Source organism: Calditrichota bacterium (assembly GCA_020637445.1).
In the GTDB taxonomy this organism is placed as follows: Bacteria; Electryoneota; RPQS01; order RPQS01; family RPQS01; genus JABWCQ01.
This window is the reverse complement of record JACJVZ010000003.1, coordinates 1-115343: the sequence shown is the minus strand read 5'-3', so window position 1 is coordinate 115343 and position 115343 is coordinate 1. Positions and strand designations below refer to the sequence as shown.

The following is a 115343-nucleotide window of genomic DNA, read 5'->3' as shown; positions in this document are numbered from 1 at the left end:
CGGATACTTTCGACGGAGTCAACAACTTCGTCTCCGGATATTCCGAGTCGTCGATTCGCGAGCTGCTGGCAAGTGTCGGCAATTGCGTCAATGTGACTCGACTCTATCTCGACAGTATCCCCGCCGGTCAAGGCCCGATTCGTCTGCGTGATGAGTTGCGAAACGGCTGTGTCGTTGTAAACTACAACGGTCACGGCGGTGGTGGTGTGTGGTCGGGAAGCCGTCTGATTGACGTGACGGGTGTGCGTCTCTTGAACAACCGCGAGACCTTCCCCTTCATTACCAATTTCACCTGCTACGTCGGTGCTTTCGACGACAGAAGCCAGTCCGCCGTGTTGGGTGAAGCGTTTCTCTTTACTCGCAACAACAACAATGATCTGATTGGGGCTTCAGGGTTTTACAGCTCGTCCGGCGTCGGGTGGGCTATCGCCGGGCAAACGATGCAGCGGCGGCTCTTCGATTTTGTCATGACGAGGCCAGCCAAGACCATCGGCGAAATCGCCATGTTCAATAAAGCCCGCTATTGGAGTATCCGAAACCAGCCGATTGCGTTCACGTCGGACTATTCCATGATGATCATGATGAATCTGCTCGGCGATCCCGGTCTAAAACTGGCTATTCCGCAAGACGACATCGATCCCGAGCTGATCGGTGAAACAAATGTCTTAAGTCCCCGGGATTCATTGGGCGCCGATTCCGTCAGAGTTCGAGTCGTGCTGCCGTGGGATCCGGCCCAGTATGAAAGATCAAATACGCAAGTCTTCGTGCTGCCCTACAACGGCGAACTCTATTCATATAGAACAGTCGGAGAACCTCCGCGAGTCGTCGCCACGCTTGCTACGACGCACTCGCCGGCTTTCAATACAGATGATATTGAGTTCTCGTTGTGTTCGTCGCGTATCTGCACGACGGATGCCGTGTCGCTGCCTCATTTTGTCACGCCGCGTGGAAATGTCGTGGTCTATGCCACAGATCCCATATTGGAACGAAATGCCATCGGCTGTTTCCCAATCTTCCTCGAGGACAGCTTGGCGAATGTGCAGATCTTCGATGTCGCACCGATCCCCGGTCCCGTCGCATTCTCCAACGAGGAGTTCCGCATCAGCGCCACGATCTTGCATCAAAATGATGTCGAACGCGTGCGCTTCCGCGGTATCTATACTCCCGCGCAAGGTCCTGTCGTCCTCGACACGATGAATATGGTTACCACCGAGCCGGGCTATTGGCTTACTCCGCGGCAACTCGGACCCTACGACTTCGAAGGCGGCGACTACCGCATGAAATTCTACGTCACTCCCAACGGTGAAGATGAATTCGAGTCGGATTACTATGACCTCCGGCTTGAAGTCGACCCGGATTTCAACTTAACTCCCCTGCAAGGTCCGGACTTCGGCGAGCGCGGAGGAAGACGGCCGACGTACTTCCAACCGGTGAGAGTGCAGCGCAGTGCGTCCTCGCGCGTCATCGGCGACGTTGTCTTCAGAATTACGGCGGTTCATGACTCGACCTATCTCGACGGCACCAATACCGTTCACGTGACGGTCGATTCCTTCACGGTCGACTACGTGCTGTCGACTCTGGACTCCGGCGAAACGTATCAAGGTGCGTACATCCCGACAAGTTTCAAGCCGGCAAGCTACGACGTCACGATTGAAGTCGATCCGGACAATCAGTACGTTGAAAACAACGAGAACAACAACCGCCGCGAGTTCACAATTGACATGCCGTCCTATTATCCGGCGGCGCAAACGCGCGGAACATTCTACGAACGTCCGTTCCAAATTAGTTCACACGTCTATCCGTCACTGACTTCGAATGATACCTTGTATCTGCGGATTGCCCCGAACGTAATTCCGCGGGACAGTGCGGCCATCGGCTACACGCAGCCGCGCATACCGGATGAGGCAGAACTGTCGGAAATGCAAAGCAAGGGGCTTAGACAGCCGTTCTCAAAAGTCACGAAAGGCTTCTTTAAGGCCATGTTCGACGACTCGCTTTCGTCACTCGGCTCGAATTTCAACGCATTCGTCACGCTGGAATACGAGGGGCGAGATACTTTGAACGCCCGCCTCGACGTCTTGCCCATGGGACTTTATGTCAAAGATCCCGCGCTCGACCAATGGCTGATTGCGCGTGACGCGACGGTCACTCGTGAGCCGCTGGACACCGTGCGCGTCGGGCCGGATAATCTCGTCGTATGGAGACTCCGCGCTACCGGAACGGTTCCCTATCTCGGAGAGTTCGGAATCTTCCGTAAAGGAGATTTGAGCGGCCCGAAAATCGAAGTAGCGGTCGGCGGAATGAGATTCACCAAAGGCTCCATCGTTTCAAAAAATCCGCAAATATTCGTTACCTTCACCGACGTTTCTGGCGTGCAGCGCGGCGACGGATATTTCTATGCTATTCTCGACGGCGACACAGTTCGCGACGACCAGTTCGCGTGGAATGACACGGCTTTCACGTCGTCAAGCATGACGGCTATGTTTGAGCCTGATTTGGAGGTGGGACAGCACACGTTAGCGGTCTACGCCACCGATGATCACGGCAATCATTCCACATATTCGGTGTCGTTTGACGTGCGCGGCAATTTCGGATTTGAGTGGGCGATCAATTATCCCAATCCGTTCAAGGTTAACACCACGATTTCCTACGTGCTGACCGGCGCGACGGATGATTTTACCGAAATCAAAATCTATACGGTTGCGGGACGGCTGATTCGAACTCTGAAGGATACCGAGCGCACCACCGTCAACTACCGGACGCAAAAATGGGATGGGAGGGACGATCACGGCGAAGAAGTGGCTAACGGAGTCTATTTCGCCAAGATCATCGCCAAACAAGGAGATCAAACCATCGAAGAAGTCGTCAAACTTGCAAAGGTGAGAGAATGAAAAAGTCCATCTTCGCCTTGGCAGTACTCGTGCTTTGCTCTGGTTCGGTCTTCGCCGCAAAATATGCTGGAGAGTTCTTGGAGCTCGGTGTCGGTGCGCGGGGTATCGCTATGGGAGGTGCGATGGCTTCGCACACCTTTGACGGCTCAAGTTTCTATTGGAACCCCGCCGGAATGGGATACGTCACAGGCATTCAAGCCACGGGAATGTACGCCGATCTTTGGGACGGCTTGGCGAATTTCTCGTCCACGGGAATTACACTACCTGTCACCGGCTCCGTTTTCGCAATCAACTATGTGCGGCTCGGAGTTCCCGATATTCAAAATCATCCTGACTACGATGTTACGGTACAGGAAATCCTGGCGCGCGCGCCCGCGTTCCGCTTTGTTGTCGTGGATGGCGACACCATCTATATCAATTCCGTCCAGGAGTATTTGCTCGCGACGGGTGGGGCTCCAGCGGGCCTCATTTCCGACAACGAGTCGGCGATCTTTTTCACCTTCGCCAAATACAATCAATTCACGCTCGACTTGGGCTGGTCGTATTTCACGATTCCGTTGGAAATGCCTGTCGGTGTGAATTTGAAACTCTTGAACAATAAATTAGGTTCGTCGTCGGGCACAGGTATCGGTGCGGATGCCGGAATCCAGTTCCGCTTCCCGCTCGATGAAATCGTTTTGGATAATTGGCGGGCCAAACTCTGTTACGGCGTCGTCGTCAAAGACCTCACCCGTACTGAACTCGATTGGGGAGAGGGCGTCAAAGATGCCGTGCCGACCAATCTTTACAGCTCGATTGCAATTATTCAGAAAATGCCCGGCCGCAATAGCCGCATGACGCTGGCCTACGAAACGGAACAACGCTACGAGCGCAGACGGCATTTTGGGGTGGAGTACAACTTCGAGAATGTGATCTCGCTGCGCGGCGGAATGTGGCAGGATGAATGGTCCGCAGGCGCCGGAGTGAATTTCTGGCGAATGTCCGCCGATTACGCCTACTATGCGCGCGACTTGGGTACGACCCATCGCGTCAGCGTCTCCATCAAAATTAAATGAGGCGCGTATGAATGTTCTTAAGATAGTTCTTAGTCTGGCTGCTGCATTGCTGGTTTTCGGCTGCGGCCAAGATACCCAAAGCCGCGACGATGTCCCTCCGCAAACTCCGTCGATTGTGCCGCGTTCGGACGACTCTGCCTATCCGCAAGCCGGAGTCCGGGCCGAACCGACTCTGACGGATCGCAATTACTGGACTCGCATCGAATGGTATAGAAACCCCGAGTCCGACATCGCGAGCTATCGCGTACGCAGGTGGTCGGAACAAGTCTCTGCCAGCGAAGCTCCCATCGTCGCCGATCTCTCGCTCGGTGTGGATTTGCTTGACAGCTACATCCTCTCGTGGATTGACCGCGGTGATGATCAATTCGGAGGTACGGCCAATCTCTTGGCTCCCAATGACCAAGGACTCACCCGCGGTTACTGGTGGCAAGTGCAAGCCATTGACACGGCCGGAAACCGCTCCGAATGGAGTGATTCCGTCTATTTTAGAATGATCTACAACCCCTATGATCTCGGTGTTTTCGGAAGCGGTGACAACGTCCGCTTGACGTGGAGCTACCCCATTGGCGGACCAAGCACCTATCTTTCGTTCTACAAAATCCGCGTCTATTCGCAGTGGTTCGGACGCGATTCGTTGATCTGGGACTACCAAGTTCAGCTCTATGCGCAGAACAACTCGATTCTGCTCGGTGAAGGCGGAGCGTCTTCACCGATGACGAACGACTGCACATATGTTTGGCAGCTTAATGCCGTCAGCTACGTCGCGTCGGATACGAACGACGTCGCGCTCGCCGGATCGGCGATGTACACAACTTTCAAGTATTCTCAATGAGTCGACACGGAGGCCGGATGAGACTCGCTCGCACAATTTCACTCTGGACAATCACACTTTGCGTTCTGACCCTACAGGCCGGCGCGCTTTTCGCTCAATCCGACTTGCAGGTCGGACCTGCGTCCTACAAAATTCCGCAGGTCAAGAGAGTCGGCGAAGGCAGCAAGTACTATCTGAATGAAGCGAACGAACTGCTCATTCGCGTTAATATCTGGGGAAGAGTCGGACGGCCCGGCCAATACTATGTGCCCGCCGAGACCGATCTCGTCGCGCTGATGTCTCTGGCCGGTGGTCCCGGCTCCCGGTCGAGGCTCTCCGATGTCCACGTCGTACGCGAAGCGGATGAAAACAACCAGCAGGAAGTTCTTACGGTCAATGTCCGTAAGTACATTAAGACAGGCGACAAGCGTCTGATTCCCGATTTGAAACCCGAAGACACAATCGTCGTCCACGGTTCGGCGTGGCAGCTCGTCGCCGACGTCACCTCTGTGATTGGACAAATGGCCGTGGTCGCCAACGTATACTACTTCTTCTTCATCGCCGGAAGATAACTCCGGCTCTCTTGAAGTTAATAGGCCGCTCGATTGAGCGGCCTTTTTTGTTATTTGTATCGCGTGATCTTTCGTCGACCGCGCTTTGGTTTGTCAATCAAGGGTGCCGCGCGGTTCGATTCCAAAGCCAACAGCTCGGCAATGGTCGTCTGCTCGAGAAAGTCCTGCATGTACTGCTTGCGGGGACCCCAAATCTTATGCACCGGACAAGGAGTCGTATCTAAACAAGGTCCGTAGCCCAACAGACATTCGTTGGACAACGTCAATCCGTCAAACAACACAGAAATGTCTTGAAGTGAAATTTCATCCGGCGATTTCGCGAGCTTGTATCCGCCGCCCGGTCCCCGGCTCGACGTGAGAATTTTCGCTTCGGAAAGGGTTCGCAACAGCTTCGCCAAAAACGGAGCCGGAAGCTGCTCCGCTTGAGCGATCGTGGGTGCCAATACCGGAAGTTCGGTGTCCTGTTTGGCGAGATAGAGCAGCGCACGCACTGCATAAGTGGAGGGACGCGAAAGTAACATGTCTAACCCCAACGGTAAAGTTTGAACCGTGGATTCAATTGCGTAATGGAGAGCGGCTTGCCGGTTCGGTTAAGAACGGATATCATTAAATCCTTTGGATCGCGGAGATTTTGCACGACGTCGTGCCGCAAATAGTAGATGCTGCGTTTGTCTGCGGCGAGTTCGGTCAGACGTTCCGCTGCCGATGTTTCGTCTTCTTGTACGTCGACCAGTTCCCAACGGTCTTCTATCCCCGGAGCATAATATGAAAGCAGACGGTAGTGGCCGGGCAGGAGCACGAGCGCGTTGGAATCACCGACTGCGGTCCCCAAAACTTCCGCTGCCGTCCGCCAATTCTCCTTGCGGCCGTAGTTTTTCGGCTGCCAATAGTGGAACTGCGCGATCATTACCATCAACGCGCCCAACACTGCGATCACTTGTCGGCCGCGGGGGTTGCGCAGATCGTCGAAAGCGATCGCCAGAAACAACAGCGCAAACGGCACCGAGAAGATCAAGTACTTCGGTTGCAGAAAATATTTGTCCGTCACGGCACTCGCGAGCGTCGCCAAAATGACCGGCACCGTGAACAACTCGTGACCAAACCAGAGTATCCTGCGGTCCTCCGCTCGTCCGTGCAGCCAAATCAACTTCCAAACAATGACGGAGCCTGCCGCGAGCGCGAGTAAAACCAACGGTAGATTTGCCGCCAAGTCGTCCATGCCGATCGGCCGCCCTGCCGGCTGTTCCCCCAGCACAAAATAGTTGAATCCCACCGTGAACGCCGCCAGCAATTTGGGAATGGCGCTCGCAAAATCCATTACATATTCGCCGCCGCGCGTCTCCTGAAACCGCATCAAATTCGGAATGTTCGGCAAGTAGAGCGCCACCGTCGCCGCCAACGCCCCCCAGCTTTTCCAAATGGAAAGCCGTTTGCGTTCGCGCAAAAACGTCAGTGTGACTCCCATCAAAAACAGCCAATAGAGCAAATGCGTGTACACACCCGCCAGTGCGACGAGTACAAACACGGCCCAGCGAGTCCACGTGAATTTCTCAAGCATCAGCAACAGCACGTACGCTTGTGCCAACGCAATCGTCGCGACCATTGAATACATTCGCAATTCCTGCGAGAATTCAATCAGCATCGGTGATGCCGCGACGAGTACCGCCAGCAAAAGTCCCAATTGCCCGTCGCGCAGTTTTTTTCCGACCAAGTAAGCCAGCGGAACCTGCGCGATTCCAAAGATCAAAGGCAACAGACGCAATCCGGCTTCGCCGTCAAAACCGAGTTGCCGCCATATATAGAGGAGAGAAAAGAACAACGGCCGAAAACGGTCTTCCGTGTCCGTAACCAGCTTCAAGCTGTCGCGAATCACCGAAAACCCCTCGTCGCCGTAAAAACTGTAGTTCAAAAGCGGCAGCCGCAGTAGCAGCGCCACGATCGTCACAGCCCAAATCACCCATGCGGGGACGCGCACCTGCTCACCCCTCACGAATCGCCTCCACCGGTGAGAGCTGCGATGCCTTGCGCGCGGGATAAAGCGAGCCCAAATACGCCAATGCAATCGCGATTACGATCACGATCAAGAAATCGAACGGCATCATCTTCACGGGGAGCGCGTCCAGAAAATATATATCCGACGGCAGTGCAATCCATTTGTAATGTTGTTGTCCGAAACAAACTGCAAATCCGATGAGTGTTCCTAATATCGCTCCGCTCACGCCCACGATCAAGCCTTGCAGCGAAAACACCGCCGCAATATCTTTGTCGCGTGCGCCCATCGCTTTCAAAATTCCGATGTCGCGCCGCTTCTCCATCGACACCATGATTAACGTAGAAAGAATGTTGAATGCCGCGACGATGATAATAATTGAGAGCACCGTCGTCCACATCCACTTCTCGATCTTCATCCACGAAAACAGTGTCGAACGCAGTTCATACCACGTGCGTACGTACAAATCGGGACCGAATTTCGCCTCGATCTCGTCGCGCACCTGGTCGGCCTTGAACATGTCGGCGATCTTGATTTCCAATCCGTCGACGTTGTCCTTGCGCAAAAATACTTTTTGCGCCGTGCCGATATCCATATAGGCCAGCACGTCGTCGAACTCAAACAGGCCCGTTTGGAATGTTCCTGTGAGTACAAACTGTTTGACTTGCGGCGTCGACAGTGGTCCCGTAACACCCGCGGGTGAAAACACCACAACGGTATCGCCCGGCACCACGTCAAGTCGCTCCGCCAAGAATCTTCCCAGTACAATTCCCGGCAAACCGTCGCGCGTAAGTTCGAGCTCGCCGAGTCGCATGTGCTGCGGCAAATCGGAAACCTGCCCAATCGTCGCTTCGTCCATTCCGCGAAACGCTGCCGCTTCCGAGCGCTTGCCCACGCGCACCATGCCCTTTTCGAAAATAAACGGCGACACGCCCACGACTTCAGGCACCGTCTTCACGATGTCGCGAGCTTCTTGCCACGCGGGGAGTCCGTCGGGCTTGAATGACTCAAGCCGGAGATGCGCGTCCGCACCGAGTATCCGCGCGCGCACTTCCGTTTCAAATCCGTTCATCACAGAGAGCACGATAATCAGCGCTGCCGTGCCAATCGTCACCCCGCCCACCGACAAATACGTGATCAGCGAGATGAATCCGCCATGAGAGCGTGCCCTCAAATAGCGTGTAGCTATAAAAAACGGAGTGGACAGACTTAGCTTCTCAAATGCGGAAACAAGATAACTTCGCGGATATTTTCCTGATCCGTCAACAGCATCGTCAACCGGTCAATTCCAATGCCCATTCCCCCCGTCGGCGGCATACCATATTCGAGCGCATTCAGGAAATCTTCATCCACGGGCTGCGTTTCTTCGTCGCCGGCTTCCTTCAATCTACGCTGCGCTTCAAATCGTTGACGCTGATCGATCGGGTCATTTAACTCCGAAAACGCATTGCCCAACTCAAACCCCAGCGCGAACGGCTGAAATCGTTCCACCAATCGCGGATCGGTGCGATGCTTTTTCGCCAGCGGCGAGAGCGAAAGCGGATAGTCATAAATAAACGTCGGTTCGACCAACTGAGGCCGCACAAGCGTCTTCATCATCTCATCCAGGATTTTCCCTTCGCCCATCTCGCGCGTCAATTCCACATCATGCGCCTTCGCAATCTCACCCAATTCGGCCAGCGGAATTCCCAATAGCTCTTTGCCCGTCGCTTCTTTCAACAAATCAAAAAACCTCACCCGACGGAATGGCTTCCCAAAATCAACCGTCTTCCCCTGATACGTCACCTCGGTCGTTCCGAGCGCGCGCAGCGCAACATGCCGGAACATTTCCTCTGAGAGATTCATAATCATCTCGAAATCCGCAAAGGCTTCGTAAAACTCGAGCATCGTAAATTCCGGATTGTGGAATTTGTCCATGCCTTCATTGCGAAAATCCTTGCAAATCTCGTAAACTTTCTCAAATCCTCCGACAATCAATCTCTTCAAATAGAGTTCGTCGGCGATGCGCAGATAAAACGTGCGGTCGAGCGCGTTGTAGTGCGTCATGAACGGCCGCGCCAGCGCTCCGCCATAGAGCGGCTGCAGCGCAGGCGTTTCCACTTCCAAATATCCCCGCGCATCCAAAAATTCTCTGACCGCAGAAATAATCTTCGCCCGCGTCCTGAAAATCTCACGATTCTCAGGATTCACCGCGAGATCAATATACCTCTGACGGTAGCGCGATTCCTTATCCGAAAACGCGTCAAACGTTTCATCGCCCTGCGTCTTCACCACCGGCAAAGGCCGCACACTCTTCGAGAGCATCACCACTTCACTGGCACGCAGCGATTTCTCACCCGTCTTCGTCAGAAACGCCGTGCCGCGCACTCCGATCCAATCGGAGATGTCGTAGTGCTTGAAGAGTTTGAATTGCTCTTCGCCGATCCGGTCGCGCTGCACATACACCTGCATCTGTCCGAATTCGTCGCGAATATGACAAAAGGCCGCCTTGCCCATGATGCGCATGGACACGATGCGGCCCGCAATCGAAAACTCCGGACCCGTGTGTTCGTCGGATTCCATCACACTCTCGAATTTCTCCATCAATTCGGGAATGTGAATCGTTTTCGCAAACGAATATGGATACGGATTGACGTCGTGACTGCGCAGCGTCTCAAGTTTTTCGCGGCGCAGTCTTAAAAGGTCGGAAAGTTCGCTTTGTTGTTCGGAAGAATGTTCAGTCATCTTTGCGGGATTTATGTGCAGGCGCCCTACGGCACTGTGAAGAAGTAAGTCAGCTTCGCGCGAATAGTGCGCTCGCCCGGAATACTCCGTTCAGGATGTTCCGGACGGTCGATGTCACGCGCCGCTTCATCATACACCAAATAGAACCAACTGCCCGGAATCCAGTTGTAAGCCATCAGCAAATTGGAAAACGAAAGTCCTTCGTCGCTTTCGTAGTAACTCTTTTCGATCCACTGAACCGTTGCGCGGAAAGAGAGATGCAGGCTCGGCGACCAGTTCGCCTTGAAAATCCAGTTGCGAAAATCCGCGAGCACGACGTTGCCGCTGTCATCGACAAAGGAGTACGAACTCCACACTCGCGTCCATTCATTTCGCAGATCAAGTTCGATATTCGAGCGCGGCCGCCAAGAAGTTTCCGGTTCGAACCCGAAGCTGTAGCCGTCACGAAAGGAGCGGTAGCGCACATCAAATCCGTAACGGAACGGTTTAGTGTTGTCGTTCCAAATCCACGCCCAATGATGGAAGTAGCGGTAGAACTCGTGATCAAACGTACCGTAGTTGTCGCGAAACTCGCCGCCCGTCGCACCCTGATACACTCTGCGGAAATCCGTGCCCCATTCCATTCCGCCGCCGAAGTCCCAGTTTTTGCGTGAAGTCGCGTAAAAATCCCAGTTGCCGTAGCCTTCCGGAGCCTTGCCGTCGGTGAGCGAAGTGTAAAATTCGTTTAGATCGAACCCGATGTTGCGCAGAAAGGTGCGTTTGAGATAGTAGTTGTCTCCCAGCCACCACGATTGACGAATTCCGTTCGTCGCGTCGCCCCAACCGAGATCGTTGGTGTCGTAATCTTTCCCGCGAAAACCAAAGGCCAAGTCCGTGCGCACCGGACCTAAGTCAGGGCCATACGACGCGCGCGCTTCAATCGGCTGCTCGTCGCGCACTTTGTCAACGCGCCACCAATGCTGTTCGGGATAGCCCGAGCGCTCCACTCCCGCCAACCAAAACCACAGACGATCGCGTTCGCGGAATCTGAACTTCGCATCCACACCGGCGGTGGCCGCGGAGTAGCCCGTTTGATTCAAGTACGTCCACGTCAAACCGATGCGGTGGCGTTTCTTGATATCCACCGACGCGCGTCCGAACGCCGCATCTTGCAGTTTGAAGCGCAGCGTGTCTGACTCGTCCGTGTAGGCAAGTCTGTTTTTTCCACCGAATGCGCTGAGTTTGAAATTGCCCTTCTGCGCATTCACGCGCGCCCCGTAATCCGGGTCCGTCACGCGCCGTGTGTACACAAACGTATACGGCGTCTCTTCGAAGTATTCCTTATTCTCCAAAAAGAACGGTCGCTTCTCCGAAAGAAAAACCGGATAGTCCGTGAGATTGATCACCGCTTCGTCTACGTCGACTTGCGCAAAATCCGGCTGATAGGCTCCGTCAAAACTCAAAGCCGCCGACGGAACATATTTCGCCGTCAGACCAAGATTTTCCCATTCGTTCTTCGAGCGAAAATCCTGCGGTTTGCCCAACGTATCAAACGGAGCGTCCCACCGGCCGACCACGTGCGGCAAGAGCTCGACGTGCGCGGACGGCGCGATATTTTCCAGCCCGCGCAGCGTGCCGATAGCCGAGGCCCGCCAGCCGACTTCCGGATCGACGGGCGGCCAAAAGTTCGCCTCATTCAAACGAAAAAGTTTTCGCGCGAAAGCGATTCCCCATCCGTCTTCGCGAGGTCCGCCGTGCCGCAAAATCTGAAATGGAATGCGAACCTCGCAGCTCCAACCGCTGTCCGTGCGCGCCACTGCCGATTCCCATACCGCATCCCAAGCATTCGAAAGATTGTTCTCGTTGTAGAACGTGCCTTCCGATTGCACTCCCGCCGCAGTGATTGTGAACCAATAACCCGAGCGGCGGTCGTGAAACGTGTCGATGTAAAGATCGACAAAATCCGAGTTCGCGTCGTTGTCACGCCGCTGAATCTGTCCGAACACACTGTCCGGAGCTGTGTCATACAGCATGTAGGCAACATACAATGCCTTCTCGTCATACAGCACGAACACCTCGGACTTTTGAGTCGCCGGAGCAGGATAGCCCGGTTCACGCTGAATGAAATTCTCGGCCTTGCCGCCTGAGAGCCACGCACTTTCGATGCGCCCGTCCAAAGTAATCGGTGTCGAGCGCCGGCCAGCCCAAATCTCATACCCCTCCGCATCCGCCCATGCGAAGTCAAACATGGCCATCAGAAACAAAACTGCTAACAGCGGCATGGTTCCTCCAAATCGGTAGTACTTATTAATCTGGTTTGGACGGCGACACCACACCGACCCGATTTATGGGAGTGAGGCTGTCAGAAGTTTGTGGCAGGACTTTGGAAACTTTATGATTTTTCCGCGGCGAGGCGCGAAAGACGAGTCACGAAACGGCGAGGCAATATCCGTACGGCGAAAACACCAAACTTGTTCAGAACTCCCGGTACGATCAGGGGTTTGCCGGAATGCATCGCGGCATAGCCCGCCCGCGCAACGTATTCTGCGGACGTCTTCACGTGCCGCAGCAAACCTTTCTTGCGATTCTTCGCCCGCACCTGAAAATTCGTCGGCGTCGGTCCCGGACAAAGACACGTCACGGTGACGCCCGTTTCGCGCAAAGCCTCATTCGCCGCCTCGCTGTAGCTGAGCATATATGCCTTGGTCGCGTAATATACCGACATCCACGGCCCCGGCTGAAATGCCGCTGTCGAGGCCACGTTCATAATCCGTCCGCCGCCCGAGCGCGCCATGTCTTCGGCGAACAATTTCGTCAACGCCGTCGTCGTCGCCACGTGCAATTGAATCATCTCCAGCTCGCGCGACAACTCCGTCTTGAGAAACTCTTCGTAAATTCCGAAACCCGCGTTGTTGATCAAATAACCAACCCGAAGCCCGCGACGCTGCACTTCTTCAAAAAGTTCAAACGGCGCGTTCGCCTGAGAAAGATCGGAAACAATTATGTCCGCTTGTATACCATACATGTTCGACAATTCTTCGGCGATACTTTTAAGTGCCGCTTCATTCCGGGCAACGAGAGCCAAGTTCACTTTATCCCGCGCAAACAGTCTCGCCATTTCGAGACCAATTCCGCTGGATGCGCCCGTTATCAGCGCGGTCTTACTCATCGAACGATATCAAATGAGAAACTTGCGGGAACGGAACTACTGGAGCAGGGGAGAGGGGAACGGGATCACATAGAACCAGTTGCCAAAACCCCGCTTCGTGCCACTCGCCAAGTTTGTATCCGCCAAAGGGGATGACTCCGGCTTTTCGAAAACCCAGAGCCTCGTGAAAATCGACTGTCTTTGCGTGCGGCCGGACGATGGCAATCACCGAGACGATACCTTGCGCCCGCAGACATTCAAACAACTTCAAATAGAGCTTCTGACCGATTCCCTTTCCGCGCGCTTGTTCGGAAATGTAAATCGCGGATTCGCAAATCCAATCGTAGGCTTTCCGCTCGCGAAACCGAGTCGCATACGTGTAGCCCAAGATATTTTTGTGTTCTTCCCAAACAAGGTAAGGATAAAACTTCGAAGTTTTTTCAATTCGTTTCTCGAAGTCCCCCACGTCGGGAATCTCGTACTCGAATGTTATCGCGGTATTTCGAATCAGCGGTGCGTAAATATTAAGTATCTGCGCCGCATCGGAACTTCTGGCCAAACGGATCATACGAACAATCTCGGCACGCGGCCCGTCAGATAAATCGGCAGTTCATACGGCACGTATCCCCCGGCTTCACAAAGCTCCCACAGCGTGATTTCTTCGTCTCCCTGTCGTCCCCATAACACAACTTCTTCGCCGATCTCATGACGGTCGTGCCCGAGATTGACCATAAATTGGTCCATGCAAACAGTTCCGACGATCGGATATCGTTTGCCGCCAATCAGCACATTGGCCTTGTTCGACAGTGCGCGCGGATAGCCGTCGCCGTATCCGACCGGCACCGTCGCCACCCAAACATTCTCCGGAGCCGTCCACTTAAGATTGTAGCTGACTCCTTCGCTTTCACGAACACCCTTTAGATACACGATCTCGCTCACGAGCTGGTGCGATGCTTTGAGCGGAAATTTCGATTGCAAATAACTCGCCGCGTGCTGACCGTACAGCCCCAATCCCGGACGTATCATATCCAACCGAGCATCCGAAAAATTTATCGCGCCCGCCGAATTTGCCAGATGGTAAGTCACATCTTTGAACCCGGTGTTTTTCGCAAGCTCGCGCACATTCCCGAATCGCGTGATTTGCTGTATGGCAAAACTCTCGTCGGCTTCCTCCGCCGTCGCCAAATGCGAGTATATCCCCGTCACCAGCACATGCGGAGATTTCTTCGCGGCAACAAGCAGTGTCTCTGCCGTGCGGAAATTTTGACCGATGCGGTTCATGCCCGTGTCAATCTTGAGCTGAACCCGAGCAATTTTGCCTGCGGCCATCGCCTCGCGCTCAATCGCTTCGAGTTTGAATAAAGAACTCGCCGTCAAATCAAGATCGTATTCCAAAAACAAATCGATCTGCGATCCGACGATTCCGCCAAGCACCAAAATCGGCTCGCGCAGTCCCGCGCGCCTGAGAGCAATGCCCTCTTCGACAAATCCGACCCCGAAATAGTCCGCTCCGAGATCGCTGAACAACTTCCCGCAATGCAGCAGCCCGTGTCCGTACGCGTCTGCTTTCACCACGGCCATCAATTGTGACTCCGGTGCAAGTCTTCGGAACCGCCCGTAGTTCTCCGCGATCGCGTCGCGGGAAATCCGTGCGAAAGTCGGCCGGTGCGGCGAAACTTCATCCGCCGTCATCACCGTAGGCAGCGTGAGCGAATTCTGAGTCAAGAAACTATTTCACCAACAATATCTTTTGCGTCAGCGCCCGCGAACCGTTCGTCAGACGCACCAAATACACGCCGCTCGCCGCGCCGTCCGCGTTCCACAAAACTTGGTGCGATCCCACCGTCAGCGCTTCTTCGTTCACGAGCGTCGCGACTTTCTGTCCCGTCACGTTATAGATCGAAAGTGTCAATGGCCGCGACACGTTGACCTCAAACGGAATGCGTACCGAACTGTTGAACGGATTCGGATAAGGATTTTCCAAAACGAACTCTGCCGGAATCGAATACTGCGGATTGTCGCTTGCGTCCGTTCCCACACTCGCGGTTACCATAACGTCGTCCAAAAACCACTCAGTCGCATAGTTTCCTTGATAACGCCACGCGAAATACACGTTTTCGCCCGCGAGCGCCGACGCGTCGATAGAAATCTGCTCCCACGATTCCGCCGCGTCGCTCAACTCGCCGATTAAAGTGAAATCGTTGCCGTTCGTGGAATAGTACACCCCGTGCATATCATAGTAGTCGGCGACCCAGCAGTTTCTCTGCCAAAATGAAAAAGTCACTTGCGACGCGCCCGCTGGAATCGAAACTTGCGGTGTATACAGCCAGTCATCCTGCTGTCCCACAAATTGCTCGTCGTCGTGCCAAATTCCGTTCTGTCCGCCGTGCGGATCATTCCCGCAATCCGCGGTGCCGAAATCCAAAAATCTCCAACCTACTCCGTCCGCGCCGTTTTCATCAACCGTCCAGCCCTCGTCGTTGCTCTCCATCGGACCGTTGAACAGCGTCGTTTCGCCGCCGCCGCCTTGACAATTGTACTGCAGCGCGGCTAAAGCATTGATGCGTCCCCATCCGAACTGCGTGTCCCAACCCGCCGTGCCCAAATCAACCGCCGTTTCCTGCAAAGCGTTGCGAACTTGCGCCGGTGGGCAACCGTGCGAAATCAAGAGCGCGGCGACACCAGCCACGTGCGGCGCCGCCATCGATGTTCCTTGCCAAAACGTGTAATAGTCTCCATTCGCGGCGTTGCGAACAGTCGAGAGCACACCGTCGCTGTATCCGTCTTGGTTCAAATCCTGATCTGTGTTACCACCCGGTGCGCAAATATCCAACGCGCTGCCTTTGTTCGAGTACGGCGCGCGGGCGTTATTGTAAGCCGTCGCGCCGACCGCGATGCACGCCGTGTACGCTGCCGGATAGGAAACGTAGTCCGCGTTGTCGTTACCCGAGGACACTGCCATTACGACGTTCGCCGCAGCGCATTGCTGCACCGCTCCAGTCAGCGGCTGTCCCGGATCTTGCGGCGGAATGTTGTCAGGATTCGCAAAGCCCAAACTCGCGTTCACGACTTCTGCGCCGTTTTGTGCCGCCCATGCAAACCCGTTCGCAATCGCTTCAATTGATCCCGATCCTTCGTTGTCCAGCACGCGTACGGGCATCAGAGTGCAAAGCGGAGCGATGCCCGCGACGCCCGTGCTGTTGTTTGTATTCGCGAAGATCGTCCCCGCCGTGTGCATTCCGTGAGAATCCTCAAGTCCGAGCTCTTCCGGATTTGTGTCGTTCGAAATGAAATCGCGAGGATTCACCCGCGAAACGCTGCCCCAATCCTCGTGATTGAATTGCCAGCCTTGGTCGAGCACGGCCACCACGACGTTCGGACTGCCGCGCGTTATATCCCAAGCCTGCTCCATCCCGATTAACGGATAGTGCCATTGAAATTGGTAATATTCGTCATTCGGCACAAACTGTGCGTGAGCGATATAGTTATAGTTCGCCCACATAACTTCGTCTTGTGCGCGGAAAAAATGTACGCCGTCTTCGGTCGATGTCGGCATTTCGATTCGGTAAAAATCCAACAAGTCCGAGTAAGCCCCGACTATGCCGCCGCTGCGCGAAATAATCGCGTCGATCTTCTCCTTCGGTGTCGCTTTTGAAAATGCGACGAGCACGTGCTTCGGAACATATTCGTAATAGGGTTCACCGGCGACCGAGACCGGTTTGTTCTTCGCGAACGTGACGGACGAAACAATCAAAACGAACAACAAAATCCAACGCTTCATGGGTTCTCCCTGCACGAGATTATAGTTCATCATCCTCTGACCCGGCCTGCGCGCGCGAACGCGCATATTTGCCTTGTGCGCCCGTCAACAAAAATGCGCGCACGAACTCGTCCAACTCTCCGTCCATCACTTTTTGAATGCTTGACGTTTCCACACCCGTGCGGTGGTCTTTCACCATCTGATAAGGCTGGAAAACGTACGACCGAATTTGATGACCCCACGCGATGTCGGTCTTAGAATTCTCGATCGATGCGTTTTTGGCACGCTCGTCGTCGAGATGCTTCTGATAAAGTCTCGCATAAAGCACCTTCATCGCCGACTCGCGGTTGCGGTGCTGCGATCTGTCCGTTTGACATGTCACGACGATATTCGTCGGCAAGTGTGTAATTCGAATCGCCGACTCCGTGCGGTTGACGTGCTGCCCGCCTGCGCCCGATGCACGGTACGTGTCAATTCTCAAATCTTCGGGACGAACTTCAATCTCCGGAACTTCTTCCACTTCAGGATAGACAAACACGCTTGCGAACGACGTGTGCCGCCGCGCGTTGGCGTCAAACGGCGAAATGCGCACGAGTCTGTGAACGCCCGTTTCCGCCTTGCAATATCCGTAGGCGAACTCGCCTTGAACCTCGATTACCGCCGACTTGATGCCCGCTTCTTCGGCAGGCTCAAAATCGAGCACGTCCACTTTCCAACCACGCTGTTCCGTCCACCGTAAATACATGCGGTAAAGCATGGATGCCCAGTCCGAAGATTCCGTGCCGCCCGCTCCGGGATGAATGTGTATAATCGCGTTCTTGCTGTCGTTCGGATCTTTCAGCATCGCGCGCGTTTCAAGTTCGTCAAAGAGCCGCGAAAATCTCTCGGATTCCTTGTCCAAATCCTCCGGTGGAAAATCTTCCGGCGAATCCTGCGCCAGTTCGCCCAGCGCTTCCAAATCCCCCAGCGCCGATTCAACCTTGCGAAACGCGTCCACCCATGATTTGTGCTCCGCGATTTGACGGAGCACCTTTTGCGCTTGTTCTTGGTCGTCCCAAAATCCCGCGCCGCCCGACAAAGTCTCGAGCTTCTCTATTTCAGAAAGACGTTTTGCGTAGTCAAAGAGACCTCCGCAAAACGTCCAATTTTGGCTTGTACTCGGAAATTTCTTGTGTCAGCTCTTCGGGTTTCATTCGAGTCCTTTAGTATTTCTTTTCAATCACGCAATCCACGTAATAGTGGCGCAGAATTTCTTCAGCCGTCATGCCTTCGACGGCCAGCCGCGCCGCGCCCGCTTGGCAAAGGCCAACGCCGTGCCCCCAGCCTGCCCCCGTAAACACAAGCTCCATCGGGTTCCCTTGTGAATCGTGCAGCACTTCAACCAAAAAGGCCGAACTCTCCAGCGCCGTGTGCGACAGTATGCGGCGAATTCTTAATTCACGCTTCAGTCGCAAGTTCGCCAATGAACCCAGCACTTCCACTTCCATCAGCCGCCCGCTGCGTCCCCGGCGAATCGGCAAAATATCGTAAAGCGTGCCGATGTCTATACCCGTCTTCGTCAGAATAACTTCCTCAAGCTCCGACCGCAGCAATGTCGTTTCCCATCGGAAATGTTTCCGGCCGTAGTTGCGCGACACAGGCAAATCCACTCCGTCGAGATTGCAGTTCGATTTCGGCCGCGACTGAATCCATCTCCGCGCTCCGGTTTCCGTCGTCAAATCGGGGACGTCAAGTTCGTGCTTGCAGTCGCACGGTACGCCTCGCCCGAAATACTGGGGCGGAGTCATCCAAGTCTCCTGCACGTCCTCCGTGTGGCCCCCACAAACCTTCGAGTAATGCGCGTCCACGATCACGCCGTCGTGGGCCAACACCTGACCCCGCGTATCCGTGACTGCTTTCGATACCTTGTCGTTCTCGTTTGTAACGCCGCTGTAAACTTGGCAGTGTACATGCGCGCACAATTCAAACTGGTCGTTAAGATGCTTGATGGCCTTTGTCGCGATCACCAAACTCCGTGACGCGATCGCCTGTGCCCGCAGTGCTTCTTCCGGAAACTCAGCTGGCATCTCAGCTGCCACCACGCCGCGCAAATACACGTCAATCGGAATCTCCGTCAGCGCCGCAATCTCTCCGTCATGGTCCACGTAAAACTCGATGATCCCTTCATACGTCCGGTCTTCAGTCGGTTCGTAGGCGAAACCCGAGTTGATGCGTACGCCCAAAATCGTCATCCGCGATTCCGGATCGACCGGCACGAGGCGAAATCCTTCCGTGCTCTCGAAATGCTGTTCCAAACTCTGGTCGAAAAGCTCGAGCCTGCCCGATGCATGAGTCAACACTTCCCGTACCAATCGCGGCGCATAATCCAATTCGAGTTTGGCCAAAAGCTGCCGAGCGTCGTCTTCCGACTGAAAATTTCCGACCTGCACGCGGTACAGCGTGTTGTCGCCGACAATCTGACCGTCCACTTCTACCGGGCCGCCGATTTGACGCATTGCCGCTTGCATGCCGCGCTCTTCAAACTGCTCCGCCAAGCTCATGGCTTCTTCGCGCGTGGCAAATGAGGCCACAAGCACGCTAAATAAAAATTTCGTCGGAGTACTCTTCTCGCGCAGCACACGCCACTTCAGCTCGGAGCTGTCGGCTTCGCGCAGAAGTTCACCCGTGCGCGTTTCGATCCGGTAGCGGCCCGTATGTCGGAATGTAACCCGTTCGTAGCCCTCCAGCAGGCCGACTCGAACGGAAACTGGAAGGGTCGTGGGGGGTAGTTGCGTATTCACTGGTTCGTCAACAAAATTAACAATTCAATCGGTACAATCTCTCTCCCCAGAAAGATCTGTTTCTCAATCAATCACTATAGGGGCGGAAGGCGTTCCGTCCGCTCTCCCCGCCGAGCGGAGATTTAGATCTGCTTCTCAAACAATCACTGTAGGGGCGGAAGGCGTTCCGCCCGCTCTACTCGCCGGAATCTGAATCTGATTTCGCCGAGCTGGGTTAAGCGCAGCGCAACCCGGCCGGAATCCCAAACTTCGGACTTAGGACTCACGTGCGCAAAGTTCATGCAGCTTCCCGCATACCTCCGCCGAGACCTCCCGTTTCAAGAGCAGCAGCAGCCGGTTCTCAAAATAGATTTCCTCACAAATCGTCGATTGATACAGCACAAGTTCTGAGGCAATCCGGTCTGCCAGCGAGCCAACTCCTCCAGCACCCGGTCCAAACAGCGCGATCAAATCATGAGTCTCGTCCATTACGTCCCCGTAATTGCCAAACAGCAATCGCGGCTCGTCACTGGCCCGCAATACGACGAGCGGATGGTCTCCGCCGCGCAAAAATAGGGGCAAAATCCCCTGTTCACGGAGTAACCTTTCAACAAACAAAAACTCATCGTGAGTTGCAAGCGGCAAAATTGTCGCTTCGGTCCGTACCACTGCCCCTAAAGTCCGTTTTGACAATGGTTTATCCGTGATAATCGTCCCCGCCACCCCGGTCTTGGAATTCCCGATTGCGAGCGGCATCCCAAATTCCGCCGCCATCTCTACAGCCGGTACCTGCAGAATCTTCGCTCCGAAGCCCATCATCGAAAGTGCTTCGTCATAGTCGAGTTGCGGCAGAATCCGCGCGCCGTCCACAAATTTCGGGTCGGCGCTCGCCACTCCGTCGACGTCTTTCATGAATTCCACCCGCTCGGCTCCAAGTGCCACCGCCAGCGCGACGGCTGTGGCGTCCGTTCCCCCGCGTCCCAAGGTCGAGATGTTCTTGTCCGTCGTGATCCCTTGGTATCCGGCAATCACCGGGATTTTTCCCTGATCCAAAACCTCCCGCACGCGCAAAGGCCGCACGTCCACGATTCGCGCCGCCGTGTGCAGCGTGTCGGTGATAATTCCGGCCTGCGCACCCGTCAAAGATACGGCGATATCCGCTTCAATCGAGTTCAAAGCCAGCGCCAGCATCGCAATCGCCACCCGCTCGCCCGTCGACAGAAGCACGTCGAGTTCGCGGCCTCGCGGCTGCGGATTGACCGCGCGCGCCATCTGCACATACTGGTCGGTTGTATCAGCCAAAGCCGACACCACCACCACCACCTGCGTCCCAACTTTCACCCGCGCATGAACCGACCGCGCCACCTGCAAAATATCCTCAGGCGTAGCAACCGTCTTCCCACCGTATTTCTGAATTACAAGAGGCATGTATTATTTCAACAAAAGCAGTTTCCGCGTAGCCGAGAAACTCCCGGCCTTCATCGCCGCCAAATAAACTCCCGACGCACATTCCGCGCAAGACCAATTCACCGTATGCGCGCCAGCAGCAAGATGTCCATTCACAATCTCATCAACCAACCGCCCCTGAATATCAAACACCGAGAGCGTCACGTCCACATCCTTCGGCAACTCAAACGACAGCGAGGTCGAAGGATTGAACGGGTTGGGGTAAGCCTGAAGCGAAATCTCCGTCGGCAACAAAGCTGAGCGGTCATTTTCCACCGGCAGGGCCGCGCTGCAGTCGAAAACTTGAAATCGCCTATTGTCGGCAGTGTAAGCGTATTGACCGTTCAAACTCACGGCAACTTCGGTTCCGTCAAGCGTTTCCAGGCTTCTACCGACTGAGATCGGTTCGGACCCGTTCTCTAAGTTTAGGACATAAAGCCATTCACTCTGTCCAGTCACAAACACGTAGTTCCCCGAAGATGAAATGGAATTTGTGATGGAAAAACTATTTAATGGCATGGTGGAAATAAGCTCGGGAGATGATGGCTGCGAAATGTCAAAGACCTGCATTCCCGCCATATCAACTGCTACTGCGGCAAAATCGCCAACTACGGTTACGCCATGCCCCCAATCATTCGCAGTTGCTTCGCCAACCACCTCTGGATTTAGCGGATCTTCGATGTTCACAACTCTGATTCCCGAATAAAACCACAATTGAGCGACGACGATGTAGTGATCGCTCAATGCTATCCCGCCAAGACAGCACTCCAACTCAAGCTGAGAAACTTCCGAAGGGTTCAGCGGATCTGCAATATCATAAACATGAATCCCTCCGGGAGTTCCTGCAACAAAATAGTGATCATAAAATACGCCTTCAGCGCCGTAGTCATTATCCAGTGAATCGAATCCCACTTCAACCGGCTCTTGCACATTTGAAATGTCAATGACGTGGATCCCATCATCACAAATAACATAGGCAAGGGTATCGAGCAGCACAATATCCCGGCATTCAGCATTAAACTCAAGTGAACCTGCTTCAACGATGTTCGCTGGATCACTTGCATCCAAAATCAAGAGTCCGTTTTCTCCGTATGCCAAGAAAGCATAAGCCCCTCCAATCTCGATATCATTTGAATACTCGCTTAGGGGATAGCTCCCGAGTGCGACGACATTCTGTCCCAAACCAGTTTCACTAAGCAAGCAAATTGCGCAGACGATAGTTGCAAAAATACTCCGATACATAGCCGTCTCCTTTTAGTATGAAATCCCGATACTGAAGAACTAATTCAAATTTATCAATTATGAGTTTCATTCCACCTCCCACATCCCCCGATACACCAGTATATCCCCCAAACCGCCGTCGTATTCAAGCGTCCGCGAGTCGTCCGGTGCAAGCGTCGAATCCGCCGGATTCAGCCACGGATGCGCCGCCTCGTCCCACAAATCCGCGTTCGGATCAAAGGTGTCCACCCAGCCAAATCCAAACTGCTCCGGATACGTCCCGATGTTGTAGTAAAAAACTTCCGCGTTCGTGCTGCCCACGTCGTGCGAAAACGGCGCGATCAAAAATGTCCGCCGCAAATTCCAAGACGTGTTCTTCCATTCCAGCAGCGTGCCCGTATACGGCGACCCGCCGTCGCGCGGAATCGTCGTGCTCGTCGCGATCTGGTATTCCTTCAACATGTACGCGTGAAAATCGAAATGATAAGGATGCGTCACCGATCCCGCAAACACCACCGCGTCCGTCGGAATCGTAATCAACGTATCCCCCACGAGAATCTCGTAGCTCGTGTCGCTCTCGGAACTTTCGTCTTTCTTGCATCCCGCGAGCAGCCCCGCGAACAAAAGCAAAGTAATGATTGTCTTCATTTGACCAACAAAAGTTTCTGGACTATTCGGTTGTTGCCCGCCTTCAAAGCCGCAAAATAAATCCCGCTCGCAAAATTCCCCCCGTCAATCTGCACCACGTGCGACCCCGCGTTCGTCATACCACTCAAAACACTCTTCACTCGCCTGCCCTGAATATCAAACAGCACAAGCTCCACAAGCTGTGCCACCGGCAAATCAAACCGAATCGTTACCGTCGCGTTAAACGGATTCGGATAAGCCGGATACACCGCGAACTCCGTCGGCAGACCCGGAGTCTCGTCTGCGTCTGTCGAATGTGAAAGTGTGCGGCCTTTCAATCGAACAGAGTCCGGCGCGTCGGGTTCGTCGCTGTTAATGGCCAACGTGCGCTCAAATGTATCTGCCATGGCCGCCGTGAAACCAATCGTCAACTCGACGGATGAGTCCGCCGGAATTTCAAGCGGTCCGTGCGGCTCGACCCAAAACGGCAGAGGATCTTCAAGCGCATCGATATGCAGCGTCGCTGTCCCCGGATTGCGCACGAACAAACTCCGGTATACCGTGTCCCCGGCGAAAATCCAATTGAAATTTATGGCATGTGTATCCGGCGCGCAAACCGGAAACGGAGCCTGTCCTTGCACATAAATATCAAAGGTGTCGTTCGCGGCAGAGCAGATCAGCCTAAGCGTATCGTCGCGGACCACAAGTTCAGACGGTCTGTACACAATCGGAATATCCGTCGTCTCGCCCGGTGCAAGAGTCACGGGCAGGACCAAACCGATTGCAAAATCTTCAGGCAAAATGACCGACGTGATCGTCACTGGCTCGTTGCCCGTAACGTTAAACTGAAAACTCCGCTCTGCCGTACTGTCCAAGGAAACGATACCAAAATCCGCTCCCCACGGACTGCAATACAAGTACGAACTCTGATCTTCGATGTTCACATAAAACAGCGAAGGAACCTGGCTGAAGGGCAGGCCCGAACTGAACCCCAATAGACACAACTCGTCTTCTTGCGCAGCCGTCTTGGAGTAGACCACTTGCCAATCCGGGTGTTGCATGCGGTTATAGTAGTGCCAGCGGCCGTTCTGATTGAATCGCCCGACGAAAATATCGTAGTCTCCGTCTTCAAAGGGTTGGTAGCCAACTACGGTCATTCCGTCCACTTCGGGAACGAATCCGCGAATCAGCGCACTTTGCCTGACGGCCTTCGTGTAGATCAATACCCGGTTGTCATATGTCAAGCGAAGCTGCCGCCAAGCGAATTGCGGAGAATTCTCCGACACTTCCCACAAAATATCGACAAACTCCTCACCGGCAATGAGCACCGAGTTGTCAAGATCAATCGAACCGTCCACCTCAACGTCGCGCGAACTTAGCACCGTTCCGCCGTAGGTTGTCGAGACGACGTGAAGCACTTTCCTGTCTTGCTGATATTCCGAGTACGACAGCAGCAAAGAATCCCCGACCGCGACTATGTTCCCCGGCGTGCTGGACGATGTGCAGAGCAGCCTGTCCCACAGTATTTCGCCGCTCTCGTCGATCCCGAACAGTCGTGCTTGCCAGATCACATGGGTGCCTTCGTGCCGCGACTTTCCGCCCAGCACGACAAACCCTCCGGGCACAGCGACGGCAGATTTCAAAGAAGTGTACTCCGTCGAATCGTCGTACGAATTATACCACAAGCTGTCGCCGTCAAGACCGTAGCACAAGCCAACTTTTCGATATGTTCCCGACGTCGAATCCGTTCGAAAATACTGTTCGCAAATCATAAACACGGAATTCTCGCCGACCGCGAAGACCGCCTCGCCGGAGGAACTGTAGTCGAGCAAATACGAAGACCATACAAACTCGCGCTGCGGCGTCATGCGTCGGAGCTGCCATGAGAATGATTCGGGCGATTGAACCAACTCATTGACGAGCCAGTCCCCGTTCGGTAGTTCCGCGACGTGCCCGAGTACTCCGACCACTTGCTCAAAGCGGAAGACGCTGTCCAATTGTGTCGGTTGACAAAATCCCAACCCCGAAAACAACCCAACCCACAACAGACTACCGAACAAGCAGCAATTTCTGTACGACATGCTCCGCCTCCGTGCTGATTCTCGCAAAGTAAATCCCAGAAGCTAAAGATTCTCCGTCGATGTGCACGACGCGCGACCCCGCGTTCAACACTTCGCTCAAAACACTCTTCACTCGCCTGCCCTGTAAATCAAACAGTACAAGCTCCACGGTTTCCGTCACAGGCAAATCAAACCGAATCGAAACCGTCGCGTTAAACGGATTCGGATAAGCCGGATACACCGCAAACTCCGTCGGCAACTCCGGACGGTCGTTCGCGTCAACTTCTTGTGCGATGCCGCGCCCCAACAACCTGACCGTGTCCGGCCCGCCGGGATCATCGCTGTTCAAAATCATCAGCCGTTCATAGTCAATCCCCGAATCCGGCCAAAACTCAAACCACAAAACAGCGTACGAATCCGCCGGAACCACAAACGGTCCCGTAGAATCGAGAAAAAACGGAACAGGCTCCGCAATCGGATCAATATGCAGCGGCACGGTTCCCGTATTGCGAATACTCAAAGGCCGCCGCACGCTGTCGCCCACAAACGTCCAGAAAAAATTCACCGTCGCCAACGAAGGACGGCACTCAGGATAAGGAGCCGCACCGTGAATCGGAATGCCGAGGTCTTGATTCCTTGCATCCGAAAATATGTGAATCGTGTCCGTGAACTGCGTCAAGGCATTCGGCCTGAACACTGCTTGGCAATGCAGAGTTTCTCCGGCCTGAATCGTCACGGGCACGTCCAGCGATAGCGCCGCCCAATCGGGAACGGCAAAATCCGTAATGGTTACAGAAGAATCCCACGTGATGGATAGTCCGAGCTCGCGGGTTGCCGCGCTGTCCAATTCAACAACTCCAAATTCCAACAGCGCGGGAATCGGATAGAGATAGCTTGAGAACCCGCCGCCGCCCAAATAAAAAATACACGGATTCCCGCCCGTCGAATCGGACGTGGCTGACCGTCCGATAACTTCGATGATCTCATCGTCATTCGGCACAAAACCGTAGCCTTCCTGACTAAACGGAAGATCAACGGGATCGTTGTAATACCAATAGCCCGCAACATTTGCCCGCCCGGAGACAACGTTCCTGTTCTGAGTTCCGAATGGAGAATAGCCTGTGGTCAGGAAATCGTCATTCGCAGGTGCAAAGTTTTGCATCGAGTTCGTCGGAGCGGACAGCATGCGCTGAAACTGTACTTCCCCTGAAAAGTCCGTGCGGAGCCAGAATGTGCTATCCGTGTTGTCATTCGATCCATAGTCAACGAGCCAAAGAAAGTCCCATCCGTCACTGCGGCGGTACAAATGGTGCGGATAATAGATGTACGCGGAATCATCCAAGGGAAAGAGCGTCGCGCCGAGGCTGTCTCCGTCCAAATTCGTCCACATGAACTCGACATTGTAAACGTTGTTTCGCACAGCAAGGGCCGTCACGAGCAGAGAATCCCCCGCAAGTCTGACGATTGTGCCGCCCGCGTCATAGTCGATGCCGCCGTATCTTCTGTCCCACACGACTTCCCCTGTCGATGTCACTCGCAGCAAACGAATCTGATGATTGAATCTTGTGCCTTCGATTATGCCAATCACGCCGAGAATGTAAAATCCGCCGTCAGGAGCCGCACAGGCCGAGGAGAACTTTACATAGTTCAGCGAGTCTTCAAACGGGTTTGCCCACAAGCTGTCTCCGTCCAAAGAGTATGCCACCGCCATCGAAGCCGACGTCGAAGTGTTTGAATCAATCGGCACGGTGATTTCGCCGGGCACGAGGATCGCGTCGTCTGTCACCGTGATTTCATTCATCGTGAAGAACGGATTTGACAGAAAAATTCGCGACCAAGTAATTTCCCGCTGAGCATTCATCCGCGCCACGCGCCAAAAGGAATTGCGCCCTTCAAACTGCGCACCCGAAAGAATGTATCCTCCGTCGTCCAGCGGCACGGCCTGCGAAAAATACGCGCTCGTGCTGTCAATCACATAAATACTGTCCAGCACCGGCTGCGCCAGCGCCGAACCCACAAAGAACAAAATTATGATAAATTTCATTTGAGGAGCACGAGTTTCTGAATCCCCACAAACTCAGATGTGCGCAGACGGGCGAAATACACGCCGCCTGCGCAGGTGCCGCACGACCACACAAGAGAATGCGTGCCCGCGCTCAATTCTCCGTCAAATAAGGTCTCCACGACGCGACCTTGCACGTCAAATATTGTCAGTTCCACGTCCGCTTGTCGCGGTACGTCGATTGAAATCGTCGTCGCCGGATTGAACGGATTCGGATAGGGAGGATGCAAGCTGAATGTCGTCGGCAAAAGTGATTCGTCGTCCGCAGCGGCGGCCATCCCCGCTCCCAAGCAGCGCACGATCTTCGTTCCCGATACCGCGTCGCTGAAAATCCGCAGCGTGTCGATGTGGTTGCCCGGACTCTGCGGAGCAAAGACGACGTTCACACGCAGCGTATCGCCGATCTCAACCGTTTGCGGTCCCGAAAATTCCGCCGAATAGTTCTCCGTTCCGGAAATCTCTGTCACTGTTAACACGTTCGTTCCCGTGTTGATCAAACCCAATGTTCGCGTCGCGCTGTCGCTCACACCCACGACGCCAAAGTTCAAAGCCCCCGGCGCAGGCGCAAGGTCCGGTACATAAGCCAATAGCATCGCGCACCCGTCCCAACCCGGCACAGCATAAGACTGCGATTCTCCAAACAGCAAAAACCCGTTTTCAGTTTTGATCATCCCTTCACACCGATCCGCCTCTTCGCCGCCCTTCACAACGGACCAAACACTATCCCCATTCGAGTCCACTTTCAACAACCAAAAATCCGACTGCTCAAATTCGATATCTTCAGAAGAGAAATTTCCGGCGACGATAAACCCGGAGTCAGCGGCGTTGACAATTTCTACGCCGTCTTCATACGATAGTCCACCGTAGTGGCTCATCCAAAGAACTGAATCGGCGTCGCGAAGCACCGTTCCCACTACCCACAAATCCTTGCCTGTCTCGGAAAGCTCTGTATAACCTGTAAACACGACCTGGTTGCCTGACGACGCTTGCACCGCCGCAAAAAAACCGTCGTCGCCGTCGCCGCCGACGGTTGCGCTGTTCAAGTTGTCATATTCGAGCAAACCGTCGGAATCTTCAGCGATACTTGCTCGCGAAGTTCCGTACAGCAATGATTCAAACGTCGTTTCGTCGAGCACAATGTGCCCTGCGTTCTGATTGATCGCGCCGGCACCGAAATAACGCATCTGAGAATTGCCCGTGACGTCACTCGTTTCGAGAACGAACATCCGCTCGCCCGGAAACAGGTCCAACGAGTACGAGGTTGTGAAGTGCATTGTGCCGATCGAATGCATGTTGCCCAATCGCACTCGGTACGGTTCATCTTGACCGAGCTCGTGCCAAAACGTCACATTAACGTCCCCGAATGAACTCAACTCATAGACCCGCAACCTGTTGGATTCGCCATTTGCTTCGACGCGCTCGCATCCAACCCAAAACCCGTTTTCTCTGGGAATAATACTTTTGAAACGTTCATCCTGAGAATGCAGATAGTGACGCTGCCAAACCAACTGGCCAGCGTGATCGATCTTTACAATCAATCCATGCCCCGCCAGCGCATTCCATTCCCGCGCTTCGCCACACAGCAAATACCCGTCGTTCACTTCAATCGCATCATAAAAATATTCGTCCCCGCCCGCATCATAAGCAAACGTCCAAACCGAGTCCGGCGGAAACGACTGCGCAAATGATAGAGTGGTAAGAAGTAGAGAAATCGCGAACGCTCTGATTCCCCCCCAGTCTTCTGGGGGGGCTAGGGGGGGTAAAATCCCAAGCTTCTTATTTAGCTTCAAGCTTTTCGAGAATCGTATCGAGAACATACTCCATGCTCTCCTTAACTTGTTGATTCGTGAACCGAACAAGACGAAAGCCCTTGGATTCAAGAGACTCCGACCGCCTCGCGTCGTATGCAATTTGCTCCGGCTCAGCGTGGGTCGGTCCGTCGATTTCGATTATGAGCATTCGCTCCAGCGACACAAAGTCCACGATGAAATCTCCGAGTGCGTGCTGCCTGCGAAATTTCACACCAAGCTGTCGCGCGCGGATCTTGTGCCAGAGCAGCTTCTCCGCCACGGTCGGCTCGCGCCGCATCTTGCGACCGAACTGCCACGTCTTCCATTTTACTTGGTCAAAATCTCTCAAACTTTTCCCCTCTTTTGTCCACCCGGAGGACCGGGGGAAAGTTGGTTCTACAGTCCCAACACGTCCCCCATCCCGTAGAACCCCGCGGGCTGCCCCGCAATCCACTCCGCCGCGCGCAGCGCACCATGCGCAAACACCGCCCGCGAATCCGCACGATGCGAGATTTCCAACCGCTCGCCGTGTCCACCCAAAACCAGCGTGTGTTCGCCCACCACGTCACCCACTCTGAGCGAAAAAACGTCAGGTTTTTGCCCGACGGTATCTTCCAAAATCTCCGCTATCCTCACCGCCGTACCCGAAGGCGCATCCACCTTCTTCGTATGATGCGACTCCGTCAAGTAAGCCTTATATCCCGGCAGCGCCGCCGCCGCTTCGGCAACGAGAGCAAACAACACATTCATTCCCGGCGACATATTTGGCGCGTGCAGCACCGCAATATCTTTGGACGCGTCACGCAGAGCCTGTTTCGTTTCATCAGAAATCGCCGTCACTCCGCACACATAGTTCACCTTCGCGTCCCGGCAGCATTTCACGTTGTCCGCCACCGCGTGCGCCAACGAAAAATCGACGGCCACGTCTACGTGATCCCGGACACCGAAACAATTCGGTTGAATCAAAAGTTCGTCAAAATACTGTCCCGCTCCCGCCGGATCAAACGCGTGCGTGACCTTAACAGTCTTGCTGATCCGGGCTTCATGCAAAATCACCCGGCCCATCCGGCCCGCCGCGCCAAACAACGCGACCTGTATCACCTTATGCGACATTCAAATTCTCCAAATACGCGGCAATCGCCACGCGAATCTTCCCTTCCGTTTCTTTCCTGACAGGTACGATCGGCAACCTGAATTCGTTGGCAATCTGCCCCATTGCCGAAAGTGCGTATTTCACCGGAGCCGGATTCGTTTCGAGGAACATTGCTTTGGCAATCGGTGCCAACGTCTGATGCAGCAGCCGCGCCGAAGGCATATCATTGCGGTCATAAGAATCAATCATGCTCCGCAGCAAATCCGGGCAAACATGCCCCGCCACCGACACTACTCCGACGCCGCCAACCGAAAGAATCGGCAAAGTCAGCCCGTCATCCCCCGAGAGCACCGTCATTCGGCCCTCCACCCGAGCAGCTATTTCACTGATTTGCTCCAGATTTCCACTGGCTTCCTTGATTGAAGCCACCCGCGGCAAGTCCGACAGCTTCTCAACCGTTGCCGGAAGCATGTTCACACTCGTCCGACCCGGCACATTATACAGCAGCAGCGGCAAATCCGTCGCATTATGCACGGCTTCAAAATGCGCTGCCAGCCCTTCCTGAGTCGGTTTGTTGTAATAAGGTGTGATGACCATGGCCCCCTGCGCACCTAATTTCTTGGCTTCCTTCACCAATTCAATCGTCTGAGCCGTGGCATTTGTGCCGCATCCCGGAGCGACGTCACAGCCATCCGCAGCTTCCAGAACCAACTGAATGACTCGTCGTCTTTCTTCCAAAGAGAGGCACGATGCTTCCCCGGTCGTCCCCAATGGCACAAAACCATCCACGCCGCGATTCGCAAGTCCGGCGACCAAATTCTGCAGGGCGGCCTCGTCAATCTGCCCATTTTTGAACGGTGTGACCACCGCAATCCACAATCCTCTGTAGAAGTTCATAATGTTATGGAGTTTGTATCTGTTTACGGCCTGTCGTGTCTTCGCAACATGCCCAAAATTCCTGAATTAGAATATACCAGAGACTCGTTGCATTGTCAAATTTTCAGGTCCAAATCTCCCGTCGCGACTTTTCTACAATTATGGGTCAGAAGTCTTGACTCTTTGACATCTGCTCTGCAAACTGTTATGTTGATAACAAGCCCCTATTCCAGTATTTGACGGAGGATAGTAGATAGATTTTTAGGGTTATTCCCGATGTTGTAAAGGATGAACAAGGAGGTTGCGATGAATCAGCTCGGCCCGACATTTGCCGAAGGTATGGATGTTCTGTGGGTGCTAACGAATGGATATCGGAAACGGGAGATCCCCAAGATGCCTGAACCAACGCTTTTGATCGTTGATGAAGAGACGTCCGCCATCGAACGTGTCACACGTTCCTTGCGCGGAGAAGGTGGCTACCGCGTGTTGCACGAAACTAACCCCAATAACGTGCTCAACCGGTTGGAAACCGAAACTGTGGATGTGGTCCTCTGTGATGTGGACCTAAAGGGTACGTCCGGAATATCGCTGATCGGCGATATCCGCTCGCGCCATTTGCGCTTACCCGTCGTGATCTATTCGGAGAATGATGACTCCGAAAGAATCGTCGAAGCGATGGAAAACGGCGCGACCAATTATGTAACTCAGCCGATGGAGCCGAGGCTCCTCGCGCGTACTGTGGATGCCGCGCTGTCTAACCTTCGTCTGGCGGGCGAAGTGGAAAAATTGAAGCGTCGGCTCGGTGGGGATCACAAACTCGGCGGTCTCGTGGGGCGCTCGGCCGCCATGCACAAAGTCTTTGACGCCATCCGCGACGTCGCAGCGGTCGACACCACCGTTCTGATCCGGGCCGAAACCGGCGCCGGTAAAGAACTCGTGGCTCGTGCTCTGCACTTCGAAGGCCCGCGCGCGGAAAAACCGTTTATCAAAGTAAACTGTGCCGCGCTTCCCGAAACCCTGCTCGAATCCGAACTCTTCGGACACGAAAAAGGGGCCTTCACCGATGCAAAGCAAACTCGTATCGGCAAGTTCGAAGCAGCCAACGGCGGTACGATCTTCTTGGACGAAATCGGCGAACTGTCGCTTGCTACGCAGGTCAAGCTGCTCAATGTCCTGCAGGATCGAGAAATCGAACGACTCGGCGGAAATCGCAAGATTCCGGTCAACATTCGTGTCGTCACGGCCACCAACCGCGACCTCGAACGGATGATTCAGGAAGGCCGCTTCCGCATGGATCTCTACTACCGTCTGAATGTCGTGCCAATCACTATCCCGCCGTTGCGTGAGCGTAAAGAAGATATTCCCATGCTCTGTGCGCACTTCCTGGACAAGATCGGAAGCCGTTTGCAGAAAGGCGTCTTCACCATGACCGATGACGCGATGGCGATGATGCTGTCGCATCCGTGGCCCGGTAATGTCCGAGAACTTGAGAATGTCATCGAACGCGCAATTCTGGCCAGCACCACCACAACGGTGACTGCGAACACGCTGCAGTTCTTGAAACAGCCGATTCCGACGACCGAGAATATCAGCTTCGCTCCGCAAATGAGTTACCCGATCAACACGGCGACACCGTCCGCTCCGGCGCAAACGGTGCCTGCCGAACCGGAAAACTTGTTCGCTCTCGGCCCGCTGAAAACTGCCGTCCGCAATTTCGAGAAACAGTTTATCGAAAATGCGATGCTGGCCGCGAATGGCCATGTCATCAAGGCTGCCAGAATGCTGCAAATCGACCGCACCACTCTGTGGAAAAAAGCAAAAGACTTGGGGGTCGACCTGCACCCCGAAGACGAAATGTAAAAAGAAGGCAGCCGCAAGGCTGCCTTTCTTCTTTTTCTGATCTCCCCCCATAATCCACAAAGTGGTTTTGTGGGGGGATTAAGAACCTATCTTGAAATAGCGCGAGATTCAAGAATCGCGGCGGCAGGTGTCTTCACCTGCCCCGCATATCGAGATTTTTCAGATTCCGGCGGGGAATCACTACGGGACAGGCCGCTACCCTTTATCGCTTCACTGCGTTCGAGCGCAGGCCCCGCTCGGCGAGTCTTTTCCTTTTTTGGGGATATGCTCTAAGGGAGGCTTCTGTGATTCCGGGTTCACACCTCTTAACTCATACCTCATACCTATTCTGACTCCTGAATCGCCGAGCGGGGCATAACCTACGTTCCCCGCCGGAATCCGCCCAGCCTTCCCGAAGATGCACTTCGAAAACCACCTCCGCCCGCACAACACTGGTTGCTAAGAACAGCTTGAACCACTACCCCGGTTCACGACAACCATAGTAAGTATACACGGGTTCTAACATCACTCTCGGGTCCCCCAATACTAATATTATAATTATTAAATACCTAAGCCGAAAAACTAGGCTCCAAGACGGACGAAATGACGCCGATTTCAAACGGGTACGGTGCTTGCTATTAACACAGCCAGAATACGGAATAGCCTAAGTATAGTTAAGCACACGGGTGAAACCAACCAAATGCTTAGGCCCATATTCACAGATTTGATGAAACACACAATTTGAATACACCATGAATTCAGGAGTACTGAAATGTTAGTAAACAGCGCGACCCTCAGCACCAACTTTACGTCAATCATCAGCGATGGCAAGGCTCTTACCCCTCCCGCGAAGGAAACGAACCCCGACGGCAAGGCCCTGGATCCCATCACCGCCCCGATCGTGCAGAGTGACAGCACCAATCCCGAGGGTAAGGCTCTCGATCCGGTTAGCAAGACTCTTGGTATGTCAGTTGATTTCGTTGCCTAATGCAGAGTCGCAGCAGTGAATAAGGCAAGCGGCCCGGAAATTCCGGGCCGCTTGCTTTTGTTTACTCTCGGTGGCTGCCGATCTACTGCGATGCTGCCCACTCCGCGTGTTCTCGAACGAGTCCGCTTTCGTGTCTGAGCAAGGGACTCAGTGCTGCCCGGGCTTCCGGTGTTTTCCAATTCCCGATGGCCACGGCCACATTTCTCAAAAAACCTTCGTATTTCGGTCTGAGTACCGGACTTCCTTTGAACATCTCCAAAAACTCAAACTCGGTGAGCTTGGCCAACTCGACAAGTCGCGGAGCCTTTCGATTCAGCACATTCTCATATGCCGTCTGCCGCGTCGGAGTCGAAAACCGCTTGACCCACGGACAACATATCTGACAATCGTCACATCCGAAAATGTGGTTTCCCATCTTCGGTCTTAGCTCCAGCGGAACAGACCCGCGAAATTCAATTGTCAAATATGAAATACACAGTCTTGCGTCCATCACATGTGCTGCTGGCAGAGCATGAGTCGGACAAATATCGACACACCGCGTGCAGCTTCCGCACGACGGCATCTGGCGCGGCGGGGGAGAGGGGGTAAGATCAACCGTCGTCAAGATCTCTCCCAAAAATAGATTTGATCCGAGTCTCGGATGAATCAGCATTGTGTTCTTGCCGATGAATCCCAGTCCCGCACGTTCGGCAGCTTCCCGTTCCAACACAGGACCCGTATCCACATAGGCTTTGGTCTTTGCGTCCGCCGAAAGCGACTGGACAAACTCTGCAAGTTCTTCGAGCGCATGTCCCATCAGCTCGTGATAGTCCTGTCCCCAAGCATAGCTTGCAATAATCCCCCGCGACGGGTCCGTCCGAATCTCGTCCGGCAAGAACCCTGTAAAATACGATTGCCCCACGGAAACTACCGATCTTATTCCGGGCAGCACCAACTCAGGGTTCACCCTTCGCTCGGCCGACCGGTTCAAATATGTCATCGTTCCGGCCATCCCCCGAGCCAGCCACTCCTTGAAATACTCAGCCCGTTGCGGCCGCTCTGCCCGCGAAAATCCACACACATCAAACCCCAGCTCCCGGGCTTTGCCCAAAATCCGTTGTTCAAGGGTCATTTTATCTGGAGTTTGCAATTTCGCCCAAGAGTGGTTATTTTTCTCTGATTTCTGTCCGCGAGCGGGGGGACAAGAAAATTATCAAACTACTACTTCCCTGCCTCCGGCAGGGGCTTCTTCCGAGAATGTCCCAGAAGCGACGGCCAGAGGCCGACGGCAGTGGATAGTATTCCGGGCTCTTACCTCTTACCTCATACCTTTTCTGACTTCTGACTTCAAACTTCTGACTTAATAGCTGATGCCCAATTCCAACTGGATCGTCCTGCCCCGTGATCTCCCCCGGGGGCTGCGCTACTACGACTTGATCGGCGGGCTGTTCGTCGCGATTTTGCTTATTTCCAATATCGCGGCCACCAAGCTCGTCGGTTTCGGCAGCTTCCCTTTCGACGGCGGGACTTTTCTGTTTCCCCTGAGCTATATCTTCGGAGATATTCTCACGGAAGTCTACGGATTTGGGCGCGCGCGCAGAATCATTTGGTTGGGTTTCGCGGCTAACATCCTTGCTGCTGGTACGTTCGCAGTCGTCACGGCCATGCCCCCGGCGGCCATCTGGGACAACCAAGCTGCTTTCGAAAGCATATTGGGATTCGTCCCGCGCATTGTGCTCGCATCTTTGGTTGCCTATCTCTTCGGTGAGTTCACAAACTCCGTGATTCTCGCCAAAATGAAAATTGCCACCAAAGGAAAATTCCTCTGGACCCGCACCATCGGCTCCACCTTGGTCGGCGAAGGCGTCGATACGGTTTTGTTCGTGATGATTGCCTTTTACGGAGTCATTCCCATGAACGAACTCTGGCTGATGATGGCGTTCAACTACGTCTTCAAGTGCGGCGTCGAAATTCTCCTGACTCCCGTCACCTATATGGCCGTCGGCTATCTGAAGCACAAAGAGCAAGTCGACATCTACGATACCAATACGCGCTTCACGCCCTTCGGTTTCAGTGGAACCGCTCCAGCAAAGTAGCGTTCTAAACACAAAGAGTCAACGAAAGTTGATTTGGTACGCCGAGCGGAGCCTGCACTCGAACGCAGTGAAGTGATTTAGCATAGCGGCCTGTCCCGTAGGGATTCCCCGCCGGAATCAGAAAATTCGCCGAGCGGGGATTTAGCATAGCGGCCTGTCCCGTAGGGATTCCCCGCCGGAATCTGCTTTCCGTACTCGCAATGGTAAAGAATCGCGGCGGCACCCGCTGTGGGTGCCCCGCAACTAAATATGTCTGACCAACCAAGAACATTTTGGGATCATATCGATGAGCTGCGCAAGCGTCTGCTGCGCAGCTTGTTGTTTGTAACCTTGGGCTCCATCGCGGGTTTCGCGCTTTCCGACTGGGCGCGCGATTTTCTGATGCAACCGTTTCGCGCGTCCGTGCCCGGAACGCTCTCACTGTTGGGACCGTCCGACGGCTTCATCATCGAGATCAAAATCTCGCTCTTGCTCGGTGCACTGCTCGCTTCACCGTTCGTCGCGTGGCAGGTTTACGGTTTTGTCGGCCCCGGTCTGAGAACCAAAGAGAAGCTCTGGCTCTTTCCGATTGTAATCGTCTCAACGCTGCTCTTCTGGGGCGGAGTCATCTTCGCGTGGGAAATTCTCCCTGCGGCACTCGAGTTCTTGGGCTCTTTTGCCGAGACCGGATTGCAGAACTTCTGGTCTCTGAACAGCTACGTCAGTCTCGTGTTGTTCCTGCTCTTAGCTTTCGGCATCATCTTCCAGCTTCCCCTGATCATGACGGTGCTGATTGCCACGGGATTGGTCAAGAGTAGTTTCTTCCGCAAGCACCGCCGCATCGCGATTGTCTTGATTTTCATTCTGTCAGCTTTCGCCACTCCCACCACCGATGCTCTCACGATGATGCTGATGGTTACCCCCATGATGGTGCTCTATGAAGTCGCCATCTGGATCGGCGTCATCATCGAATCCCGCCGCAAAAAAGCTCAAGCATGAGCGGCAAACTCTGTCCCAAGATTATCCTCGAAGGCACGCGCCTGACGCACAAAACCGATTTAGGTTTTTTGCTCAATGAGCATCCGCGTATCGTCGGCCCGCGCAAATATCGCTATCATTCTCCCTATATCAGCGGCGAATGGTGCGCCTTCACCAATTTCCCGTGGGGGAGAGGGCTGATCAATTTCAATCAGGAAGAAGAGCCGCTCGCGATGGAGACCTATTCCACGTGGATGCGGCTCTTTGAACTCCAGCAATACTATTCGTGGATCATCGACCGCTTCCACTTGTCCACGATGATGCATCAGCATATCTACTGCGGACGAGACTACGATTTTCACTGGCTCGAAGAACGGTTGCTTCCGCTAAATTACCGCATCGTGCTCTGTATTCGCCAACCCGGAACCTTCGAAGCCGCGCGCGCAGAGCGCCTAAAAGTCAGCGGCAACCCTTCTCAATACGACGATCTCTCCATCTATCTCAAAGAACAAGACTATCTTGAGCACCTCGCCGACAAATCGATACTCCGCGTCTTAAAACTCGACGTCTCCAGCGGAGACCTGCCCAACCTCTGCAACCAAATCGCCGACTGGATGGAAGCCACCGGAGGACTTTATTCGCAATAAGCATAGTCGGATAGTAATGACTTTGTGCGCAGATCTTTTCGCTCTTGACAAATCAGATTCTGTGAACTATATTCTTGTAGCGGTGCACCAAGGCGGTGCACCAAGGCGGTGCACCAACGGGGAACTATATTTTAGGAGCCACGCCATGAGAAAAGCACCTTCAAGTCTGGCCGCAGCATTTACGCTCGCGGCTTTTTTGTGTCTCGGAACTTCGCAACTCTACGCACAATGCGATGTCTGTGTTACGGCACAAGATCTAACTTGTTCCGGAACGTGGAATGATTGCCAGTCCTCACGAGATAATTGTGAAACAACAACATTTACAGTTCCATGCAACACCACTTTCAAGTTGCGTGCATGGATTGACTGTGATAACTGTTTAACCTGTTCCTGCTGTGCGTGGGTTGTCAAACATGTGAGCGGATCACTTGTAGGTTTTGTTGAGTCAGGATGCCCTGCGGAAGATTGCGACTCCGAGATTACCATCACTCTCGATCCAAACATTACCTATGACCTCGTTGTTTGCAAACGACCTTGCGACATCGGCGAAGATTGCGACGACTGTACAAGCTACTGCAAGGCCAAAGCGGCCGTTTACACCCCAATTAGCAGCGATCCATGTGGGCCATAGTTGGGGGAATAGCATGTATCTTGGGTGCACTTCTGCCGCTTGTTGCCCGCCCCGACGTCTTGCGAGTGCCAAGCGAGTGGGAAACCCTGTCGGCGGCCTTCCGACAACTCGAAAATAACGACACCATCCTCGCGTCATCTGGTATTTATGAAGAGTCCGTTGTGGTGCCCCCACTGAACTTCGTGCTGATGAGTGATGTGGTTATCGACTCTTCAGCAACTGAGTTTGTTGTGCTTGACCCAACGAATTTGCCGGGTTCGGATAGCTTATGTATTCTGACACTTACGGGAGGGAGTGCCAAGTTTAGGGATATTGTCTTTCGCAATCGAGTCGGAATGACTGAGGGAAGGTCGGCATCTGTACCGGCAGGAATCGTCGGTGATTCTTCTGAACATTCGGTCGAATTCATACGTTGTCTCTTCGACTCAGTATTGGCAGGCGTGACACGATTCCCGAGTATCACGTTTGACAGTTGTCGATTCATTGGTTCACTAGAACTTGCCGCAAATACTACAAGTCCAGGACAGATTCACGCGTTCTCCACTTGGTTTGACGGCGCTTCCGGTGCCTTAGTCGCATCACGAAGGGGCGGAGTGTTTGAAAATTGTCTGTTTACTCATTCCGGCCCGTTGTATTTTCTACTTGGCCTCGGTGACAGTCTTTCAATCACAAACTGCCGGTTCTTGGCGACAAGCTCGCTTGATAGTCGAGCCGTTTGGCTAAGGCCACGATGTGGCTCAGTTGTGAGAAACTGCTCGTTTGAAAATATCAGGGTCACGAACGGTGCGATTTTAGACATTTGGGTCTCATGTTTCGATGATCCAGTGTCAGAAAATTGTGCACTTAGACTGATTGATAACGAGTTTCTTAATTGCGGAGCGCCGCTCGGAACAACCTTGCCTTGTGGCGAAATGATCAGGGCGCGTTGCACAGATTCGGGAAGTGGATTCATCGCTAACATGTCGGGAAACAGTATCGATTCAACCATTCTGGTTACGGCCGATGCAAGTGGATTCACATCAAACGCGTTCTGCCGCATCGAGAACAACACCTTCGGCGACGCACTGACTCCCAACAAACCTCAAATTTATCTCTATCAACCCGTCGGGCCGGATACTCTAGTTTTTCGCAACAACTCCTTCGCACGCGACTTCTTCAGTATCCGTCACATTTATGCCGGAGCCACCATCGACGCCCGCAATTGCTGGTGGGGAGACCCCTCCGGCCCCTATCACGGAGAATTAAATCCCAACGGACTCGGTGCGCAAGTCGACAATCACGTGATGTTTATTCCGTGGTTAACCGTCGATCCCGACAGCTCCGACACCACCGAAGTCTCGCTCGATCCATCAGACCCCTATCTCCCCGAGCAATACACGTTGTCGGCTTATCCAAATCCATTCAATTCACTCACGCAAATCACCATCGAAGTCGCACACCCCAACATCTACGACGTCGTGCTCTTCGACCTCACAGGCCGCGAAATTGAAAAAACCTATCACGGCCAAATCGAGTCGCACCACACGCTGAGTTTCGAATCTCGTTCCCTCGCCAGCGGCATCTACTTCGTGCAGCTTCGCTCTGGAACATTGGCCTATGCCACAACCAAGTTGGTTCTCATTAAATAGGTTGCTTGCACTATTGACGTAACCTTGGCGGCGACCCTTTTAGGGTTCGCCGCTTCTATTCCCCATCCCTCCCCCGGCCAAATTCGCCCCAAAAAAACTTCCCCGCTCGCCTTTTCTGCCCCACATCCCTTATCTCATGATTGACTACTGACCCAAATCTAAGGGTCTGTTTTTCCCTTTCTTGGAGTTGCCTCAATCTTCACCCACGCCATAGCATTCGCAATGGCCCGGCTATTGCACTCCGTCAAGAGGTTGACAAATCTTACTGAACCCTAACTCTCGGGAGTACCTCTTGGATCAAATGCGTATGGACGCAGAGCGCATTCGCCAAATTAGGCAGCGCATGCAGCTTACACAGGAAGATTTCGCCCACCTTATCGGCGTGACCTTTTCTACGGTCAACCGCTGGGAAAACGGCAAATCCAGTCCTAACAGAATTGCGGCCCGCCTGCTGATCGGGCTCGAAAAAAAGCTTAAACAGCAGTAGCCATGGTTGCCGCACCTCCGCGGCCGTCGCGCCGCGCCGCCGCTTCACCTGCTCCCGCCACCAAACTGGTCTGTTTCAGACTGGCAAGCTGGCGCTTTGCCCTCGGAGTCGATGAAGTCGTCGGACTGCACAACAACCTCCCGCTCATCCCCAATACCGAACAGGGGTTCGCAGGACTCGTGCAGCTCAAATATGACCGAATTCCCGTCATCGACCTGCGTACAAAACTTAGCAACACGGCCGACGAATCCTTGTTGCCTGCGGTGGCAGTCGTCGAAAGATTCGGACAACGGATCGGACTCGTTTTCGATCACCCTGATGAAGTAATTTCCGTCAGCCCGCGTGGTTTGCTGCTCTTTGACCTCGAAATCGCGCCGCTGCCTGCCCGTGCTCGCACGACAACAAGAAATGGGGATGTGTTCTGGTTGAATGTGAATGAACTGACTAAACCGAACTTTGCCGGAAAACTGGAGAAAGAATGACTGACTCGTTACATAGCCTTGTGTCCGTGGATCACTCTGATACCCTGCTTGTAGGCGATCCCGCGAGGGCAAAAGTGGTCTTGCAGCGCCTCAAAGAGGCCGGCGATTTGCCCACGCTGCCGACCATCGCTCTGGAAGTCTCGCGCTTGGCGAATGACCCCATGAGCGGAATGTCCGAAATTGTCCGAATCATCCGCAACGATCCTTCCATGACCGGAAAGATACTGCGGGTTTCAAACAGCGCCTTTTACGGCATGCCCCGCCGCGTCGAGTCGCTAAACATGGCGCTCGTAGTACTGGGTATGCGTGAAGTCTCAAATCTCGTGACCTCTATCTCCGTACTCAAGGCCTTTCCAAACAGCAGCAGCGAGAGCTTCCAGCGCGAAGAATTCTGGGAACATAGCGCCGGAACCGGAGAAATCGCGCGAGTGCTCGTTTCCAAACTGCAAATGCGTCTCCACGGCATCGAGTTTACTGCCGGACTCCTGCACAATATTGGCAAGATTGTGCTCCACCAATACTTCCCGAATGAGCTCGGCGAAGCCTTCAAGCTCAGTGCAGACGAGAGTATCCCGTTCCTCGTTGCTGAGCAGCGTGTGTTGGGTACCGACCATGCCGAAGTCGGCGCTTGGCTGGCGGAAAAATGGTCGCTGCCGAATTCCATCGTCGAAAGCATTCGTTATCATCATCAACCGCACCTGGCTCCCGAGCAAAGTGTCCTGACCGCCGTCGTGCACTTAGCCGCAAGTCTGGCCCGCGCCATTCTTGACCGCAGCATCCGCACGCAAGTTAACGAACACCTGACACGAGATCCGGCGTGGGAAATCCTCGCCAAAGAAAATGAGAATATCCTCAAACTGAACATTCACGAATTCGTCGAAGAAATCGAAGAAAACATCGACCGGGCTCGCGAATTTATTCGCATGGCCACAACCGACTAAGACAATATGAGTATTACTAACGGGGGGAACATCGTGAGAGTACTTATCGCGGACGACAATCCGGTCGTCAGGCGCGTATTGCAGCAGCTTGTAGAAAAACAAACAGGCTTTGAAGTCTGCGCCAGTGTTGCCGATGGCGACGAATGTCTCGAATACATTAATCAGGACAGACCTGACGTCATCTCGCTCGACTTGGAAATGCCGCGGATGAGCGGCCGAACGGTCTTGATGAAGATGTTGGAACGAAATCTACATCTCGGAGTCGTGGTCGTGACCGGACTGCCCATCCACGATCAACCTTCTGTTCAAGATGAGTTGCGTTCACTCGGTGCTTATACAATCTTGTCCAAAGATTTTTCGCCCAGTGGAAATGATCTCGGATTGTTTACAAAGAACTATTTTAGCGCACTTAAGAATGCTGCAGCAAACAATCGATAACTGACAGATTTCAAAGTACCCAGAATTTGCCCAGCCAATCGGCCGGGCATTTTTGTTGCTCATTGTAAACCATGTCAACTTCATTTCGTATATAAAAGTCAGTTTTTTATGCATTTGTGTGATAGACTGTTTGAGAAGCAAAATGTGCATGTTCAAGCACAAATGTGTTGATTCAATCTAAGGTTGAGACTATATTTAATTTGTTGGCAGGCTAAAGTGACTTCCGTTCGAGTAACGTGCTTCCCACTCGATCGTCATGCAGGCTGAAATTGTAACTCTATTTTTAAGGAAGAAAAGATGTCAAAGAAGTGGATCTCATTTATTATCACGGGGTTCTTGTGTTGTGGTGTCATCGGCTTTGCGGTCGCAAAGCAGAACCCGAAACACAATATCACCTCGCGTGATCGCGCGAAACTCGAATTGCGGACTCTCGAACGGAGCATGCACAGATCAGGCGAAACTCCCGATCTTCTTGCTCGCAAAGCCGAACTGCAAAACCAGCTTAACGGCGCTCTGAAAAACCGGCCAAACACCAATGCCCCCGCGAACCAGATTTCAACTTCCGCAAAAGCTACGGCACTGCAGGCCGCTTCTTCTTCTGAAGTTGACAATATTCGCGCCGCAAAGGCTGCTCAAGAACGCATTATGAACGGTGAAATGCGTCCCGGCGACAAAGCCTTGGTCGAGGCTTATTTGCCTGTTGAGCAGGGCGGACGTCAATCTGAGCGCTCTCTTGACGACAACGGCGGTGACTATTTTAGCTGGGCGGGTTCGCTTGCTATCCCGGATGGAGCTTGCCCCTCACGTGTAACCAGCGTGATTTCAGTTGCCGGTGCTTATGGTCCGATTCAGGACGTCGAAGTCATTATCGACAACATAACCCATACGTGGGACTCCGACCTTCAAATTTATCTGATTGGCCCCAACTCAGTGGAAATCGAACTTTCCACAAACAATGGCAGCTCGGGCGACAACTACGTAGGAACGGTATTCGACGACGAAGCCGCTACCTCGATCACCGCGGGCGCGGCTCCGTTTACAGGCTCTTTCCAGCCCGAAGGCTTGCTCAGCACCTTTGACGGCATCAGCCCAGTTGGCGATTGGACGCTGTCCATTTGTGATGCCGTTGGCTCGGACCTTGGAACCTTGACCGGCTGGCAAATTCAGATTCTGGCCCCTGTGCTTACCGGTCCGGAACTTACGGTGACAGACCTTTATCCTTGCGGTGACAACGAGCCGAACCCCTTTCAGCTCATATCCCTCCGTGTGAATAATCTGGGCTCCGTTGCTTCGGATCCGACGACTGCGCACTTTGACTATGACGGCGGCACCACGACGGGTAGCCTTGCCGTTCCGGCTATCGCACCGGGCGGCTTCTTTGATGTGAACTTCATTGCGATCATCGACCTGACTGCCGGTCCCCACACGTTGGTCGGTTCCGTCGATCCAGTTGCTGGTGAAGCGAATACCGCCAACAACACGGAGACCTGTGTCCCCGTTGGTTTCCAATGCTACGATCAAGTCGTCGTGGCTCCCGGCAGCTGGACCGAAGAAACAATCGGTGATGAATGCACCCTCCGATCTGGCGCCGACTACGTATTTGAAGTTGTGATTCCGTACGATGCATCATGGAGTTTCTCCTTGTGCAATGGCGGTTCAACCTGGGATACCTATCTCTATCTCAGCAGCTCGTGCTGTGGCACAATTCTTAACTCAAACGACGACTACTGCGGACTCGTCTCGCAGCTTAGTTGCATTCAGTTGACCACAGGTGTCTATTTTGTCGATGTTGAGCCGTTTTCCTCGGGCGGCCTCGGCGGCACGTTCACTTTGGATATCTTCGAGTGTATTCCCGGCGCGTGCTGTTACGGCGCTGGACAGTGTACAGAAATTCCCGAAGAAGATTGTATCGCTTTGGGCGGCACTTTCCAAGGCGACGGCACTCTCTGCAGCGCTGTCGAATGTCCCAACCCGTGTATTTTTGAGTGCGACGTGAATGCCGCTGCCGAAGGCGACGACTTCACCAACTACTGTGAAACTGACGGCGCATCTGACTTCAACGGCGGTTGCAATTTGGATCCGCCCGCCTACACCGAAATTCAGTGCGGTGATATTGTTTGCGGAAACGCCTTCACCTGCGATGCCACTCAAGTCCGTGATACGGACTGGTATCGATTCACGACCACCGGTTGGAATGACGTGACCGTAACCGCGCAGGCCGCCTTCAACAACTTCGTTTACGGTATTGTCGACATATCGGACTGTGGAGTTCCCTTCTTCATTTCTGTCGGTACGATTACGGACTGCTCGCTTGGCCCACAGTCAGTGACTGCACTTACGCTGCCCCCTGGAACCTATGCCGTGCTTGGTTTGTACGGCGACTTCACTGGACTCCCGGTCCCCTCGCAGTATCAGTTGACACTGGGCTGCACGCCCGTCGCTGCTCCCACTGGACGTTGCTGCTACTTCGACGGAGTCAGTGCACTGTGCGCAACCAACACCCTCGAAGAATGCGACCTCCTCGGCGGTCTCTGGGTTAGCGGTATCGATTGTGATACTCCGTGCGAAATTGGCCGCTGCTGCTACAATGCCGGCGCATCCTGCGGTGACGTCACTCAAGCTGAGTGCGATTTCCTCGCCGGAACTTGGGATGAATTCCTGACCTGCACATCCGATCCTTGCCCGGTTCCGGTGGACAATGACGACTGCGAAACCGCCGAAGAAATGGTTGTGGTGCCGGGTGGCTCCGTGACCGTTCTGAGCGGCGCTGCGGGAGCGACCTACACTTGCACGGACGTCTGTACGGATGACTGCGGCACGTGGACGTCGTCTTCACCTGATCAGTTCTATTTCTTCACCCTGACCGAATGCCGCAAAATCGCTATCGTCACCGACTTGAACGCCGTCCATGACTCGCATATCTCTGTTTACAATGACGGCGAATGCTGCGGAACGCCGGTCTTGTGCAACGATGATTGGGGCTGCAACTTTTCGCTTGATACCTATGATTGGCTGCCGCCGACGTTGCGTCCGCTGGATGACTACGGTTCAGAAGTGGCCGGACTGCTCGAAGCCGGTACCTACTACATCCGTGCCGGACATTATAGTAGCGGCAATTGGGGCGAATACGAACTGTCGATCTACGACTTCGGTCCGTGCGTAAATGCGCCGTGTGACCCGATCAACGACCTGACAGCCTATCCGATACCGACTGGCGATTTGGCCGATCATATTCAATTGATGTGGACGGCCCCGCAGGACGAAGACTACACGGTTTGGTCCACCACCAACCCGAACAACGACGGCAATCCGGACAATGGCGCCGATGCCGACTGGGTTCTCGAAGCAACCTTGCTCGGCCTCACTGCCGGTCCGCAAACGTGGGATGGTCCCGCCACCTTCGGCACCTTGAAGTTCTACGTGGTTACCGCCGCCTGTGAACCCTTCACTGAACCTGTCGGCCGTTGCTGTTACGATGGCGTGTGCGCGGATTTGACTCATGCCGCATGCAATGACCTTGGCGGAGTGTGGACTCTGGGTCTTACCTGTGTAAGTGATCCTTGCCCGGTGGTGCCCGACAATGACGATTGCATCGGTGCGATTGAAGTTCTGAACGGAACTCCCGTCTCCGGCTCGACCGCTCTTGCTGTCGTCGGTACCGACATTACGTCTTGTACCTTCAATGACATCTATGACGTCTGGTACTACTACGTCGCCACTACGACCGACCCGATTTGGGTTACGTTGTGCGATGCCGGTACCACCTTCGATACCGGTCTGGCTGTCTTCGATGCCTGCGGCGGTACCGAGGTCGCTTGCAACGATGACGATTTCATCACGTTGCCCAATTTACAATGTGACGTCAATGGATTTGCATCGACCCTTGAATTCACTCCGGCGGCCGTGGGTATATTCTATATTCGTGTTTCCGGCTACGACGGCGACACCGGTGACTTCGTTCTGAATGTCACTCAATAGTCCCCAATCTTGGTAGTCGGATCTTCGACTGCCGCGACTTATCAAGCGGCCCGCACTTTGTGCGGGCCGCTTCTTTTCGTTCTGAACATCTCGTCAGAAGCTGGCTTTACTGTGTAATGCTGTACGAATTATCACCTGAAGTCAAAGAATGATTTTACTTAACTGACTGACGAGAATTAAAGATGTTATCAATAAGAGGAATCATATTCCCTCTTTGAGTTTGCACTCGACTCGAAAAAAACTAAACTCAGTTCAGTATCACAATTAGTCTGTTTTTCTTCTCATCTTGGGTGGCGGAACTATTTTTGTTATTATCGTGTTGACCCCGTTTGCCGCTTTACTTCACTTCGCCCGTAACATATATTAAGTCCTTCAAAATCTCTTGTCTTCGCTCCGCAATTTCGCCCTACTTTCTGCAGACAAGATGAAATATTTCCAACTCGGAGCAACTTAAACATTGAGGGACAAAATGAACAAGTGGTTATCGCTGATTGTGATGACGACTCTCCTGTTCGGAGCGGCCTACCTGGCCGTCGCTACTGAATCAGGACGATCCGTGCTGAACAGCACGGCGGCGACGCGCGAAATGCTCCAGCAAGTCGACGCGCTGTTGGCCAAAAATGCCGGCAATCCTGAATTGCTGCAAAAACGGGCGGAACTCGCAACTAAACTGGCCGATGCAGGCGAAACCGTCGCCGAGCAGCCGCAGACTGCCGCCGAGGTGAAGGATGTGGAATACCTTCTCTCGGAAGGAGCGCTGGACAACGCGGCCGCGCTCGAACAAGAACAAGCCGAGGCTCGCGCAGCCTACTACATGGCGCTGCGAGATCGCGCCGAAAACGGTGACTTCCTGTCCCCGTCGGAAAAAGAAGAACTCTATGCAAGCGGTATCCTTGACGGTCAAGGTCAAAGTGATGATAGTCGGGATCATCTCGACAATACCGGCGGCCCCGACGGCTTTGGTTACCGCTGGATGGACAACCTGGGTGGTGACACGGCCACCTACGCTTGGGAAGATATTGTCGGCGCTCCCGGCGCTTCGCTGCTGACCATTTCCTCCGGTACGCAGGACGACGGTACTGGCACGGTTAACCTGAGCTTCAATTTCCCGTTCTACGGCGTCAATCGCACCGCGATTTATCCCAGCACGAACGGCGCGATCGGTATGACCAGTGTCACGTCCTACTCCAATACCTGTACCTTGCCGTCGACCTTGTTCCCCTCCGGCGGTATCTGGCCGCTTTGGGATGACCAACATCTCGATCGCGGCGGCACGGGCGTTTCCGGTACGGTGTCCGACTCCGGCAGCATCTGGGTCAAAGACGAAGGAAACCGTGTTATCGTGCAGTGGGACTCGGTTGGCCGTTTTTCCCCGTCCTATCAACACACGTACAGCTATCAGGCTATTCTCTATTCGAGCGGCAAGATCAAGCTCCAGTACAAAGCTCTGGACAGATACACACCCTCGACGACTTTTCCTTCCGCGACCATCGGAATTCAGCAGGGAAGTACTGCTCCGGCGAACAACTACCTGACCTATGCTTGCAACACGGTGGCTGACGCAAGTCAAGACACGATTCGCAATCGTGCCGTTTGGTTCTACCAGTTGTTCCTCAACAATGACTTTTCGTGCAGTGCCGTCGTTTCGCCGAGCCCCTTGCGTGTTTCCCCGGGCACGGTCATGAATATCGTCGGTAGATTCCGCAACTCCGGCAGCGTCACTCAATCTTCGCCCATTGGCTATCGCTTCAATGGCGGTGCCAATCACATTGAAGCCACTGCGGTTCTTGCCACAAATGCTACGGAAGATCACGATTTCGCCGGAACGGAGACTGCGCCAATGACTGTTGGCGACTACGAACTCCTGCTTTGGTCCGGCCTCACGACGGATCAGGATCACACAAATGACACCTGCCGAGTGACCGTTCAGGTTCGCGAGTGCTACGACGAAACTCAAACGGACGCCTTCACCGACGCCGGAACAACTTGCGGTGCGGTCAACGACTGGTCCAACACCTGTCTGGGAATTTACGACGGCAACGAAGACTACATCTACCAGTGGACCACTACGACCGGTGGTTCTTGGAAAATTCAGCTCATTTCTGCGACGACCTACTATTGGGGTGTTGCCGTTACGTCTTCCTGTCCGCCCGATAGCTTCAACTGTTTGGCAACCGTCACGGCTTATCAAGATACCGTGAGTATCAATTGCCTCGCGCTCGAACCGGGTACTCACTACATCGTTGTGGATCAGTACCTGTCCTGCGGAGCATACACTCTGAGTGTCACGCCCTGCACGGATCAAGGCCGCTGTTGTTACAACGGCGGCGCGAACTGCACGGACAACGGTCCGTATGACTGCTTGCAGCTTGGCGGCGAATGGAGCGCGGGGTATACCTGTGCTGCCAATCCTTGCCCGGTACAATTGCAAGGTACCGACGACTGCCCCGGCCCGCTGCTTAGTGTCCCCATGACCGTTTCCGGTACCACGGCGGGCGCGTCCGCTGAAACCGGTATTCCCACGTGCGGAACGGGTTACAGCACAACGGCTCTCGGTGTTTGGTACACCGTGGTCGGAACCGGTAATACCATGACCGTGGGTCTGTGTGACCCCGTAACTACATGGGACACCGAAATGTTCGTCTTCTGCGGCGGCTGTGACAACCTGATTTGTATTGACGGTGACGACGACGGTTGTGTAACCCCCGGTCTTGCATCTACAATTACGTGGTGTTCGGCCCCCGGTACGACCTATCACATTCTCGTGACGGCCTTTGGTTCCGGCTTCGGTGACTATGTCTTGGCCGTTACGGACGACGGCGTGCCGTGTACTGGAGCAATCGATTGCGCTCCTGAAGGCCGTTGCTGCTACCTCGCTGCCGGAATCCCGATGTGTGTCGACAATCTCGAAGCCGAGTGTACCATTCTCGGTGGTCAGTGGGATGATCTGTCAAGCTGTGCGCTGAATCCCTGCCCCGTCGGACGTTGCTGTTACAACAACGGTGCGTCTTGCACGGACAACACCGATCTTGAATGTCAGACGTTGGGCGGAATCTGGACGTCGACCACGACCTGTGCCGAAACCGGTTGTCCGACCATTCTGCAAGGCAGCGACGATTGTCTTGATGCTGTGCTCGTTCCCGCGATGAACCAGCAGTATGTCGGTACCATCGTCGGCTACACAGGCGAATTCTCGCTCCCGACTTGCGCGTCGTGGTACGGCGTCAGCAACAACCCCGCGGGTGTTTGGTACAAGTTCTTGGGTACCGGAAACACGATGACCGTGTCTCTGTGTGATCCGCTGTCCGACTACGACTCCGAAATCGGCGTCTTCTGCGGTGAAACGTGCGATGCGCTCGAATGTGTCGGCAGCAACGATGACTATTGCGGTTCTTACGGCGCGTCGGAAGTTTCTTTCTGCAGCGTGTCCGGTGCCGAGTACAAGTTGTTGGTCACGGCGTTCAGCGAAACCTCCACTCCCGGAAACTTCGCTCTGACTATTACCGATGACGGGACTTTCTGTACTCCCACTGTGGTGTGCCCGATCCTCCAGCTTCCGTGTGATCCGGTCATTGACTTGACGGCATATGTCGTGACGTCGGGGCAGTCTGGTGACCACCTACGTCTCGAGTTCGATGCGCCTCAAGACGCTCTGTACAAAATCTGGTACTCCAACGTTCCCAATAACGATGGTAACCCGGATGACGGTGCTGACGCGAATTTCATCTTGGTCACTTCTCTTAACTTCGGGGCTGGTGTTCATACCTACGACTTCCCGGCCGGCTTCGATACCTACCGGTACATTGTCGTAACCGCGGACTGCACTCCTGCAAGATAAGTAACCCTCTCTGCCAAAATGGCACGGCGGCGGCCCTCGGGTCGCCGCCGTTTCTTTGTTCCTCTGTTTCTGTAACAATCTTGCAGTAAAGCCCCTCTGCGCTAATATTTTTTCACCCAATTGTTGAACTATTATCGAACAAATGTTTTCTTAACAAACACTTATCTACATGCATTCACGAATGTTTCCAATCCTCATCGTCCTCAACCGAAGTTTTCTGAACTCCTTTCATGACTTTACATCCCTTGCCTGATTGTCTATATTGTTATCCTAACTGTATTTTCTTGCTGCATGCTCGTATTGTGTCTGTGTGTTCCTGTTGCAAGAACCAAATTCCAACCCCCGGGGCCATCAAAACTCAGAGGTAGAAAATGAAGAAGTGGTTATCCCTGATTGTGATGTCATGTATCCTGTTCGGCGCGGCTTATGTCGCTGTCGCGACCGAACAAGGACGAAAAGTAATGAAAAAGTCCGAGACTGCGGCGGCTCTCCTTGCGGAGATCGATGCCCTCTTAGCCTCGGACAACCAAAATCCTGAACTGCTCAATAAGCGAGCGATGGTTGTGCAAGACCTTGAAAATCAAGGTATTGCCGTCCCCGCAAGCGAAGAGCCTGTGGTCAAGGATGCCGAATATCTGCGCTCCATCGGTATGGACGAAGCGCAGATTGACGAATACCTTGGAAAGACTCCTAAGTCTGCCGCTACGGAAACTGCCAAAGTTCAGGAAGCCGTTCAAGTTAAGGACGATAACTACTATCGCTCCAACGGCATGCTTGCCGAACTCGATCGTATCGAGCGCGAAAAAGCTGAAGCTCGTGATCTCTACCTCCTCCAATTGAGCGAGCGTCGCGACGAAGGTATCCAATTGAGCCCGGCCGAGAAACTGGAACTCGAAGCCAGCAACATGTTTGATGGTGGCCGTGACGAAAATGACAACCTTGATGATATTGGCGGCCCCAGCGCCATAGGCTATCGCTGGGTGGACAACCTGAATGGTGATACTGCGACCTATTCGTGGGAAGAACCAACCGCTCCTGTTGAATTGACCAACATTTCGTCCTCTGACGACGGTGCCCAAAACTTCTCTTGGGGTTTTAACTTCCCGTTCTTTGGTGTCAACTATACCGCTGGTTCCCCGGGTACCAATGGTTACATTGATATGACCGGCACTACGTCCGACTTCAGCAACGAATGCTGGCCCTCGACGAGCACCCCGACCGGTCCCGCCGTTATGCCCTTTTGGGATGACGGACATGCGGTCAACGGTGGAAGCACCGATGGCGGTCGTGTTGTCTATCAAGTTTATGCCGACCACGTGACGATCACCTGGGACTCCTTGGGCGTGTTCCTTGGCACCGGTGACATTCTGGACTACCAGTGCCAGCTTTGGAATGATGGTAAGATCAAGTTCCAATACCGTCAAATCTTCAACACTCCAAGCACGGGCACCGCTGGCAAGTCGCCGACGATCGGTATTCAGCAGTCCAACGGTACCGGCGGTCTTGACCACCTGACCTACCACTGCAGCACAGTTATGGATTCGGCCTACACAAATGCTCTGGACGGCCGCGCCATTTGGTTCTACCAACTCTTCCTCGATAACGATTTCTCGTGTGACGCTGTTGTCGAGCCTTCCCCGTTGCGTCTGTCGCCCGGTGAAGTCTTTGAAGTCATCGGTACTTTCCGCAACGCGGGTAACATCACCCAGTCTGCTCCGGTTAGCTATCAGTTCAACGGCGGTACCGTCGTGACGGAAGCCACTGCGGTCCTGGCTAACAACCAGTCTGAAAACCACGACTTCGCCGGCACCGAAACGGCTCCGGTGGCGGTTGGTGATTACGAACTGCTTCTTTGGACCGGTTTGGTTGGCGATGAAGACACCGCCAATGACACCTGCCGTGTGACCGTTCAGGTTCGCGAGTGCTATGACGAAGCTCAGACCGATGGTTTCACCGTTAACGGCACCACGTGCGGCGCCCTTAATGACTGGCAGAATACCTGCTTGGGCAGCTATGACGCTAGCGAAGACTACATCTATCAGTGGACCACCACCACCGGTGGCGCTTGGAATATCATGTTGACGGCCACCACGTCGCAATCCCGTGGTCTCGTGATTTCCTCCTCTTGCCCGCCCGATAGCTTCAACTGTATTGCCTATCAAGCCACCTTCCAAGACACCATGCTCTTGAGCTGCGTGCCGCTCGATGCAGGTACATACTACATCATGGTTGACAGAATTTCGAGCTGTGATGCCTACACGCTGACCACCTCGCCGTGCACCGAAGTTGGCCGCTGTTGCTACAATGGCGGCGCGAGCTGTACGGACAACGGTCCCTACGACTGTTTGCAGCTTGCTGGCGAATGGACCGCTGGTTACACCTGTACAGCTAATCCTTGCCCCGTTCAATTGCAGGGTGACGATCTTTGCCCGGGTCCTGTCCTGGCCACCGTCCCGATGACCGTTTCCGGAACGACCGTTGGCGCGACGCCTGAAACTGGAATCCCGTCGTGCGGTTCGATTTACAATACGTCCGCTCCCGGCGTTTGGTACAACGTCGTCGGAACAGGCAACACGATGACCGCAAGCCTGTGTGATCCGGCTACCAGCTTCGACACCGAGCTGTTCGTCTTCTGCCGCACTTGCGAAGACCTCGTGTGCGTCGGCGGTGACGATGACGGCTGTGTGACTCCGGGTGCTGCGTCCACGTTCACGTGGTGCTCCGCTGCCGGCAATACCTACTACATCTTGGTGACTGCATTTAGCACCTCTACCGGTTCCTATGTGCTTTCGGTGACCGATGACGGCGTTGCATGTACTGGCGCGATTGATTGCAGCCCCCTCGGTCGTTGCTGCTACCTCGATGCAGGAACCCCGATGTGCGTCGACAACCTCGAAGGTGAATGTACGACTCTCGGTGGTCAGTGGGATGACTTCTCCAACTGTACCGACAACCCCTGCCCGGTTGGCCGTTGCTGCTACGACGGTGGCGCAAGCTGTGCCGACAACACCGAGCTCGAGTGCATCGCGTTGGCTGGTTCGTGGAATTCTACCTTGACCTGTACGGCCAATCCGTGCCCCGTCGTTCTGCAAGGTTCTGACGAATGTGTGGACGCTCCTGTTCTGGGTGTTGGTGCTACCGTTGAAGGTACCACCGTGGGCTACACGATTGACAACGTCGCCTTGTGTGGTACGTCGCTGAACACATCTCCGGGCGTTTGGTACAAGGTCACCGGCAACGGCGACAGCCTTGAAGCCACGACCTGTAATGCGTTCACGACCTTTGATACCAAGATCGGTATCTTCTGCGGTGCCTGTGACTACCTGATCTGTGTGGGCGGCAACGATGACAATTGCTCAGGATTCAGCCTCCGTTCCACCATCAGATGGGCCTCTGAATTAGGCCGTGACTACTATGTCCTCGTGACCGGTTTCTCGACGAACACGGGTGATTTCGAAATCTCGATCAATGACCTTGGTGCCTACTTCGGTACCCCGGTCAACTGCTCGCTCGAAGGCCGTTGCTGCTACCTCGATGCAGGCGCTCCGATGTGTGCTGACCTGCTGTTCGCAGACTGCGATCTGCTGGGTGGCCAATTCGACATCAACCTGACGTGTGCAACAACCCCGTGCGAAACGGGCCGTTGCTGCTACCTCGACAACGGTATTGCTTCCTGTGAAGATGACACCGAACTCGAGTGTATCGCTCTGAACGGTATTTGGGACGTCGGTCTGTCCTGCACCACCGATCCCTGCCCGTCGGGCCGTTGCTGCTACCTCGACGGTGGCGCTGCTGCCTGCCTTGACAACACCGAGCTCGAGTGCCTCGCTCTGAATGGTGTCTGGGATGAAGGCCTGTCTTGCACGACCACGCCTTGCGAAGTGGGTCGCTGCTGCTACGACGACAACGGTACCACCATGTGTGCCGACAATACCGAACTCGAATGCGGCGCCCTCGCCGGTGTTTGGGATGTTACGTTGACCTGCGCCACCCCGTGCCCGCTCATCCTGCAAGGTTCGGATGATTGTATCGACGCGACGGCTGCTGGTTTCAACCAGACCTACTTCGGTACCTGCGACGGTTACAATCCTGAAACTAACCTGCCGGCTTGCCAAATCTGGTATAGCACCAGCCTCCCGCCGGCGGTTTGGTACAAGTTCATAGGTACGGGCAACACCGTGACGATTTCGCTGTGTGATGCTCTGACGACCTACGACTCCGAAATCGGCGTATTCTGCGGCGAAACCTGCGAAACCCTCGAATGCGTCGCCAACAATGACGACTTCTGCGGTCTCCAGTCAGAACTCAGCTTCTGCTCCGTGCTTGGCGCCGAGTACAAGCTGTTGATCACGGCCTTTAGTGCCTTCTCGACCCCGCCGTTCAACTTCGCCTTCATCATCACCGACGACGGCACGCCTTGCACCCCGAGCGTCGTGTGTCCGGTGACCGCGACCTGTGATCCGGTGATTGACCTCACGGCCTATGCGATCCCGACCGTGGATCAAGCTGATCATCTCCAGCTTCGCTTCACGGCTCCGCAAGACGCCGACTACAAGGTCTGGTACTCAATCAACCCGAACAACGACGGCAACCCGGATGACGGCGCCGACGCTGACTTCGTCCTCGAAACCACCCTCACCGGTGTGCTTCAAAATGACGTCGTCGTCTTCGACAGCACCGATCCGTGGACGACCTTCAGGTACTACGTGATTACGGCCGATTGCGGCGGTGTCCCGATCCTGAACCGCTAAGTTCGTATAACGAACCCGACGAAAAAGCGGCGGCCCCTGATGGGGGCCGCCGCTTTCATTTGCAAACTAAATGCGGAATCCGGCTGTGCGATGTTCTAAGGTTGTTCCCGGTGCCGGATTACTTCGCCTTCAACAAGATAGATCACATCTTCGGCAATATTCGTTGCCAAGTCGCCGATCCGTTCAAAATAGCGAATCGTCGAAAACACCTGCAGCCATTGCGCCGTGTCTTCCGGTTTGGCCATGATCTCGTTCTTCACGATATCATGCAGCTTGCGCTGAAGGTCGTCCACTTCGTCGTCCGCCGCGCACACCCCGCGCGCTGCCAGTGCGTCGTGTTCCACCAAACAGTCCAGCGTCGATTTTACCATCAGCATCGACTTGTCGGCAATCGTGATGATCTCCCGCGGGAGGATGATTCGCGGCTGGTCGGCCAATCGACGGGCACGCTTGGCAACGTTCACCGAAAAATCCGCGATCCGCTCCAGATCGCTGTTGATTTTCAATACCGTCACGACATATCTCAAGTCCACCGCGACCGGCTGATGCAGCGCGAGTATCTTCAAACAGGAATCTTCTATTTCGACTTCTTCCTGATTGATCGCGTCGTCGCTGTCGATCACGCGCTGAGCCGCCTTCTTGTCAAAGTCGCGCAGTGCTTTGGTCGCCATACGGGCGTTTTCCTCCACCGCCGCACCGAAAGACAAAATCCTTCGCTTCAAGCGGTCAAGGTCCCTTCTTAAGTGTACTGCCATGAATGGCTCCTTTCCGTCGAGAGAGAGAGGGCGCAACGCGCGCCCTATGCTAACAATCTGCAAATATTTTGCCAATCAATCAAGCCCGATCCAATAACACCTTGAACCGGACCTGGTCCAAAGCCTACCCGAATCGGCCCGTAATGTAATCTTCCGTTTGCTTCTCGTTCGGATTCGTGAAAATCTGTTTCGTTTGACCAACTTCGATGAGTTTGCCCTCATAGAAGAACGCCGTTTCATCCGACACGCGGGCCGCTTGCTGCATGTTGTGTGTCACAATCACAATTGTATACTCGCCCCGCAACTCCCCGATCAAGTCCTCGATTCTCGCCGTCGATCGTGGATCCAATGCCGAGGCCGGTTCGTCCATCAACAACACTTCCGGATTCACCGCCAAGGCGCGGGCTATACACAACCTCTGCTGTTGACCACCGGAAAGACCCATGGCATTGTGTTCAAGACGGTCTTTGACTTCTTCCCAAAGTCCGCTCCGTACCAAACTGTGTTCCACGATCTCCGACAGCTTGCGTTTGTTCTTCTCGCCGTGAATCCTCGGACCGTACGCGATATTCTCGAATATCGACTTCGGAAACGGATTCGACTTCTGGAACACCATCCCGACTTTGCGGCGCAAGTCCATGACATTGTGCACGCCGTCATAAATGTTGTCGCCGTCCACCAGAACCTTGCCTTCAAGCCGGGTTCCGTCGATGATGTCGTTCATCCGGTTGATTGTGCGCAGAAATGTTGACTTTCCGCAGCCCGAAGGACCGATAAACGCAGTCACCCTATTGCGCCGTAAACCGATCGACACGTCAAACAGAGCCTGTGTCTCTCCGTAAAAGAAGTTGAGATTCGCCGCCTCTATATGAATTTCTGCTGAGGACATGTTACCAACGGTATTTGCGTCTAAAATGAGATCTAAGAACTATTGCGATCAAGTTGAAACCCAACACAACTGCGATCAGCACCAGGGCCGTGCCATACTGCATCGGCCGTGCTTTCTCGACGTCAGGAAGTTGTGTGGCCAAAATATACAAGTGATAGGGAAGGGCCATGCACTGATCGTAAATCGACTTCGGCAGGGAAGGGAGGAAGAAGGCTGCCACAGTCAAAAGAATCGGCGCCGTTTCTCCCGCTGCCCGGCCAATTCCCAAAATCGATCCCGTCAGCATTCCTGGAGTCGCGTAAGGAAGCACGTTGCGGCGAATCGTTTCCCACTTCGTTGCTCCCAGCGCCAGACTTCCTTCGCGGAAAGACTGCGGAATCGAGCGCAGCGATTCTTCACTCGCCACGATTATCGTCGGCAAGATCATGCACGCCAGTGTCAAACTGCCCGCCAAGATCGATGCACCGAATCCCAAGAAAATTACAAACAACCCCAGTCCGAACAACCCAAGCACAACCGAAGGTATTCCCGCCAGCGTCACAATTGCCAGCCGGATCATCTGCGTCAGCTTGCCTTGTTTGGCGTATTCACTTAAGTAAATCGCTCCCGACATCCCCAACGGCAAAGCAAAAATGATTGTGCCGAAGACCAAATAAAACGTGCCCACGATCACGGGCCAAATACCGCCTTCTTCGCCGCTCTTGCGCGGAGCTTCAGTCAAAAATTCCCACGAGATCGTCCCGATTCCCCCGACCACAACATCGGCGATAATGTACACGACCACCAACAAGATCGCATACGTCACCGCCAGCATACCGTAGTACACCAACCGTTCGGACGTGTTGCGCGGCTTCATACTCATAGCGACGCTCCATTCCCACCCGGTCTTCCAGAGGGGCAAGCGGGAGTCAATCGGAATTCTCCATTCCCCCTCGCTTTAGCGGGGGTGTAAGGGGGGGTGAGTCGAATCAACGGGTACATCTTTACCCGATCCTGTATTTTTTGAGCACCCACTGAGCAACCATGTTCAAGGAAAAAGTCATGATAAGCAATACGACTCCGACCACGAACAATGCGTAATAATGATCGCTGCCAACCGGAACCTCACCCATCTCCGCGGCAATCGTCGCCGTCATCGTGCGCACCGGCTGAGTCGGTGAAAACGTAATAATTGCCGCATTGCCGGTCACCATCATCACGGCCATCGTCTCTCCCACGACTCGGCCCAATCCCAGCATCACCGCCGCCACGATTCCCGACAAAGCCGCCGGAACGGTTACTTTCCATATCGTTTGCAGCTTCGATGCCCCCACAGCATACGATGCTTCTTTGTAGGACTTCGGCACGTTCCGTATCGCGTCTTCAGAAATTGTAATAATCGTCGGGATCGCCATCAAAGCCAACAACAGCGAGCCGGTCAGCGCGTTCAGTCCTGAATCAAGATGCAGCCATTCTTTGACCAAGGGTGCGACGACCACCAAACCGAAGAAACCCAATACCACGGACGGAATACCGGCCAGCATTTCGATAACCGGTTTCCAAACTTCACGCTCGAACGGAGAAGCCATTTCCGCGATGTAAATCGCACTCACCACGCCAAAAGGCACCGCGAAGATCGTCGCCAATAAGGTCACAAGAACGGACCCCGTGATCAGCGGCAGCATCCCGAACTGCTCATCCTCAAATGAAACCGGCTGCCACAAGGTCCCTACCAAATCACTCAGTCCATACTTGGCTATGAACGGCACACTCTCTTTGCCCAGAAACAAAAAGACGAGCACGACGATGATGATTGACATCGCCGCGCACGTCATGAAAAAGTATCGAATGGCCCGGGCCGTCCAGTAGTTTCTGTTCAGTGCCAAAGTAAGAAAGTGTTGTGGGCAGGATTGGCTTTTGCCAACCCTGCCCAAACTCAAGAAATGGCTATCCCTTCATGGCCACGTAACCGACTTCGCGTACGATCGCTTGACCCTGGGGTGAATTGCAGTAAGTTATAAAATCGCCGATAAATCCGCTCGGCGTGCCGTTCGTATACAAATAAAGAGGGCGAGCGATCGGGTATGAGCCGTTGCGCACGGTTTCATCCGTGGGATACACCGCCGGTGTTTCCGCGTTCTTCTTCACGTGCAGCATCTTGACTTTGCCGTCCTTGCCGTAGGCTTCGCCGCCGTAGCCAATCGCATTCGTATTCGAGGAGATTTCCTGCGTCAAAGCCGCGGTCGAGGTCATCAAGCGCGCCGTCGGAGTGTAGTCACCCTTCTCCAGCACGTGTTCCTTGAAGTAAACATATGTGCCGCTGTTGTTCTCGCGGGAAAGCACCACGATGTTCCCCGGCGTGCCGCCCACGTCTTTCCAGTCCGTCACCGTCGCTTGGAAAATCTCCTTGAGCTGCGGAAGCGTCAGGCTGTCCACAGTATTGGCAGGATTTACGAAAACTGCAAGTCCGTCCATGCCAATTACCGTTTCCGTCGGATGAATATTTTTCGACGTCGCCAGATCGATTTCCTTCTGCTGCATCGACCGCGAAGCCGCGCAAATGTCCGTCGTGCCGTTCAAAAGCGCCGCGATGCCCGTGCCGCTGCCGCCACCCGTGACCGCAATCTGCTTGTCCGGATGAGCTTTCATGTAGGCCTCCGCCAGTGCTGACATCAGGTTCACCATCGTGTCCGAACCCTTGATATCTATAGAGGTCTTCTCTTTGGGCGACTCTGCCTTCTTGCCGCAGCCCCATCCAAGGGCTAACAAACCGATTGCCAACGCAACCATTGCAAAACGTGTAATCGAACGCATCTTATCTCCTTGAAACAACTTGGAATTTGTGAGAGTAAACAATATTTGTGAGGAAACTGTGAGAGAACGCTAACTGCCCCCGCTTCGCCGAGCAAAGCCCTTCTACTACTTCCCTGCCTCCGGCAGGGGCATCTCGCGAGAATCAAAAATCACCCCGCCAGCGTCAACCAGTCCAGCGGCACGCTGGCGCCGATTAGAACTTCACCACACCGTCAACCATCCACCGCTGGTACCAACGGCCGTCCCCTGATGCCGAAAGTGTATTGAAGTACGCCGATCCGCCCAGCGTGAATCCGTCAATCACTTCCAAATCACCCATGATGCGGTGTCCGCGCTGGTCGGTTCTGCCTCCTGCCGCGTCGCTGTCCGTAAATGCTCCAAAAACCGCGTCCGCCTCGAGGACTCGGTAGTCGTACGACACCGAACTTGCTCGTTTCCAAACCTTGCCCTTGAGCTTCAGCATCGCCATCCAGCCTACATTATCCGTAGAAGTCGCCGTATTCAGAACCGGATTCACGGTCACAATCATTTTCGACTTCGCCACCGGCATCGTCACTTCGGCCACGACATCCAGAATCTCATAGTCTTTGACGAACATGTTGTTCGCAACCGAGTTCCCATAACCGGTAGTTACACCCGCCTGCCGGTTAATTCCACCCAGTGCATAGCTCCACATTCCCGCCGCCGCCTTCCACTTCGTGTCGCCATTTGCTCCAGAGGCCGAAACCTGTCCCGCCCAGATACCGGTACCATGACCCGAAGCATAGGGATCAAGCCAAATCGCCCCACCCGTAAACGTGACTTTTGTCTTTTCGCCCGTTGAGTACTTGGCCACGCCGCCTTCAAAATTCACATCCGTATCCCATTGCAAATCTGTCGAAACAAATGGATTCTCGACTTTGCCACCGGTTACCCACCAGTGCTCACACGGGGTCAGTTCAAAGTACGCTCGATCAAGGTTGATCGGCTTTGCGGACAATCCATCCTCTAATGTTTGGTTCGTACTTCTTGGGTCGCCCGTTCCGCTGGCGAACCGCGCACCAACTTTAACCTTATCATTAACAATCGTTTGAAGGCCGAGGCGATAGCGAATCCGATTCCGGTACGTTGCCGCTGAGTTTTCTTTGTCAATGCCTTCGTGACGGTAACGAAAATCTCCGTTAAACTTTGTGTTTACAAGCCACAAGGGAAGATCATCTGCGGCGCTGGCCAGCAGTGGCAACGAGGCCATCAAAAGGGTGAGAAACTTGAGCATGTGAGGTGGTGAGTTGTGAAAGGTTAGAGGTGCTAATAGATTGTGTTTGCGGAAGATTAGTGGAAGCAGTCGAAAGAAGACCCCGATTCGGGCATAACTTCAGGCTTTCCTAATACCTTATCGATTGCTAACTCATATAATTAGTTAGTAATTTATTAATATCGTGTGAGGATGATTCCAAAATTTCTAAAGAATCTTGTTCCCGATCCTTGACTTACCCCCCTCGAAGAGCGTATCTTTTACATATGCGTACCCAAAAAATGACCACCTGTCTCTGTTGTTGTCAGGCCCGCTCCCAAAGCGAGGGTGGTTTGTGTGCGCATGTCCGTGACTAATTGAAACGGATAAATCACAAAAACGTCGAAGACCCCCTTGCTTGTGCAAGGGGGTCTTTTTTTTACCCGGAAATATTATCCATGTCATTCACCAATTCTACGATGAGCATCCCAATAGCCACCATGGCCTCTCTTCCCCGGGCCGCGAGGACCTCGCATCGCGTGCCGCCGCTCGTGAACATGATCGGGAACACACCCCTGATTGAGCTCACAAGTGTCACTGACGACCTGTCGCCGGATGTCCGCGTGTTTGCCAAGGCCGAATGGAAAAATCCCGGCGGCTCCGTCAAAGACCGCGCCGCTTGGTCTATGCTCTCTGCGGCACTCCGAGAGGGCCTGATCACCGAGAGAACCCGCGTCCTCGAAGCTACCAGCGGCAACACCGGGATTGCCTTAGCCATGCTTGGCGCGGCTTTGGGAATCGGCGTCACGCTGTGCATTCCCGAAAATGCCAGCCGCGAGCGAAAACAAATTCTGCAAGCCTACGGCGCGGAACTGATTTTCACCGATCCGCTGCTGTCCACCGACGGTGCACAGGTTGTCGCCAAACAACTGAAAGAAAAATACCCGGACAACTACTGTTATCTAAATCAATATGCAAACCCCGCCAACGTCCAAGCTCACATCTTTACGACCGGCCCGGAAATTTGGCGGCAAACCGATGGCCGTGTCACTCACTTTGTCAGTGGCTTGGGAACAACCGGAACCTTCACCGGCATCAGCCGTTACCTCAAAGCACGCGCACCCAAAATCACCGTCGCAAGTTTTCAACCCGATTCTCCGTTTCACGGATTGGAAGGACTGAAACACCTGCCGTCTGTGCATGTGCCTGAAATTTTTGACGGCTCACTGTCTGACGTCGAACTCGAAGTCTCCACCGAAGACGCGTACACCATGTGCAAACGGCTCGCAACCGAAGAAGGTTTGCTGGTCGGAACCTCGAGCGGAGCAAGTGCCGCCGCTGCCTTTCAACTTGCCCGCACACTTGATACAGGCGTCGTCGTCACGATTTTCCCCGACGGCGCTGAAAAATATCTGTCCACTCCGGTATGGGAGATAAATTGATGAACACGAAACCCCTAATACATTTGCACCAGCGGCAACTCGATCAAATCCGTGAACACGGCAGGCTGACTTATCCCGAAGAGTGCTGCGGATTTCTCTATGGATACGAGGTCGGCAGTGAACGAACGGTTCACGAAGTTATTGCCATTGACAATAGTCGCGAAGACAACAAAGAACGCCGCTTTCTGATTACTCCCGAAGAGTTCATGAAGGCGGAAACTCGCGCCAAGGATCTCGACCTCGGTCTCATTGGAATCTATCACAGTCATCCCGATCATCCCGCGATTCCTTCCGAATTCGACCGCGAGCACGCACTGCCGTTCTACAGCTACATCATCATTTCCGTCCGCAAGCGCGTGCCTGCCGAAATTCGCAGCTATCAGCTTGCCGATGACCGTAAAAGTTACGTCGAAGAAAAACTAATCATTCACCAGAGAGTCGCCGTCTGATGAGCGTTCAAATCTCCATTCCCACGGTCCTGCGCCGCTTCACCGGCGATCAAACCACCGTCGCACTCGATGCGGCCAACGTCACCGAGGCGTTGAACAGCTTGACAGCCGCTTATCCCGCACTGCAAAAACATCTCTTCGATGAAAACGGCAAGCTGCGCAGTTTCGTAAACATCTATCTCGGCGAACAAGACGTCCGAAATCTTCCCGACAAGCACAACACAAGATTAGAAGACGGCGCACAACTAACCATCGTCCCATCAATAGCGGGAGGCTTGGATATTCCCCACCGGTCTTCCGGTGGGGATAAGGGGGATTCTGATTCCCCCCTGCGATGCGCGGGGGGGCAAGGGGGGGTCTCTTTATGAGCCAACCATTCCTAACCTCCCAAGAGTACCGTCAATACTCAAGGCATTTGTTGTTGCCTGAAGTCGGTGTCGAAGGCCAACTAAAACTAAAAAATTCCTCAGTCTTGGTCGTCGGTGCGGGCGGCTTAGGGTCGCCATTGCTCGCCTATCTCGCTGCAGCAGGCGTCGGCAGAATCGGCATCGTCGATGCTGACGTCGTCGACGAAACCAATCTCCAACGGCAAATCATTCACGGACGCCGCACGGTCGGAGTCTCAAAACTTAAGTCCGCGCGGGATTTTATCAAAAATCTCAATCCGAACGTGCAAGTCGATCTTTTCGAAACCTTCTTCACGTCGGAGAATGCGCTCGATATCGCGAAGGATTTTGATCTCTTGCTGGACGGCACGGACAACTTTCCCACACGTTATCTCGTCAACGACGTAAGCTACTTCCTCGGCAAGCGCAACGTCTATGCGAGCATATATCGTTTCGAAGGACAGGCCTCGGTCTTCTGCGATCCCGATGGACCGTGCTACCGCTGTCTCTATCCCGAACCCCCGCCTCCCGGACTGGTTCCGTCTTGCGCAGAAGGCGGAGTACTCGGAGTTCTCCCCGGGATTGTCGGTTCGATACAAGCAAACGAAGCCCTAAAACTGCTGCTCGGTATCGGCACTCCGTTGGTCGGCACACTCTTGCGTTTCGATGCGCTCGATCTTACGTTCAAGAAGTTTGAATTGAAACGCAATCCGGAGTGCCCGCTGTGCGGAGAACATCCGACGATCACTGAACCCGTCGACTACGTGCAGTTCTGCGGTATCGGCAACGAAGAACAAGCTCTCACCCAGGTCAAAGAAATGACGGTTCACGAACTGCATGCGCGCCGTCTGAACGGCAACGGCAATCGTCCTGTCGTGCTCGATGTTCGCAATTATGAAGAGTTCTCGATTGCGCACCTAAACGAAGACCTGCGAATTCCGCTTGCCGAGTTGGATTTCAGACTCGATGAACTTCTGCCTTACAAAAACCGCGACATCGTCATCTCCTGCCGCAGCGGTGTTCGAAGTGCGCGTGCTTGGCATCAACTCCGAGCAGCAGGCTTCGAAAAAATCTACAATCTCGAAGGCGGAATTCTCGCGTGGTCCGATCACATAGACCCCTCGCAACCGAAATACTAAGTCTACTCTTTTTTCAAAATGAAAGCCCCGATGCACATTACATCGGGGCTTTTTGTTCTGTTTCCCGCCGCGAGCAAAATACCTGTCTATTTTGTGTGCTTCGCGTCAGCACACTTGCCCCAGCGGCACGCTGGCTACGGAGCCGTCGCCGTCACTTCATAGAACACATTGTCGTTCGTATCCAAAATTCCGGCGTCCGTGTAGAATGTATCCGTAGTCTGCGCAATGAAGAAAGCGTCAATTGGTTCAACCGCCGGATTTGCGCTTAGATAAATCCGGTACACTGCGCCGCTCGTCGTTGATGCCGGCCAATACAAATGCACGTCGCTGTTGTCCGGCTGAATCACCAATCCGTCAATAGCTTGCGGCACGATCACTGTATTCGGTGCGGCGTAAACAACTACGTCGTCCACATACCATCCTTCTCGGCTCGTTCCTGCGTCCGTCGAAAACCTAAACAAGAACTGTACTGTTGAATCGGCATACGTCGAAAGATCAAAAGTAGCTTGTGTCCAATCAAACGTGCCCGCGTAACACGGTGCGCCCGGCTGGGCTCCCGTAAACGGACTACCGCCGCCCGCCGTCGTGCGGAAGTGTTTCGAATAGCCGTTCTCAGGCGTGATCATAAAATAGGCTCCGCCGTTCACGGACATCCATACATTGCCGCCGTCATAGGCCGAGTCGGCGAACGTCCCTGAAATCTCGCTGTCCATCGTGTGCCAGAAGCGCAGTTCACTGCCTTCGTACAGCAAAATCTCCGGCGATATCAGCGAAGCATCCTGCGAGTTCGCATAATTCCCCGTGCCCGTGTCGCCGCACTTCCACGACGTCGTCGACAAGTAAGCGTTTTCCGTCGAAAGGTGCCATTGATCCACTGAGCCGGAATACACTTCGTGCGTAAACTCCGATCCCTCTTCGAAATCCTCCGAGTAGAGCGGTACCTTCGGTGAAGCCAGCAGCGTGAAATCCAAATCGCGCGTATATCCGCTGTCCGCGGTCACTGCAAGCGAGAAGTCAATAACGTGATCAAGCGGAGTTTCCGGTGCAATCTCCGCGACGAACATGTTGCCGGAGTTGTCTCCGCTTAGTCCGTTCAAAATTGTTCCGTACGTGCTGAAGTCGTTCGTGATCGTGACATACGGATCAGCAGTCGACAAAGTAGCCGCGACATTCAGAGCGTCTTCGCCGAGATTATTCAACGAAACCAATATCTCGACGCTTTCGCCGCGTTCCCAACTCCCGTTGTCGTTGCCGGTCGTTGCGTCTGTGAAAGACGAAGATTCGACCGTCAAGAACGGCTCGTCCGGTTCTACTCCGACATACTGATTGATCATGTTGCAGGCATTGTAAAGATTCAATCTCCCGCCCGACACCGTGATTCCTTGCAGTGCCGCAATGGGATCGGTTCCGTCCAAAAGCATCTGCTTCAAAACCAGCGCCGCCGAATCCGGGTAAGCCAAGTAGTAATTGTAAAAACCGGGACTCGCGGCCGCGTGCATCAACGCCACGGCACCCGCTACGTGCGGAGTTGCCATCGATGTTCCCGTCAGCGTGCCCGTGCTGTTATCATTCGAACTGGTCGTGCTGAGAATGCTCGTTCCCGGCGCACCCAAATCTATCGTCGTCGCGCCGTACGCCGCGCCCGAGTTCTTCTGGTCCGTGCTGGTCGTATTCGTCACCGAAATGATAAACGGACTCGAACAACTCGTCGGCACGTCGCCCTGAGTATCGATGTTGTAGTTCGCGTTCGCCGTCGCACACGCCGACAATACACCGACTGCGCCCATCGCGTTGTACAAGTCGTTCCAGACCGGATAACTTCCCGTCGTGCAGTTCGCGAGATCGATGCCGAAACTCGAATTCGTGGAGACGACGTTCGCGCCTTCCGTGCCGCCGCTGTTGAGCCAGTCCGTCTTCACGTCAATCACATAGCCATACCCGATCGAAATAATCGACGTCGTACTGCTCGAGGCCGCCACTTCCATGATCTTGACGTTCCAATTGACGCCGGTCACCAAATTCCCGTTGTTGCCGACGGCGCCGACCGTTCCTGACACGTGCGTGCCGTGGTTGTCCGAAGGAATCGTGCCGTCGTTCGAATAAGCGTCCCAGCCGTTCTTGTCGTCAATGTAGCCGTTGCCGTCGTCGTCGACGCCCGTGACGCCGTTGATTTCCGCTTCGTTCTGCCAAATATTGGCCGCCAAATCGCTGTGTGTCATGCGGCAGCCGCCGTCCACGACCGCAACCACAATGTCATTCCCCCCCGCATCCATGCCGCCCGTCGTGATGTCCCAGGCCTCCGGGGCATCCACGTCCGCGTCACTCGCCTGATTCCAGTCCCACTGGCTTCCAAACAGCGGATCATTCGGAGTATTGCGCTGCTCCAAAATATGATCGGCTTGCGCCCACAACAGCTTCGGATTGCCCTTAAGCATCTCCACGGCTGTCTCCACGTCCAGCTTCTCGTCAAACTTCACAAGATAAATATCGAGCTTCCGCACCAACACCTGCTCCACTCGAAACTCGTTTGCATTAAACTCTTTCTGAGCTTGCTCCAAGGTCGTCGGCTCAGCGAAGCGCACCAGAGCCTGCCCCGGCACCACTTCAAGTGCGGCATTCGCAATCGAAATCATCAATAAACTAAGCAGACCCAGTATTAACCGTCGCGACATCTTCGTCTCCAGTTTTGATAGTCAATTCATGTTTCTCGAATCCTACAATGTAATCACGATTTACCGCTCTGGCAATATCTCGCTCGAAAGATTCTGAAGATTACTCCCAGACAAATTTCATCCAACCTCGAGTAAATTGTTGATCCTTATAGCTGTTGGAGCTTGATATATGGTGTCCTATAGCTTCAGGCTCGGGTTAACTTTCGTCAAAAGAATCCCCGAAATTGGGCACAAGATGCGCACGAGATATGTGCAAAATTCAACTCATTTGTGGCAAGAGAATTGCGCCTTGTTGGCTGATGGTTTTTTCCCGGCAATAGACACTTGACCCGACCAGAAACGGAAAACAATTGATGCGATTTGGAATTACAGGCCGGATGCTGCTTTCTGCTGGCATTCCGACTGTCGGACTTATTTTGATTTGTGTACTCGTCCTGACGCTCGGAAAAGGTGTTCGCGAAGTCGCAGACCCCGCTACGACAAGCCAATTCCTGCAAACAGGACACTTGGCCAAAGACATGCAGCTTCATAAAACGGAAGTTCAGCAGTTCCTATCCGATTACGGTGCAACGCGAGGAGAAGACGGACTCGACGACGGTCTGGACGAAGCTCAAGAAAACGCCAAACTCTTTCGCGAAAACGTCAGAGAATTGTCCGCAATTCTCTCGCAGCAGGGTGATCATGCCGGCGTCGAGTTATGCAGAAAAATCAATATCCAGTTCGAAGACTATCTCGACACTGGACTGCAAATGGCTCGGCTGTACGCGAACAAAGGAACTAAGGCCGGAAATGACTTCATGCCGGAGTTTGACAGCCAAGCCGCTGCAATCGGAGAACTTCTCGATCAAGTCAACGAAAAATACTCGGCAAAAGTCGAGCAGAATCTTGATGCGATCTATTCGCGCGTCAACCACATGATGAACCTCATTATCATGCTGTCTTGCATCGCGGGAGCAATCGCGGTCATGCTGTCTCTGGCCACCGTCCGCGCCACGTCCGGCCCGCTGAAAGAAATCGCGGCGAGTTTGAGCTCGGCTGGTCACAATGTTGCGTCCGCCGCAACACAGCTCTCGTCCGGCAACCAGTCCATTGCAGCCGGAGCAGGCGAACTCTCAGCCACGGTTCAGGAGATGCGCTCGACGATCGAAGAAATCGTCGGGATGACCAAAGTCAGCGTCGAAAATTCAAATGCGGCTTCTGACAGAATGGTCTCTACCAAGAACCTCGTGGAGGGAAGTGTCACAACCTCGCTCACTTTGTCCACGGCAATGACCGAACTGTCTACTGCTGCCGAACAAACCTCAAAAATCATTCGCACAATCGACGAAATCGCCTTTCAAACAAACTTGCTTGCTCTAAACGCCGCCGTCGAAGCCGCCCGCGCAGGTGAATCGGGCAAGGGTTTCGCAGTCGTCGCTGAGGAAGTCCGGAATCTTGCCATGCGTTCTGCCGAAGCAGCCAAGTCCACAAGCTCGCTGATTGAAGGCACACTCGAAAAAGTCCAGATCAGCGTCTCCGCGATGTCCGAACTCGACAATGGCCTGAAGGAAGCGCTTGACTCGACGAGCAAAGCCGCCACCTTGGTTTCAGAAATCGCCAACTCCTCGATCGGTCAATCTCAGGGGTTGGATCAAGTGGCTACCTCTGTTTCGCAGGTCGATTCCGTCGGACAGCACAATGCGTCCAATTCCGATCAAGGTGCGCGCACGGCTTCCGAGATGTCGGAGCAAGCGGAAAGATTGCTTGCAATCACCGACAAACTGAATGCCCTGATCACAGGCGAAGAGGATAATTCAAGACTATAAATAAAAGCAAATGGTCGGAGTCCTATGACAACGAAGAATCTCTTGGCAATTGCCGTTCTGTGGCTGACGTGCTTGGCCTATGCCGAAGACACACAAAACACCGGTGCCCTTAGTCTCAATGAAATTTCCGCACAAATCGAGATCTTGCAAACGCAGATTGACGAGCTAAAGATCCAAGCTGACGAGCAACAAGCCGTCGGAAGATTTTCATCTGATGGTGATCGCGAAGAACTCCTTCAGAAGCTGCTTGACTTGCAATCCGAACTTTCCGTATTGAGCAGCCAACTCGGTTCTACGCAGCCGGGCTACGTCGTCTCCGTGGATGGAATTGCCAGCCGCGGCGGACAATTGTATATTCCCCCTGCTGGAACCTCGTTCGAAAACGGTTCGCTAATGCAGCTCCAACAGGATTTGTCTTCCAATTCGAGCCTCGAAATCACAGGCTTCATGGATGCCGTCTACGAAAATGACGCGTCCCTCGAAAACGGCAATGACGTCTATTTGAATCAAGTCGAAGTCGATCTTGCCAAAGAACTCAACAGCAGGGCAAGAGCCTCGCTCGGGATTATCTATGCTGACGGCTTCGACATCGGAACGGCCGTCATGGAATACACGGTTCTCCCCGAGTCTGAATCAAGTAAGTTTCTGAGAAGATGGAGCATGGCCGCCGGACGATTTGACACTCCGTTCGGTGAAGATGTCGCAAGTTACGCGTCGAATTCGCGCAAGTCAGTCACCGTTCCCGCAATCGTCGAGAACTCGCACAACCTCTGGAATGACGTGGGGATCGCGACAAACTTCGATTTGTCTCCGACGAATGTGGATATGTGGATTGTTCGCGGATTCCCTCTACAATCTAACCAGGATATTGACGAACCGAACGACGAGCTCAATGTCAGCAGCGGTGCGCGCTTGAACTTCGATTTGAATAGCAACCTTAGACTCGGTGGTTCGTCTGCTTTGGGGTGGCTGCCGGACGGCTCGCCCGCGATGCAAATGTTTGGTGTGCACTTAGTCCACACTCTTGCTGCATGGACCACAACAGCCGAAGCTATAACCTTGCACGAGGACATTCCCAACGTCAAAACCAATCGTCGCGGTGCCTACTTGCAAACCGTCCGCGAACTGGGACATTTCTTCGCCCTTGGTCGCGTCGACTATGTGGAAGGAAGCGATTTCGACCTTTATCGCACGCTGAGCTTCGGTGCCGGAGCCTATCTCGGCAGCGGACTCGAGTTCCGCACCGAATTCAGGTCCGTACAGCATGGTGCCAATCAAGTCTTTTTGCAGATGGTCGCGTCATTCTAAGTTACAGTACGTAGGTGGATTTTGGGCCGACTCACCGAGTCGGCCCTTTTGCTATCCTTTCCCAAAATCTTAGCCCCCTTGAGTCCCCCGGCGATTTTCCGTATCTTACATAGATGGCAACCCGCTCAAAAACTGAACTTTACGCCCCCGACTTCCCGGGTCAGCTAAAATCGCTGAAGCAAGTATCTGGAGATTCCGAACCTACTCTTGCCTTCGGGCTCTGGGCGCTCTTGTCTCGTAGCGGTGTCCGGCTAAACTGGGGAGACACTGAGGTCCTGAGCGGGCAAGCCCTGCAATTTGTTTACAGTCGTGATCCTGCGCGTGCCGAGGGCAAATCTACCATCGCACCTCTCGATTCCCTGACCCGCGCAATCGGGGTCGAGTGGACCGAGATCACGCCGTCTTCTTCCTTGAAAGCCTACGACATCGCCCGCGAGTGGCTGAGTGACGGGACGGCTTTCCTTGCGCGATTTCGCCAACCCATGCTGGTTTACGGTTATGAACAGGGAACTTTCGAAGCAAGCCTCAAAGTAATCCGGATTGAACACGGCTTACCGGAGGATTCCCTGACCCGCATCGAATGCGACCGCTTTGATTGGAGACTGCAAATCGACGAAGGCAACAGCCTTCTGCGGGTCAGCGAAGTCCAAATGAAAAACCCCGATTGGATGGCCCTGCTGCCTATCGTGGTCCGCCGAACCATTGCCAATTGGCGGCACGAACCTATCGAAGGCGTCGACATCGGACTTTCAGCTTACAAACAGTTTGCTGAAGACCTGCGGGATCCCCAAGTCGACTTTGCCGACCACGGCTTCCCCAGTTGGATGGGACCTTTGCTTTACCGGCAAATCCAGTCCAAAACCCACCTCCACCAGTTTCTCGACAGGCTGGCTCCCCGCTACGGCGGAAAACCCCGTCAAGTTTTGGCCAAAGCCAGCACAGGCTTCGGCCAGTCCGGCGAAAGCTGGAAAGAGTTCGCCAAACACTTAGGCCGAGTCTACGAGCGGCAAGAACAGGGCAAATCCCTGCGCGGTCCCGACACACACGTCAACCACTGGCGGGACATGCGCCGCCGCGAAGAGGCGGCCAAATTAGTCGACCAAGCAGCCCTTTGGGAAGCCCGCGCCATCGCGGAACTTGCCAAGCTGTTGGGGACATAAACGGAGACGTAGATGGGGGATGGGGGATGGGGGATGGAACTCCCGGTTCATACCTCTTACCTTTCTGACTTCTGACTTCAGACTTACTGACTCGCCGAGCGGGGGATTTAGGGGGCTAAGTCGAACAACAGCTACTACCTCCCTGCCTCCGGCAGGGGCAGCTCGCTATAATTTCCCAAGGGCGACGGCCTGAGGCCGACGGTAGTACATTGGAATTCCGGGCTCATACCTCATACCTCTTACCTCATACCTATTCCGACTTCATACTTCTGACTCTGCCCACCCAACCTCGCCGCCCGGTTGAAACTCCCGTCAAAACTCCCTAAATTGAGCATAATCAGTCAAAAATAGCCCCTTTCAGACAGAGGAACCCCTGAATCCCGTCTCGTTAGATATTCGCAATGAGTTTGACCCATTAAAGGTCGTCGTCGTCCACAAACCCGGTGACGAACTCGACAGATTGACTCCCGGGAATGTTCAAGGCTTTCTCATGGAGGATATTCCGTTCTTGCAGCAAATGCAGAACGAACATGCCGCTTTCCGGATTACCATGCAAGAGTCCGGTGTTGAAGTTCTCTTGCTTGCTGACCTCGTTCGCGACGTGGTCAAGACTGAAACCGGCCGCGCGAGATTAATCAGCGAAGCCTGCGAACTGAATCACAACCAAGCGTTGATTCAGCCGATCCTTGAACATTTCTCCGAAGACGAAATCAGCAGCATCGTTTTTCGTGGATTAACGGATAAAGAGTTCGCCGTCAAGACCCGCGAATCTACTGAAGACCTGAATGTCCACCACGACCGTTTCTTGATCGACCCGAGTCCCAATTCCTATTTCACTCGCGATCCCGCGATGGTTTTTCGCGATGAAGTCATCTCCTGCAATGCGCACTATCCCGCGCGTATCCGCGAGACGTGGGTAACTCATACGATGCTCGAATTGCATCCAGCCTTCGCCGACATCAAGTTTATTTTTGGTGTATCTGACAAAGAGGCTCGTCCCTACACGATCGAAGGCGGCGACATCATCGTCATCAACGAAGATGCTGTTGCAGTCGGAAGAAGTGAGCGCACCAGAAGCGAAACCATTGCTCTCTTAGCGGCAAATCTCTTTCGCGAAGGCAAAGCTAAACGAGTTTACGAAGTCGAGATTCCCCCCGAGCGGGTCTACATGCACCTCGATACGGTCTTCACGATTGTTGGTCCGCAAAGTGTGGTGTTCTTTCCACCCGTGATCGAGCACAGTCCGTCCGTGCGCTGCTACGAAGTTTCGGAAGACTCAAAACCCAAAGTCATCAGAGAAAAGCGCACGCTGCTCGATATTCTCAAAGACGAGTTAGGTTCTCCTCTGAATATCATCCGTACGGCCAACGGCGACGCGCGCTATGCCGCAAGAGAACAGCGCAGCGCAGGCTCCAACATGCTTGCGTTGGCTCCCAATAGAGTCATTTCCTACGAGCGGAACATCCACACCAACAAAGCTCTCCGCGATGCAGGCATTGAAGTCTTAGAAATCCCCGGCTCAGAATTAGTCCGCGGCTTAGGCGGCCCCCGCTGCATGTCCATGCCGCTGTGCAGAAATCCCGTGTAGTGGCAGGTCTTGACCTGCCCGACGTAAAACACGGCTCGCCGAGCGGGGATTAAGCGAAGCGGTTCCCCGCCGGAATCTGATCTTTCTGTTTCGATTTGGAATTTTCGATTTTCTCTGCTACTACTTCCCTGCCTCCGGCAGGGGCGCACCGGCATCACTCCCAGAGCGACGGCCAGAGGCCGACAGTAGTAGAGCAGTTTTTCTATTTTGAATTTTCTATCTTCTATTTTTCCGTTTTCCATATTTACTTATCCGCATCATGAAACGAATCAAAACCATCATCCAGGGAGCCGCAGGACGCGACTTCCACAATTTCAACACCGTCTACCGCGACAACGAAATGTTCGATGTCGTGGCCTTCACCGCAGCTCAAATTCCGGGCATTGATGACCGCAAATATCCCGCGGTGCTGGCCGGAAAACTATATCCCAAGGGAATTCCGATTCATCCGCAGGAAGACCTCGAAAAGCTGATCGACAAACACCAGATCGATGAAGTCGTCTTCTCGTTTAGCGATGTCAAGCACGAGTACGTCATGCACTGGGCGTCGCGGATTCTCGCAGCGGGAGCAAACTTCAAGCTCGTCGGCGGCCGCGAAACCATGGTCAAGAGCACCAAGCCCTTGGTTGCCATCTGCGCAGTCCGCACCGGCGCAGGCAAGTCGCAAACCACTCGCCGCGTCGCTGAAATCTTGAAAGCCGCTGGCAAAAAAGTTGTCGCCATTCGTCACCCCATGCCGTACGGCGATCTGTCGAAGCAGGTCGTGCAGCGTTTCGGCGCGATTTCCGACTTGAAAAAACACAAGTGCACCATCGAAGAGATGGAAGAGTACGAACCGCACATCGCGCGCGGTCAAGTCATCTATGCGGGCGTCGACTACGAAAAAATTCTCCGCGAAGCCGAAAAAGAGGCCGACGTGATTTTGTGGGACGGCGGCAACAATGACTTGCCGTTCTACAAACCCGACATCTTCATCACCGTCGCCGATCCCCTGCGCGCCGGAAATGAAATGACCTACTATCCCGGCGAGACCAATTTCCGCATGGCCGACGTGATCTTGATCAACAAAGTTGACAGCGCGTCGCTCGAGCAAATGCAAACGCTTCGTGAATCCATCGAGAAGTATAATCCCAAAGCAATGGTGATTGACGGCGCGTCGCCCATCAAGGTGGACAAACCCGAGCTGATTCGCGGCAAGCGTGTCTTGGTCATCGAAGACGGCCCGACGTGTACACACGGCGAGATGAAGTACGGCGCCGGTGTCGTCGCCGCGAAAAAATACGGCGCCGCCGAAATGGTGGATCCGCGTCCCTATGCCGTTGGTTCAATCGCCGAAACGTTCAAAATATATCCCGGTATCGGCACATTGCTTCCTGCGATGGGCTACGGCGACAAACAAATGAAGGACCTCGAGGCCACGATCACCAAAGCGAAAGTGGACTCCGTCATCATCGCCACGCCGATTGATTTGGGACGTGTGATCAAGATCACCAAGCCCCACGTCCGTGTCGGTTACGATCTGCAAGAGATCGGCACTCCCACGCTCGAAGATGCGCTCGCTCCCTTGCTGAAAGCAAAAGCCAAGAGCAAGAAATAGAATCTCCACATTGAGACAATGTCACGCGCCTGACTCTCTCGGTCAGGCGCGTTCTTTTTGCTTCTCGCTTCTTCATGTTAAGAAACACCTTAGCCTCGATAAATATTTGATTTTAAAATCCTTAATTATTAATGTGGCGCAATTGTTGCAGAGATCTGCACCATACAAGAAAGGAGAATCCGTATGGAACAGAAATGGGTGACGTTTTCCGTCCGCACCGAGATGTTTGCATTTGAACTTGAAAACGTTCAAGAAATGATTAGAATGCCCAAGTGTCGCTCCGTACCGCGGATGGGAGCCGACGATGTTGGTGTGACAATGTTGAGAAATCGCGTAATTCCAGTCGTTGACCTTGCAAAAACGCTCGGCTACGGTGATGGAGAAGCTGTGCATGGTGAGACTCTTGGTGCGTTGCTGCGCGATCGCAAGCAAGATCACATCAATTGGATTGACGAACTCGCGAACTCAGCCCGTTCCAAGCGTGAGTTTAAGCTCACGCTTGACCCACACAAATGCAAGTTCGGTGTCTGGTACGATTCCTTCCAGACGGATGACCCGTGGCTTAAGACTCTTCTTAAGCGAATGGAAGTTCCACACGCGGAAATTCATAAACTAGGGGGAACAGTCATAGAACTAGTCCAGAAAGACAATCCAGAGGGTGCGCTGAAACTGATTGAAGACAAACGCACAACCGTGTTGCACAGCCTGTTGGATCTTCTTGACAAGGCGATAGAGCAAGTTACTGAGTCTACCAGAAAGATCCTTATCGTTCTGAGTGGGCGATCTGGCCCGCTCGGTGTTGCGGTGGATGCTATCAGCACTGTCGTCGCAATTTCTCCGAATAGCATTCAACCACCTGATGCGCTTCCCGGTATCCGCAGTTTCGATGGGCTTATTGGATTTACAATTCTGCCGAACTCGGGCACGAGAGTGCAACTGTTAGACCCACTCGCCATATACCCGCAATTGACTAGTCAGAAAACGAACTCAATGGTGTTAACCTAAGACACAAACAGGTCTTGCCAGCATGAGAATTCATGGCAAGCAATCATGACACACCGCAAGATTTTAATATTTATATTGATAAAATAAGATAACATTTATCTATTACCCTAATTTCGCATTTTTTTTCGAGTTCCTTGCATCTCCGGTCAACTTCATACTATATTGGATATTCAAGTCCGCCGCCACGGGCTTGTGCTCGATGAATATTTACCTTTAGTCTGGGGAAGAATCATGTCTCTTTTTCCGCCTGTGTTCCGGCTGATGCCGTGGATTCTCGGAATTTTGCTTCTGGGAATCGTCGGCTGCAGCAACGATGATGACGATGATGCCGTCACGTCACCCGTCTCCGCGCGCGAGCGCTTCAATCTGAAGCCGCTCGGCCCAATTCCTTATCCTGACAACAACCCGCCGATGCAAGAGCGCATCTCGCTCGGCAAGTTCCTCTTCTACGATCCGATTCTCGGCGGTGAGATGGATGCGTCCTGCGCGACCTGTCATCACCCTGCGTTCGCTTTCGCGGACCTGCGGCAGTTCCCCGTCGGTGTGGCTGGATCAGGAGGACTCGGTCCCGACAGAATTCGCGGCAACTCCTCAGTCACAAGTGAGCCAGTTGGTTTCACTCCGCGCAACTCGCCCACGATTTTCAACACCGCCTTCAATGCGGATGAAACCGGTTTGCCAACCCACAACGGTTTCTTCTTCTGGGACGGCCGCGTCAAGAGTCTTGAAGTGCAGGCCACGAAACCCATCACGTCGCGCGTCGAAATGCGCGGCGATGCTTACCCGGGCGATGATAGTCATGCAGCGAATTCCGCGCTCGACAGTGTCCTGAATCGTCTGCGCGGATTCGAAGAATACGTCGAGCGTTTCTCCGTCGCGTTCCCGCAGGAGTTCGATGAGTGGCAAGCGGGAACTCGCGCGCACGTCATTGACTCCTCAACCTACGGCCGCGCCATGGCCTCCTACGAACGCGAGCTGGTTACTCGCAACAGCGCGTATGACCGCTATGTCGCGGGTGATGACCATGCGCTGACTGCCGCCGAGCTGCGCGGTCTCGAGCTCTTCTTCACCAAAGCGAAATGCGCCGAGTGTCACAGCGGCCCGATGTTCAGCGACTTCGAGTTTATCGTCAACGGTGTTCCGCAGGAAGGTCCCGGCAAGGCGGTCATTCCCGGCGACGATTGTGGCCGCGAAGAACATACGCTAAATCAAGGCGACCGTTACGCCTTCCGTACTCCGACTCTGCGCAACGTTGAATTGACTCCGCCGTACATGCACGACGGCGTCTTTGAAAATCTTGAGCAGGTCATGGCATTCTATAACGACGGCGCGTTTCCGCGCCATCCCGAGTGCTCGACAGAGGAGCTTGATCCCCTCCTGCGAGATCCGCTCGGCTTGACCAACGACGAAATCCAGGACATCATCGCATTCATGAAGTCGCTGACGGATCCCGGTTCGCAGCTCTCTCCGTTCTTGATGACCGTACCCGACCGAGTTCCGTCCGGTTTGGTTCCTGTGCTCGGCCTAAGTGCCGGCCCACCACCCGTCGGAATTCCCGGCTAAAAAGAAAAGGCAGCCGCAAGGCTGCCTTTATTCTTATCTCCCCCCTCGCTGCGAGGGGGGACCAAGGGGGGTCTTTCAAGCGCAATCGAGAATCTTTCATCACGGCGCACACCATACGCCGAGCCGGGTTAAGCGAAGCGCAACCCGGCCGAAATCTGAATTCTCTTTCGGACTCGCGGCGGCACCTGCCGCAGGTGCCCCGAAAACGCTCCGTTCGCCGAGCGGGGATTTAGCGAAGCGGTTCCCCGCCGGAATCTGAGTCTATTGATTTCTCAGATACTCATCCACCTTCCGATTGTATTTGTCCGCATCACTTTCTTCGAAGGACTTACGGTATTCATCAAGCTCCTCCTGCGACATTTCACGATAGCCCATCTCGTCGTTCATCTGTTCCGTCATCTTGGTCACACTGTCGATCATGTGTCGTGATTCGTCTGCGCGTCTGCGCGCTTCCTGACTCATGTTCATGGCGCGCTTCAAGGCCGGAGTGTCGCGTGCGGTCTTCTCGTCGTAAATTCCCATATCTTTCTCGGCCATGTCGATGACGTCGTTCAGCTTGTCCATCTGCTGCTTGTGCGCGCGCTCCTGGATTGAAGTTGTCACCAGCGTCGCGCCAAAAGCCAAGACCGAAAATCCCAGAAAGGCCACTGCCGATCGGTTCATATGAACACCTCCTGTGCTTTCGTTTCACAACTCGCAAGAACAAGACCACAGCTTGCTTTTCCAACAATACTAACCTACCTTTGAAGCATGCAAAATATCCTTCATTTACTTGATTCCATTCAGTATAATCCCGAGTCCGTGGTCTCGCGCACGTTGATCAAGAATCCGCACGGCACAATAACCCTGTTTGCATTTGACCAAGGTCAGGAACTCTCCGAGCACTCCGCACCCTTCGATGCCATGGTCCAAGTCTTAGACGGCGAAGTCGAACTAATAATCGGCGGCGAGTCCCACATCGCCCGCGCCAACGAGTTCGTCATCATGCCCGCCAACATCCCCCACGCCGTCAAAGCCAAAACAAAGTTCAAAATGCTCCTGACAATGCTAAAAGGCTGACCATGCGCCCCGCGCTGTTGCTCATACTAGTCGCCTATTCTCTGTGTGTAGGGGCGGATGGCAATCCGCCCGCTGCGAAACCGTCGCGGCGGCAGGTGTCTTCACCTGCCCCGCTAACCGAGGCGTCAAATGCCTTGCGAGCGGAGGGATCAATGGGGGCTTCCGCCTTCTGCTCTCCCCCCTCGCCGCGAGGGGGGACAAAGGGGGGTCTTTCCAGCGGTTCCCCCTACTGGATCGCCAACGAGGGCCAATGGCCCGGCGATTTCCAATTCAAATGCGAAGTGGGCAACACTGGCTACTACGTTACTCCCCAAGGAATGACCATAGACATCAAAGAGTATTCTCCGCTTACATCAAATAATACTAGGTCGTGCCTCCCGGCTCGACATCCCGTTGTAGCGCCCAGCTCGCTGGGCAAAAACCCCCCAGATGATCCCGGACCTTGCTTCGCCACACTAAAAACTCCGATTTATACTAAGCCCACGAAACTCTTATTGTTGCGCTAATTTTCCTCTTTCCTCTTTTCTGAATGCTCCGCCACAAAAACTACATCATCGCCGCGTTAGCTATTCTCGCCATTGCCGCGCATCTGACATTGCGGTACGGGACGCACGCAGCGGAGAGTGCATACAACATCCCACTCTATCTCGGACTCTTCTTCGGCGGACTTCCGTTAGTCTATGACCTGACTCGGAAACTCTTCCGCCGTGAATTCGGCTCCGATCTCCTCGCCGGAATCTCAATCGTCACCTCCGTCATCTTAGGCGAATATCTCGCGGGCACCTTAGTCGTATTGATGCTCTCCGGCGGTGAAGCGTTGGAAGATTTCGCTCTGAGCAATGCATCGTCCGTCTTAAAAGCGCTTGCCAAGCGCATGCCCTCAGTCGCGCACATCAAAAAAGAAGGCCGCATCACCGATGCCGCTCTCGAAGAAGTTTCCGTCGGCGATATTCTGATCATCTATCCGCACGAAATTTGTCCCGTTGACGGCGTTGTCATCGAAGGTCACGGCGCGATGGACGAATCGTATTTAACCGGCGAGCCGTTTGTGATGTCGAAGACCGCAGGCTCCACAGTCATCTCCGGCGCGATCAACGGCGAATCTGCGCTTACCATCGAAGCCACCGCTCGCGCGCAAGATTCCCGCTATGCCAAAATCATGAACGTCATGCGCGAGTCCGAAGAAACCCGTCCCAAACTCCGCAGACTCGGCGACCAACTCGGCGCGCTATACACTCCCATCGCCGTCGGCATCGCACTACTCGCATGGATATTCTCCGGCGAAGCAATCAGATTTCTCGCGGTCTTAGTCATCGCCACTCCGTGCCCACTGCTAATTGCCATTCCAATCTCCATCATCGGTTCGATTTCGCTCTGCGCAAGACGTGCGATCATCATCAAAAGTTCCGTTGTCCTCGAGCAAATCAGCACCTGCAAAACCGCGATTTTCGACAAAACCGGTACCCTAACCTACGGCGAACCCAAACTAACCGACCGCTTGATCGCAAACGGTTTCGACGAACGAGAAGTGCTATCACTCGTAGCAAGTCTCGAGCGCTATTCCAAACATCCACTCGCGCACGCCATCGTCGAGTCCGCCAAAATCGAAGGCGTCGAACTCCCCGAAGCCAACCAAGTCACCGAAACTCCCGGCTACGGCCTAATCGGTTTCGCAGACAACCACAAAGTCATCATCACCAGTCGCAATAGGCTCCTGCGCGACATCCCCGATGCAAAAGATCAACTTCCCCAAATCAGCGGCGGTTTAGAGTGTGCCATCGCCATAGACGGAAAGTATGCCGGCGTCTTCCGCTTCCGCGACGCCCCACGCTCTGACAGTCAATCCTTCATTAACCACCTCGGCCCCAAACATCAATTCGATCGCGTGATGTTAGTCTCCGGTGACCGTGAATCCGAAGTAAAATACCTCGCCGAAGAAGTCGGTATCACCGAAATTCACGCTGAACAAACTCCCGAACAAAAACTCGCCATCGTCCGCGCCGAAACTCAAAAGAGCAAAACCCTTTACGTCGGCGACGGCATCAACGACGCTCCCGCGATGATGGCTGCCACCGTCGGTTTAGCCATCGGACAAGAAAGCGAAGTCACCGCCGAAGCCGCAGGAGTTGTCGTCATGGACAACTCCCTAACAAAAGTCGACGAGTTTTTGCATATCAGTAAAAGAATGCGCTCCATCGCTCTGCAAAGTGCAGTCGGTGGCATGGCCCTAAGCATCGGCGGAATGTTCTTCGCCGCTGCCGGATATTTGACTCCGGTTGCTGGGGCGCTCGGTCAAGAAATCATTGACGTCGTCGCCGTTCTGAATGCGCTCCGTGCCGCGTGGCCGCCGGACGTAATGTCTGACGTTTAATGTCTTGTTAGCAATAGAGGCTAACAATGCCGAACTATTTTCTGTGAGGTGGCTAAGTCTGCATTCATAATATCAAACTCACGAGATAGTGACTTAAATGTCGTTTTGTGAGTTGACTTCATAGTGCGTTGAAATAGTAGATATTGCGGTGACGTGCTCAAGATTTACAAAGGCGCGAATTCAATAATTGAGTTCGCGCCTTTCTTATCCATTATGCACGAACATTCTCTTGACTACCATCTCATCGTTCGGTAACTTCATTGCCATAAGTGGGATGCGTGTTCCGCGACTATCTGGTCAACGCTTCCGCAAATTCTTAGTCAAAGAGGTTGTCATGTTCGACACAGGTAACACTGGGTTCATGCTCGTGGCCACGAGTCTGGTGATGTTAATGACACCGGGCCTGGCCTTTTTTTATGGCGGCTTGGTAAGCCGAAAAAATACTCTGGCCATCATGATCCAGAGCTTCGTTTCCATGGGAGTCACCACCATCGTCTGGTGGGCAGTCGGTTATTCGCTCTGCTTCTCTGGAGGTGAAGGCGGTATTATCGGAAATCTTGATATGGCGTTTCTGCGCGGTGTCGATCTAAACACACCCTGCGCTGCCAATCCAAGCATTCCGCTCTTTGTATTCTTTGCCTATCAAATGATGTTTGCCATCATCACCCCGGCACTCATCACCGGTGCGTTCGCCAACCGCATCAGATTCGCCGCCTATATTTTCTTTTTGGTGGCGTGGCTCATCTTGGTCTATTTCCCCTTCGTTCACATGGTTTGGGGCGGTGGACTCCTGCAAAAATGGGGAGTGCTGGACTTCGCGGGTGGTATTGTCGTACACAACATCGCCGGTATGGCGGCCCTTGCGTCGGTTCTGTATGTCGGTCGAAGAAAAGTGGTCGAAAATATCCCCCACAGTATTCCCTTGGTTGCGTTGGGAACCGGCTTACTCTGGTTCGGATGGTACGGCTTCAATGCCGGCAGCGAGTTGAAGGTCGACTCGATTACCGGTCTGGCTTTCCTGAACACGGATATCGCGGCCTCGTTCGCCGGAATCGTCTGGCTGCTCTTGGCATGGACGCTTGAAAAGAAACCTAAATTCGTCGGACTGCTCACAGGTGCGGTCGCAGGACTTGCCACAATCACTCCGGCTGCCGGATACGTTTCGCCCACAAGTTCCGTGATCATCGGCTGCGCCGCGGGTGTCGTGTGCTACTTCGCAGTCTCCATGAAAAACAAATTGCAGTGGGATGATGCGCTCGACGTCTGGGGCGTGCACGGTGTCGGCGGCCTCTTAGGTATCGTCATGCTCGGCTTGCTCGGAAGCACGGCTGTCAATCCTGCCGGAGCCGACGGTCTCTTTTTCGGCGGCGGTGACTTCTTTATAAAGCAATTGGTGACGATTGTCGTCTCCTCTATATACGCCTTCCTTTTCACCTACATTATGTTGGTGATCATCAATAAATTCTCCGCCGTTAAGACTACGGAGCTGGAAGAGCAGGAAGGCCTCGACCGCACACTTCACGGAGAAGAGGCATACGAAGCTTAATCATTTTGAGTTGAGGATATCTATGAAGAAACTACTAATCGCAATTTGTGCGCTGTGTTCGACTATGCTGTGGGCGCAGGACCTGCCGTTCCTGAATGCATCCGGTTTTGTCGACGGTGCCTATTTCTATGACGGAAACGCAAACCCCGACTCAGGCGAATTTAATGCCTTCAGTCTGGATCAGGTGGAAGTGGATCTGCAAAAGGTACTCGGCGAAAAGGGCTTCGTGCGCGCGGACATTGAGTTTGTCAATGGCATGGATCCCATGAATGCCGTCGACTACATCGAACAAGGCTTCATGCAGTACAATGTTCCCGTGAACGACAAGACTTTGGAACTCGTCTTCGGCAAATTTAATGCGCCAATCGGCTTTGAATTGCTTGATCCCGTCGATATGTATCAATATTCGCATTCCGAGGTCTTCACCTATGGATTGCCCACCAACTTGACGGGTCTCAAGGGCGCGATGCATTTTTGCGAGAAGATCGATGCTCAAGCCTATGTCGTCAATGGTTGGGACAATAACACCGAAAACAACGATGCGCTGACCTTCGGTGCGCGTCTCGGCCTGATGCCCGTTGATAAGATCGGACTCGGGCTGTCGGCCATCACGGGTGCCGAAACGCCGGGCAAGGACGCCAAGAACCGCACGGTCATTGATGTTGACGTCACCGCCACGCCCTCTGAGCAATTGCTCATTGGCGGTGAGCTCAATATTGGTTCGGAGTCCGAAGCTGCAATGGTTGACGGCAAGCTCGTTGATGCTGGTTGGCTCGGTTTCATGCTCATGGGCCACTATAATTTCAATGAAACCTTCGGTCTGACGGGCCGCATCGGCTCGTTCTCCGATGACTACGGTATTCGCACGGGCATGCCCCAAAGCAAGGACCTGACCTACACCAGCATCACCGTCGCTCCGACGGTTTCACTCGGTGAAGGTATGGGCTGCCTGCTGGAAATTCGCATGGATTCGGCCAATGAACAAGTCTGGCTCGATTCCGACGGCAAGGCCACCGATTCCCGCATGACGGCTGCTTTTGAAGTGACCTACGGATTCTAAGACGGTCCAAGGCACTGACCCAAAGAGGGCGAGCGGAAGGGACTCGCCCTCTTTTTTGTCCCCTGCCACCGGAATCTGAAATCTCCTTCTCGACTTGATCGCCGAGCTGGGTTAAGGTCTTCCGCAACCCGGCCGGAATCCCAAGCACTCCAAAAACTAAAAAGCAGGCCAAGCCCTGCCACTACAAAGCTCACGCGCCTGCGGCTCGCCGGTTGTGTGACTTTTGTACATTTCGAGATAAACCTGAAACCAAATTGAATTTCGTACGTATTGAGGAGTATGAAATCCACAATTCTTGCCCTATTTTTGGCATCGAGCACGGCTCTCTATGCCGCCGATGCCGCTCCGTTCAAAATATTCACCAAAAAAGGTGACGTCACCCTCGAACAACTCGCCGGCAAAGTCGTCTATCTCGACTTTTGGGCTTCGTGGTGCGAACCCTGCAAGAAATCTTTTCCATGGATGAATGATCTCCATGCTCAATTCGCCGACAGCGGATTGGTCGTCATCGCCGTGAACCTCGACCGCGATGCCGAGAAGGCCGACAAGTTCCTCGAGAAAATCCCGGCAAATTTCCAAATCGGTTTTGACCCCGAAGGCACGCTTGCGAAAACGTATGAGGTCAAAGGCATGCCCTCCAGTTACATCATCGACCGTCACGGACAGCTCGTGGCTTCCCATATCGGCTTCCGCGAAAAAGACAGAGGAGACATCCAGACTGAGATTGAGACGGCTTTGCACTCCAAGTAACTTTCGGAAGTCATCATGAAACAACGTTTGATTCTACTCGCTGCAGGCGCGGGCATACTTCTGCTCGCGTCTGGCTGTGCTGTGCAGTCCGTCGAGCCTTGGCAACGCGACTTGCTTGCTGAAGAGAACATGCAGCTTGTCCCTGACCCCATTCAAGGAGCCTTGGACGAGCACATTTATTTTAGCAAGGAAGCGTCCAGCGGCGGTCAAGGCGTCGGAGGAGGAGGTTGCGGATGCAATTAACCTCTTCAGTAAGGGGGAGATTGCGCGCCGCGACGTGTTCGTTGCTCGCCGTCACAGCCGGAACCGTTTCGGCTGCAAACTTCGGCACCAAATGGCAAGTTGACGGTGCATCGCTGGTCTATGCCGAAAACAAGCGCACGACCGTATTCGAGCCACTCTTGGTTATCAAACGGAATTTCGCCGACGGGCAATCGCTGCAAGGAAAATTCGTTTTCGATGCGATGACGGGAGCATCTCCGACCGGTGCTGCGGCGACGGGAAAAGTACAAACCTTCACGACGCCTTCGGGTCAGCACTATCAATCGCAAGTCGGCGAAACACCGCTCAGGCATTTTCAAGACGAGCGCGCATCCGCCGATCTCGATTGGACCAAACCATTAAATCGCAGATTTACGTCGGAACTTGGCGGACATCTTTCTAAAGAAACAGACTATGCTTCAGTCGGAGCCACCGCGACTTTCTTGGCGGATCTCAATCAAAAGTTGACGACGATTTCGCTGGGAGGCGGATATAACTCCGACCGAATTAATCCCGTCGGAGGAGTTCCCGAAGGCTTGACTCGTCTTGACCCGACCAAGCCGGTTGAGAAAACAATGAGCAAAAAAATCGCCGACGGAATGATCGGCGTGACTCAAATTCTGTCTCCGCGTTGGCTTGCGCAACTCAATTACTCTTATGCCGACGAAAACGGCTACTTAACCGAACCGTACAAAGTTATCAGCGTCGTCGATCCAACATCCGGCGAAACGGCGTCGGGAGATTATCTCTACGAAAAACGTCCCGATCGCCGCGTGCGGCAAAGTGTTTTCTTCAGCACGGCATACCACTTAAACAGCGATATTCTCCATCTGTCTTATAGGAACTACTGGGATGATTGGGGAATTCGCTCGAATACGTTTGACATCAAGTATGATGTGAGTGTCTCGGACAAAGTTTATCTCGAACCGCATTGGCGGGCTTATCATCAAAGTGCGGCCGATTTCTACGTGCATAGTCTTCCGCGCGGAGCCTTGCTGCCGAACTATGCGACGGCGGATTATCGCTTCGGAGATTTGACGACCCAAACTCTCGGAGCAAAAATCGGCGTGAAGACCGCCGAATATCAGGAATTCACGGCGCGCATCGAGTACATGAGACAGAGCGGGATTGAGCATCCGAGCGATGCCATCGGAGTGCAGCAGGATTTTAGCATGTTTCCGCCGATTGACATTTTGATTTTGCAAATCGGTTATTCCATCGGTTTGCCGTAACCAAAGTGAAGCGGGAGACGGTTTTACAACGTGCGGGTGATCATTGGGTCGGAAAATTTTCCGCGATGGCCAGTCCGTGTGAAATTCTGACCGAAGCAAAGTCTCATCGTGACGCGGCGAAACTGCTCGAAATTGCTTCACTTGAAGCGTGGCGGATTGAAGACAAATTCAGCCGCTATCTTGCGGGGAATATCATTCATCAAATCAACACAGCGGGCGGCTCTTCAGTTCAGGTGGACGAGGAGACCGCCCGTTTGCTGTCTTATGCCGCCGAGTGTTTTGCTATCAGCGACGGAATGTTTGACATTACGTCGGGAGTCTTGCGAAAAGTCTGGAAGTTCGACGGCAGCGACAAAATTCCTTCTGAAGAGTCCGTGAAAGAAATTCTTCCGCGAGTAGGTTGGGAGAAGATTACGTTTGAAGATCAAACGCTCACGATGCCGGCCGGAATGGAGATCGATCTTGGAGGAATCGGCAAAGAGTACGCGGTCGACTTGGTTGCAGGATTGATTGCCTACTCGAGCGACGCGAGTTTTGTTGTGAATTTCGGAGGAGATTTGTTTGTGAGTGGACTCAGAAGTTCCGGCGAACCGTGGCAAATCGGGTTGGATGATCCGCAGAAGACGGGCGAGGGAAGTGTGGGAATGCTCAAGATTGAGCGGGGCGGAGTGGCAACGAGCGGCGATGCGAGACGGTTTTTGCTCCGTGATGGAGTTCGCTATTCGCACATTCTGAATCCCAAAACCGGTTGGCCGATTCAGGATGCGCCGCGTTCGATCATGGTTGTCGCGGACTCGTGTGTCGAAGCAGGAGTCTTATCAACCGTTGCGATGTTGAACGGACAGAACGCGGAGAGTTTTCTGGAACAGGAGGGGGTGGTGTTTTGGTGCCAGCGCGGAAAGGATGAAGGATGAAGGATGGCAGAAAAGAGGAAAGAGGGAACTCATCTCGTTCGCCGATCTGGGTTAAGCGCAGCGCAACCCGGCCGGAAGGTTTTGGGAAAGTCTGGACAAGTTGACTTTTTGAGCATGCGATTGTAGATTGCTGGTAACTGGCAATCACACTTTCGAGGCTAATATGAAACCGCGAATTCTCTCTGTGTTCAAATTTTTGAAGCTGGTGGGGTTCGCGGTTTTGTTTTGGGGGGGAGCGCTTTTATGACAACGAATCCGGCGAACGCGCAGCTTCAGGTCTTGTGGAAAACGGAGTATGTGCCTGCACTTTCTTCTGTCGCGCTCGGGATGGACGTCTCTGCATATGGCGTCGCTGTAGTTGGCTATGTGAACGATAGTTTCGCGGATCCGCTACTGGACGGATTTCTCCTGATTCTTGACCCCATTGGCGGGCAAGTTATCTCGTATTCCCGACACCATCTCGGATATGAAACTTCGTTGAATGAAGTTGCTTGGCTTTCGGACGGAACCTTGCTTGTCGGAGGCGAGCGAGTCACTTTTGATGGACTCTGCCAGTCCGGAGTTGTTGCACGAATGACCATCGACGGTGACGCGCTTTGGACGCTTTACACGGATACGCTGCATAGCAGAGCAGTCAAGACACTTACATTGTCTTCAGACACGTCTTTCGTGATCAATACACCGTGGCAAGAGCAAGTGCTCGGTCAGCAAGTAAATACCATGGAATTCAGCACGTCGGGCGTATTGCAAGATACGGGTTCAACGCCTTACTCATACGGACAATACATTGACATATTGAAGGCGGTTGCGCTTCCGGGCGGCGGACAACTGTTGGTCGGAACTATCTTTAGGATCAGAGAACCACTCCTGCAGCGAAGTATTTACATGCTGTGGACAGACGAAAATCTCGACACCATTAGATCCCGTGTTCTCTCTTTGCCGGATTCCGAGCTGAATGGCGCGGCCGTTGATATCTCTCCGACAGGTTCAATTTACATCGCCACCATTCCTCCCGTAGAGCTCCCTGATACGTGCTTCATCAATCTATTCAAGCTGACGTCGGAAGGTGAAATTGTGTGGCGCAAGCACTACTTCAGCGGTTTTCCGTGGTGTCCAGCAGGAGCACCTGTATGTAAAGGCGATAGCGTAATTCTTGCGTCGCACTACTTTCGAGACGAAGGCAACGCGTCCTACGTAATGATTTTGGATTCCAATGGAATCATGTTGCGGGATTCACTCTATATCACTGAGGGCTGGGATGTCATTTTGGTGCGTACAAAGCTATCACCTGACGAACATAATATCTACCTCTTGGCAAATGAGGATTCAATTGGTTCATATTCGAAACGTATTTCCGTAACGTGTATTGCATTGGACTCGACACTCTTAGCCAATGGGCCTCCGGTCGCGGTGCCCGGAGGATTCAACATTGTGGCCTTTCCAAACCCCTTCAACTCAACGCTTCGTATTTCGCTTGATGCGCCGTTACATGCTGATGTTTCGGTGTTGTTGTATGATTTGTTGGGGAGAGAGGTGGATGTGATTTATCGGGGGAGGATTGGCTCGAATGCGATTTCTTATGTTGCGCCTGCTGCGCTGGCTAGTGGGGTTTATTTTGTGAGGGCGTCGGCGGGGGAACGGGTGGCGTTGGGGAAGGTGGTGCTGCTTAAGTGAAGGAAGAAGGTGGTTGTTCGCCATTGCGGGTCTGGAGACCCACAACGGCGGCAGGGGAGCGGGTAAGAATTTACTAGGTCCGGCCTCCTGGCTGGACTGTCGTGCTTGGAAGCACGACCTAGTATTGTCCAGAGTGATGGATGTGTGTCCTAAGCGATTGGTTAGCTTGGCAAGATCCTTCAGCCGCGGAGGCTTTCCCTACAGGGACATGCAGGATGACAAGGGCTTTGACTTCTCGGTGTGCGGGGCAGGTGAGTGCTTGTCAAGCACTCGACACCTGCTGCCACGAAGTTGGGAATTGTCGGTTAACTTTGCGCGGGCGGATTGCCATCCGCGCTTACGTCTTGGGGGCGCTTGACTGTTTGACCCCCCCTACCCCCCCCCCCGGAGGACCGGTGGGGAATCAGAAGACCGGGGGAATCGGAGGCGAGTTGATTGGTGACCCTGAAATGTGTATATTCCTGATTATCGGATTTTATCTACTAACTCTTTGAGGAATATACGGTTATGATTCGCGTGGAGTCTACTCCTGAGTTTGTGGCGGAAGCCTACCGGAAGATGGATGAGAGAATTTCAGTGGTGCGCAAGCGTTTGGGCCGCCCGCTGACCTTAGCTGAAAAGCACATCTTCGGACACCTCGATGATCCGCATACAGAAGACCTGCACCCCGGCAGGTCTTATTTGCAACTGCGCCCCGACCGCGTGGCCATGCAGGACGCGACCGCGCAGATGGCGCTGCTGCAATTCATGTCTGCGGGGCTCAAATCCGTGGCCGTGCCCTCGACTGTGCACTGCGACCACCTGATTCAGGCGCGCGTCGGCGCTTCCGATGACCTGCAGAACGCCATCGTGACCAACAAAGAGGTCTATGACTTTCTGAAATCGGTTTCGCAGAAGTACAACATCGGTTTCTGGAAACCGGGCGCGGGAATCATACATCAGGTTGTGCTCGAACAATACGCGTTTCCGGGCGGGATGATGATCGGGACCGACTCGCATACTCCGAACGCCGGAGGTCTGGCGATGTTCGCTTCGGGCGTCGGCGGCGCGGATGCGGTGGATGTGATGGCGGGCTTGCCGTGGGAAGTCTTATTCCCGCAGAGAATCGGTGTGCACCTTAAGGGAAAAATGAACGGTTGGGCGTCTCCTAAGGACATCATCCTTGTCGTGCTGGGAATTCTCACCGTTAAAGGCGGCACGAACGCGGTCATCGAATATTTCGGTGAAGGCGCGGCTTCGATTTCGGCGACAGGTAAGGGCACGATTTGCAACATGGGTGCTGAGCTGGGTGCGACGACGTCGGTGTTTCCGTATGATGCGCCGATGGAGAGATATTTGAGAGCAACGGATCGCGGAGCGTTGGCTGATCTTGCGAATGCGAATAAGCATCTGGTGACGCTCGACGAAGAAGTTTACAAATCACCGGAAAAATATTTTGACCGCGTGATTGAAATTGATCTGTCGACGCTCGAGCCGTTCGTGGTGGGCCCGCATTCGCCGGATGCCGCGCGGCCGATTTCGCAACTGAAAGCCGCCGCGAAAGAAAACGGTTGGCCGCTGAAGTTGACGAATGCGCTGATCGGATCGTGTACGAACTCTTCTTATGAAGATATTTGCCGTGCCGCTGAAATTGCGGATCAAGCGGCCGCGAAAGAGTCGAAGTCGCCGATTCCGCTGTATGTGACGCCGGGCAGTGAGCAGGTATTCCGCACGATTAAGCGCGACGGACAGATGCAGCGACTGGAAAAAATCGGTGCGACGGTTTTGGCAAACGCGTGCGGGCCGTGCATCGGTCAGTGGAAGCGCGACGATATGGACACGAGCGAAGCGAATTCGATTATGTCGTCGTACAATCGAAATTTCCCGGGACGTAACGACGGTTCGCCGAATACGCTGTCGTTTTTGACGAGTCCGGAAATTACGGTGGCGTATGCACTGGCGGGAACGCTCGATTTTGATCCGCTGAATGACGTCGTGCCGGGTTTGGGCACGAAGCTCACGCCGCCGACGCCTGCGCCGGATCTGCCGCCGAAAGGCTACATTCGCGATACGGAAGGCTACCTCGCCCCGGCGACGGGTGATGTGAATGTCATCGTCGATCCGAAATCGGAGCGCTTGCAGATTTTGACTCCGTTTGAAGCATGGAACGGCAAGGACTATGTCGATCTGCCGCTCTTGTTGAAAGCCAAAGGCAAATGCACGACGGATCATATTTCGCCGGCGGGTAAGTGGCTGAAGTTCCGCGGACATCTCGACAACATTTCGAACAACATGTTCAGCGGCGCGATCAACGCGTTCGACGGCGAGCGTGGGACGATCACGCATCCGCTTACTGGCGCGAAGAAGATCGAAACGTCGAAGGCCGCGCGCGATATCAAAGCCGCAGGTACGAAGTGGATTGTGGTGGGTGATGAAAACTACGGTGAAGGTTCGTCGCGTGAACACGCTGCGATGTCGCCGCGACTGTTGGGCTGCGCCGCAGTGATTACTCGCAGTTTTGCCCGCATTCACCAATCGAATTTGAAGAAGCAAGGAATTTTGCCGTTGACGTTTCAGAATCCCGCCGACTACGAAAAGATTCAGGAAGGCGACAAGATTTCTCTGTTGGAACTTTCCGAACTTGCACCGGGTAAAGCCGTCAAGATGATTGCGAAGCACACGGACGGATCGAGTGATACTTTTATGCTCGACCATACTTTGAACCCTGAGCAAATCGCATGGTTCAAAGCAGGCAGCGCGCTGAATCTCTTGCGAGAGAAGGCGAAGTAGTCCACTACACTCCAAGTCGCAAAGAAAGGGAATCGCGATGGGATTTCGAACGTGCTTCGTCATCGTGCTTGTGTTTATTGTTGTGACACAAACGCAGGCCTTGACGAGACAGTTGATTACTGGTGGATTGGATTTTCCAACGTCCGTAGCATTTGCACCGGGAGATGACAGCCGGGCTTATGTGACGACGCAATGGCAGGGCAAGGTCTTTTTGGTTGACCACGGGATGCTGCAGGCCGAGCCGTTTCTCGACGTGCAGTCTCAAATATTGCAGAACACGGTCGAAGGCGGATTGCTGTGCATCACCTTTGATCCGGATTTTGTGGAGAACAGGCGGTTCTACGTCAGCTTTGTCAGTGTGGATACCAATGTCGTCGTCAAGCAGTATTTGGTATCGAGCGAGAATCCTAACTTCGCCGATCCAAACAGCGGCGAGATCGTTTTTGAAGCCGAACACAAAGGCCGTCAGCATTTTGCGGGAAATATCGCTTTTGGACCGCTCGACGGCTATCTTTACATTGCCGTCGGCGACGGTGGTATTCCGCCTTCGTGGCAAGCCGCGCAAAATCCACTGAGTTTCAAAGGCAAGATTCACAGGATCGATGTTTCCGGTGATTCGGGTTACGTTGTGCCCGACGACAATCCGTTTGTGGGCGACACGACTCATTTGCCGGAAATTTACGCGATGGGTTTTCGCAATCCGTGGCGATTCGGTCTCGACCGGGAAACCGGAGACGTGTTTATCGGCGACGTCGGCCAATGGACCTACGAAGAAGTCGATTACATTTCTTCGGAGTCCGGCGGCGGCCAAAACTTCGGGTGGCACATTTGGGAAGGCACGAGCTGTTATCAAGAACCGTGCACGACGAACGGATTGACTTTCCCGATTTACGAATACGAACAAAACGTCAACTTCGGCTCGGCCATTACGGGCGGGTTTGTCTACCGCGGTTGTGCGATTCCGGAACTGGAAGGCCGGTACGTTTTTGCGGACTACGTGAACGCGTTCATTCATTCTTTCCGCTATGATCAAGGAGTCGTCTCGGATTTTTGGGATTTGACTCCGATGCTGGATACGCAAGATGAAGACAGTATCTGGTTTATCTCCAGCTTCGGTCAGGACAACCACGGCGAATTGTATTTTCTCGACTACGTGCATCAGTCGTGGTCGAGCAGGCTCTACAAAATCGTTCCGGACGATAACGCCGACTGCAACGACAATTTCGTCAATGACGGGTGCGATATTCGCGAGGGCACCAGCAAAGACGAGAACCACGACAATATTCCCGACGAGTGTCAAACTCCGGCGGATGACCATCCGGGAATTCCCGACGGAATCGCGTTGCTGCCGTGCTATCCGAATCCGTTTAATCCGGTAACAACGATCGAGTTTGTGCTGCCGAGAGCGATGGACGTCCGTGTTTCCGTTTATGACATTTCGGGCAGATTGGTTTCTGAACTCGCGGACGGACAGTACACGGCGGGAACTCATCGCGTGACGTTTAACGCCGAGCAGCTTGCAAGCGGCGTGTACTTTGCCGTACTGCGTTCAGGTGACATTTCGCTGCGGCAGAAGATGATGCTCTTAAAATAGTGTCATGCCCGAACAAACTCCCATTGACTCCCGGGTGCGTATCGGCCACGTCCATTTGAAAGTGGCGGAACTCGACCGTTCGCTGGAGTTTTATTGCGGAGTACTCGGGTTTGAACTCGTGCAGCGCATGGGCACAAAGGCCGCGTTTGTTTCAGCGGGTGGATATCATCATCACATCGGGCTGAATACGTGGCATAGCAGAGGCGCTGAGCCTCCACCGCAAAACTCCACAGGACTCTATCACGTCGCGATTTTGTATCCGTCGCGCGCCGCATTGGCGGACGCATTGCGGCGAATTCTTGACGCTCATGTTCGTCTTGACGGCGCGTCGGATCACGGCGTAAGTGAAGCGCTCTACCTTAATGATCCCGATCAGAACGGTCTCGAACTCTATTGGGACAGGCCGGAGGAGCAGTGGCCGCGAGACAGGTATGGGAATATCCAAATGGTCACGGAAACGCTGGATATTTGGGAGCTGATGCGAGAAGCGCGATAATGAAAACGCCCTGTCTTTGATGGACAGGGCGTATGCTTGTAAAGCAATTCTTATCTTCAATCGTCTTAACTCTTGTTGAGCTTCTTCCGTCGTTCGAGTGCGTTTAGTCGGGCCAGAGTTTTGTTTTGGATCTTCATTTCGCTTGAGCGCAAGACGTCGGTGTTGTCGCCGTGGCGGCGGTAGCGGTAGCAGACTTGATGCACGCGGCCTACCTCGTATTTCTCGCCGCACTTCAAGACCAGATCGTAGTCTTCGCCGTAGTGGCCGAGTTTTTCTTCGTCGAAACCGCCGAATTCCAGAATCACGCTGCGGTGCCAACAGCGCAACGCGCCTGCGCCGTCGCGGCGCAAGATGTTGTTGCGGTTGTATTGTTCGTGTTTGATGACTCCGAACTCCGGCAGCACATTTCCGTCTTCGTCCATAAGCTCGTAGTAGCTGATAGCCAAACCCCACGTCGGATTGTTGTCGAGATGTTCGGCCATCGTGCGCAGCGTGTGAGGCAAATGCTCGTCGTCGCTGTCGAGCTGCGCGATGTACTTGCCTTTTGCCGCGCGAACTCCTAAATTGAGCGAGACGGAGATGATATTGCGGTCGTTTTCGATTAATTTGATGCGCGGATCTTTGGCCATGTAGCTTCTCACGACGTCGCGTGTGTTGTCGGTGGAGCCATTGTCAACGATGATGTATTCCCAGTCGGAGATATCCGCGGTTTGCACGGACTCGATAGCTTTGCCGATGAACTTCGCTCGGTTGAAGACGGGAGTGACGACGGAGATGCGGAACTCCTGGGAGCTTGACCCCCCCTTGCCCCCCCGGAAGACCGGGGGGGAATCAGAGCGCGCACCTTCGAGCCATGCTCCTTCGCGCTTCAAGAAATTGTAGAAGACTTCTTCGGTGTGGCGCTCGGTTTCTTTGTCCATGAAGAGATATGAGAAACCGCCGAGTGCGCCGCGACCGGGATAGAAGAGTTTTGATCTTTTCGCGGCTTCGGCCGTGTCGGACTTGGGAGCGGGAACAACGGCCAACACGCCGCCAATGTGGATGCGTGTTTTTTCGCCCCAGCTTTTGAGCAAGAGATCGTAGAACGCGGCTTTGTGGTTTGCTTCGTCAAGTCCGCCGATGCTCAAGAGCCATTCAACACGCACGGCCCAGACGGGACCCCAGTCTTCCCGCTCGGTGACGTCGCCGACGTCTTGGCGAACGGACTGCATCGAGTCTCCGTTCTTGTCGCGCCAAACATAGTCGCCGTAGAAAAATCGCGCGTCAGGATTATCTTGTGCCGCGCGCAGCAGATTGTCCTGCCAATCATCCGCAAGATCGAGCAGATCGGCGGGAAGGAAGAGCAGGAGTCCGCTCTGCGCGAGCCGTGCGGCTTCGTTCATACACGCGGCGAAATTTGTCGAGTCCGCGTGCAGCGCCGTGACGCCGTTATTCGGGTCCACGCCGCCTGCAGCAAAGAGCGCGGCGTCATTCAGTTTTTTTAGGGGAAAATCGGAGGAGAGTCCTGACTCTCCAAGTTGTGTCCATCCGGAAATCTTCATGCGATTAAAACGCCCGTTGTTTGCGGGTCTTGTCTTGATGTTGTTGTCGTGCTCCGCATTGTTGGCGGAGTCGTATCCGTTTGCTCTCGCGTTGTCCGGCGGTGGATCGCGAGGGTTTGCGCATATCGGCGTCTTGAAGGCTCTCGAAGAAGAGAATCTTCATCCGGATATTATAGTAGGTTCGTCGATCGGCGCGATTGTCGGTGGGTTGTATTGCGCGGGATACTCGCCGGATCAACTGAGCGATATCGCGCTGGCGACGGACTGGGGCAGGCTCTTTTTGGACCGACCGCAAAGACGAAATCTCGTGCTCGCGCAAAAAGAGAGTTCGGGGAAAGCTATCTTAACTTTGCGCTTTAGAGGGTGGAACCCGGAAGTTCCATTGGCCGTGACGAGCGGTCAAAAACTGTACGATCTTTTGTTTGACCTCGAACAGCGCGCGCCGTTTCACGCGTGGAACGATTTCGACGATTTGCCGATTCCATTTCGAGCGGTGGCGACGGACATTACGTACGGCAGGCCGGTTATCTTTCGTAAGGGAAGTTTGGCGGAAGCGATGCGCGCGTCGTCATCTTTGCCGCTCATGTACGTGCCGTATCCGCTTGGAGACAGCAAACTTGTCGACGGCGGCGTAACTGAAAATATTCCAGTCGAGATCGCGCGTCACGAAGGAGCTTACACGGTCGTGGCAGTCGATCTCGCGAGCGAAGTGAATCCGGCCGAACCGATTGACCAGCCGTGGGAAATCGCGGACCGCGTAACGACGATTTTGCAGCTTGAGCAAAACAAGCGGTCGCGACAAGACGCCGACGCCGTTATTGTTCCTGACGTGGCGGCGAGATCCGTGACGGATTTTCGCGACGTGCGAAGTTTAATCGACGAAGGCTACCGCGCGGCTAAAGAACAGATTCCGGCGATCAAGCGGATGCTTGAGGAAAACAACATCGAACCGAGAGCGCGATTTTGCGCGAACCGCAACGGGCTTGCCGTCAGTAAACGGACTCTCGAGGATTTTGAAACGACTTTTCCGAAGGGCGGTGGCACTCCCACACATGTGATTCACTCGGGAATCACCGTGTTCCCTGATTCGGTCGTGCGTGATAAGCCGCCCGCGGACGTGGAGCGGCTTTACCACGAAAAGGGCTACGGATTGGCCCGTCCCGTTCATCTTGAGCAAAGCGCCGACGGCGCACTGTACTGCAGATGGGATGAGGGCAAAATCAGGAAGATTAACGTCGACGGGTTGGAACACATTCAGCCGTACACGGTGCGGCGGGATTTTCCGCTGAAATCCGGCGACGTGTTTGAAGTGAAGCGCGCGCGGCGAGGCTTGGCGCAGATTCTTGGCAGCGAGCGATTCGACTTGGTGACGATTGCACCGCTGGCTACGGACTCGACGACCGAACTGACTATTCGCGCCGTGGAACGTCCGACTCCTCAGGTGCGCGTCGGCGCGGGATTTTCGAGCGACCGCAAGGGACGCGGTTATATCGAATTCTTACACGACCACCTCGGTCCGTACGGCGGGCGCGCAACTTTTTTCGGCAAGTACGGAGAGAAGGACGAAGAAGCACGCGTAACTCGCCGCTTTGACCGTTTGCTGAGAACGAGTTTTACGGCCGAAGCGACTGCTCTGTGGAAAAGAGACGAGTACTTCGGGTATGACCAGAAGCACAATCCGGTGTCCTTCTTTTTCTTTGAAAGAACCGGTGTTGAGGGCTGGGCGGGACGTGCGTTTCGGAGATGGGGCGAACTCGGCGGCGGGGCCGGCTATGAGGATTACCGTACGGGCGGAGTGACAGTTGATCCGCGCTCGAACTTGGCGTGGATCGGCTTGCGTTCTCATGTCGACACGCAGGACCGCTATCCTTTTCCCACGAGCGGGATCATGCTGCGCACGCAGTACCGCTACGTGTTTCGCTCGACCAATGATCTTCGTTATAATCGATTGACTGCGAGAGTCGCGGGTTATTACCCGCTGAAGAGGCGGGTTACACTCGGCGCGCGCGGAGTCTACGGATGGAACGATTATCAGCTTCCGCTGTGGGGGCAATTCGCATTCGGCGGAGAACATGAAATGCCCGGTTTGCATTACGGCGAGCGATTCGGCAACGCGAAGATCGCGGCGCAGTTTGAAGCTCGCTATGACTTGTTGTCGAGGCTGTTGGCCGATGCATACTTGTCCGCGATTTATTCAGTCGGCGGTGTGAGTCTACTGTCGGAACCGTTTCCTGCGACTGACGATTACAGGCACAGTCTTGGCGGACGGTTTTCGCTCTCGACGTTCTTTGGTCCTATGTCCATCACTGCGGGCGAGATGCTCAAGAGTTCACAGGAAACGGGGAACTTTCATGTGTATCTGAATCTCGGGCACGAGTTCTGAGAAACATGAAATTTGAAGTATGAAATATGAAATATGATGCTCAGAAGTCGGAAAGATCGAGCCACTCTTGACTTTGGACGACCGGAAGTTGCAATGCACGTTCACGGTCTAAGTCCAAGTCACTGACGTGGACGCCTTGCGGAGATTGTACCCACTTGTAGATAGACGAGACAAATAGCCGTCCGAATTTCTTCACCCACTCTTTTAGTTGACCCGGTCTGTAGGCCGGGTCGATTTTCTTCAGATCGTCGTCTGAAAAACGGAGAGAGAGTTCGGCAAGAGTTTCGCGGAAGGAAAGTTTTTGTCCGGCGAAAAGTTCGAAGCAGGCATCGAGCACAGGGTAGGGCATCAGGTCGCGTTCGTCTTCTTGGTCTTCGGCAAGTTCGGCTGACGGGCGAAGTTTCAAGAGCGCGTCGAGACTGGCGAACTTCAGTTGCGATTGATAGTGTGCGACCAAAGAAGTGACGACGGTTTTGGGGACGTTTGCAATCGGAGCATAGCCGCCGGAGAGATCGCCGCCGATGGTGGTGTAGCCGACGGATTTTTCGGACATGTTGCCCGTTTGCAGCCAGAGTCCGCCGGTTTGATTACTCCAGTTCCACATGCGCTGCGCGCGAATGCGAGCTTGGATGTTTTGTTCGGTGAGCGAAGCGAGTTGCTTTGTTCCCGTCAGCCGTTTGGTTGCGGCGCGTTCGATTTCTACGGCGTCCTCGATGGAATCTTCAAGGAAGGACACGCCGAGATCATGTGCAAGATCGCGCGCGACGTTTCTTGTGGCGTCGCTGTTGAAACGAGTGGGGAAGGAGAATGTATGGATGAACTCGCGCGGATTGTGACCCAATTTTTTTGCGACATCGCACGCAAGCAAGAGAACGAGAGCGGAGTCTTTGCCGCCGGAAAGTGAGATGCCGATGCGGTTGAACGCGCCGACTTTTGTGAAGTAATCGGCGATGCCCGTGGTCAGAGCTTCAACCAAATCCGTGAAGAAGTCGGTGGCGGAAAGACCCGCACACTGTGACTTCGAAGACAACTCAAAGATAGTGTTTTGTTCTTTCCAGCGCTCGGTTTCGAGCAGGATGACTCCGTCGGTCGCAATCAAACTCGATCCGTCGAAGACCAAGCTGTCGTTGCCGCCGATTTGATTGACATAAATCAGCGGAATGCCCGCAGCTTTTGAGCGACTTTGCAGAAGTTCGCGCCGGGCCTGCACGACACCCAATCTCCACGGGGAGGCGGAGATGTTGATCGAAATTTGCGCTCCGCGTTCAACACGCGACATCAACGGGCCGTCGTCGATCCACAAATCTTCGCAGACTTCGAGCGCGAGTTTGCCGAAGGGAGTGTCAAAGAGCAAATCACCAAAGGGCACGCCGCGATACTCGGAAATTTCTCCGCGCCTGCCCGGAGTGAAGGTTCGCGCTTCGTAAAATATAATGTAAGTCGGGAGTTGCTGTTTCGGAACGATGCCGAGAATTTTTCCGCGCTGTAGCAGTGCCGCGCAATTGTAGACATGTTCATCGTGCGCGACGGCGAGACCGACCGCGAGATACATCGCGGACTCTTTGGTCGCGTCGGCGATTTTCTGTAGCGCGCGCCACTGCTGTTCGACAAAGTGCGGCCATAGGACCAAATCCTCCGTCGGATAGCCCGCAATCACCATTTCGCTGAAGACGGCGACGTCGCACTTCTTCTGTACGAACTCGCGCGCGGCTGCGATCACTTTTTCAGTGTTCGAGTCGATGGCGCCGACGGTGGGGTTTAGGTTGGAGAGGCCGAGCAGCAAGGGGAGAAACGATTAAATAGAAAATAGAAAATGGCAAATAGAAAATTGCAGAAAAGAGGAAAGAGGAAACAGGAAAGAGGAAACTCTTAACCCTCTATTGAATCACCGGTAGGCCGGTGGGGCCGGCTTGGCCGCGGCTTTTTAGATCTTTGGACCACGCTTCAAGTTTGGGAACTGCTTCTTCCAACGGAGTGAGATAGTTGTGCAGCATCCACTCGGGGAGGTCGCCGTTTTCGCCGAAACGGGAGTCGGAGATTCTCTCCAACGCGGCGATTACTGTTGAATGCGCGATGCGAAAATTCGAGAGCACGCGCTTGGGCTCTTGCAACTTCGTCTCGACATGCGGCTGCTCTTCTTCGGGGTCGATTCCTTGATAGAGCAACTCGAGCGCACGGATCGTTTTTTCGGCTCGTGTGTTCAAATCGGCGAAGAGATCGCGCGGAGAGACCGTGTCGTTCAAGAGCGGAAGGAGCAAGCGGTCGTCAGGCAGGTCCTGCACGGCCAGCATCAGCCGTTCGAAATAGGCTCCGGCGGCGGTGAGGTATTCTTCGCGTATCATCGAGTTTGGATAAGTTTTCACAATGTACAAAAAACAGCAAGGCCCGTCAACTGACGAGCCTTGCAACGACCGTGGTGCGCTAAGAAGCGCACCTCATAGGCCTAGATAACACTGGACCACCTCCTCTCGGTTTCTGTAACCGACAAGCCGCCCCGACATCGAACGGCTGGGTCTAAGATAATACGAGGGGGCCCGAAATGCAAGAGCCCGAGATCAGAAAGTGAAAAAAGTCCCGCCGAACTTAAAGGAGTCTTAGAGCTCTATGCCGAGTCCGACGCGGTGGCCTTCGCCAAGTTCCTCTTTATACGGAAGAAACGCGTAGTCCAAAGTAAAACGGTTGTAATTCAGACCGGCGCCGAAGGAGACGCCTTGCGCTTCTAATCCGCTGACGTAGCCGACTCTGAGCGCGAGATATTGCGGGGCGCGGTACTCTACGCCGCCGGCGATGCGCGTGTCATGCTCGCGCGGTTTTGCACCTTCCGCTGTGAACATCAAGCCGCCTGCGGTACCCAACTCTTGCTGCCACGCGGCGCCGACGCGAACCGTCGTCGGCAAAGTCACGTCTTCAGTGGCGTATTGATTGACTGCGCCTAAATGATTCACAGCCGCACCGATGCTCAATTGTTCAACTTTGGGTCTTACCAATATGCCCAGATCCGACGACCAACCCTCTGCACTCTCGAAATTGATTTTCGAATGCAGATAGCGCGCCGTGACGCCGACCGCGATTTCATTCGTGACTTTCCAACCGGATGAAACGCCGACAGCGGAGTAGCTTGCGTCAAACGTGCTGATCGGATCCCGCGTGGGACTCGTGCGGTATTCGATATCGGGAACCGTCGTGCCCCAGAAGTGCGGCGTCAAGGAGAATTTTCTTGCTCGGATATTCAAACCAAAGAAGGACGCACGCGAATCGCCGAAGTGACGCGTCGTGAGCGCGGCGAAACTTGTATGTTTCAAATGCGCCAACGCGGCGGGATTGTGCGCCGCGGACGTGGGGCCGCTGATCAACGCGACGCCCGCTCCACCCAAAGCACTTTCGCGTGCACCGACCGGTATCTCCAAGAACGTGAATCCGGTTTGCCCATACGACGTGCCCGCGAGCAGCAAAAGCGCGAGTATAATCTTCACTTCATATTTCATATTTCGTACTTCATATTTTAGAACTCAACTCCCCAACTTATGGCGACCGCGTCATCGGGTGCGACGCTCTCGAGAGTGTATGTGAAGTCGACTTTAGAGATCACTTTCCAAAATGCAAATCCAAGGCCAACGCCGAAATTCAGATTGTCGTGATCGAGGCCGATGCGGCCAGCGATCCACTGTTGATCGGTAATGGCTGTTTTGCCTTCGGCGCCGACATGCAGTTTGGTCTCGCCTTCTTCGCTGCTCTCAATATCAAGCGCGCCCAATAGCCATTTGTAATCATAGGCAGCGCCGACGCGATATTGCAGAGGCCAATTGTCGATTTTGCTGGTGCCTTGGCTCCAATAGTTTGACGTATTCCACGTCGTTTTGGAGTTGACGTCTTTTAGCTGTGCGCCGAGCGACAGGTGATCGACGGGCTTGGCATAGACGCCCGCGTCCACGCCGAAGCCGTTGCCGTTGACGGAGCTGTTGTCGTCGGCGATCTTGCCGAATGTTTCGTAGACGACTTTGGCCGCGATGCCCGCGCCGATTTTCGGCGAGAACTGCACGCCGAAGCCGAACTGAAAGAGATTGGAACTCATGTCAATCGTTTCGAGCGGACGTCCGTCGAAATCGCGCGAATCAATGTCACTGACTGAGGCGTGCAGCCAACCGAGCGCGACGCCGGCGTTCACGACTTTGCCTTCGGTTTTGGGATGCAGCGGAGAAGAAAACGCAAGGTAATCTGTGCGGCGGTCGAGCGCCATCGAGCGGCTGGAAGCACTAAATTCAGAACTCTCTTGGAAGGACAACGCGCCGGGATTGAAATAGAGCGCGGACGGGCCTTGCGCGACGGCGGTGAAGGCATTGCCCATGGCTTGCGCGCGCACGCCAGCGCCGACGCGGGAATACGCTCCGCCGAAGCCGCCGTTAGTTCCAGCGAAAAGCGACGTGGTGAGTGCGAGAATGGCCACAAGGCCGTACAGAATTTTCATAAGGACTCCAGTTGAAAGTAGTGCCGCACGTCTCTGCGAATGCTTGCGCACAGGCTTATTGCCCGCTTGGAATCTTCTCTTGAAGTATCAAAACCAGGATAACGGAAAATCGTGGCATACCGTGTCAGCTCTTGGCAAGCACCGCGACTTGCTTCGAGCATTGGTATGACTGGGACGACAAGGTCTAACAGTTCGACCAAGTCATGTGTTCTGGGTACAGGCAGACTATTCTCTTGCAATACCGCTTTGAGGTATTTTTCGGTGCACTGTTGGCAATGGTTGCAAATCGTGTTTGAGAACCTGCCTGTTTTCGATTTGGCAAGCACGCCTGCAACCTCAAAGTCCTCTTCAGCTTTGTCAATCCACTCACGTGTTGTGGGCATCATAGAGTACTTTTCCCTTATTGACAATATCCAAAAGGAACCAATCTTTCCACTCGAGACGCTTTTTTAGAACTTCAGGACTTCGGACAATCAGATCCATGGGAAAGCGATGTTTCGTTTCCACGCGGATTTTAGTCATTGCGTCCAGTTCCCGCCCGTCATGATCCATCAGCACGAACAGATCGACATCGGAGTCTTCGGTTGGAGTACCATAAGCATACGACCCGAACAGGATCACCTTTTCGGGGTGAAACTTCTCGACGATTTCGTCGCAGACTTTTTGTATTTCGGAATACGAAACGAGCATCAGTCCAAAATGACCAGCTTGCCCCAGACGTCGCCGCCGGGTTTTTCAACTTTGTAGAAATAGGTTCCGTTCGCGACGTCCACACCGTCTTTCTTGCCGTTCCACGTGAGATAGTCTTCGCCGGGATTCAGAGTTTGCGTGGGCAGCGAGACAACTTCGCTCATGGCGAAATCATAGACCGTGAGTTTCGCGCCGCCGCCGGAAGAATTCACGCGAATGCGCACGACGTTGTAGCGCGACGGTGAATACGGATTCGGATAGGCGTAGGTGTCGGCATCGCGGGATGAACCCGTGAGCGGCTCGGCGGTTTGCAAAATGTGCCAATTGGCGCCGTTCGACGCGCTGACCGCAAGGCCGTCGAGTCCGCCGGCCCACAAAAGGTTTTCATTTATGCCTTTGTGCGCGGCGTACATTGCATCCTCTTCAATGCGATGACCGGAGCGGGTTGAATCGACGATTTGCGGGAAGAGTTCCCACGTTTGTCCGCCGTTGTTGGTTTTCCAAAGTCCGATGTCGTCGCAGGCATAGACGTCGTCGCCGTCAAAGCCGAAAGCGTGAATGCGCGGAGTTTCGCGGCGGCCGATGGCTTGCTCAATTTGATCTTCGGTCAAGGTGACTTGCCACGTCAATCCGTTGTCGGAGGTTTTGGAAATCGCGTAGAATTCGTCGTCAGCGGTGGCGCGCCACGTGGCGGCCCAAACGGTATGAGTTGAGGGTTGATAGTCGAGCGCGGTGACGAAGTTGCCGCTGATGTCGGTGTTGTTGGAATGGAACCAATCCCACGTTTCGCCTTCGTCGGCGGTGCGGTAGATACCGAGTGCAGTGCCTTCCCACAAGTATGTTCCGTCGTAGACGATGCTGAACGAGCGGTCGGAGAGTTCGGAACCCGTATGGAAGGGTGTGCCGTCGGGCGAAAGCACTTTCCAACCCGTCGTGTCACGGAAATCCGTGTAGTCTTCGGCGTACGCGTGTCTGCGCAGACCGCCGCCTTTGGAGACGATCCAGACGTAGTTGGGCGTCAAGGCGAAGGCGTAGGTGATGTTGTCGACGTTTGTGGCCGTCGGCCAATAGCCGAGGATTGCATCGCGGCCCTGCGCATCCAAACTGTAGAACGTGTCGCGCGGCTGCGGAACCCACGTCCACGACGAGCCATTGTCACGCGTATATGCCAAGCCGCCGCCCGCGCCGCTGATGCCGACCGAAGTATCGAATGCGAAGCTCGCCCAAACGATTGAGTCGGTGACGAAAAGACCGGAGACTCCGCCCTTGCCGAGACCTTGCTCGTCGCTGTAGTTCAGGAATTGGTAGCGCTGATTCTCGACGTTTGACGTAAGGTCGAGTTCGAGCTTGGTGACGCCATTACCCGTTCCGATCCAGTATAACGGCGAACTTGCATCGGCGATGATGTCGATGATGACGTTCGAGCCGAGCCTCGGTTCGGGCTCAGCATCGAGCGAGCGCGACGATCTGTCCGTATTCAGACGAAGCGAGTACGGCGCGTATTGCGCGAATGCGCCGGAAACGAGCAGGAGTATGATCAAGAAAGGCATCGGGCCTCCGTTGAAAGTTACTGAGGGGGGAGCAGAACGATTGTCTTCTCAACTCTGAGACTGTTGATCATGTCAGTTCCAAAGCATGGATTGTGGGACCACGTCGTTCCCGCTTCGATTCTTATTGGAGCCGAATATGGTTGAGCAAGGGAGTCGGCTGTAATCAAAGAAAATCCGGTAAAGATTCCGTCACGTGGATGTTGATCTCCGTTGATCGGACAATCGGTAAGGTAAAGGAACGGCGTCTCGACTCTCCAATGGGACATCGCTGAAAGCGGAGAGTATGTCGCTGCTACACGATCTGTTGTTGAGCTATCACACAACGAAATCTCGGCAAGAACCCAGAGCGTCTCCGGAAACTGATAATGGTGAAGCTGAAAAGTGTCCGCTGTGAGTTGCAGACTCGCTTCGGGCAACGGGATCGAATAAAACGCCCCCAGGGAAAAGGTCTCCAACAGCCCAAATTTCGTGTGGTACCCAGCGGACAACCCATTGAACTCTTGCCATATGTCGCTATTGCCGGAAACGGCGGCACGCCACATGCTATCTCCCGAAATCGGCGAGAAATGAGTTATTGGATGGTTAATGTTGCCGTCGAAGAAATCGAATCCAAGTTCAACTCCTTCGATACTGTCTGCAATATCGTGACGCAACGTCAGATAAACAATCATAGAATCGCCGCACGGGGGGAGCGCCGAGGGAGTTATGGCCGCACTGACCAGTTCGACCATCGGAGCCCACGTGCTGGCAGCATATTCTGCACTGAATACGGGACACGAATTGCCAACGGCGTAGAACGAGAACGTATATTCAGCGCCCGCATAGTTGGCCGTAAAGTCCTCCGCATGAATGTCGCGCGTGAAATGGCGATCGTTAGCAATCGAATCACCCGTAATGGCTGTCTCGCATGGCGAGATGTCCCAATGTTCGATCGCACTGCCGTCGTCCAGCAGGAGAAAACTGTCAACCTTCCCGCCCAACTGGTCGTATACGTTGCAGACGATCGTGTCTACGTCGGACACATCCGGACTGATTTCCACTATGAAACGAACGGCAGTGGACTCATATGGCTGAGGATTCCACCATTCCTCAAGGAAAGGCAAACTAGCCGGTGCTTCGACAATGACAATGCGTGACGCCGGAAAAGGCTTGTCCTGATTATCTTCATCGCATCCAAAGCAGATAAATAGAGCAGAGCCTAACAACAAAATCCATCTCATGGCCGGACCTCCGCAGTAGGTCGGTTGGGGAGACTATTTAAAAAATGATATTCCCAGTTCGTCCGACGGTGTAGAAGTTAGCGCCGAACCGGGTTGAATGATGCGAGTGCTGTCGACGATTGCGACGGACGTGTCGCCGGACGAGCACTCGATGGAGTAGTATTTCAGATAGTAGATATTGTCCAAACTTGTCGTGCTGTACGGGACAAGCAGGAAGGAAGAGGCCAGTCCGTCACCGGGAACAGCGTCGGGCGAGACGCCGTCGTCGCGCAGGAAATACTCGGGAATCGTCAGCCAATGCAGCGTGTCGTCGCGGCTGACTTCGAAGTGGACGGCGTCCGTTACGGGCCATCCTGACAATTCGCAATCGTCACTGCGCACGTAGAAGATCAGAGTGTCCGTGTCGCCCGGAGTAACCGGTCGATAAAGAGTGTCCGCGAGCTGCGGATTTGACACGACGGGCAATGAGTTTTCGAAATCGATGTTTCCGGAGACGGTGATCGCGCAATTCAGGCCGAAGCGCGTGAAGGCTTCGTAGACCAAATCGTAGTTCGAGCCGCTGGGAGTGCAGCCGAAGAGATTGGGTGCGAGATGCAATTGCCAATCAAGATCGCCTGCTTCGAACAACGTCGACCACCACAGGGTGTCACCGGAATACCACAGCGCGCGCACGGAATCGATTTCGATGCCGGCTTCCGGCGAAACGGTGATGGACATCGTTTGCTCGTCGAAACACGCGGGCAGACTCATAACCGGAGTAAGATTTCCGAAAGAGCATTCGGAAAGGCTGCGCACGTCGACGGTGACTTCGGGAGTTTCGAGCGTCTCGGATCCGCCGACCGTCACGAAATGCAGGTGGTATTCGCCTTCGCTTTCCTGACAGAGTTCCAGCGCGTTGATGCCGCGCGTAAAGGTGCCGTTGTTCGGAACGGCGTCCAATGACGTCGGTGAAGCGAAACCGGGACCCGTGCGGCTCTGCATGTCGCCGTCGTCGAAGAGATCAAACGTGACCGTACCCAAACCGTTGGGCTTGACTATCGTGCAAGTAATGTAGTCAACGTCAAGATTTTCGACGCGCACTTGGTAAAGATAGAATGAATCCAGCTCGCAGAGCAGAAACTCGGGAGCGTTCACCAATGTGATGGTCGCATCCGGTTCGTCGGGCTTCGTGGGATCATCTTTGCAACCGACAAAAACCGCGAGCAGCGCAAACGTCAAAATCACACGCCACATCTTCAAACCTCCTGTCGTCCAAAGTGCGCCAGCCACAGTCCGTGCCGCAAGCCACGTTCGGTGACGGCGCCGGAATCGATTTGCAAAACGTCGAAAAGTTCACGCAGCAAAAGCGTGCCAGCGAGAATATATTTCCCGCGACCGGGCGGCATGGCGGGAAGCGCCTGCAGCTCTTCGGCATGCTTGCCGGAAAAACGGCCGATTAACTCATCTACGTCGTGTGCCGTGAGCGTCGTGCCGCTGATTTTCTCAGGCTGGTAGCGAGTCAATCCCAACTTAAGCATCGCAAGCGTGACGGGAGTTCCGCCGACCAGTACCCACGGCACGCCTTCGTGCACGCCGGGTGAAAAAAGATCGCCCTGTATCTTGCGGACTTCCGATCTCAGCAGCGAAATTTCGTCAACTGTGGGAATCGCGCCGGGAGTGAAATAGCGTTTCGTCAGCACCACCGCGCCAACCTCGAGGCTGACGCTTTGGCCGGGCGAATTGCCTTGACCGCTGATGACTTCAGTCGAGCCGCCGCCGATGTCGATGACGTTGACGCGTTCGTGCGGAAGCAGCTCCATCGTGGACACCGCGCCTGCGTAGGTCAGCGCGGCTTCCTGCGTGCCGGACAAAATTTTCAAGTCAAGTCCCACGACGTCGTGCACCGCGCGCTGAAACTCGTCGCGGTTTTTCGCCGTGCGCATCACGGCCGTCGAGCATGCGACGATGTCCGTGGCTCCGTTCATGCGAAAGTCGCGCACGAGTTCGTGCAGCAAATCCACATTGACGGCAATCGCATCCAGCGGGAGCGTGCCGTCCTCCGTCAGTGCTTCGCCCAGACGGTTGGGAGTCAGCGAGTCCTTGATCGTATGCAGCGTGTCGCCGTCGCCTTCGGCGAGCAAGGCGAGCGTCGTGTTTGTGCCGATGTCTATCGCGCCTGCGCGTATCATTCAAATTTCTCCGCGTGCAAAACGTCCAGCAGCGTCCGGCCCACTTCTCCCATGCTGTAGGGCGAACATTTGTCCGGCGTATCTTCCATCGTGTGCCAATACTTGTAGTCAAAATCGATCAGATCGATGACGGGCACGCCTTTCTCAAGAAAAGGAAAGTGATCATCCATGACGGATTCGCCCGGTTCGCGGACAAAGGACATCGCCTTGCCGCGTTCGGCGGCGTCGAAGACTTTGTCGACGATTTTGCGGGCGTGCACGAATGAATTCATCTCGTAGGGAATTCGCAAGTCTTTTTCGGACACCATGTCGAGCAAGATTCCGTAGTGCGGAATCGGCACGGGCTGTGTGCGCGCGAAATGGCGGGAGCCGATCAAGTACTCGTCGGTGACGCCTTCGCGACCGTAGTCTTCACCGTCGAAGAAGACGATATCCACGCCGAAGGAAACGGGTTTCAGCGACAATTGCCGCGCGACTTCCAGAAGAATCGCCACGCTGCCCGCGCCGTCGTTGGCCGCCGGAATACCTTTGTTGTGATTCGTCGAATCGGGATCGCGATCGGCCATCGGGCGCGAGTCCCAGTGCGCGCAGAGCATCACACGGTCTTTGGACTGCGGATTGAACTGCCCGACGATATTGTACAAATTCAGTTTTTCGCTGCGATCCGCGCTGTTATATTCGAACGGCTGGACCCACGCGGTGTCGCACCAGAAACTCAATTCGCGGAGCAGAAACTCGCGGCAGGAATCGGCCTGCGGCGAATTGGGGACACGAGGTCCGAACGCGACTTGCGCTTTCAGCATCGTGAACGCTCGGTCCTGATCAAACGCGTGCACGGCGGCGGCGGTCAGCATAAGTGCGAGAAATAGTCGGCGCATGTGCAGTTCTCGAAAATTTGCTTATCCGCGAATCTGGATGTTGACATTGATGCCGAACTCAATCAACTTCGAACCTTTGTCGGTGATTTTGTCTTTCACCTGTTGATATTGAAGCTGTGCTCCGCCGCGAACCGAACTTGAGAAGGTATACTGCATGCCCGGTTGGAACGACCATGAGACTTCGTCGCGCTGTGTGGTCCACTTGACGTCGTTTTCTTCGCTGGTCGGCTGCGTACGTTCCTGCAGGTTGGTCGAGTAGTCGACATTCAACGAGAACACGGTCGAGTTTTCGAGCCGCATCGCGCCGAGCAGCGGAACGGGCAGACGGAAACCGGTGCGCAGCGTGTAACTGACGGTCGCGTTCGCTCCCTTGGTTGAGCTGCGCTGCATGTTGCCTTGCAGCACCGAGTTGGTGAAACTGCTTTGCGAGTTCAGTCTGATTTGCGAATCAATGCTGTTCAACCACGAAATACTCACACCAACCAGCGGACTCCAACTGCGGGAGTATGTGCGGGTCGTGATGTTCGAGGATTGACTTTGCCAGTCTTCGCGCAGACGGTTTGAGAGACCGGAATTCAGAGCCACGGTGCGCGCGGCTTTCGACAAGAAGGAAATTCGTTCGAATCCGGACCAGTCCAACGTGACGTCGGCGAACGGAATCTCGGTGGCGAGTCCTTTGTCGTTGGCGAGCCAGAAATACGTTTGATCCTTAAATCCGTTGCTCGTATTACCGTGAGTTTCGCTGTCTCGCAAGTTCCACGAAAACGTCGTGCGAATGTCTCTGGAAAGTCTGATACCGGAGCGCACGTTGTAATCGTTTGTCTCGCTGTTTGCGCCCTGCACGGTCAATTGTACCGAACCGTCGGTCGCGGCCGGGACTTCCGTGCCGGGCTTTTGCGACCAACCGAGACGATAGTCGAGCGAAGCCGGGCCGGTCACGTTGTTCAGCGAGTGAGTTTTGGAATTGTCGTAACCGACTTGGAACGGATCGAACAGGAAGAGCACGGTCTTGACGGGAGTAAGCGACTTGCCGAGGATTTTCAAAGGTGAGATTCCGGGTCCGCGCTCTGCGACTTCTTCTACGGCAGTCGAATCCGATCCAGTGGAATCATTCTTTGCCGCCGTTCGCTTAGGTTCTTCGCGCGGAGCTTCCCGCCTGCGACCGCGGTCTCTTGCGCCGCCACCGCTGCCGAAGATATTTTTCAAGTCGAGCGAAACATCTCCTCCGAGATTTGCGCTGTTGGAGACGGTTTGCTGGTTCTGAATGTTCCCCAGACCGCTCTGCGTGTAGTTGTTGTTGCGCTGGTTCTTTTGCCAACTATAGGCCGACGTGTAGGTCGCGGTCGGAGCGAACCAACTGGCGAAGCGCGGAGAATAGGTGTTGTTCCAGCCCCACGTTTCGGAAAGCAGATCGCGGCGGTTCACACTTGCGACGTCCGTCCACGAGCGAACTTGATTTACCGTAGAGTCGATTTGTCCGTCGCCGTTGCGGTCGAAAAGAATCGGATCGAGCAACGTCCAACCGTACGTCTGTGTCATCGACGTGCTGACCGTTTCCGTCAAATCGAAAGCGACGCTTCCGGAGCCTGAGGCGGAGAAGTCAGGTGAAATTGTTCGCAGTCCGGTTCTGGTTTGCCGTTCGGCTTCCGTGCGGCGCGCGGACAGATTGCCCGTCAGCGAGCGCGGTTTGTAGTGTAGATGCGGATTGCCGATCTCGCTCAAGAGCGGAACGCCATTCAAGAACCAAAACGGAGCCAGACCACGTCCCGAAGCCGTCGGGAAAGTGTAGTCCGCGCGCGTGTTGGTCGTTTTTTGAGTTTGATAGAGAGTTTGGTAATCTTTGCGCTTGGACAGAGAGTGATCCCAACTCAATCGCAATTTTTCCGCCGTCCAACGCACAATCGGATTGGGAGAATTTCCGGATTTGGCGTAGCTTGCCGTGTACGTCCACGTGCGCGATTCGGCCACGACCGCCGTGTCAGGATTCGATTGATCGACGCGCGCGTCCGTGCCGGGAACGTATTTTGGAATTTCAGTCGACTCCGTATAGTTTGCGCTGACAGGCAGCGCGAAGCCATAGTTTTCCAATCCGAACTTTTGCATTTGCACCGTCAGCGATCCGCGGTACGTTTCCGACGTGCGCTGGTCGCCCGTTCGAGTGTTGACGTTGTGGAAGTCGGCGTCACGTTTCGTGTACGAACCGCCCATCGTCAACAGATCTGCGATTTTCAGCGTCGCGGCAAATTCTCCGGCAGTGCCGGGGTCTTTGTAAATATCCGAAACGCGCAACTCGTCGACCCAAATCTCGTCGTCGTTGCCGCTGCGGTACTTGGATTTTAGGCGTACACCGAGCGCGATAAATCCGATACTCTGCAAAGACGGACGGCCGAACACGACCAAGCTGTCGTCAATTGACAGCGCCGAGTCCATCAACACGGCGTACCTGCCGTACGTCGCCGCACGCGAGGAGTCGTAGTCTTCGCGCGTCTCGTCACTGCGCCACGCACTGAGAATCGACAAGTCGTTCATGGCCACGTCAATCGTGTTGCGCGAATCCCAGCCGCGATGCACCGTCTTGACGATGTCGTAGTAGTTTTGGTTCGTATTGGAGAACGAGGTGCCGAGACGCAAGATAATCTGATACGTCGTGTCGGGGAAAAGAGCTTCGTCGGTGCCGCCGCCGTGCACAAACATCTTCATGCGCTTATACTCGATCATGTTGAGCTGCTGGTAGAGATTCTTCGCGGTGAAGAATTCCGCCGGCGGCAAAACAAGACCGGTGTGGCGCGCGCTGTCCACGCCTTGCAGGGATTCAACGTGGAGCACGAGGCTTTGCTCGCGCTGACGCAAGTTGGTGATGGGATCAATTTCACCCTGCACGCCGGGAGGGCTGGTGTACTGTGGGTTTTCGTGGTTGTTGATAACCGCGACGGACACGAACTCGGTGGAATCCTGATCAACATAAATCGGCTGCCACTCGTTGGTGACGATGTCGTTTTGTACGATCTGGATACGCGTCGAATCGGCCATGCCTTTGAAATACATACGCGCGAAGCGGATGTCCGTCAGGCTGGGGTTGCCGACCACGCGTTTCACGCTGGGATCGTCCGAATCAATCGGAATTCTGAAGAGCCGCCAACGATCTTGACCGCCGACGATCAGAGGGTTGGTGTAACTCAGATCAATCGTGTAACTGAAATAGTTGTTCGTCTGATCGAGAGAGCGGTTGCCGTCAAGGTCTTCGCTGTCAATGTTGCTCGAAGATTCGTCCCCTCCCCGCAGACTGCCTTCCGTTCCGTTGATGGCCCGGTAATCGTTTGATCCGATGTCGTAGTGATAGTCGTCCCAAGACGGCACAGGCGGGCGTGTCGGACCGTTCCAATAGGCGGAGTCCGCTGGGTCGGCGGCGGGAATGCCGTCGATTCCCGTGTCTTCATCTTGACTCAACACGCCGTTTCCGTATTCACGTCTGGGAGACTGGACAACTTCGCCGTCGGGCCGGTCTTCCGAGTCCATCGAGTCGTTCGGGAGAGCGTCTTCGGAGATCGCTCCGAGATCGATGACCAGTTCGCCTTGCGCGCGGGATTCGGGCGGAAGCTGAATCCAGAATTCCAGGAACTGCGCGCGCGATTGATCTTCGTACCCCGCGCCTAAGTATCTCATCACGCCGCCCCAACTGCGCTCGGGAGCGCCGTCGGAGGAATCGGGAACAAACTCCATCACAATCGATTGCAGACGGTCGGCGACTTGCGAGTTGGTTTCGCGTTCGGGATAGACGTCTTGCACGCGCACCTGATCTTCGGGACGCGGATTCCACCAGCGAATGCGTCCGCGCAGCGAGTCGAGCTCCGAGTCCACCGGAATAGACGAGATCGTCCAGTTCTTGCGCAGCATTCCAAGAGGCACGCTGCGGCGAGAGGCTTCAAAATCGTCGATGAACGCGACGCCGTTGTTGTCGCCCGTCGCGTCGTTGGAGAGTGAGTTCGGATTCGGGAAAACCTTCGCGACTTCACCGTCAAGCACAAGTTCCGATTCGACGTTCGTGCGCACAAGCGGCAGTCTGTCGGCGACGCCGGTCAGGAAGTTCGGTTTGAACTTCAACTGCGAATTCAAGTCGTAGAGCGTATTGCGAATCGGTTCGTTGCCGATACGCACGCGCTGGTCGAGGGATTTCTCGTTTAGATGCAGCATCATACCGCCGATGTACGAATCTTGCCAGAGTTCGTATTCGGCGCGCGCTCCAAGCAGTGTCTTGCGGTCGAGCTGGAAGACCTGACCGGACTCGTACGTGATTTCGAGATCCGCGTTGGGGGCTTTGGCCGCTTCATTCAGAATTTTGAGCTGACCGGAAAGATAGTCGATCGTGTAGTCGGCGCCGCGATTCAGGCGCTGTCCGTTCAGGGTGACTTCTTCCGAGCCTTCAAGCACCAGCGGTCCCAAGTCGAACTGCGCCGTTGAGCCTTGATACTCCGTTTGGAAACGCCATTTGCGGCCCAGAGACGACAGTCGCGTCGGTTCGATCGTGTAGAGTTCGGGAGCAAGGTAGCCGCCGCTGTCGATTTGCGAGTCGAGACTGTCGAGCCGCCAGACTGTTTGTTCGCCTGTAAAAGGATTGACGTAGCCGGAAGGATCGAAGGGGGTCAGGTCGAGGAAGTGAATTTCGCCGTGGACAGGATCGAGGAGCGCTTCGTAGTCGTCGACGACTCCGTCCGGGTCGCCGGTACCGTTGGCACCTTCCAAGTCGAAATCGAAGAATGACAAATATGTCCGGGTGTCGCCCGGCGGGCCGTTCTCGGGTTGTCCGCCGACATCTTCACCGCGAATGATTTCCAAACTGAAATTCTCGGGATTGATGTTCGTGGCTTGCACGGAGTAGACGTGGCGGAACATCAATGACCACGTCGAACTTGTGGGCGACGTGACTCGCGGTTTCAACAAAACGAGCCGCACGTTGTTGTCGACGGGGACCATCTGGCCGAACTCGTCGCCGTTCGCGGTTCTGAATGCGCAAGCCAACGCGACGTTGCTTTGGAGCGGCGTGCGTAGCCGGATGTAACCGAGATCGCTGCGGAAATCATAGTCCGTTCCGACTTGCAGTCGGCGGAACAATCCCGTGATTTCTTCTTCGCCGTTGCTTTCGAGTTCTGCTTCCGGGAGATCGATGCGCGAGTAGTTTTGCATCGACACGGCCGCGCCGTTAGCGGTTTCGACGCCTTGCTGACTGCCGGTTTCGGTCGTGCTTACCCACAATTCGATGTCACTGAGCTGGATATCCGGCAACACGTGCGTGCGGTTGGCAAGGCGGCGGTAGTTCTCGCGGTAGTTGCTGACCAAAACCGTACCGGCGGAATCGGTGACGGTCGAGTTCGTCACCCAGAAGTAGACATTTTGGAGGAAGTCTTTTTCAGACCACGTCGTCCGGCGCGCATTCTCGTTGGGTCGCTGTTTGTTCTTTTGGCCGCGTTCGAGTGATGCAATGCCGGTCAGTTTCAACGCACCGACCTTGGCTTCGGTTTTCAGACCGAACAGACCTTTGTTTTGACCCGAGAAGGTCGCGAGCCTTGTTCCGAGGCTCAAGCTGACGTTTCCTGCTTCGACTTTCTGAACGATCTCATCTTTATCACCCGTGTAGGTGAGCTTCAGCGAGTTTTCAAAGTCGAACAGGCGTTCCGAGTCCTGATTGACGTCCACTTGCACTTTTTCGCCGATCTTTCCGGCGATGGTGAAGCGCTGCGTCATGTCGATATTGAAGTTGTTATTCGTGTTCCGCTGGTTGGCGGCCTGCAGTTCATCGAACTTCTGACGGCGGTACTTTCCGTCAATCGTGATCGAACCTTGCACGCGCAAACCGATGTTGTCGCCGCCGAAAATTCTGCGGAAAGTCTTGGACTTGATACGGAAGGGCACGTCGATGGCGATGCCTTCACCCGCATTGGCCGCCGCCGCAGCCTTAAACATTTTGATCGTTTCATCAATAAACGCCTTGCGCAGATCGCTGGCGATGCGGAGGTCGCGGTACTGCTCATAGCTCATCGGCAGGGGAGTCACGACATCTGTTTCGCCGACGCGAAGGCTTATTCTCGCTTTGGTAAACAGAGAGTCGAATTCGACGCTTTCAAGACGGTTTTGCGCAGAAACGGGCATAAGAGCCTGTTCTCCGTAAAAGGAAATTCCGCGCGAGGGAGGCGAGGTCAGCCGATAAGCGAGAGACTGGTATTTTAGAGAGAACGAAAAGCCCACCTCTGCGCGTGCGGACATACCGCATGCGAAGAAGCAGGCTAAGAATAGAAATAGGACTCCCTTCGGGGTCTTCAAGCTCCGTCCAATGAGTGATTGTTTATGGAGATCCGGGTCTTTTGATGAAGGTTGATTACTTCAATACGAGGCATTTTCCTCGCCCCGGGCAAACTGCCTGACGGCTACCAAATCTGTTCAATCAAGTGCCGCTCGGACACCTCCATAACTAATTGAAGACCCAAAGATTACTCAACTTATCAAAAACCGGACAGAGTTGCAAGAGCTGCGCGGCGATTAAGGGAATAGTTCATTGAGAAAAGAGACCCTCTTTCATAGGGTTATCGGCAGGAACGGCTTGGCAATTAAATTCAATCAACCCTCTTGACAAACTTTGAAGCGTTTAGTATCATAAGGTAATCACAAACTTAAAACCACCCGAACAAGTTTCAATGTTCCCAACTCCCGTTACATACTTTGCCCCGACTATGGCGTCCACGATCGTGAAGAACGTTCAGGATGTACCCGTGCCGGCTCTCGATGGGAGACTATGCCTACGTTGATTCTGTAGTAAGTTCAGCATATTCAAACCCATCGAAACAATTCGATGGGTTTTTTTTTGAGATATCTCGATGTTTTCTATCATACAGTCGTCCATTAAGAAACCGCTTAAGCGCCTGACTTCGAAAGACGGGCCGTCTAAGCAGTTCTCTGCGCCTCCGCCCGGGCTGAAAAGGGAGATGCTCCGTCGAGTGGCCGATATGGGGCTGCCCTCGCTGGCAAGTTTTCTATTGTTAAGCACTTATGATGCCGTTAATATCTATTGGCTGGCTCAGATTGGAGCCGCTCCGGTGGCTGCCGTCACAGTATATGGTGCTTTTCAATGGGTTTTGATGTTCCCGAACCACATCATTGGATCAGGCAGCGTGGCGGTTATCAGCAGGAGGTTTGGCCAAGGAGGAGGCGATCCGACAGCCCAAGCGATAAGAGCAACGTTCTTCTTGAAGTTTGTTGTCGGCTCACTGCTCGGCCTCTTAGGTTTGCTCATTCTTCCATTTTCATTGCGCCTCTATGGAGTCGAGCAAGAGGTTGCGGATCTGGCAATTACTTACGCGTTTCTGAACCTGATATGCGTAGGATTCACGATGGTCAGTTTCTCGGTTTATACGGCATTCCGAGGAATAGGTCGGCCAAGAATCGGCATGTGGATATCAGTGGTCGGCGTGGCTGTAAACATGATTCTCGATCCGTTGCTGATTCTGGGATGGGGACCGTTTCCCCGGTTGGAGATTCTCGGGGCATCAATTGCGAATTCGATAGGGTTCATTACGGTCGCGCTATTGGGAGTCGCAATGCTCTCACGGCCTGCATCACCTGTCGTCGTGAAGTGGAATCTTAGGCCTTTGCCTATCCCCGAATTCAAGCGCATTATTCGCATCGGATATCCCAGTGGATTCAGCTCTTTGAGTTTCACTCTAATGAATTCGGCCGTGGTCAGTTTTTTTGCTCACTACGGCACATTGGTCGTGGCTCTCTTCGGAATGGCTCAGCGCATACTAAGATTCGGTCAAATGATCAACGTTGGATTGGGACTTGGCACCGGCGCGTTGGTGGGCCAATATCTGGGCGCACGCGAGCGCGAACAGGCATGGCACACGTCACAAGTCGCGATTCGTTTGGCGATCGTGTGCATGGCGGTCTTTGTCGTGCTGATTTGGGTGTTTAGTGAGCCATTGGTCAAAATGTTTTTCAAAGAGCCTGACGCGCTTGCACTCGGGAAATGGTATTTGCGTATCCTTGTCTTTGCATTGCCGTTCCGGGCTATTCTTGAATTGATGACAAGTTCGTACAATGGTGCAGGACGCAACTTGACCCCTATGATCTACGGTATTTTCGAAGACTGGGGGTTGGTCGTTACCTCAATGTTTATCTTTGGGCGCTGGCTCGGTTGGGGGCCGTATGGCATGCTCGGCGGATACGCGGTCGGGCACGCGATCGGCAGCGGGATATTTTATCTCATCTACCGTAGGGGACACTGGTTGGTGGTTGAGGAGCTGTGACGGCGGAGAAAGTATGAAATATGAAATATGAAATATGAAGTCAGAGAAGGTCAGAGGTAAGAGGTAAGAGGTATGAGCCGAAGCCGCTTTGCCGTGGCTTTTTCGTGTTTTTCAGATTCC

85 protein-coding genes (1 of these 85 running past the window's edge) are annotated in these 115343 nt (G+C 54.1%); 43 read left to right on the top strand and 42 right to left on the bottom strand.

Annotated features, from left to right (window positions below):
- The 4 genes in view from H6507_11375 to H6507_11360 are tightly spaced (at most 17 nt apart) and all read left to right on the top strand, a layout consistent with a single transcriptional unit that may run on beyond the window.
- On the top strand, positions 1 to 2891 hold the 3' portion of the coding sequence (locus H6507_11375; protein MCB9369699.1) for a T9SS type A sorting domain-containing protein. It extends 2389 nt beyond the left edge of the window; only the last 2891 of its 5280 coding nucleotides appear in the window; its start codon lies beyond the left edge, outside the window; it ends in the stop codon at positions 2889 to 2891.
- Positions 2888 to 3946, top strand: coding sequence for a hypothetical protein (locus H6507_11370; GenBank protein ID MCB9369698.1), 1059 nt, complete (start codon positions 2888 to 2890; stop codon positions 3944 to 3946). Before H6507_11375 ends, H6507_11370 begins: the two co-directional genes overlap by 4 nt.
- A 7-nt stretch (positions 3947 to 3953) precedes the next feature.
- Positions 3954 to 4778 carry a hypothetical protein gene (locus H6507_11365; GenBank protein MCB9369697.1) on the top strand — a complete coding sequence of 275 codons (825 nt, stop codon included), beginning with the start codon at positions 3954 to 3956 and terminating at the stop codon, positions 4776 to 4778.
- 17 nt (positions 4779 to 4795) lie between these two features.
- Positions 4796 to 5329, top strand: a complete 534-nt coding sequence (locus tag H6507_11360) for a hypothetical protein (protein ID MCB9369696.1) — start codon at positions 4796 to 4798, stop codon at positions 5327 to 5329.
- A 50-nt stretch (positions 5330 to 5379) separates the two neighbouring features.
- Here the strand turns inward: H6507_11360 and H6507_11355 are convergent, their stop codons facing one another.
- From H6507_11355 to H6507_11260, 20 genes are all read right to left on the bottom strand, one after another.
- Positions 5380 to 5850 carry an Rrf2 family transcriptional regulator gene (locus tag H6507_11355; protein MCB9369695.1) on the bottom strand — a complete coding sequence of 157 codons (471 nt, stop codon included), beginning with the start codon at positions 5848 to 5850 and terminating at the stop codon, positions 5380 to 5382.
- A 2-nt stretch (positions 5851 to 5852) separates the two neighbouring features.
- Positions 5853 to 7319, bottom strand: coding sequence for a glycosyltransferase family 39 protein (locus tag H6507_11350; GenBank protein MCB9369694.1), 1467 nt, complete (start codon positions 7317 to 7319; stop codon positions 5853 to 5855).
- Complete coding sequence (locus tag H6507_11345; protein MCB9369693.1) at positions 7309 to 8493, bottom strand: ABC transporter permease; 1185 nt, start codon at positions 8491 to 8493, stop codon at positions 7309 to 7311. The genes H6507_11350 and H6507_11345 overlap by 11 nt, the downstream gene beginning before the upstream one ends.
- Positions 8494 to 8528: 35 nt before the next feature.
- Positions 8529 to 10043, bottom strand: a complete 1515-nt coding sequence (lysS, locus tag H6507_11340) for a lysine--tRNA ligase (GenBank protein ID MCB9369692.1) — start codon at positions 10041 to 10043, stop codon at positions 8529 to 8531.
- Between the two features lie 26 nt (positions 10044 to 10069).
- Positions 10070 to 12304 carry a carbohydrate binding family 9 domain-containing protein gene (locus tag H6507_11335; protein ID MCB9369691.1) on the bottom strand — a complete coding sequence of 745 codons (2235 nt, stop codon included), beginning with the start codon at positions 12302 to 12304 and terminating at the stop codon, positions 10070 to 10072.
- 110 nt (positions 12305 to 12414) lie between these two features.
- A complete protein-coding gene (locus H6507_11330) occupies positions 12415 to 13191 on the bottom strand; it encodes an SDR family oxidoreductase (GenBank protein ID MCB9369690.1) in 777 nt (258 codons plus the stop codon).
- Positions 13184 to 13738: an N-acetyltransferase gene (locus H6507_11325; protein MCB9369689.1), complete on the bottom strand. Its 555-nt coding sequence runs from the start codon at positions 13736 to 13738 to the stop codon at positions 13184 to 13186. The genes H6507_11330 and H6507_11325 overlap by 8 nt, the downstream gene beginning before the upstream one ends.
- Positions 13735 to 14895, bottom strand: coding sequence for an alanine racemase (gene alr / locus H6507_11320; protein ID MCB9369688.1), 1161 nt, complete (start codon positions 14893 to 14895; stop codon positions 13735 to 13737). Before alr ends, H6507_11325 begins: the two co-directional genes overlap by 4 nt.
- Before the next feature lie 4 nt (positions 14896 to 14899).
- Entirely contained in the window at positions 14900 to 16951 is a 2052-nt protein-coding gene (locus H6507_11315; GenBank protein MCB9369687.1) for a S8 family serine peptidase, read from the bottom strand.
- A 19-nt stretch (positions 16952 to 16970) separates the two neighbouring features.
- Positions 16971 to 18123, bottom strand: a protein-coding gene (gene prfB / locus H6507_11310; protein ID MCB9369686.1) for a peptide chain release factor 2 whose coding sequence is annotated in 2 segments (ribosomal slippage) — positions 16971 to 18056 and positions 18058 to 18123 — 1152 coding nt in all. Because the reading frame shifts where the segments join, the coding sequence is not laid out codon by codon here.
- Positions 18124 to 18132: 9 nt separating this feature from the next.
- A complete protein-coding gene (locus H6507_11305) occupies positions 18133 to 19710 on the bottom strand; it encodes a SpoIID/LytB domain-containing protein (GenBank protein MCB9369685.1) in 1578 nt (525 codons plus the stop codon).
- A 255-nt stretch (positions 19711 to 19965) separates the two neighbouring features.
- Positions 19966 to 21117, bottom strand: coding sequence for a hypothetical protein (locus H6507_11300; protein ID MCB9369684.1), 1152 nt, complete (start codon positions 21115 to 21117; stop codon positions 19966 to 19968).
- Between the two features lie 3 nt (positions 21118 to 21120).
- Positions 21121 to 22377: a T9SS type A sorting domain-containing protein gene (locus H6507_11295; GenBank protein MCB9369683.1), complete on the bottom strand. Its 1257-nt coding sequence runs from the start codon at positions 22375 to 22377 to the stop codon at positions 21121 to 21123.
- A gap of 66 nt (positions 22378 to 22443) precedes the next feature.
- On the bottom strand, positions 22444 to 23004 hold the full coding sequence (locus H6507_11290) for a hypothetical protein (protein MCB9369682.1): 561 nt from the start codon (positions 23002 to 23004) through the stop codon (positions 22444 to 22446).
- A complete protein-coding gene (locus H6507_11285; protein MCB9369681.1) occupies positions 23001 to 25064 on the bottom strand; it encodes a choice-of-anchor D domain-containing protein in 2064 nt (687 codons plus the stop codon). Before H6507_11285 ends, H6507_11290 begins: the two co-directional genes overlap by 4 nt.
- Positions 25033 to 27087: a T9SS type A sorting domain-containing protein gene (locus H6507_11280; GenBank protein MCB9369680.1), complete on the bottom strand. Its 2055-nt coding sequence runs from the start codon at positions 27085 to 27087 to the stop codon at positions 25033 to 25035. The genes H6507_11285 and H6507_11280 overlap by 32 nt, the downstream gene beginning before the upstream one ends.
- Positions 27084 to 28706: a T9SS type A sorting domain-containing protein gene (locus H6507_11275; protein MCB9369679.1), complete on the bottom strand. Its 1623-nt coding sequence runs from the start codon at positions 28704 to 28706 to the stop codon at positions 27084 to 27086. Before H6507_11275 ends, H6507_11280 begins: the two co-directional genes overlap by 4 nt.
- A 175-nt stretch (positions 28707 to 28881) precedes the next feature.
- Positions 28882 to 29193, bottom strand: a complete 312-nt coding sequence (locus tag H6507_11270) for an endonuclease domain-containing protein (protein MCB9369678.1) — start codon at positions 29191 to 29193, stop codon at positions 28882 to 28884.
- Between the two features lie 98 nt (positions 29194 to 29291).
- Positions 29292 to 30008 carry a 4-hydroxy-tetrahydrodipicolinate reductase gene (locus tag H6507_11265; protein MCB9369677.1) on the bottom strand — a complete coding sequence of 239 codons (717 nt, stop codon included), beginning with the start codon at positions 30006 to 30008 and terminating at the stop codon, positions 29292 to 29294.
- Positions 29998 to 30885 carry a 4-hydroxy-tetrahydrodipicolinate synthase gene (locus tag H6507_11260; GenBank protein ID MCB9369676.1) on the bottom strand — a complete coding sequence of 296 codons (888 nt, stop codon included), beginning with the start codon at positions 30883 to 30885 and terminating at the stop codon, positions 29998 to 30000. Before H6507_11260 ends, H6507_11265 begins: the two co-directional genes overlap by 11 nt.
- A 285-nt stretch (positions 30886 to 31170) precedes the next feature.
- Between H6507_11260 and H6507_11255 the strand changes: the two genes are divergently transcribed.
- Together H6507_11255 and H6507_11250 are read left to right on the top strand one after the other, a co-directional pair.
- A complete protein-coding gene (locus tag H6507_11255; GenBank protein ID MCB9369675.1) occupies positions 31171 to 32724 on the top strand; it encodes a sigma-54-dependent Fis family transcriptional regulator in 1554 nt (517 codons plus the stop codon).
- 751 nt (positions 32725 to 33475) lie between these two features.
- Positions 33476 to 33691, top strand: a complete 216-nt coding sequence (locus tag H6507_11250; protein MCB9369674.1) for a hypothetical protein — start codon at positions 33476 to 33478, stop codon at positions 33689 to 33691.
- A gap of 82 nt (positions 33692 to 33773) precedes the next feature.
- Here H6507_11250 and queG read toward each other — a convergent pair whose 3' ends face one another.
- The gene (gene queG, locus H6507_11245) at positions 33774 to 34802 is read right to left on the bottom strand and encodes a tRNA epoxyqueuosine(34) reductase QueG (GenBank protein MCB9369673.1); all 1029 of its coding nucleotides are present in this window, start codon (positions 34800 to 34802) and stop codon (positions 33774 to 33776) included.
- Positions 34803 to 35040: 238 nt separating this feature from the next.
- On the opposite strand from queG, the gene H6507_11240 reads away from it, so the two are divergent.
- The 12 genes from H6507_11240 to H6507_11185 all read left to right on the top strand — a co-directional run bounded on the left by H6507_11240 (position 35041) and on the right by H6507_11185 (position 54544).
- Positions 35041 to 35766 carry a queuosine precursor transporter gene (locus H6507_11240; GenBank protein MCB9369672.1) on the top strand — a complete coding sequence of 242 codons (726 nt, stop codon included), beginning with the start codon at positions 35041 to 35043 and terminating at the stop codon, positions 35764 to 35766.
- 249 nt (positions 35767 to 36015) lie between these two features.
- Positions 36016 to 36744, top strand: a complete 729-nt coding sequence (tatC, locus tag H6507_11235; GenBank protein ID MCB9369671.1) for a twin-arginine translocase subunit TatC — start codon at positions 36016 to 36018, stop codon at positions 36742 to 36744.
- Positions 36741 to 37370: a hypothetical protein gene (locus tag H6507_11230; GenBank protein MCB9369670.1), complete on the top strand. Its 630-nt coding sequence runs from the start codon at positions 36741 to 36743 to the stop codon at positions 37368 to 37370. Before tatC ends, H6507_11230 begins: the two co-directional genes overlap by 4 nt.
- 415 nt (positions 37371 to 37785) lie before the next feature.
- Complete coding sequence (locus H6507_11225) at positions 37786 to 38001, top strand: hypothetical protein (protein ID MCB9369669.1); 216 nt, start codon at positions 37786 to 37788, stop codon at positions 37999 to 38001.
- Between the two features lie 20 nt (positions 38002 to 38021).
- Positions 38022 to 39629, top strand: a complete 1608-nt coding sequence (locus H6507_11220) for a T9SS type A sorting domain-containing protein (GenBank protein MCB9369668.1) — start codon at positions 38022 to 38024, stop codon at positions 39627 to 39629.
- A 307-nt stretch (positions 39630 to 39936) separates the two neighbouring features.
- Positions 39937 to 40116 (top strand): helix-turn-helix domain-containing protein, encoded by a 180-nt coding sequence (locus H6507_11215; GenBank protein MCB9369667.1) that lies wholly within the window; start codon positions 39937 to 39939, stop codon positions 40114 to 40116.
- 2 nt (positions 40117 to 40118) lie between these two features.
- Positions 40119 to 40598: a chemotaxis protein CheW gene (locus tag H6507_11210; protein ID MCB9369666.1), complete on the top strand. Its 480-nt coding sequence runs from the start codon at positions 40119 to 40121 to the stop codon at positions 40596 to 40598.
- On the top strand, positions 40595 to 41539 hold the full coding sequence (locus H6507_11205; protein MCB9369665.1) for an HDOD domain-containing protein: 945 nt from the start codon (positions 40595 to 40597) through the stop codon (positions 41537 to 41539). The genes H6507_11210 and H6507_11205 overlap by 4 nt, the downstream gene beginning before the upstream one ends.
- Before the next feature lie 6 nt (positions 41540 to 41545).
- Positions 41546 to 41977, top strand: a complete 432-nt coding sequence (locus H6507_11200) for a response regulator (protein MCB9369664.1) — start codon at positions 41546 to 41548, stop codon at positions 41975 to 41977.
- A gap of 297 nt (positions 41978 to 42274) precedes the next feature.
- Entirely contained in the window at positions 42275 to 45955 is a 3681-nt protein-coding gene (locus H6507_11195; GenBank protein ID MCB9369663.1) for a proprotein convertase P-domain-containing protein, read from the top strand.
- A 469-nt stretch (positions 45956 to 46424) separates the two neighbouring features.
- The gene (locus H6507_11190; GenBank protein ID MCB9369662.1) at positions 46425 to 49793 is read left to right on the top strand and encodes a hypothetical protein; all 3369 of its coding nucleotides are present in this window, start codon (positions 46425 to 46427) and stop codon (positions 49791 to 49793) included.
- Positions 49794 to 50164: 371 nt separating this feature from the next.
- Positions 50165 to 54544, top strand: coding sequence for a hypothetical protein (locus H6507_11185; protein MCB9369661.1), 4380 nt, complete (start codon positions 50165 to 50167; stop codon positions 54542 to 54544).
- Between the two features lie 95 nt (positions 54545 to 54639).
- On the opposite strand, the gene phoU is transcribed toward H6507_11185, so the two are convergent.
- The 6 genes from phoU to H6507_11155 all read right to left on the bottom strand — a co-directional run bounded on the left by phoU (position 54640) and on the right by H6507_11155 (position 60236).
- Positions 54640 to 55299 (bottom strand): phosphate signaling complex protein PhoU, encoded by a 660-nt coding sequence (gene phoU, locus H6507_11180; GenBank protein MCB9369660.1) that lies wholly within the window; start codon positions 55297 to 55299, stop codon positions 54640 to 54642.
- Positions 55300 to 55423: 124 nt separating this feature from the next.
- Entirely contained in the window at positions 55424 to 56188 is a 765-nt protein-coding gene (locus tag H6507_11175; protein ID MCB9369659.1) for a phosphate ABC transporter ATP-binding protein, read from the bottom strand.
- Between the two features lies 1 nt (position 56189).
- Entirely contained in the window at positions 56190 to 57044 is an 855-nt protein-coding gene (gene pstA / locus H6507_11170; protein ID MCB9369658.1) for a phosphate ABC transporter permease PstA, read from the bottom strand.
- A 127-nt stretch (positions 57045 to 57171) separates the two neighbouring features.
- The gene (gene pstC / locus H6507_11165; protein ID MCB9369657.1) at positions 57172 to 58002 is read right to left on the bottom strand and encodes a phosphate ABC transporter permease subunit PstC; all 831 of its coding nucleotides are present in this window, start codon (positions 58000 to 58002) and stop codon (positions 57172 to 57174) included.
- Between the two features lie 112 nt (positions 58003 to 58114).
- The gene (locus H6507_11160) at positions 58115 to 58981 is read right to left on the bottom strand and encodes a phosphate ABC transporter substrate-binding protein (protein ID MCB9369656.1); all 867 of its coding nucleotides are present in this window, start codon (positions 58979 to 58981) and stop codon (positions 58115 to 58117) included.
- A 193-nt stretch (positions 58982 to 59174) separates the two neighbouring features.
- Positions 59175 to 60236, bottom strand: a complete 1062-nt coding sequence (locus H6507_11155; protein ID MCB9369655.1) for a putative porin — start codon at positions 60234 to 60236, stop codon at positions 59175 to 59177.
- Positions 60237 to 60694: 458 nt separating this feature from the next.
- Between H6507_11155 and H6507_11150 the strand changes: the two genes are divergently transcribed.
- Genes H6507_11150 through moeB form a run of 4 tightly spaced genes read left to right on the top strand, consistent with a single transcriptional unit; the run spans position 60695 to position 63610 of the window.
- Positions 60695 to 61636 (top strand): cysteine synthase family protein, encoded by a 942-nt coding sequence (locus H6507_11150; protein ID MCB9369654.1) that lies wholly within the window; start codon positions 60695 to 60697, stop codon positions 61634 to 61636.
- Positions 61636 to 62085 carry a M67 family metallopeptidase gene (locus tag H6507_11145; GenBank protein ID MCB9369653.1) on the top strand — a complete coding sequence of 150 codons (450 nt, stop codon included), beginning with the start codon at positions 61636 to 61638 and terminating at the stop codon, positions 62083 to 62085. The genes H6507_11150 and H6507_11145 overlap by 1 nt, the downstream gene beginning before the upstream one ends.
- Positions 62085 to 62453 (top strand): MoaD/ThiS family protein, encoded by a 369-nt coding sequence (locus H6507_11140; protein ID MCB9369652.1) that lies wholly within the window; start codon positions 62085 to 62087, stop codon positions 62451 to 62453. Before H6507_11145 ends, H6507_11140 begins: the two co-directional genes overlap by 1 nt.
- A complete protein-coding gene (moeB, locus tag H6507_11135; protein ID MCB9369651.1) occupies positions 62450 to 63610 on the top strand; it encodes a molybdopterin-synthase adenylyltransferase MoeB in 1161 nt (386 codons plus the stop codon). The genes H6507_11140 and moeB overlap by 4 nt, the downstream gene beginning before the upstream one ends.
- 134 nt (positions 63611 to 63744) lie before the next feature.
- Here moeB and H6507_11130 read toward each other — a convergent pair whose 3' ends face one another.
- The gene (locus tag H6507_11130) at positions 63745 to 66282 is read right to left on the bottom strand and encodes a S8 family serine peptidase (protein ID MCB9369650.1); all 2538 of its coding nucleotides are present in this window, start codon (positions 66280 to 66282) and stop codon (positions 63745 to 63747) included.
- A gap of 353 nt (positions 66283 to 66635) precedes the next feature.
- Between H6507_11130 and H6507_11125 the strand changes: the two genes are divergently transcribed.
- The 7 genes from H6507_11125 (at position 66636) to H6507_11095 (ending at position 76308) form a co-directional block, all read left to right on the top strand.
- The gene (locus tag H6507_11125) at positions 66636 to 68087 is read left to right on the top strand and encodes a hypothetical protein (protein ID MCB9369649.1); all 1452 of its coding nucleotides are present in this window, start codon (positions 66636 to 66638) and stop codon (positions 68085 to 68087) included.
- 24 nt (positions 68088 to 68111) lie between these two features.
- The gene (locus tag H6507_11120) at positions 68112 to 69395 is read left to right on the top strand and encodes a hypothetical protein (GenBank protein ID MCB9369648.1); all 1284 of its coding nucleotides are present in this window, start codon (positions 68112 to 68114) and stop codon (positions 69393 to 69395) included.
- Positions 69396 to 69508: 113 nt separating this feature from the next.
- On the top strand, positions 69509 to 70555 hold the full coding sequence (locus H6507_11115) for a hypothetical protein (GenBank protein ID MCB9369647.1): 1047 nt from the start codon (positions 69509 to 69511) through the stop codon (positions 70553 to 70555).
- Positions 70556 to 71015: 460 nt separating this feature from the next.
- Positions 71016 to 72143 (top strand): arginine deiminase, encoded by a 1128-nt coding sequence (locus H6507_11110; protein ID MCB9369646.1) that lies wholly within the window; start codon positions 71016 to 71018, stop codon positions 72141 to 72143.
- 250 nt (positions 72144 to 72393) lie between these two features.
- The gene (locus tag H6507_11105; protein ID MCB9369645.1) at positions 72394 to 73740 is read left to right on the top strand and encodes a GTPase; all 1347 of its coding nucleotides are present in this window, start codon (positions 72394 to 72396) and stop codon (positions 73738 to 73740) included.
- A gap of 183 nt (positions 73741 to 73923) precedes the next feature.
- On the top strand, positions 73924 to 74745 hold the full coding sequence (locus tag H6507_11100) for a chemotaxis protein CheW (protein ID MCB9369644.1): 822 nt from the start codon (positions 73924 to 73926) through the stop codon (positions 74743 to 74745).
- A gap of 231 nt (positions 74746 to 74976) precedes the next feature.
- Positions 74977 to 76308, top strand: a complete 1332-nt coding sequence (locus tag H6507_11095; GenBank protein MCB9369643.1) for a c-type cytochrome — start codon at positions 74977 to 74979, stop codon at positions 76306 to 76308.
- Positions 76309 to 76569: 261 nt separating this feature from the next.
- On the opposite strand, the gene H6507_11090 is transcribed toward H6507_11095, so the two are convergent.
- On the bottom strand, positions 76570 to 76971 hold the full coding sequence (locus H6507_11090; GenBank protein ID MCB9369642.1) for a hypothetical protein: 402 nt from the start codon (positions 76969 to 76971) through the stop codon (positions 76570 to 76572).
- An 87-nt stretch (positions 76972 to 77058) separates the two neighbouring features.
- Here H6507_11090 and H6507_11085 point away from each other — a divergent pair, with 87 nt between their 5' ends.
- The 12 genes from H6507_11085 (at position 77059) to H6507_11030 (ending at position 92034) form a co-directional block, all read left to right on the top strand.
- Positions 77059 to 77367 carry a cupin domain-containing protein gene (locus tag H6507_11085; protein ID MCB9369641.1) on the top strand — a complete coding sequence of 103 codons (309 nt, stop codon included), beginning with the start codon at positions 77059 to 77061 and terminating at the stop codon, positions 77365 to 77367.
- Between the two features lie 529 nt (positions 77368 to 77896).
- Positions 77897 to 79738: a heavy metal translocating P-type ATPase gene (locus H6507_11080; GenBank protein MCB9369640.1), complete on the top strand. Its 1842-nt coding sequence runs from the start codon at positions 77897 to 77899 to the stop codon at positions 79736 to 79738.
- 334 nt (positions 79739 to 80072) lie between these two features.
- The gene (locus H6507_11075; GenBank protein ID MCB9369639.1) at positions 80073 to 81284 is read left to right on the top strand and encodes an ammonium transporter; all 1212 of its coding nucleotides are present in this window, start codon (positions 80073 to 80075) and stop codon (positions 81282 to 81284) included.
- 22 nt (positions 81285 to 81306) lie between these two features.
- Complete coding sequence (locus tag H6507_11070) at positions 81307 to 82344, top strand: outer membrane beta-barrel protein (protein ID MCB9369638.1); 1038 nt, start codon at positions 81307 to 81309, stop codon at positions 82342 to 82344.
- Between the two features lie 279 nt (positions 82345 to 82623).
- Positions 82624 to 83094: a TlpA family protein disulfide reductase gene (locus tag H6507_11065; protein ID MCB9369637.1), complete on the top strand. Its 471-nt coding sequence runs from the start codon at positions 82624 to 82626 to the stop codon at positions 83092 to 83094.
- Between the two features lie 15 nt (positions 83095 to 83109).
- Positions 83110 to 83337 carry a DUF4266 domain-containing protein gene (locus H6507_11060; GenBank protein MCB9369636.1) on the top strand — a complete coding sequence of 76 codons (228 nt, stop codon included), beginning with the start codon at positions 83110 to 83112 and terminating at the stop codon, positions 83335 to 83337.
- Entirely contained in the window at positions 83328 to 84587 is a 1260-nt protein-coding gene (locus H6507_11055; protein ID MCB9369635.1) for a DUF3570 domain-containing protein, read from the top strand. The genes H6507_11060 and H6507_11055 overlap by 10 nt, the downstream gene beginning before the upstream one ends.
- Before the next feature lie 65 nt (positions 84588 to 84652).
- The gene (locus tag H6507_11050) at positions 84653 to 85501 is read left to right on the top strand and encodes an FAD:protein FMN transferase (protein MCB9369634.1); all 849 of its coding nucleotides are present in this window, start codon (positions 84653 to 84655) and stop codon (positions 85499 to 85501) included.
- Positions 85502 to 85744: 243 nt separating this feature from the next.
- Positions 85745 to 87175 carry a T9SS type A sorting domain-containing protein gene (locus H6507_11045; protein ID MCB9369633.1) on the top strand — a complete coding sequence of 477 codons (1431 nt, stop codon included), beginning with the start codon at positions 85745 to 85747 and terminating at the stop codon, positions 87173 to 87175.
- A gap of 507 nt (positions 87176 to 87682) precedes the next feature.
- Positions 87683 to 89944 carry an aconitate hydratase gene (locus H6507_11040; GenBank protein ID MCB9369632.1) on the top strand — a complete coding sequence of 754 codons (2262 nt, stop codon included), beginning with the start codon at positions 87683 to 87685 and terminating at the stop codon, positions 89942 to 89944.
- Positions 89945 to 89981: 37 nt separating this feature from the next.
- Positions 89982 to 91538 carry a PQQ-dependent sugar dehydrogenase gene (locus H6507_11035; GenBank protein ID MCB9369631.1) on the top strand — a complete coding sequence of 519 codons (1557 nt, stop codon included), beginning with the start codon at positions 89982 to 89984 and terminating at the stop codon, positions 91536 to 91538.
- Positions 91539 to 91542: 4 nt separating this feature from the next.
- Positions 91543 to 92034 carry a VOC family protein gene (locus H6507_11030; protein MCB9369630.1) on the top strand — a complete coding sequence of 164 codons (492 nt, stop codon included), beginning with the start codon at positions 91543 to 91545 and terminating at the stop codon, positions 92032 to 92034.
- 65 nt (positions 92035 to 92099) lie between these two features.
- Here H6507_11030 and H6507_11025 read toward each other — a convergent pair whose 3' ends face one another.
- Positions 92100 to 93575, bottom strand: coding sequence for a glycosyltransferase (locus tag H6507_11025; protein ID MCB9369629.1), 1476 nt, complete (start codon positions 93573 to 93575; stop codon positions 92100 to 92102).
- On the opposite strand from H6507_11025, the gene H6507_11020 reads away from it, so the two are divergent.
- Positions 93574 to 95958: a patatin-like phospholipase family protein gene (locus H6507_11020; protein ID MCB9369628.1), complete on the top strand. Its 2385-nt coding sequence runs from the start codon at positions 93574 to 93576 to the stop codon at positions 95956 to 95958. The two genes, H6507_11025 and H6507_11020, sit on opposite strands and share 2 nt — an antisense overlap.
- 40 nt (positions 95959 to 95998) lie before the next feature.
- Here H6507_11020 and nadE read toward each other — a convergent pair whose 3' ends face one another.
- The 12 genes from nadE to sprA form a co-directional block, all read right to left on the bottom strand.
- Positions 95999 to 97741: an NAD(+) synthase gene (gene nadE / locus H6507_11015; protein MCB9369627.1), complete on the bottom strand. Its 1743-nt coding sequence runs from the start codon at positions 97739 to 97741 to the stop codon at positions 95999 to 96001.
- Between the two features lie 94 nt (positions 97742 to 97835).
- Positions 97836 to 98300: a hypothetical protein gene (locus H6507_11010; protein ID MCB9369626.1), complete on the bottom strand. Its 465-nt coding sequence runs from the start codon at positions 98298 to 98300 to the stop codon at positions 97836 to 97838.
- Positions 98301 to 98552: 252 nt separating this feature from the next.
- The gene (locus tag H6507_11005) at positions 98553 to 99431 is read right to left on the bottom strand and encodes a PorV/PorQ family protein (protein MCB9369625.1); all 879 of its coding nucleotides are present in this window, start codon (positions 99429 to 99431) and stop codon (positions 98553 to 98555) included.
- A gap of 29 nt (positions 99432 to 99460) precedes the next feature.
- Positions 99461 to 100423 (bottom strand): hypothetical protein, encoded by a 963-nt coding sequence (locus H6507_11000; protein ID MCB9369624.1) that lies wholly within the window; start codon positions 100421 to 100423, stop codon positions 99461 to 99463.
- Positions 100420 to 100806, bottom strand: a complete 387-nt coding sequence (locus H6507_10995) for a HEPN domain-containing protein (protein MCB9369623.1) — start codon at positions 100804 to 100806, stop codon at positions 100420 to 100422. Before H6507_10995 ends, H6507_11000 begins: the two co-directional genes overlap by 4 nt.
- On the bottom strand, positions 100790 to 101113 hold the full coding sequence (locus tag H6507_10990) for a nucleotidyltransferase domain-containing protein (protein MCB9369622.1): 324 nt from the start codon (positions 101111 to 101113) through the stop codon (positions 100790 to 100792). Before H6507_10990 ends, H6507_10995 begins: the two co-directional genes overlap by 17 nt.
- A complete protein-coding gene (locus H6507_10985) occupies positions 101113 to 102663 on the bottom strand; it encodes a T9SS type A sorting domain-containing protein (protein MCB9369621.1) in 1551 nt (516 codons plus the stop codon). The genes H6507_10990 and H6507_10985 overlap by 1 nt, the downstream gene beginning before the upstream one ends.
- Before the next feature lie 17 nt (positions 102664 to 102680).
- Complete coding sequence (locus H6507_10980; GenBank protein ID MCB9369620.1) at positions 102681 to 103883, bottom strand: hypothetical protein; 1203 nt, start codon at positions 103881 to 103883, stop codon at positions 102681 to 102683.
- A gap of 33 nt (positions 103884 to 103916) precedes the next feature.
- Complete coding sequence (locus tag H6507_10975; protein ID MCB9369619.1) at positions 103917 to 105116, bottom strand: hypothetical protein; 1200 nt, start codon at positions 105114 to 105116, stop codon at positions 103917 to 103919.
- A gap of 2 nt (positions 105117 to 105118) precedes the next feature.
- Positions 105119 to 106051 carry a hypothetical protein gene (locus H6507_10970; GenBank protein ID MCB9369618.1) on the bottom strand — a complete coding sequence of 311 codons (933 nt, stop codon included), beginning with the start codon at positions 106049 to 106051 and terminating at the stop codon, positions 105119 to 105121.
- Positions 106048 to 106929, bottom strand: a complete 882-nt coding sequence (locus H6507_10965) for a M28 family peptidase (GenBank protein ID MCB9369617.1) — start codon at positions 106927 to 106929, stop codon at positions 106048 to 106050. The genes H6507_10970 and H6507_10965 overlap by 4 nt, the downstream gene beginning before the upstream one ends.
- Positions 106930 to 106950: 21 nt before the next feature.
- Positions 106951 to 113073: a cell surface protein SprA gene (gene sprA / locus H6507_10960; GenBank protein ID MCB9369616.1), complete on the bottom strand. Its 6123-nt coding sequence runs from the start codon at positions 113071 to 113073 to the stop codon at positions 106951 to 106953.
- A gap of 722 nt (positions 113074 to 113795) precedes the next feature.
- On the opposite strand from sprA, the gene H6507_10955 reads away from it, so the two are divergent.
- Positions 113796 to 115223: an MATE family efflux transporter gene (locus H6507_10955; protein MCB9369615.1), complete on the top strand. Its 1428-nt coding sequence runs from the start codon at positions 113796 to 113798 to the stop codon at positions 115221 to 115223.
- Positions 115224 to 115343: the final 120 nt, after the last annotated feature.

Bases quoted from the DNA above. Each gene is read 5' to 3' on its own strand.
- H6507_11300 (MCB9369684.1), bottom strand. From the start codon at position 21,117: ATGCCTCTTGTAATTCAGAAATACGGTGGGAAGACGGTTGCTACGCCT.
- H6507_11070 (MCB9369638.1), top strand. From the start codon at position 81,307: ATGAAGAAACTACTAATCGCAATTTGTGCGCTGTGTTCGACTATGCTG.
- H6507_11290 (MCB9369682.1), bottom strand. From the start codon at position 23,004: ATGAAGACAATCATTACTTTGCTTTTGTTCGCGGGGCTGCTCGCGGGA.
- H6507_11120 (MCB9369648.1), top strand. From the start codon at position 68,112: ATGACAACGAAGAATCTCTTGGCAATTGCCGTTCTGTGGCTGACGTGC.
- H6507_10975 (MCB9369619.1), bottom strand. From the start codon at position 105,116: ATGTGGCGTGTGATTTTGACGTTTGCGCTGCTCGCGGTTTTTGTCGGT.
- H6507_11010 (MCB9369626.1), bottom strand. From the start codon at position 98,300: ATGATACGCGAAGAATACCTCACCGCCGCCGGAGCCTATTTCGAACGG.
- H6507_11045 (MCB9369633.1), top strand. From the start codon at position 85,745: ATGACAACGAATCCGGCGAACGCGCAGCTTCAGGTCTTGTGGAAAACG.
- H6507_11255 (MCB9369675.1), top strand. From the start codon at position 31,171: ATGAATCAGCTCGGCCCGACATTTGCCGAAGGTATGGATGTTCTGTGG.
- H6507_11185 (MCB9369661.1), top strand. From the start codon at position 50,165: ATGAAGAAGTGGTTATCCCTGATTGTGATGTCATGTATCCTGTTCGGC.
- H6507_10995 (MCB9369623.1), bottom strand. From the start codon at position 100,806: ATGCCCACAACACGTGAGTGGATTGACAAAGCTGAAGAGGACTTTGAG.
- H6507_11285 (MCB9369681.1), bottom strand. From the start codon at position 25,064: ATGTCGTACAGAAATTGCTGCTTGTTCGGTAGTCTGTTGTGGGTTGGG.
- H6507_11360 (MCB9369696.1), top strand. From the start codon at position 4,796: ATGAGACTCGCTCGCACAATTTCACTCTGGACAATCACACTTTGCGTT.
- H6507_11065 (MCB9369637.1), top strand. From the start codon at position 82,624: ATGAAATCCACAATTCTTGCCCTATTTTTGGCATCGAGCACGGCTCTC.
- H6507_11195 (MCB9369663.1), top strand. From the start codon at position 42,275: ATGTCAAAGAAGTGGATCTCATTTATTATCACGGGGTTCTTGTGTTGT.
- H6507_11270 (MCB9369678.1), bottom strand. From the start codon at position 29,193: ATGCGGCGCGAGCCGACCGTGGCGGAGAAGCTGCTCTGGCACAAGATC.
- H6507_11140 (MCB9369652.1), top strand. From the start codon at position 62,085: ATGAGCGTTCAAATCTCCATTCCCACGGTCCTGCGCCGCTTCACCGGC.
- H6507_11160 (MCB9369656.1), bottom strand. From the start codon at position 58,981: ATGCGTTCGATTACACGTTTTGCAATGGTTGCGTTGGCAATCGGTTTG.
- H6507_10990 (MCB9369622.1), bottom strand. From the start codon at position 101,113: ATGCTCGTTTCGTATTCCGAAATACAAAAAGTCTGCGACGAAATCGTC.
- H6507_10985 (MCB9369621.1), bottom strand. From the start codon at position 102,663: ATGCCTTTCTTGATCATACTCCTGCTCGTTTCCGGCGCATTCGCGCAA.
- H6507_11215 (MCB9369667.1), top strand. From the start codon at position 39,937: ATGGACGCAGAGCGCATTCGCCAAATTAGGCAGCGCATGCAGCTTACA.
- H6507_10970 (MCB9369618.1), bottom strand. From the start codon at position 106,051: ATGATACGCGCAGGCGCGATAGACATCGGCACAAACACGACGCTCGCC.
- H6507_11200 (MCB9369664.1), top strand. From the start codon at position 41,546: ATGAGTATTACTAACGGGGGGAACATCGTGAGAGTACTTATCGCGGAC.
- H6507_11025 (MCB9369629.1), bottom strand. From the start codon at position 93,575: ATGAAGATTTCCGGATGGACACAACTTGGAGAGTCAGGACTCTCCTCC.
- moeB (MCB9369651.1), top strand. From the start codon at position 62,450: ATGAGCCAACCATTCCTAACCTCCCAAGAGTACCGTCAATACTCAAGG.
- H6507_11095 (MCB9369643.1), top strand. From the start codon at position 74,977: ATGTCTCTTTTTCCGCCTGTGTTCCGGCTGATGCCGTGGATTCTCGGA.
- H6507_10965 (MCB9369617.1), bottom strand. From the start codon at position 106,929: ATGCGCCGACTATTTCTCGCACTTATGCTGACCGCCGCCGCCGTGCAC.
- H6507_11205 (MCB9369665.1), top strand. From the start codon at position 40,595: ATGACTGACTCGTTACATAGCCTTGTGTCCGTGGATCACTCTGATACC.
- H6507_11295 (MCB9369683.1), bottom strand. From the start codon at position 22,377: ATGTATCGGAGTATTTTTGCAACTATCGTCTGCGCAATTTGCTTGCTT.
- H6507_11020 (MCB9369628.1), top strand. From the start codon at position 93,574: ATGCGATTAAAACGCCCGTTGTTTGCGGGTCTTGTCTTGATGTTGTTG.
- H6507_11315 (MCB9369687.1), bottom strand. From the start codon at position 16,951: ATGAAGCGTTGGATTTTGTTGTTCGTTTTGATTGTTTCGTCCGTCACG.
- H6507_11085 (MCB9369641.1), top strand. From the start codon at position 77,059: ATGCAAAATATCCTTCATTTACTTGATTCCATTCAGTATAATCCCGAG.
- lysS (MCB9369692.1), bottom strand. From the start codon at position 10,043: ATGACTGAACATTCTTCCGAACAACAAAGCGAACTTTCCGACCTTTTA.
- H6507_11280 (MCB9369680.1), bottom strand. From the start codon at position 27,087: ATGAAATTTATCATAATTTTGTTCTTTGTGGGTTCGGCGCTGGCGCAG.
- H6507_11250 (MCB9369674.1), top strand. From the start codon at position 33,476: ATGTTAGTAAACAGCGCGACCCTCAGCACCAACTTTACGTCAATCATC.
- H6507_11335 (MCB9369691.1), bottom strand. From the start codon at position 12,304: ATGCCGCTGTTAGCAGTTTTGTTTCTGATGGCCATGTTTGACTTCGCA.
- H6507_11230 (MCB9369670.1), top strand. From the start codon at position 36,741: ATGAGCGGCAAACTCTGTCCCAAGATTATCCTCGAAGGCACGCGCCTG.
- H6507_11190 (MCB9369662.1), top strand. From the start codon at position 46,425: ATGAACAAGTGGTTATCGCTGATTGTGATGACGACTCTCCTGTTCGGA.
- H6507_11260 (MCB9369676.1), bottom strand. From the start codon at position 30,885: ATGAACTTCTACAGAGGATTGTGGATTGCGGTGGTCACACCGTTCAAA.
- H6507_11000 (MCB9369624.1), bottom strand. From the start codon at position 100,423: ATGAAAATTCTGTACGGCCTTGTGGCCATTCTCGCACTCACCACGTCG.
- H6507_11040 (MCB9369632.1), top strand. From the start codon at position 87,683: ATGATTCGCGTGGAGTCTACTCCTGAGTTTGTGGCGGAAGCCTACCGG.
- sprA (MCB9369616.1), bottom strand. From the start codon at position 113,073: ATGCCCGTTTCTGCGCAAAACCGTCTTGAAAGCGTCGAATTCGACTCT.
- H6507_11035 (MCB9369631.1), top strand. From the start codon at position 89,982: ATGGGATTTCGAACGTGCTTCGTCATCGTGCTTGTGTTTATTGTTGTG.
- H6507_11090 (MCB9369642.1), bottom strand. From the start codon at position 76,971: ATGAACCGATCGGCAGTGGCCTTTCTGGGATTTTCGGTCTTGGCTTTT.
- H6507_11050 (MCB9369634.1), top strand. From the start codon at position 84,653: ATGGCCAGTCCGTGTGAAATTCTGACCGAAGCAAAGTCTCATCGTGAC.
- H6507_10955 (MCB9369615.1), top strand. From the start codon at position 113,796: ATGTTTTCTATCATACAGTCGTCCATTAAGAAACCGCTTAAGCGCCTG.
- pstC (MCB9369657.1), bottom strand. From the start codon at position 58,002: ATGACGTGCGCGGCGATGTCAATCATCATCGTCGTGCTCGTCTTTTTG.
- pstA (MCB9369658.1), bottom strand. From the start codon at position 57,044: ATGAAGCCGCGCAACACGTCCGAACGGTTGGTGTACTACGGTATGCTG.
- H6507_11175 (MCB9369659.1), bottom strand. From the start codon at position 56,188: ATGTCCTCAGCAGAAATTCATATAGAGGCGGCGAATCTCAACTTCTTT.
- H6507_11330 (MCB9369690.1), bottom strand. From the start codon at position 13,191: ATGAGTAAGACCGCGCTGATAACGGGCGCATCCAGCGGAATTGGTCTC.
- H6507_11370 (MCB9369698.1), top strand. From the start codon at position 2,888: ATGAAAAAGTCCATCTTCGCCTTGGCAGTACTCGTGCTTTGCTCTGGT.
- queG (MCB9369673.1), bottom strand. From the start codon at position 34,802: ATGACCCTTGAACAACGGATTTTGGGCAAAGCCCGGGAGCTGGGGTTT.
- H6507_11155 (MCB9369655.1), bottom strand. From the start codon at position 60,236: ATGCTCAAGTTTCTCACCCTTTTGATGGCCTCGTTGCCACTGCTGGCC.
- H6507_11125 (MCB9369649.1), top strand. From the start codon at position 66,636: ATGCGATTTGGAATTACAGGCCGGATGCTGCTTTCTGCTGGCATTCCG.
- H6507_11240 (MCB9369672.1), top strand. From the start codon at position 35,041: ATGCCCAATTCCAACTGGATCGTCCTGCCCCGTGATCTCCCCCGGGGG.
- H6507_11145 (MCB9369653.1), top strand. From the start codon at position 61,636: ATGAACACGAAACCCCTAATACATTTGCACCAGCGGCAACTCGATCAA.
- H6507_11060 (MCB9369636.1), top strand. From the start codon at position 83,110: ATGAAACAACGTTTGATTCTACTCGCTGCAGGCGCGGGCATACTTCTG.
- H6507_11055 (MCB9369635.1), top strand. From the start codon at position 83,328: ATGCAATTAACCTCTTCAGTAAGGGGGAGATTGCGCGCCGCGACGTGT.
- H6507_10980 (MCB9369620.1), bottom strand. From the start codon at position 103,883: ATGAGATGGATTTTGTTGTTAGGCTCTGCTCTATTTATCTGCTTTGGA.
- H6507_11030 (MCB9369630.1), top strand. From the start codon at position 91,543: ATGCCCGAACAAACTCCCATTGACTCCCGGGTGCGTATCGGCCACGTC.
- H6507_11265 (MCB9369677.1), bottom strand. From the start codon at position 30,008: ATGTCGCATAAGGTGATACAGGTCGCGTTGTTTGGCGCGGCGGGCCGG.
- H6507_11355 (MCB9369695.1), bottom strand. From the start codon at position 5,850: ATGTTACTTTCGCGTCCCTCCACTTATGCAGTGCGTGCGCTGCTCTAT.
- H6507_11100 (MCB9369644.1), top strand. From the start codon at position 73,924: ATGGAACAGAAATGGGTGACGTTTTCCGTCCGCACCGAGATGTTTGCA.
- H6507_11115 (MCB9369647.1), top strand. From the start codon at position 69,509: ATGGCAACCCGCTCAAAAACTGAACTTTACGCCCCCGACTTCCCGGGT.
- H6507_11080 (MCB9369640.1), top strand. From the start codon at position 77,897: ATGCTCCGCCACAAAAACTACATCATCGCCGCGTTAGCTATTCTCGCC.
- H6507_11130 (MCB9369650.1), bottom strand. From the start codon at position 66,282: ATGTCGCGACGGTTAATACTGGGTCTGCTTAGTTTATTGATGATTTCG.
- H6507_11210 (MCB9369666.1), top strand. From the start codon at position 40,119: ATGGTTGCCGCACCTCCGCGGCCGTCGCGCCGCGCCGCCGCTTCACCT.
- phoU (MCB9369660.1), bottom strand. From the start codon at position 55,299: ATGGCAGTACACTTAAGAAGGGACCTTGACCGCTTGAAGCGAAGGATT.
- H6507_11150 (MCB9369654.1), top strand. From the start codon at position 60,695: ATGGCCTCTCTTCCCCGGGCCGCGAGGACCTCGCATCGCGTGCCGCCG.
- tatC (MCB9369671.1), top strand. From the start codon at position 36,016: ATGTCTGACCAACCAAGAACATTTTGGGATCATATCGATGAGCTGCGC.
- H6507_11325 (MCB9369689.1), bottom strand. From the start codon at position 13,738: ATGATCCGTTTGGCCAGAAGTTCCGATGCGGCGCAGATACTTAATATT.
- H6507_11365 (MCB9369697.1), top strand. From the start codon at position 3,954: ATGAATGTTCTTAAGATAGTTCTTAGTCTGGCTGCTGCATTGCTGGTT.
- H6507_11075 (MCB9369639.1), top strand. From the start codon at position 80,073: ATGTTCGACACAGGTAACACTGGGTTCATGCTCGTGGCCACGAGTCTG.